Source organism: Cupriavidus numazuensis (genome assembly GCF_905397435.1).
Lineage (GTDB): Bacteria > Pseudomonadota > Gammaproteobacteria > Burkholderiales > Burkholderiaceae > Cupriavidus > Cupriavidus numazuensis.
This window is the reverse complement of sequence record NZ_CAJPVI010000038.1, coordinates 1-90,454: the sequence shown is the minus strand read 5'-3', so window position 1 is coordinate 90,454 and position 90,454 is coordinate 1. Positions and strand designations below refer to the sequence as shown.

At 64.7% G+C, this 90,454-nt stretch carries 72 protein-coding genes, 1 tRNA gene and 3 pseudogenes; 32 read left to right on the top strand and 44 right to left on the bottom strand.

From position 1 onward, the window contains the following. Nucleotides 1-255: 255 nt before the first annotated feature. The 9 genes from KHO41_RS26800 to KHO41_RS26760 form a co-directional block, all read right to left on the bottom strand. The gene (locus KHO41_RS26800) at nt 256-1,227 is read right to left on the bottom strand and encodes a Bug family tripartite tricarboxylate transporter substrate binding protein (RefSeq protein ID WP_211956274.1); all 972 of its coding nucleotides are present in this window, start codon (nt 1,225-1,227) and stop codon (nt 256-258) included. Between the two features lie 103 nt (nt 1,228-1,330). Next, complete coding sequence (locus tag KHO41_RS26795) at nt 1,331-2,032, bottom strand: nitroreductase (protein WP_211956273.1); 702 nt, start codon at nt 2,030-2,032, stop codon at nt 1,331-1,333. Between the two features lie 139 nt (nt 2,033-2,171). After that, nucleotides 2,172-3,581, bottom strand: coding sequence for an MmgE/PrpD family protein (locus KHO41_RS26790; RefSeq protein WP_211956272.1), 1,410 nt, complete (start codon nt 3,579-3,581; stop codon nt 2,172-2,174). A gap of 429 nt (nt 3,582-4,010) precedes the next feature. Continuing rightward, nucleotides 4,011-4,652: a response regulator transcription factor gene (locus KHO41_RS26785; RefSeq protein WP_211956271.1), complete on the bottom strand. Its 642-nt coding sequence runs from the start codon at nt 4,650-4,652 to the stop codon at nt 4,011-4,013. A 121-nt stretch (nt 4,653-4,773) separates the two neighbouring features. Beyond that, the gene (locus KHO41_RS26780; RefSeq protein ID WP_211956270.1) at nt 4,774-9,195 is read right to left on the bottom strand and encodes an ATP-binding protein; all 4,422 of its coding nucleotides are present in this window, start codon (nt 9,193-9,195) and stop codon (nt 4,774-4,776) included. A 72-nt stretch (nt 9,196-9,267) separates the two neighbouring features. Further along, a complete protein-coding gene (aqpZ, locus tag KHO41_RS26775; RefSeq protein WP_211956269.1) occupies nt 9,268-9,990 on the bottom strand; it encodes an aquaporin Z in 723 nt (240 codons plus the stop codon). A 217-nt stretch (nt 9,991-10,207) separates the two neighbouring features. Then, nucleotides 10,208-10,990 (bottom strand): response regulator transcription factor, encoded by a 783-nt coding sequence (locus KHO41_RS26770; protein ID WP_211956268.1) that lies wholly within the window; start codon nt 10,988-10,990, stop codon nt 10,208-10,210. 58 nt (nt 10,991-11,048) lie between these two features. Beyond that, nucleotides 11,049-12,296 carry an EAL domain-containing response regulator gene (locus KHO41_RS26765; protein ID WP_211956267.1) on the bottom strand — a complete coding sequence of 416 codons (1,248 nt, stop codon included), beginning with the start codon at nt 12,294-12,296 and terminating at the stop codon, nt 11,049-11,051. 70 nt (nt 12,297-12,366) lie between these two features. After that, nucleotides 12,367-12,726: a hypothetical protein gene (locus KHO41_RS26760; RefSeq protein WP_211956266.1), complete on the bottom strand. Its 360-nt coding sequence runs from the start codon at nt 12,724-12,726 to the stop codon at nt 12,367-12,369. Nucleotides 12,727-13,227: 501 nt separating this feature from the next. Here KHO41_RS26760 and KHO41_RS26755 point away from each other — a divergent pair. From KHO41_RS26755 to KHO41_RS26745, 3 genes are all read left to right on the top strand, one after another. Beyond that, a complete protein-coding gene (locus KHO41_RS26755; RefSeq protein WP_211956265.1) occupies nt 13,228-16,335 on the top strand; it encodes an ESPR-type extended signal peptide-containing protein in 3,108 nt (1,035 codons plus the stop codon). Between the two features lie 69 nt (nt 16,336-16,404). Further along, the gene (locus KHO41_RS26750; RefSeq protein ID WP_211956264.1) at nt 16,405-17,238 is read left to right on the top strand and encodes an OmpA family protein; all 834 of its coding nucleotides are present in this window, start codon (nt 16,405-16,407) and stop codon (nt 17,236-17,238) included. Nucleotides 17,239-17,612: 374 nt separating this feature from the next. After that, entirely contained in the window at nt 17,613-18,068 is a 456-nt protein-coding gene (locus tag KHO41_RS26745) for an ESPR domain-containing protein (protein WP_211956263.1), read from the top strand. Between the two features lie 141 nt (nt 18,069-18,209). Here KHO41_RS26745 and KHO41_RS26740 read toward each other — a convergent pair whose 3' ends face one another. Next, entirely contained in the window at nt 18,210-22,226 is a 4,017-nt protein-coding gene (locus KHO41_RS26740) for an ATP-binding protein (protein WP_211956262.1), read from the bottom strand. 640 nt (nt 22,227-22,866) lie between these two features. Between KHO41_RS26740 and KHO41_RS26735 the strand changes: the two genes are divergently transcribed. From KHO41_RS26735 to groL, 3 genes are all read left to right on the top strand, one after another. Next, complete coding sequence (locus KHO41_RS26735) at nt 22,867-24,630, top strand: S8 family peptidase (RefSeq protein ID WP_211956261.1); 1,764 nt, start codon at nt 22,867-22,869, stop codon at nt 24,628-24,630. A 275-nt stretch (nt 24,631-24,905) separates the two neighbouring features. Next, nucleotides 24,906-25,196, top strand: coding sequence for a co-chaperone GroES (gene groES / locus KHO41_RS26730; RefSeq protein WP_130390881.1), 291 nt, complete (start codon nt 24,906-24,908; stop codon nt 25,194-25,196). Nucleotides 25,197-25,242: 46 nt separating this feature from the next. Then, nucleotides 25,243-26,886 (top strand): chaperonin GroEL, encoded by a 1,644-nt coding sequence (gene groL / locus KHO41_RS26725; RefSeq protein WP_211956260.1) that lies wholly within the window; start codon nt 25,243-25,245, stop codon nt 26,884-26,886. Nucleotides 26,887-26,996: 110 nt separating this feature from the next. Here groL and KHO41_RS26720 read toward each other — a convergent pair whose 3' ends face one another. The 14 genes from KHO41_RS26720 to KHO41_RS26655 all read right to left on the bottom strand — a co-directional run bounded on the left by KHO41_RS26720 (nt 26,997) and on the right by KHO41_RS26655 (nt 41,317). After that, nucleotides 26,997-27,785, bottom strand: a complete 789-nt coding sequence (locus KHO41_RS26720) for a metallophosphoesterase (RefSeq protein WP_211956259.1) — start codon at nt 27,783-27,785, stop codon at nt 26,997-26,999. A gap of 139 nt (nt 27,786-27,924) precedes the next feature. After that, the gene (locus KHO41_RS26715; protein ID WP_211956258.1) at nt 27,925-29,421 is read right to left on the bottom strand and encodes a vWA domain-containing protein; all 1,497 of its coding nucleotides are present in this window, start codon (nt 29,419-29,421) and stop codon (nt 27,925-27,927) included. A 19-nt stretch (nt 29,422-29,440) separates the two neighbouring features. Beyond that, nucleotides 29,441-30,067, bottom strand: coding sequence for a TadE family protein (locus KHO41_RS26710; RefSeq protein WP_211956257.1), 627 nt, complete (start codon nt 30,065-30,067; stop codon nt 29,441-29,443). Beyond that, nucleotides 30,067-30,558 carry a TadE/TadG family type IV pilus assembly protein gene (locus KHO41_RS26705; protein ID WP_211956256.1) on the bottom strand — a complete coding sequence of 164 codons (492 nt, stop codon included), beginning with the start codon at nt 30,556-30,558 and terminating at the stop codon, nt 30,067-30,069. Before KHO41_RS26705 ends, KHO41_RS26710 begins: the two co-directional genes overlap by 1 nt. A gap of 50 nt (nt 30,559-30,608) precedes the next feature. Next, nucleotides 30,609-31,568 (bottom strand): type II secretion system F family protein, encoded by a 960-nt coding sequence (locus KHO41_RS26700; protein WP_211956255.1) that lies wholly within the window; start codon nt 31,566-31,568, stop codon nt 30,609-30,611. A 46-nt stretch (nt 31,569-31,614) separates the two neighbouring features. Continuing rightward, nucleotides 31,615-32,589 (bottom strand): type II secretion system F family protein, encoded by a 975-nt coding sequence (locus KHO41_RS26695; RefSeq protein ID WP_211956254.1) that lies wholly within the window; start codon nt 32,587-32,589, stop codon nt 31,615-31,617. Between the two features lie 30 nt (nt 32,590-32,619). Beyond that, nucleotides 32,620-33,993 (bottom strand): CpaF family protein, encoded by a 1,374-nt coding sequence (locus tag KHO41_RS26690; protein WP_211956253.1) that lies wholly within the window; start codon nt 33,991-33,993, stop codon nt 32,620-32,622. Nucleotides 33,994-34,032: 39 nt separating this feature from the next. Further along, a complete protein-coding gene (locus KHO41_RS26685) occupies nt 34,033-35,241 on the bottom strand; it encodes an AAA family ATPase (protein WP_211956252.1) in 1,209 nt (402 codons plus the stop codon). Between the two features lie 48 nt (nt 35,242-35,289). Next, nucleotides 35,290-35,607 (bottom strand): hypothetical protein, encoded by a 318-nt coding sequence (locus KHO41_RS26680; RefSeq protein WP_244874041.1) that lies wholly within the window; start codon nt 35,605-35,607, stop codon nt 35,290-35,292. A 14-nt stretch (nt 35,608-35,621) separates the two neighbouring features. Then, complete coding sequence (locus KHO41_RS26675; RefSeq protein ID WP_244874040.1) at nt 35,622-37,526, bottom strand: type II and III secretion system protein family protein; 1,905 nt, start codon at nt 37,524-37,526, stop codon at nt 35,622-35,624. Nucleotides 37,527-37,615: 89 nt separating this feature from the next. Beyond that, nucleotides 37,616-38,455: a Flp pilus assembly protein CpaB gene (gene cpaB, locus KHO41_RS26670; RefSeq protein ID WP_211956251.1), complete on the bottom strand. Its 840-nt coding sequence runs from the start codon at nt 38,453-38,455 to the stop codon at nt 37,616-37,618. A gap of 66 nt (nt 38,456-38,521) precedes the next feature. Next, the gene (locus tag KHO41_RS26665) at nt 38,522-39,049 is read right to left on the bottom strand and encodes an A24 family peptidase (protein ID WP_211956250.1); all 528 of its coding nucleotides are present in this window, start codon (nt 39,047-39,049) and stop codon (nt 38,522-38,524) included. A gap of 97 nt (nt 39,050-39,146) precedes the next feature. Then, nucleotides 39,147-39,350 (bottom strand): Flp family type IVb pilin, encoded by a 204-nt coding sequence (locus tag KHO41_RS26660; protein WP_376989769.1) that lies wholly within the window; start codon nt 39,348-39,350, stop codon nt 39,147-39,149. A 1,037-nt stretch (nt 39,351-40,387) separates the two neighbouring features. After that, on the bottom strand, nt 40,388-41,317 hold the full coding sequence (locus KHO41_RS26655; RefSeq protein WP_211956249.1) for a LysR substrate-binding domain-containing protein: 930 nt from the start codon (nt 41,315-41,317) through the stop codon (nt 40,388-40,390). Between the two features lie 77 nt (nt 41,318-41,394). Between KHO41_RS26655 and KHO41_RS26650 the strand changes: the two genes are divergently transcribed. After that, a complete protein-coding gene (locus tag KHO41_RS26650; protein WP_211956280.1) occupies nt 41,395-42,654 on the top strand; it encodes an MFS transporter in 1,260 nt (419 codons plus the stop codon). Between the two features lie 48 nt (nt 42,655-42,702). Here the strand turns inward: KHO41_RS26650 and KHO41_RS26645 are convergent, their stop codons facing one another. From KHO41_RS26645 to hemL, 4 genes are all read right to left on the bottom strand, one after another. Further along, a complete protein-coding gene (locus tag KHO41_RS26645) occupies nt 42,703-43,206 on the bottom strand; it encodes a TPM domain-containing protein (RefSeq protein WP_211956248.1) in 504 nt (167 codons plus the stop codon). A gap of 12 nt (nt 43,207-43,218) precedes the next feature. Further along, on the bottom strand, nt 43,219-44,028 hold the full coding sequence (locus KHO41_RS26640) for a TPM domain-containing protein (protein WP_211956279.1): 810 nt from the start codon (nt 44,026-44,028) through the stop codon (nt 43,219-43,221). Between the two features lie 73 nt (nt 44,029-44,101). Then, a complete protein-coding gene (locus tag KHO41_RS26635) occupies nt 44,102-44,728 on the bottom strand; it encodes a LemA family protein (RefSeq protein ID WP_211956247.1) in 627 nt (208 codons plus the stop codon). A 70-nt stretch (nt 44,729-44,798) separates the two neighbouring features. Next, on the bottom strand, nt 44,799-46,088 hold the full coding sequence (gene hemL, locus KHO41_RS26630; RefSeq protein WP_211956246.1) for a glutamate-1-semialdehyde 2,1-aminomutase: 1,290 nt from the start codon (nt 46,086-46,088) through the stop codon (nt 44,799-44,801). 235 nt (nt 46,089-46,323) lie between these two features. Between hemL and KHO41_RS26625 the strand changes: the two genes are divergently transcribed. The 6 genes from KHO41_RS26625 (at nt 46,324) to KHO41_RS26600 (ending at nt 56,629) form a co-directional block, all read left to right on the top strand. Continuing rightward, nucleotides 46,324-46,494 (top strand): rubredoxin, encoded by a 171-nt coding sequence (locus KHO41_RS26625; RefSeq protein ID WP_011298773.1) that lies wholly within the window; start codon nt 46,324-46,326, stop codon nt 46,492-46,494. Between the two features lie 338 nt (nt 46,495-46,832). After that, entirely contained in the window at nt 46,833-47,315 is a 483-nt protein-coding gene (locus KHO41_RS26620; protein ID WP_244874039.1) for a response regulator, read from the top strand. Between the two features lie 22 nt (nt 47,316-47,337). Continuing rightward, nucleotides 47,338-47,709 carry a response regulator gene (locus KHO41_RS26615; RefSeq protein ID WP_011298771.1) on the top strand — a complete coding sequence of 124 codons (372 nt, stop codon included), beginning with the start codon at nt 47,338-47,340 and terminating at the stop codon, nt 47,707-47,709. A gap of 37 nt (nt 47,710-47,746) precedes the next feature. Continuing rightward, the gene (locus KHO41_RS26610) at nt 47,747-48,295 is read left to right on the top strand and encodes a chemotaxis protein CheW (RefSeq protein ID WP_211956245.1); all 549 of its coding nucleotides are present in this window, start codon (nt 47,747-47,749) and stop codon (nt 48,293-48,295) included. A 114-nt stretch (nt 48,296-48,409) separates the two neighbouring features. Further along, entirely contained in the window at nt 48,410-50,611 is a 2,202-nt protein-coding gene (locus KHO41_RS26605; protein ID WP_211956244.1) for a methyl-accepting chemotaxis protein, read from the top strand. Between the two features lie 144 nt (nt 50,612-50,755). Further along, nucleotides 50,756-56,629 carry a hybrid sensor histidine kinase/response regulator gene (locus tag KHO41_RS26600; RefSeq protein WP_244874038.1) on the top strand — a complete coding sequence of 1,958 codons (5,874 nt, stop codon included), beginning with the start codon at nt 50,756-50,758 and terminating at the stop codon, nt 56,627-56,629. Between the two features lie 85 nt (nt 56,630-56,714). Here the strand turns inward: KHO41_RS26600 and KHO41_RS41965 are convergent, their stop codons facing one another. The 5 genes from KHO41_RS41965 to KHO41_RS26575 all read right to left on the bottom strand — a co-directional run bounded on the left by KHO41_RS41965 (nt 56,715) and on the right by KHO41_RS26575 (nt 61,669). After that, nucleotides 56,715-57,407 carry a hypothetical protein gene (locus KHO41_RS41965; protein WP_211956242.1) on the bottom strand — a complete coding sequence of 231 codons (693 nt, stop codon included), beginning with the start codon at nt 57,405-57,407 and terminating at the stop codon, nt 56,715-56,717. A 226-nt stretch (nt 57,408-57,633) separates the two neighbouring features. Further along, a complete protein-coding gene (locus KHO41_RS26590; RefSeq protein WP_211956241.1) occupies nt 57,634-58,944 on the bottom strand; it encodes an MFS transporter in 1,311 nt (436 codons plus the stop codon). A gap of 73 nt (nt 58,945-59,017) precedes the next feature. Further along, nucleotides 59,018-59,776, bottom strand: a complete 759-nt coding sequence (locus KHO41_RS26585; RefSeq protein ID WP_211956240.1) for an SDR family oxidoreductase — start codon at nt 59,774-59,776, stop codon at nt 59,018-59,020. A 221-nt stretch (nt 59,777-59,997) separates the two neighbouring features. Beyond that, nucleotides 59,998-60,240, bottom strand: coding sequence for a hypothetical protein (locus tag KHO41_RS26580; protein WP_011298764.1), 243 nt, complete (start codon nt 60,238-60,240; stop codon nt 59,998-60,000). After that, nucleotides 60,233-61,669 (bottom strand): aldehyde dehydrogenase family protein, encoded by a 1,437-nt coding sequence (locus KHO41_RS26575; protein ID WP_211956239.1) that lies wholly within the window; start codon nt 61,667-61,669, stop codon nt 60,233-60,235. Before KHO41_RS26575 ends, KHO41_RS26580 begins: the two co-directional genes overlap by 8 nt. A 196-nt stretch (nt 61,670-61,865) precedes the next feature. On the opposite strand from KHO41_RS26575, the gene ppa reads away from it, so the two are divergent. After that, nucleotides 61,866-62,393: an inorganic diphosphatase gene (gene ppa, locus KHO41_RS26570; RefSeq protein ID WP_011298762.1), complete on the top strand. Its 528-nt coding sequence runs from the start codon at nt 61,866-61,868 to the stop codon at nt 62,391-62,393. Nucleotides 62,394-62,562: 169 nt separating this feature from the next. Next, nucleotides 62,563-63,138: a cytochrome b gene (locus KHO41_RS26565; RefSeq protein ID WP_211956238.1), complete on the top strand. Its 576-nt coding sequence runs from the start codon at nt 62,563-62,565 to the stop codon at nt 63,136-63,138. A 7-nt stretch (nt 63,139-63,145) separates the two neighbouring features. Here KHO41_RS26565 and KHO41_RS26560 read toward each other — a convergent pair whose 3' ends face one another. Then, nucleotides 63,146-64,393, bottom strand: a complete 1,248-nt coding sequence (locus KHO41_RS26560) for a GNAT family N-acetyltransferase (protein WP_376989768.1) — start codon at nt 64,391-64,393, stop codon at nt 63,146-63,148. A 192-nt stretch (nt 64,394-64,585) separates the two neighbouring features. On the opposite strand from KHO41_RS26560, the gene KHO41_RS26555 reads away from it, so the two are divergent. Then, nucleotides 64,586-66,634 (top strand): NAD(+) synthase, encoded by a 2,049-nt coding sequence (locus tag KHO41_RS26555; RefSeq protein WP_211956237.1) that lies wholly within the window; start codon nt 64,586-64,588, stop codon nt 66,632-66,634. On the opposite strand, the gene KHO41_RS26550 is transcribed toward KHO41_RS26555, so the two are convergent. From KHO41_RS26550 to KHO41_RS26540, 3 genes are read right to left on the bottom strand one after another with little or no spacing between them, the layout of a single operon-like run. After that, nucleotides 66,606-66,905 (bottom strand): hypothetical protein, encoded by a 300-nt coding sequence (locus KHO41_RS26550; RefSeq protein WP_211956236.1) that lies wholly within the window; start codon nt 66,903-66,905, stop codon nt 66,606-66,608. The two genes, KHO41_RS26555 and KHO41_RS26550, sit on opposite strands and share 29 nt — an antisense overlap. A gap of 36 nt (nt 66,906-66,941) precedes the next feature. Next, the gene (locus KHO41_RS26545; RefSeq protein WP_211956235.1) at nt 66,942-67,268 is read right to left on the bottom strand and encodes a DMT family transporter; all 327 of its coding nucleotides are present in this window, start codon (nt 67,266-67,268) and stop codon (nt 66,942-66,944) included. 36 nt (nt 67,269-67,304) lie between these two features. After that, nucleotides 67,305-68,294: an SLAC1 anion channel family protein gene (locus KHO41_RS26540; RefSeq protein WP_211956234.1), complete on the bottom strand. Its 990-nt coding sequence runs from the start codon at nt 68,292-68,294 to the stop codon at nt 67,305-67,307. A gap of 242 nt (nt 68,295-68,536) precedes the next feature. Here KHO41_RS26540 and KHO41_RS26535 point away from each other — a divergent pair, with 242 nt between their 5' ends. The 3 genes from KHO41_RS26535 (at nt 68,537) to glnK (ending at nt 70,634) form a co-directional block, all read left to right on the top strand. Further along, nucleotides 68,537-69,028: a hypothetical protein gene (locus KHO41_RS26535; protein WP_244874037.1), complete on the top strand. Its 492-nt coding sequence runs from the start codon at nt 68,537-68,539 to the stop codon at nt 69,026-69,028. A gap of 18 nt (nt 69,029-69,046) precedes the next feature. Continuing rightward, nucleotides 69,047-70,006, top strand: a complete 960-nt coding sequence (locus KHO41_RS26530) for a GlxA family transcriptional regulator (RefSeq protein WP_211956233.1) — start codon at nt 69,047-69,049, stop codon at nt 70,004-70,006. Between the two features lie 289 nt (nt 70,007-70,295). Beyond that, nucleotides 70,296-70,634, top strand: coding sequence for a P-II family nitrogen regulator (glnK, locus tag KHO41_RS26525; protein ID WP_039011353.1), 339 nt, complete (start codon nt 70,296-70,298; stop codon nt 70,632-70,634). A gap of 28 nt (nt 70,635-70,662) precedes the next feature. On the opposite strand, the gene KHO41_RS26520 is transcribed toward glnK, so the two are convergent. The 3 genes from KHO41_RS26520 to trxB all read right to left on the bottom strand — a co-directional run bounded on the left by KHO41_RS26520 (nt 70,663) and on the right by trxB (nt 73,016). Further along, nucleotides 70,663-71,304 carry a trimeric intracellular cation channel family protein gene (locus KHO41_RS26520; protein ID WP_211956232.1) on the bottom strand — a complete coding sequence of 214 codons (642 nt, stop codon included), beginning with the start codon at nt 71,302-71,304 and terminating at the stop codon, nt 70,663-70,665. Further along, on the bottom strand, nt 71,304-71,975 hold the full coding sequence (locus KHO41_RS26515; RefSeq protein ID WP_211956231.1) for a Smr/MutS family protein: 672 nt from the start codon (nt 71,973-71,975) through the stop codon (nt 71,304-71,306). Before KHO41_RS26515 ends, KHO41_RS26520 begins: the two co-directional genes overlap by 1 nt. A 75-nt stretch (nt 71,976-72,050) precedes the next feature. Next, nucleotides 72,051-73,016, bottom strand: a complete 966-nt coding sequence (gene trxB / locus KHO41_RS26510; RefSeq protein ID WP_211956230.1) for a thioredoxin-disulfide reductase — start codon at nt 73,014-73,016, stop codon at nt 72,051-72,053. Nucleotides 73,017-73,182: 166 nt separating this feature from the next. Between trxB and KHO41_RS26505 the strand changes: the two genes are divergently transcribed. The 3 genes from KHO41_RS26505 to KHO41_RS26495 all read left to right on the top strand — a co-directional run bounded on the left by KHO41_RS26505 (nt 73,183) and on the right by KHO41_RS26495 (nt 76,725). Then, a complete protein-coding gene (locus KHO41_RS26505; RefSeq protein WP_211956229.1) occupies nt 73,183-75,507 on the top strand; it encodes a DNA translocase FtsK in 2,325 nt (774 codons plus the stop codon). Nucleotides 75,508-75,655: 148 nt separating this feature from the next. Then, on the top strand, nt 75,656-76,294 hold the full coding sequence (gene lolA / locus KHO41_RS26500; protein WP_211956228.1) for an outer membrane lipoprotein chaperone LolA: 639 nt from the start codon (nt 75,656-75,658) through the stop codon (nt 76,292-76,294). A 71-nt stretch (nt 76,295-76,365) separates the two neighbouring features. Continuing rightward, entirely contained in the window at nt 76,366-76,725 is a 360-nt protein-coding gene (locus KHO41_RS26495; protein ID WP_244874042.1) for a hypothetical protein, read from the top strand. Here the strand turns inward: KHO41_RS26495 and KHO41_RS26490 are convergent, their stop codons facing one another. After that, nucleotides 76,726-76,899 carry a hypothetical protein gene (locus tag KHO41_RS26490; protein ID WP_211956226.1) on the bottom strand — a complete coding sequence of 58 codons (174 nt, stop codon included), beginning with the start codon at nt 76,897-76,899 and terminating at the stop codon, nt 76,726-76,728. 229 nt (nt 76,900-77,128) lie between these two features. On the opposite strand from KHO41_RS26490, the gene KHO41_RS26485 reads away from it, so the two are divergent. Further along, nucleotides 77,129-77,533, top strand: a complete 405-nt coding sequence (locus KHO41_RS26485) for a hypothetical protein (protein WP_211956225.1) — start codon at nt 77,129-77,131, stop codon at nt 77,531-77,533. Nucleotides 77,534-77,536: 3 nt separating this feature from the next. Here the strand turns inward: KHO41_RS26485 and KHO41_RS26480 are convergent, their stop codons facing one another. Beyond that, a complete protein-coding gene (locus KHO41_RS26480; protein WP_244874036.1) occupies nt 77,537-78,346 on the bottom strand; it encodes a hypothetical protein in 810 nt (269 codons plus the stop codon). A gap of 198 nt (nt 78,347-78,544) precedes the next feature. On the opposite strand from KHO41_RS26480, the gene KHO41_RS26475 reads away from it, so the two are divergent. From KHO41_RS26475 to KHO41_RS41780, 5 genes and pseudogenes are all read left to right on the top strand, one after another. Further along, nucleotides 78,545-79,873, top strand: a complete 1,329-nt coding sequence (locus tag KHO41_RS26475; protein ID WP_211956224.1) for a replication-associated recombination protein A — start codon at nt 78,545-78,547, stop codon at nt 79,871-79,873. A gap of 113 nt (nt 79,874-79,986) precedes the next feature. Continuing rightward, entirely contained in the window at nt 79,987-81,291 is a 1,305-nt protein-coding gene (serS, locus tag KHO41_RS26470; protein ID WP_211956223.1) for a serine--tRNA ligase, read from the top strand. A gap of 80 nt (nt 81,292-81,371) precedes the next feature. Next, nucleotides 81,372-81,461, top strand: a tRNA-Ser gene (locus KHO41_RS26465). A 169-nt stretch (nt 81,462-81,630) separates the two neighbouring features. After that, nucleotides 81,631-82,473 (top strand): DUF1653 domain-containing protein, encoded by an 843-nt coding sequence (locus KHO41_RS26460; protein ID WP_211956222.1) that lies wholly within the window; start codon nt 81,631-81,633, stop codon nt 82,471-82,473. A gap of 25 nt (nt 82,474-82,498) precedes the next feature. Continuing rightward, a pseudogene (locus KHO41_RS41780) lies at nt 82,499-83,320 on the top strand (phosphatase PAP2 family protein); the annotation flags it as partial. Nucleotides 83,321-83,483: 163 nt separating this feature from the next. Here KHO41_RS41780 and KHO41_RS26455 read toward each other — a convergent pair. Together KHO41_RS26455 and KHO41_RS26450 are read right to left on the bottom strand one after the other, a co-directional pair. Beyond that, nucleotides 83,484-84,818: a hemolysin family protein gene (locus tag KHO41_RS26455; protein ID WP_211956221.1), complete on the bottom strand. Its 1,335-nt coding sequence runs from the start codon at nt 84,816-84,818 to the stop codon at nt 83,484-83,486. Nucleotides 84,819-84,879: 61 nt separating this feature from the next. Beyond that, nucleotides 84,880-85,226 (bottom strand): annotated as a pseudogene (locus KHO41_RS26450) (LysR substrate-binding domain-containing protein); the annotation flags it as partial. Nucleotides 85,227-85,343: 117 nt separating this feature from the next. Between KHO41_RS26450 and KHO41_RS26445 the strand changes: the two are divergent. The 4 genes and pseudogenes from KHO41_RS26445 to KHO41_RS26430 all read left to right on the top strand — a co-directional run. Next, the gene (locus tag KHO41_RS26445) at nt 85,344-86,624 is read left to right on the top strand and encodes a D-amino acid dehydrogenase (protein WP_211956275.1); all 1,281 of its coding nucleotides are present in this window, start codon (nt 85,344-85,346) and stop codon (nt 86,622-86,624) included. 206 nt (nt 86,625-86,830) lie between these two features. Continuing rightward, entirely contained in the window at nt 86,831-87,643 is an 813-nt protein-coding gene (locus tag KHO41_RS26440; RefSeq protein ID WP_211956220.1) for a transporter substrate-binding domain-containing protein, read from the top strand. 104 nt (nt 87,644-87,747) lie between these two features. After that, a complete protein-coding gene (locus KHO41_RS26435; RefSeq protein WP_211956219.1) occupies nt 87,748-88,407 on the top strand; it encodes an amino acid ABC transporter permease in 660 nt (219 codons plus the stop codon). Nucleotides 88,408-89,399: 992 nt separating this feature from the next. Next, a pseudogene (locus tag KHO41_RS26430) lies at nt 89,400-90,364 on the top strand (IS3 family transposase); the annotation flags it as partial. Nucleotides 90,365-90,454 lie beyond the last annotated feature (90 nt).

Genomic DNA, 90,454 nt, shown 5'->3' with positions numbered 1-90,454 from the left:
ACCCCTGCCGCCGTGGAATTGATGGCCAGCGGCAACGACGCGCTTTTTGGTTACTTTTTGTCGCTCGGACAAAAAGTGACTCGCCGGCTACGCCGGCGAAACAGCGGCGCAGGCCAAGAGCGATACCCTGGTCTCAACCAAAACCCGCCGGCTACGCCGAGCGAAACAACGACGCCTGCCAAGCACGACCACCCAATCCCACGAGAAACGCCGCCGGCTACGCCAACAAAACAGCGGCGCCTGCCAAAACCAATATCAAGACTCCTTCGAAAGCTGCGCAATCCGCTTCCAGTGCGCATCCTCCTGAGGCAACTCAACCAGGAACTGCCGCCGATCCGCGATATCAACATAAGTCGACTGCCGCGCGCAGAAGTCCTTGAAGGCCGGCGTGCGCGCAATACGCACCAGTTCTTCGGACAGCCGTTCGACGATGGGCGCCGGCGTCTGCACCGGCGCGAGCGCGCCCATCCACGACGACACCTTGAAGCCGGGCAAGCCCACCTGCGCCGCGGTCGGAACGTTCGGGATCTCGGGCCAGCGTTCGGGGCTCGTGACCACAAGCCCGCGCAGCTTGCCGGCCTTGACCATCGGCACGACGCTCGGCGCGCCCTGGCAGGTGAAGTCCACCTGGCCCGCGATCACGTCGGTCACCGCCGGGCTGTTGCCTTTGTAGGGAATGTGTTTGGCCCGTGTTTTTGTCAGGTCGTTCAGCACCACTGTGCAAAGATGAGAGGTGCTGCCAGCCCCGCCCGACGCGTACGTGATGTCACCGGGCTTGCGTTTCATCGCGGCGACCAGTTCTTCCAGCGTGCGGTACGGCGAATCGGCCTTGACCGCGAGGCACAGCGCGGAACTGCTCAGCCTGGCCAGCGGCGCGAAGTCCTTGACCGGATCGAAGTTGACCGGCCCGTCGACGAACCAGCGCGTGGTCAGATGCGGGATGCCGGCGAACAGCAGCGTATAGCCATCGGCCGGCGATTTGGCGACGGCTTCGGCGCCGATCAGGCCGCCAGCACCGGCACGGTTGTCGACCATGACCGGGGACTTCAGGCTCTTCGACAAGGCCTCGGCCACGAAGCGCGCCGTGACATCCACCGCGGTGCCGGCAGAGGCTGGCACGATGATGCGGATCGGCCTGGATGGGTACTGCTCGCCAAACACTGCTGGCGCGCACGCAACCGCGCCCAGCGATGCCATGGATCTCAGGAAATCCCTTCTGCCGGTCATGTCGTCTCCTTGGATTTGTAATGGGGATATGGCTGCGCGCAGACGGTTCAATCCAGGATCGGCGTCCTGTTCCGTGCCTTGAAACCTCCGCGCAAACCGGGCGCTACACCAGCGTCATGATTTCGTCGTCGGGCGCGCGGCTGGTGCGGAAGCTGTTGGCCGGGTGTGCAGGGTCGGCATAGCCGAACGAGATCGCGCACACCATCTTGCGGTCATCGCCGATGCCGAAGTGCGAGCGCACGAACTTCGCGTGCCGGGCAATCGCGGCCTGCGGCGTGGTCGCAATGCCGTGCGCGTGCGCAGCGAGCAGGAACGACGCGATGAAGCCGCCGCAGTCGACGGCCGCGTAGGGGCCGAGGTCTGCCGCCATCGTCACGATGGCCACGTGCGGCGCGCCGAACAGCCTGAAATTCTCGAAGCTCTGGCTCGCGCGGCGTTCGCGGTCGTGCCGGTCGATGCCGAGCGCTTCATAGAGCCGGTAGCCGGTTTCCTGTCGGCGCTGTGCGTGCAGGCCACGGTAGGCATCGGGGAACGGAATATCGGAGTCCACCTCGGGTGCGTGGCTGGCTTCCTCGACCAGCGCGTTGCGGAAGCGCTCCGTCGTGTCGAGCGAGCCGATGACGAGGTGCCAGGGCTGCACGTTGCACCATGAAGCGCATTGCTTCGCGGTGCTCACGATGCTGCGGATCAGCGCGTCGGGCACGGCTTCGTTGCGGTATGCCCGGCAGGTGAAGCGCTCGGACATCAGCCGGTTGAGCGTGTCGAGGTCGTTGCCGGGCTGGCTGCTGTCGGGGTGCTGCGGCATTGCATATCTCCTGTCCATCACGGGCCAGGGAGTGGCCCAATCATGCCAAGCCACTATAGGGACGGAATGCGGCAGCGAGTCGGATCGAGCCGCGGGCATTCCGTACCTTGAACGTTGGCCCACGAGGTGTGCTTTGACGTTAGCAGTGCATGAGATTCGCCAGGTCCGCGACGCCTGTGCGCGGGTCCATTTTCCTCAGCATGGCGAGCAATGCCTGGGCCCGTTCGCTGCCAAGCACATCGGTGGTCAGTTCCATGAACTTCGCGTCCTGCGCTTCCTCCGACATCGGGTTCGCGAGCGTGCCGATCGGGTCTTCCACGAACACGTGCTCCGTCGAGCCGTCGCGGAAGGTGGCCGTCACGTCGGCCACGAACTTGCCCGGATAGCGCTGTTCGAGTTCGGGCGCTTCGGAGATGCGAATGCTGCGTGCCGTGGCAATGACCGGGGCCATGTCGATGCGGGCGGCGAGGTAGTCGCGGTGGACGCGATAGCCGTTGCCCAGGCCGAGCAGCGCGAACGCCATCTGCGTCGGCAGGCTGAACTGCACGTGCTCGATATTGGACGGCTCGTAGGCGTTGGCATTGGCGTTGCCGACCACGACGTTGAACGCCGGGTGGATGCGCGCATGCACGTCCGTGATGTCGGCGCGGCGGCTCGCGAACGGCCGGATCGCGTCGATATAGGCATGCGTGCAATAGCACGCGCAATACGCCTTGAGCCAGACCGTGCCGATCTCGAATGGCTGGTCGAGCCGGAACCGGTCTTCCGCGCCGTCGCCGGGCCCGCGTTGCAGGAAGGTGCGGAACAGTCCCTTGTTGCCGCTCAGGAAGGCGCGTGGCCCTGTGATGCCCGCCTGTGCCATGTCCGCGGCGACCATGCCGTTGCGCGTGCCGATGCCCGCATGCACGCGCTTGATCGAGCCGCCGGTCGACGTGTACTCGGTAGTACCGGACGCATGGCTCAGCGCGATGGCGAGCGCGTGCAGCGTCGTCTCCGCATCGAACTTGCGGAGCTTGGCCGCGACCGCCGCCGCGCCGAAGTTCGACAGCACCGCATGCGGATGGAAGCCGCGCTTGAGCAGGTCGGGTGCTGCCAGCACGCCGATGCGCGTGTAGACCTCGTAGCCGGCAACGAGCGCGGTGATGATGTCTTCGAGACTCGATCCCAGCTCCTCACCGATCGCCAGCGCAGCAGGAATCACGCAACTCCCGGGGTGACTCGCGCTGGGGCCGTGCGCGTCGTCGTACTCGAAGCCGTGGCCATAGGCGCCGTTGACGAACGCGGCGTCGGCTGCGCTCATGGTGAGCGAGTGGGCCGCCACATGGCTGCGGCCCGGACGCTGTTGCGATGTCGCATAGGCGAGCACCTGTTGCGACCACGGCATCTGCGAGGTGCCGATCTGCAGCGCAAGCTGGTCGCGCATGAGCCGGCTGACGCCGGCATGCGCCGGGGCGTCGAGATGGCCGAAGGTCAGTTCCTGGATCAGGCGGACAACGGCTTGCTCCAGCGGGGGGCATTGGGATGGGGAAGTGGACGGTTGTTGGGACATGAAGGCGGTCTCTTTCGAGGATGTTATGGAGACGCTGTCCCGACACTCGTGGACGCGCAACGTTGGCGTTCAGAGTCGCCGCCCGTCCGTGGCGAGTCAATGCGTAACCGTGCGCTGTTCCGTTCATTGAAAGTGCATGCGAGCACTGTGCAGGGTGCACGAGAGCCGGGAGAGCGGATTTTCTGGTGGGGAAGCGGGGGCATGGCAGTACGGCCAACAGCCAGCGTCGTGCTGACCAACCGTGAGACCCGATTGCGCCAAAAACGCCTGCCAGGGGAGGACAGGCGGGTTGAATACTCGGGAGGGTCAGATCACGAGTGCGAGCCAGTCGGGGAGCATAGAAGTAGTCCGGTTCCGCAGACGCCGGATCGCTGCATGGAATATGGGAATCGGACGTGCGAAGCGGTCCCGGGGATGGACCGAAGCGCGCTACATCAGGCCGTTCTGCACGGCGTATTGATAGAGTTCCGCATCGCTGCGAATGCCAAGCTTCTCCATGGCGCTGTGCTTGTGGGTACTGATCGTCTTGATGCTGCGATGCAGGTGCTGCGCGACCGCTGACACCGACATGCCGCCGGCATACAGACGGACCACTTCAATTTCGCGCGGGCTCAATACCTGGGCCGGCGTTGTCGCAGGCCGGTTGATGCCCAGGGCCTCCATTTCGCGCTGCACGGATTTCCCCAGGAAAGGCCTTCCCTGAAACGCGGTAACGATCGCCGATGGCAACTCCGCCATGTCGCCGCGCTTGTTCAGGACACCCAGAGCCCCGGCATCACGCATGCTTTGCAGCAGCGCAGCATTGTCGAGCATCGTCAGTACGACAATGCGGACCTGCGAGAAGCGCCGGCGGATGGCGCCCAGCATGGCAAGTCCGTCTGCATTGCGTTCGCTGGGCATGGAGAAGTCAGTGACGAGAACATCGCATGACGTGGTTTCCAGCATGTCCATCAGTGAATCGGCGCTTTGGGCTTCCCCAACGATGGTGAAGCCGAGTTCCGTTGACAGCACATGACGGGCACCCACCAGGATCAGCGGGTGGTCGTCGGCAAGCATGACTCGAATAATCATCACCTACCCCTTGTAGTTATTGTGGCCCTTGCGGTTGAAGAAATCCGATCCCAGTGTAGAGGCTCGCGAGAAAAGAATCTGCCATGGCGTGCGTGCAGATCAACGAAGGTGCCGAGTGCCGCTACGCCGTTCGGGGCACTGCGAGTTGATTCAGTACGTGAGACATCATCTCCAGCATGGTTTTTCCTGCTGCCCGAATCTTGCCTACGTCTCCCTGTTTCACGATGACGCCGAACTCATCAAAAAGCTGGTCGATATACGCATGCTGAAACACCGCCAGCGCGCCGCCTGCGCGATGGCACCACTGGCGTAGCTCGGAAATCGAGCTATTGCGCAGGCTGGCTTCCAGTGCATCACGATCGGAGCCGATGGAGCTCAGGCACGTGCTCAACATGGCGTCGGACCATGGCGCGCCACCGAGAGCCTGGATGAAGTCCTGTTCGTGGATCTTTGAAGCGTCGAAGTTCAGCCCGCTCGCTTCTTCAAGGCCACTGGCCTGGCGGCTGCTCGCCACAACCCGCGTCGCGACGTGTTCCGGCTCGCTTAGTGCGCGCGAAATGGCCTTCTGCATCGAAGCCAGCGTAGTCGGCTTCAGAACGCATCCATTCATGCCGACATCGAAGCACCGCTGATGCTCTTCCGCAAGCGTCGTGGCTGTAACGCCGATGACAGGCAACGCACGCAAGCGTTCATCGGTGTTGGTGCGAATCGCACGCGTCAGTTCGAAGCCATCCATGACAGGCATATGGCAATCCGTCAGGACCAGGTCGAAATGCTCGCGGTGCAAGGTCTGCAGCGCCTCCTGACCGTCACCGCACAGCGTGCACCGATAGCCGAGCAGACTGAGCTGCTGCTTGATCAGTTCACGGTTGATCGGATGGTCTTCTGCCACCAGGATGCGCGGTGGCGTGAACCGGCCATGCAGGGCAACGGGCAACGCGGCTGTGCTGGTGCAGGCAGGCTCCGTTACGGCTGCGGCCACGGCGGCCTGGCTTCCGATCGACGCCTGGATGGCACCAAGGAACGCGCCCCAGCGAAGCGGGTTCTGACTGAGCCGGACCTGGTCTCCCAGCACGCGGAAACCGAGCTGCTTGGGAGCCCTGGTGACATAGACCAGCCGACTCGAAGGGACACCCGGCGGCGGCGTGTCGCCGTCAATGAGATGGGAATAGCGACTGGCCTTGTCGGGGAGTGTCGACAGCACAACCAGGCCGGCTGCCTCGGCATGGGCACGCACGGAGGCCGCGAGCTCTGCATCGGAGATATCGAGGAAAACCTGCTTTCCATGGAAGGTGGGCAGATCGTACCGGGCATGGACCACCGGGCACCGCAGGCGCAGCGTGACACTCGTGCCTTCGCCGGGCTCGCTTTGCATGCTCAGCTTGCCGCCCATCAGGCCGGCGAGCCGCTTGCAGATGGACAAGCCCAGCCCGGTGCCGCCGTATCGGCGCGTCGAAGTGGGTTCGCTCTGTACAAACGGCGCGAAAAGCCGTTGCAGGTTGTCGGGTGAGATGCCTATGCCGGTGTCAGACACAGTAATGGTCAGTTCGGCTTCGCCGTCCGACACGGCCGCCGCTTCCATGCGGAGAATGACCTCGCCATGGTCGGTGAACTTGATGGCATTCCCCAGCAGATTAAACAGGATCTGCCGCAGCCGGATGGCGTCGGCGTGGATGGTGGCGGGCACTTCTGCCGCAATATGCACGCGCAGATGAAGCTTCTTGCCATGCGCCTGCGGTGCCAGCAAGCCGAGCACGCTGTCGGAGAGTTCGCGAAGATCCATCGGGGCGGGCAGAATGGCCAGCCGGCCCGCTTCGATCTTGGCATAGTCGAGCACGTCGTCCAGGATCTGCGCGAGCGCCTGGCCCGACTCGACGACCAGGGCAAGCATCTTCTGCTGCTCCGACGTCAGCGCGGTGGACTGGAGCACTTCGACCAGGCCGAGCACGCCGTTCAACGGTGTGCGAATCTCATGGCTCATCATGGCAAGGAAGCTTTCCTTGGCGCGCAGCGCGGCCTCGGCGGCATCCTTCGCCTTTGCCAGGGCTTCGGCCTGGGTGTGCTGATCCGTGACATCGGCAATGACGCCGCTCCAGAGCGTGGCATTTTCGTCCCGGCGAGCGACCGCACGGAAGTTGACCCAGCGGATGCCATGCCGGCCAACCAGTCGGCATTCGAGGTCGAAGGGCTCCCGGGTCTCCTCGGATCGGTCCAGCTCGGCTTGCACGCGTTCACGGTCATCGGGATGGAGGAAATGGTCCAGCGCTTGCGCGTCACCGAGCAGGTCGTCCGGCGACAGTCCCATGGTTTCGTCGCCGTTGCCCGCCGCATAGGTGAACTCCGCATGCGCTCCTGTTCGACGCAGGCGCCGCATCTGGTACACGATGGCAGGCAGGCTGCTGGTGACGTCCTGCAGCCGGCGTTCGAGCAGCAGTGCGCGCTGTTGTGCCTCGTAGATTTCGGTGATGTCCGCCAGTGTTGCGATGACCCCGCCTGCGCTGCCGTCGCCAGCGCGAAACGGGCGCACGCCGTAGATCATGGTGTGCGCCTGGCCCGCGGCGTCGCGGAAAGCCAGTTGGGCGTCACGCGGTGTCATGGTGGCGATGGCCTCCTCGCAGAGGTCGTCGATAACGTGGAGACTGGCTTCGGGTTGCCGCGCGTCCAGGGCATCCGCTTTCCTGCCGATCAGTCGGTGCTTCGACATCCCGACAAGCGCTTCGAATGCGGCATTCACCTCGACGTATCGCTGGTCGGAGTCCTTCGCGACCACGGGATACGGCAAAGACTCCATCAGCGCATCCTTCAGCGCGAGCTGGCACTGGAGCTGTTGCTCCGCTGCGCGGCGCCGCCGGATTTCCCTGCGCAGCCGCGAGTAGTTGAAGGCGACGGCAAACATCGCGATGGCGCAAAGCAGCAGAAGCGGCCAGATGCGTCGCACGATCGTGCCCCACGGGGCATCGAACCGGTAGTTGGCGGCCTGCCAGCGCGAACGGATCCGGAGCTTCTCCAGCTCCGGCATCATGACCATTGCCCGCTTGAATGCCGGGACCAGTTCGGCGATGCCGGGGGCCGTCATCAGGACAAGATCCTGCTGGAAGCCGGCCGGCCCGACAATGCGGAGCTCGCCCGGGTACTCGCTGCGGATCAGGGCGTCCATGGTCGTCAGGTTGCCGATCATGGCATCGGCGCGGTGCTCGCTTACCGCATTCAGTGCGTCGCGGGTGCTCTTGACATGAACGAGCACCACGTCCGGCAGGCGCTCACGAATCGCGACGGACATCGGCTCGTCATCGGCGATGGCAAGTCGCTTGCCCGCGAGCGACGGGAGGCCGGGCGCGAGTGTTGCGGACGCCGGGGCAACGATCGCCATCGGCGCTGTCTCGTAGGCACCCACCGTCACCACCAGGGGAGAGCCCCGCTGTTGCGACGTGCCGGCAATGACGTCGACGGTACCGGCCTTCGCCTGTTGTATCGCGTCAGCAAGGTCGCGGGTGCGCACAAACTCGACCGGCACGCCGAGCATCTTGCCGAGGTAGGTAATGTAGTCGACGGTAATGCCAACTTCCTGGCGCTCGCCATTTTCGAACGCATAAGGCGGCAAGGGCGCCACTATGGTGTAGCGGATCATGCCGCGGCGTTGCAGCACGTCTCGTTCGGGGGCGGAAACGGTAAAGGGGCCTTTCGCCAGCGCGCCATGGTTCTGCAGCCAGCGATCACGAAGCTTCTCCAGCACGACATCGGGAATCCGCGCCAGCTGGCGGTCAATCTCGGCAAGGATCGCATTGCTTCTTACCGGACCGCCAAAGTGAAAGCCCGCCCAGCGGGGATGCAGCAGACGGACACCGCGCAAGGTGGCGTAGTGTGGCTGCTCAAGCAGGTGGTTGACCGAGAACGTCAGGCCGAGATAGGCATCTGCTTCGCCAATGACGACTTTGTCCAGCGCGTCGGTGACGGTTGCGGTTTCGGTGAGATTGGCCTGATGATGATCTTTGCGCCATTCTGCCGTCCACGGAGAACCGGCTTCCAGTGCAACGCGGGCATTGTCAAGGAAACCCGGATCCGACGCTCGCTGATCGCCCTGTCGCGCCACCAGCACCACGCTGCGTTCGAGATAGGGCGCCGAATAGTGCAGGCAGTGCTGGAATTCGTCGCGCGGCACCGCGCTCATGACGAGGTCGACGTCTCCCTTGCAGGCCGCTTCAAGCAAGGACCTGCGATCGGGAAAGCTGCGCGCCTGCAGGCGACTGCCGGAGCCTTCGAGCAACTGCCGCAGCAGGTCTCCGCTGAAGCCGGTCAGCTGGCCGTTCTTTACGCCCTCGATTGGCATCATCTCATCGACTATGACACCGACCACAATGCGGGACGGAAGTGCGGGAGCGGCGCGCACGGGGGTTGCCGCCATCGCGGGTACGGTGAGCATGGCGACCAGCAGGATCAAGCCGGCCATGATCGCTGTCATGGCGGCCGACATGACGGAAGTCTTCGATGGCCGTGCGTCCGTCGCCTGCTGCCTCCGGCGTGCTGTTGAGATGTCCACTTGCATTGTCTGACTCCGGGGAGTGCTCACGCCGCTCCCTGCTTGGGGGCTACCGTGCGAGCCCGCATTGCCGTTCGTTCACACGATTGCTCCGGCGTCCGCATGGCCGCGAAGCAGCCAGGGCATGAGCAGGCCGGCAATCACGGCGCCAAGAATCGGGGCGGCCCAGAACATCCAGAGCTGGTCGATCGCCCATCCCTGCATCAACAGCGCCGGCCCTGTCGAGCGCGCGGGGTTGACGGAGGTGTTTGTCACCGGAATCGAAACCAGGTGGATCAACGTCAGCGCAAGCCCGATCGCCAATGGCGCGGTCCGCGCTCCTTCGCGCTTGCTGGTGGCGCCAAGGACGATCGCCACGAAGAAGAACGTCATGACCGTTTCGCAGACAAAGCAGGCCAGCAGTGAATAGCCGCGAGGCGAATGCTCGGCGAAGCCGTTCGCGGCAAACGTGCTGTGTGCCGGATCAAAATCGGGGGATCCCGTTGCGATGACCGAAAGCAGCCATGCTGCGCCGATCGCACCGACCACCTGGGCGGCGATATACGGAAACACCTGGCTCCAGGAGAAGCGGCCGGCCGTTGCCATGCCGATTGTCACAGCGGGGTTCAGGTGGGCACCGGAGACCGGGCCGACTGCATAGGCCATGGTCAGCACGGTCAGACCGAATGCAAGGGAGACGCCAGTCAGGCCGATGCCGGCGCCGTCCGGCACCGATGCGGCCAGGATCGCGGCGCCACAACCACCGAAGGTAAGCCAGAATGTGCCAAAGCCTTCAGCAAAGAGTTTCTTCGGGAATGACATTGCAGACACCAATTGAATTCCGAGCGGGCGGGTTTCTTCTTGCGAGGCGGCCATCGACGCCGAAGCGTGCCGATCGGGTGCGTGCCAAAGCGGCCTGAGTGCCTGCTCAAGACTGATCTTAGTAACGCCCTTGTTACCATCGACTAGGAATTGTCCGAATCGCAGGTATTTCCGCTGCGGCGATGCCTGGCCCTGGCGTCAGGACGATTGGTCCTGGTCAGGTCTGCTGGGCGGGATCCACCACCACCTGCGGCAGCGAGGCATCGAACCGATAGCCGTGGGAATAGACCGGCGTGACTGCAGCGCCGGTCTTCGGTCCCATGCGCAACGTTCGGCGCAGGCGGGAGATAAGCCCGGCAAGGGCCCGCGACCGGTTGTCCAGTTCAAAACCCCAGACGGTTCGTTCGATCAAGGTGTTCGACAGCACGCGGCCAGGATTGGTGAACAGCAACAACGCCAGTTCGAACTCCTTCTGCGTGAGAGATATACGCGTCGATTCCAGGTTGACGAACTGACCGTGGCAGTTAAGTTCGTAGGGGCCCGCCCGGACAATGCTTCCCGCTGATCTGGAAGATGTTCCGGCGCGCCTGCATACCGCTGATACTCTCGCGAGCAGTTCGAGTGGCCGCACGGCGCCCGCCAGATAGTCATCGGCTCCGGCATTCAATGCATCGGCCACATGGCGTTCGTCGTTGTCCCCGCCCATCGCAATGATGGGGCTGGCATGTGTCCAGCCGGCGCGGATCACGCGGATCAGGTCGGCGCACGGCATGTCGATGCCTCGGGCGTCGATCAGCAGCAGGTCGGCGGTGGACCCGCAAATGCCGTTGACGAGTCCGGATTTGCTGGAGCAGAGCTGGCATTCGTGGCCGGCTTCCTGCAGGAGGCCGGCCGTGGCGGTCGCGGTTTCCCGGTCGTCGCTCACCAGGAAGACTTTCACCATGGCTGCCGCTCCGGTCTCAGGGGTCGGGTGCTTGTTGCGAGCATGAGCAGCGGGCACGAGCGAGGGCTGGGATGAGCGCCAACCGGCACGCAGTCATTCATGCGAAAGAGGAATGTCATGGAGATCGCCGGCCTTGGGAAATGCTGTGTGGGTGTAGCGAACCGGAAGCGGCGGCGTCTTGTCTCGTGCGATCCTGGTTCAGTCGGGCAAGCGCATCGGGCGCGCACGGTCCCCCGACCACCGGCCCTTCCGCGAAATCGCAGCCGAGCGTGGCAAGCATTTCCACGTCGGAACGCCGCTGTACCGAAGTGGCGACTACCCGCATGTCCAATGCCTTGGCAAGTGCCACGATTCCGGAAACCACGCGCTGGACCAGCGGGTCGAATCCGATGCCGTTGATCAGGTCGGACGCCAGCTTGATCTCGCTGACCGGAAGGTCGATCAGGTTTGCCAGCGTGGTTCCGGTCGCACCGTAGTTCCGGATAGAGAATTCCACGCCCTGTTGCCGCAAGAGCAGCAGCCGCGCAGCCAGTGCCTGAAGACCATTGGGATCGAGGTCCGGAAGATCCAGTTCGAACGTGATATCGCGTGCGTGCAGCCCATACCTGTTGAGGGCAGTCTCCAGCCCTTCCGGGCTATCGGACCGGTTCAGCAGGCAAAGCGGGACGATGCAGGAAACCGCCGGATGAAAGTCGTATTGCCGCCAAAGCACCATCGCTTCGCCGATACGGCGCAGTGAATGGTGAAACAGCACGCAGGCATGCTCGGTTCCGGTTACCAGCCGGACCAGATCCCGCATATCCAGCCACCCGTGCAACGGGTGATGCCAACTCAGCCGTGCTTCGGCCGCGATGATTTCCTGGTCATGAGCCCGGCATGCCGACTGCGGCAGGAACCTGACCTGGATCTCGCCACGCGCCAGCGCGGCCGCCACCTCTTCCGCCGGGATACGCGGACTCGGCGCCCGCGCTTGCGAGCAAGGTGCCGAAGTCCCTTGCGAGATCACGAGTCCCAGCAGTACGTTGGGGCTGATGGGGTCCACGGCGTAGCCGCGCACACGGATCCCGTGCGCCTGCGCCAGCCGCATCGTGTTCGTGAGAAGGATGGGGTCGCCGTGGGTGGTCAGTACCAGGTCCGGCCTTTCGCCGCATCCGATGATGGCGTCGATCAGGTTGGTGTTGCCATGCTCACATGCGGGCAATGCACAGACCACGACGTCCCAGCTGCCGGCTTCCAGATGCTTCAGGGCGTCATCGACGTCTTCGGCAGCTTCGCAGTACATGTCACCGGCCTGATTTAATGCGGCCTGCGTATGGGCGCGCTGGCAAGCACGACTGTCGATGACAAGTACGTTGATGGTCATGATGATGCCTCCGGCGGAGGGTGAATCGGAAAATGGGTCCCGCACTCGCAGTGCAGCAGGTCGCTTCGCTTCAAGCCTGTTGCCGCGATCGTCCGGAACCATCCGGTGCAACGGCCGGGCGTGGTGGCATATCTTCGGCATGAAGCGGATCGCGCTGCGTATGGCGAGGAGACGCTCTTGAAGTTAGGCCTGCCGCGACGGCATCCGTATCGGAATTGTCTGAATCGGGGTGGTGTGGCTCATACGCTCGTGCAACCACACGATTGCTGTGCGCCCTGCCGGTGATTGCGCTCGGCATCGCCCTGTTCGTCGCGCAGCCGCGCGAATCGCCGTGGCTGTCGGCGCGCCAGAGCACCAGCCCGCAATAGGTTGAACAGGTGCCCTGGCAGGCAGCCACATATTGCTGCGTGATGCCGGTGGGTGTGGTCATGTGCGCGCTCCAGCGACGATGTGTGATGTTCGACGCATCCTTTATCGCCAATCGCAGCGCTGTCTTGGCTCGGATTATTCCTAGTCCGGTTGCACAATATTTTGGTCAGACATAGACATTGGTGACTTGCCGGGAATTCTGGTCCTGCCGAAAGGAACCATCCCGCATTGCTTGCCGGATCTGCCGCGGATGACTCCGGTGCCTCATCCAGCCAGTGCGTGGGCTCGGCTGTTCACACTGGAACCCTATTCATCCCCCGTCACGCCGCCGGCGCTTCGCTGCGCGCTGCTTCTCGGAATATTCCGATGCCTGTACGACTTCGCGAATCCAACAATGGGTTCTGTCGATGGCGCTGCTGCAAGTCCTGCAGTTGCATCTCCACCGAAAGTACATCACGTTCAGGCGAATCCCGGATTCGAAGAACTCAATGATGTGCCGGTGCTGATGTAAGGGGCCGTCCTGTTATTCACTGGCCCTCTTTCGCCAGCATGGAGATCTATCGTGAACAGAATCTATCGCCTCATCTGGAACGCCGCACAGAACGCATGGTCTGTCGCCAGCGAGACCGCCCGCGCCCATGGCAAGCGGAGCACCCGCGTCTCGCGGTCAGCACGGCTGGCAAAGCCGCTGCTCGTCGGCACGCTGGCTTTGTCCGGTGTGTTCGTGGCGCCGGCGGCCTTCGCTCAATGGTCGAATGCAAGCGGTAACGCCACCGGGGCCGGCTCGATTGCCGTCGGTGGCGGCAGCGGTGCAACGGCAAATGCCAACACACCGGGATCCATCGCCATTGGCGATGACGCAACGGCAACGAGCAAGAAGAATGGCTCGCCACTCCCAACCGGCGCTACGGCAATCGGCCACGGCGCGACGGCTACTACGCAGTATGGCGGCGGCCCGGTCGCCATCGGTACCGCAGCGACAGCCGTCGTTTCGGCCGGCAACGGTGGCTCGCCTGTCGCCATCGGCACGACCTCGAACGCCAACGGCGCCGGCTCGCAGGTTGCCATTGGCGACCAGGCACGGGCCAACGGCATGGACGCCATTGCTATTGGCGGCCACGCCAATTCGGCCGGCGTGATTGCGACGGGCGATCAGTCGACCGCGATCGGTCAGTCGTCCACCGCCACTGGCACCGGGTCCGTTTCCATCGGATACAGCACGAAGTCGAGCGGAATCGGATCGATTGCGCTGGGTGGCGACGGCGTCAACGGCTCGACGGCCAGCGGCAACTCGGCGTTTGCCGTGGGTGCCGGTGCCAACGCGTCAGCGAATGATTCGATTGCGCTGAGCGAAAACTCCAAGGCGAGCGCGGCGGGTGCAGTTGCCATCGGCGCGAACTCGAACGCGATCGGTACGAACTCCGCCGCGCTGGGCTACGGGACGGTCGCACGGGGCAACCAATCGGTGGCCTTCGGCGTGAATGCCAATTCTGTCGCGGACGACAGCGTTGCAGTGGGCAGCGGCTCGACCGCAAGTCGTGCCGGCATGAATGGCGCAAAGGAACTGTTCAGCAATGCTGCCGTTACGTCGAACAAGGGTGCGGTATCCGTCGGCGGTGCGAGCAACGAGCGTCAGATCACCAACGTGGCGGGCGGTACGCAAGCAACGGATGCAGTCAACGTGCGCCAGTTGCAGGCTGTGAGCGATGGTTCGGTGAAGTACGACAAGAACCCGGACGGCAGCGTCAACTACAACAGCGTGACGATGGGCGGCGACACCTACAACTCGACGACCAAGACCGGCGGCACCAAGATCACCAATGTGGCACGCGGCGAAAACCCCAGTGATGCCGTGAACATGTCGCAGATCACCGATATCGCCGGCGATACGAGTGATACCTACATTACCAACAACGGCCGTGGCGTGAAGTACGTCCGTACCAACGACACCGGCCTGACGCCCGACGATGCCCATGCCTCGGCGCAAGGTGCCACCGCGGTTGGCTACAACGCCCAGGCATCGGCCACGAACGCCCTGGCGCTCGGTAACCAGGCACAGGCCAGCTATGCCGGCAGCGTGGCGCTTGGTGCGGGCTCCATCGCCAATGGCGCGACGCTGGGGAACCAGGCGTACATGGTGGGCGGATCGGCCACGGGCGAAGTCAATATCGGCAATCGTCGCATCACCGGTGTTTCGGCCGGCGCGATGGACACCGACGCGGTCAACGTTTCACAGCTGAAGTCGGTGGCCGACAGCGCGGTTCAGTACGACAAGAACCCGGACGGCACGGTCAACTACAACAGCGTGACGATGAATGGCGACACGTACAACACGGTCACCAAGACTGGTGGTACGCGCGTCAGGAACGTTGCCGCCGGCGTGGACGGCGGCGACGCGGTCAACGTGGATCAACTGAACCAGAGCATCACCAACGTCAACAACACGATCACCGACATTGCCGGCGATACAGGCGATACCTACATTACCAACAACGGCCGTGGCGTGAAGTACGTTCGCACCAATGACACGGGCCTGACCGAGGACGATGCTCATGCTTCGGCCCAGGGCGCAACTGCGGTGGGCTACAACGCCCAGGCTTCGGCAGCGAACGCGCTGGCGCTTGGCTACCAGTCGCAGGCGACCGCTGCCGGCAGCGTAGCGCTCGGCGCGGGCTCGATCGCCAACGGCGCGACCCTCGGCAACCAGGCGTACATGGTGGGCGGTACCGCTGCCGGTGAAGTGTCGGTCGGTTCGGCTGGCAACGAGCGCCGTGTCACCAACGTCGCCGCCGGTTCCTCCGACACGGACGCCGTGAACGTTTCGCAGCTGAAGGCAGTGAACACGCAAGTGGGCGATCTGGACAAGGGGGCTGTCAAGTACGACAAGAACCCCGATGGCTCGGTGAACTACAACAGCGTGACGATGGGTGGCGACACCTACAACTCGACGACCAAGACCGGCGGCACCACGATTTCCAATGTGGCATATGGCGTGAATGACAGCGATGCCGTCAACTTGCAGCAGTTGAAGGAAATGACCGTGTCGATCTCCGACAACACGGTCAACAAGATGGATGCGGCGACACGCTACTTCCAGGCCAATGGCTCGAATACCGATGCCGACAAGGCCGTCGCAAGCGGTGCCGGCAGTACGGCCATGGGGCCGAGCGCCAACGCCAGCGGCACCAACAGCGTTGCCATGGGCAACGGCGCCAAGGCTACCGCGGACAGCAGCGTCGCGATTGGCGCGAACTCGGTGGCGGATCGTCCGAACGCAGTCTCGGTGGGTGCGGTCGGCAACGAACGGCAGATCACCAACGTTGCTGCCGGTACAGCCCAGACCGATGCCGTGAACGTGAGCCAGTTGCAGAGTTCGAACGCGCAGACGCTGAACCTGGCCAACGGCTACACCGATTCGAAGATCGGTGGCGTGCGCAACGACGCCAACGCCGGTGCCGCATCGGCGATGGCCATGGCTGGCCTGCCGCAGGCGGTCATTCCCGGCAAGGGCCTGGTGGGCCTGGCCGGCAGCACCTACGCGGGCCAGAGCGCCATGGCGCTTGGCATGTCCGCCCTGTCCGACAGCGGCCGCTGGGTGTACAAGGCCGCCGCATCGACCAACACCCGCGGCGAATATGGCGTGACCGTCGGCGCCGGCTTCCACTGGTAAGCAACTGCCCGTCCAACAGCCGGGACGGCACGTGCAGTCCCGGCAGCAACAGATACAGGAAGGTTCATCATGAAAATCAATCTCAAACTCTTGGCCGTCGCAGTGCTTGTCTCCGGTGCGATGTTGCAAGGCTGTTCCACGACGTCGAGCCGCCCTGACAGCAGCGGCCAGTCCAGCCAGGTCGTCTTTCCGAAGGCCGAGGCGGCGTGGCCGAAGGAGGGTACGTTCCCGGAACTGGAAAACCTGCGCATGATTCGCCCGGGCATGACCAAGGACCAGCTGTTCGCCCTGCTCGGCCGTCCGCACTTCAATGAAGGTTTCGGCCACGAATGGGACTACCTCTTCAAGTTCCGTACCGGCAACGGCGACGAAGTGATGACCTGCCAGTACAAGGTACTGTTCGACAGCAAGAAGCTCACGGGCAGTGTGTACTGGCGGCCAGACGCATGCGCGAAGTTCCTGGCGGCAACGCCGTCGCCGCAGCAGGTGCCTGTATCGCAAGCGGCGCCGGTGACCGTGCAAGACCGCACGCTGCAGGGTGACGCAGTGTTCGGCTTCAACGGCTGGCGTCTAGAGGATATCAATCCCCAGGGACGCGCTGCGCTGGCCGATCTGGCAAAGCAGCTGCGTAGCATGAAGACGCTGTCCCGGGTCGAGGTCACCGCGTACACCGATCGCATCGGTTCGGATTCCGAGAACATGGCATTGTCGCAACGGCGTGCCGAGACCGTCGGGCGCTTCCTGGTTTCGCAGGGAGTGGACCCGCAAGTGGTGGTAGCTCAGGGCCGCGGCGCCGCGGACCCCGTCGTGCAGTGCGAGGACATGCCGCGCGATGCAATGGTCAAGTGCCTGGCTCCGAATCGCCGCGTGCAGGTGAGGGCCGTGGGGCAGGCGCCGGCATAAGTCGACGTGCCTCCGACATTACCGGTGTGCAAGGCGCGCCGGTGTCATCCTCGACGAATGGCCGATGTGTGAAGCATCGGCCATTTTGCTTTTCGGGGTGCCGATATCCGCATGCCGGATTGCAACGGCGCGGTATTGATCGCCGGAGACCGGCGCGCTTTGACTCTCGGATTTCTCCTAGGGTGGGACCTGCGGGCCAGCCCTATTGTTGAATCATAGGTTCGCAGCAACAGTTTCCAGATTGAGCGGGTGGCACCAGGCGTGCACCCGTTTCCCGAGAGCTGAAGCCACCCCGGACGGCGCACCTGCGCAAGCCCGGCGGGACTGCCCTTGCCGCGAATCCAGTTTCCCTGATTGATTCGAGGCTATCTGAAATGAACACCATCTATCGCATTGTCTGGAGCGCCACCGCGCGCATATGGGTTGCCGTGGCCGAGTCTGCAAAAGCCCGCGGCAAAGGCTGTGGACGCTCGTCGCTGCGCAGGGCCACCGTGATCCTGGCAGCAGCCGGTTCGCTGGCCGCGATCGGCCAGGCGCAAGCTGCGCCGATGCGGAACGAGATCCCGTTTGGTTATGAGGGCGTGGCCGTCACAGCCAGGGCACAAACCGCCACGACGTCGAAAGCGTCGGCCATCGCTGGCGACGAGGGTTGTCAGTGCACGGGTGGCCTGCCGGAGTCGATGGGGGCGGCGGCCCCGGGGGGCGATCCGGCAAGCCGGATCGGCGCTCGGCCTGGCGGCGATAACGACGCTGCCATGCCGGCCGATGAAGCGGGGAGTCGCGCCATGACAGAGACTCCCCCGCTCTGGATACTAGCCGGGCGGGAATGACTGGCTTGTTGATCCCGACGGCCCGCGGTAGTGCCAGGTCAGGGCTTCCGTACCGGAATCCATGGCAATGACGCACGCGCCGCCGGGCATTCCGGGGATTGCAAACGGCGGCGTGGTTGCGGGTGCGCCGGTGACCTGATGTCAGCGCCTTTCGGGCGCGTTCATTTCGGGGCCGGCTGCCGGGGCAGCCGCCGTCTCCCCGGGGACGGATATCAGGCTCGCCAGGTAGGAAAGCATCGCCAGCATCGAAGCGCCGGCCGCCAGAATCTGTTCCTTGTCGCCACGTTTGACAATTGCGCTGAAGCCGTCGAACAACTGGTCGATATAGGGCACCTGGAACATGGCCATGGCGCCGCCGGCACGGTGGCACCATTCACGCAGGCGCCCGACAGACGGTTCACCGTTTGCCACGAGTTCCCGGGCCAGGCCGTCCCGGTCCGCGTGGATGGACTCCCGGCACGTGGCCAGCATCGCATCGGTCCACAGGCCGCTACCCAGTCCTCCCAGCAGCGTCTCGCGGCTGACGCGACGCGGATCGAACGTCAGTGCGGCCGCCAATGGCTCGATCGGGCCCGGCGCTTCGCCATCCACCACGATACCGGTCACGCCAGGCTGCGATGCCAGTGAGCCGTCCAGCGCCTTTTGCAGGGAGGCGAGTGTCGTGGGCTTCAGCACATAGGCACTCATGCCCACATCGAAGCAACGCTGGTGTTCTTCGGCGAGCGTGGTCGCGGTAACGCCGACAATGCGCAAGCCGCGCACGCGCTCGTCGGTACTGGCGCGGATCGCGCGCGCCAGATCGAAGCCATCCATGACGGGCATGTGGCAGTCTGTCAGAACCAGATCAAATGGCTCGCGCAGCAATGCCTGCAGCGCTTCATGCCCATCCTTGCAAAGGGAGCATGGATAGCCGAGCAGGTCGAGCTGCTGGCGTATCAGTTCACGGTTGATGGGATGATCTTCCGCCACCAGTACGCGAACCTGTTTTTGCGGTGCATGCGTGACTATCGACTGCGCGATGCCATCGTTGCCGGGTATCGCAAATGCGGGGGACGCCGCGGGGTCTGCCGCGCGGATGGACTCCTTGAGTGCGCCAAGAAAGGCCGACCAGCGCAGTGGGTTCTGGCTGAGCCTCACGGTGCCGCCGACCACTGCGAAACCCAGCTGCTTTGGCGTGTTCGTGACCTGAATCGCATACTTGCACGGCACGCCGGGAGGAAGATCGCCGTCGTACAGATGGCTATACGGCGTTCCCGCGGCAGGCGGATCGTCGAGCGACACCAGGCCCGCCGCCTGCGCATAAGCGCGCAAGCAAGCGGCGGAGGGCGCATCCCGCACGGACACCATGACGAGGCGCCCTTTGAATGCGGGCAGGTCGTAGCTGGTGCAGAGGACGGGGCATATTATCCGCAGTGTGACGGTCGTTCCCTCGCCAGGTTCACTCTGCATCGTGAGTTCGCCGTTCATCAGGCTCGCCAGCCGCTTGCATATGGAAAGGCCAAGACCGGTGCCGCCGTAACTGCGGGTAGAGCTGTGATCGCTCTGTACGAACGGGCTAAACAGTCGTTGCAGGTTCTCGGGAGAGATGCCGATACCCGTGTCGGCAACTTGGATCGCGAGGTCCGCGTCTTCCCCGTGGACGGCTTCGATGTAGATGCGCAGGATCACGTTGCCATGGTCCGTAAACTTGATGGCATTCCCCAGCAAATTGAACAGGATCTGCCGAAGGCGGATCGCGTCGGCGGAAATCGTCGCGGGTACCTGCGGCGCAATGTGGATGCGAAGCTGGATGCCCTTGTTGTTGGCTTGCGGGGCGAGCAGCCCGAGCACACTGTCAGCCAGATCGCGCAGGTCCGTTGGAGTTGGCAGGATCGCCAGCTTGCCGGCTTCCATCTTCGCGTAATCGAGAACGTCGTCGAGAATCTGCGCAAGCGACTGCCCCGATTCGACGACCAGTGAGAGCAAACGCCGTTGTTCGGTGTCGAGCCTCGTCGAGTGCAGGACTTCCAGCAGGCCGAGCACGCCATTGAGCGGTGTGCGTATCTCGTGGCTCATCATGGCAAGGAAGCTTTCCTTGGCGCGCAGTGCTGCTTCTGCCGCAGTGGTCGCTTCGGCCAGGGCCTCTGCCTGCCGATGCTGCTCCGAGACGTCCGACACCACGCCTGTCCGGATCACGTAGCCGCTTTCGATTCGTGTGACGGCACGGACTCTGATCCATCGCGGGCCAAGCGCGCCGTGTATCAGGTAATCGAGCTCGACCGGCAGGTCGGAATTCACCGGCTCGCTCAGCTTGGCGCGGACCAGCGCCTGGTAGCGCGGATCGACCACGCGCTCGAGAGACAGTTTCGACTCCAGCAAGTCTCTCGGCGCGATACCGAGCGAGCTTTCCCCATTGCCCGCCGCATATGTGAATTCGAATTGTGCGGTGCTGCCCGCCGGGCGACGGCACTGATAGACAATGGCCGGAATGCTCCCGGTGATTTCCTGAAGACGGTGCTCCGCCGCGCGCCGCACTGCGGCCTCCTTGCGCAGGAGTTGCCGAGATCGCATCAGGATGCCGACCACGCAAAGCAGCCCCAGAATCAAGGGAGCCGACCGCAATAGCGCCGCTCCCAACGAGTAGCCGAACGAGTAGGTCGCCGTGATATATCGATGCTGGATAGCGAGGCGCCGTTGCTCCGGCATGGCCGCAAGGGCCCGGTTGATCAGCGGCATCAGCCGTTCGGCCAGGTCTGGCCTGATCGCCAGCGCCGTTTGTACCTGGATGGCATCCGAGCCGATGATCCTGAGCAAATCGCCGTAGTTGCGCAGCAACTCGAAGTTGGCTGCGGCAAGGTCGTCCACATAGACGTCCGCCTGGCCATTCTTTACGGCTTCCATGCCCGCGCGGATGCCGGGTAGGACGACGACATTCGCGCGCGGCAACACCTGCTGAACCAGCGACCTGATGCCTCCCCCGTCGGTGACCGCAATCCGCGCGGCTTTCAGGTCGGCAAGCCCGGCAACGGTAGGCGTTGCCTGCTTGCCGATGATGGCAATCGGAAAGACGGCATAGGGGCGGGAAGCGGGGACGGCCCCCAGGGCAGGATCGTTCGGCAGCACCACTGCAATGATGTCCAGGCTGCCATTCCGGAGCGACTCAATGGCCGTGGCGAAGCGTGAGGGGGGCTGGCGATTGAACGTGATGCCCAATGTTTCCTCGAGATAAGCCAGGTAGTCGACGGCGATGCCCGTGGGCTCTCCGCTGTCGTCAAGGTAGCTGTAAGGCGCCAGCCCCGGATCCAGGTTGACCCGCAGGGCGGGCAGGGACCGGAGGTAAGCACGTTCCTCGAGCGTCAGCAGGAACTGGCGGTCCTGCTCTTGCCGGATGCGGCCCGCGGTCATCCAGCGCGCGAATATCTCGACCCGGGTTGCTTCCGGCATGTTAGCCAGCCCGACATTCAAGCGCCTGCCGAGCATTGCGGCCGACGACGTGACGGCAAAGCTGATGCTGCTGTTGGCATCCCGGTAATGCGCGGCTTCCGACAGGCTCGCAAACTCGGCCTGGCTCAATTGATACTCGGCAACGGGCTGAAGGGTGACGTAGTAGTCGGCACTGCCGTTGGCTACGGCGCGCAGGCCTTCGGTCGTGTTGGACACACGCAGGAAGGTCGCATCCGGATATCGGTCGCGCGACGAAACGTCGAAATGCGAGCCCGCGTCCAGCGCGATCCTTGGCCGGGGATGGAGACTGCCGTCGGCCGTCAGGTCTGCGGTACGGCCGATCAGCACGGTGTCGGCGTCATAGTATGGATTCGTCGTCTGCAGGCACCCTGTGCCCGCGGCCGGCCCTTGCCTGGCGAGCATGACGTCGAACTGGCCCGCGCAGGCGGCTTCGGCCAGCGTGGGCAGGTCGGGATAGACGCGGACGTTGTAGGTGATACCGGCCCCGAGCGCGGCGCGCAATATGTCGAAGGACGCGCCGGAAAGCTGTTCATCCCGCAAGATCAGCAGTGGGGGCCACCCCTCCCTGACAACGCCGACCGTGACCGACTGCTTCGCCTCGGCAGGGGCGACGGTTCCCGCCGCACAGGTTGGCTCTATCCATGAAAGGGAGAGGACCGACACCCACAGGATCAGACATCGATACACAGCAGACGAAGTGCGCTTTGCCTTCATATCGGCCATCCGGAGTTCGCGACGCGTGCCTTGCGCAGCTAGCCCCCGGGGGTGAGTGCCCAAGATGTGCATACAGCATAGTGCCTCGCATCAGCGGGATGAAGATCGCGGTGGCCGGTTCCATCGGCCCGCATGGCTTGCGCGCCGCCCGCGGCGCGAAGGGAGTGCATCGGGAGCGCCTTGGATACTGATTATCCGGGGCAGCAAATCTCAATTTCGCTACATCGTTTTTGATCCATTGTCTTGATATTATCAACATTTATTACAATTTATATTGTAAGAAAATATCCAATAAAAACAATTGCTTATGTGATATTGCATCTGCCGGAACAATGAGATTCTCGGAATATTTAACTTTTAATAGGAATAGTCCGATTTAGTATCTGGGTCTTGATTGTTGAGGTGTGTGGGAATGATTCAAAGCCGACTTGTATTGCCAGTTGCCAGTACGAAACGCCGGTTCGTTGCTGTGGCAATAGGTATGTGTAGTGCGTTATCCGGCACCTCGTGGGGGGCGCAGAAGATATCGCCGATGCTGGTGCCGTCGGAATCCGTTGCGCAAATCCTTGTGAAGGAACCCTCGCCGCAAGGTCTGCAAGGCAGCCACCGGATGGAAAGTCCGCCATCGTCGCCGACGCAAATGCAGATTCAACGCTGGTCGGCCAGCGCGCTGATGCCAATGGCCCACGTACGCGTGATGGCAGATGGCGCGCACGTGCTCCGCTTGCCGCGGCCGCTTACGAGCCCCGAGGCACAGGACATTGCCCGCAGAATGCTGGCAAGCGGGCAGTTCGAGTCTGTCGAGCCGGACTATCGCGTCCATCCGGCAGCGTATAGCGGTGCCGACCCGCGATTTGCCGATCAATGGAACCTCGCAAGTCCGTCGAGCGTGCCGGGTGGCGCAAATCTCGCGCAGGCGTGGAAACGCTCGCCAGGCCCTGGCGCGGTAAATGTCGCAATTCTTGATACGGGGCTGACGGGACACCCTGATATCACGGCGGCAAATCTCTTGCCCGGCTACGACTTCCTGAGTGCCGCGACACTGACTTCCACGCCGGACAGCAAGACGGGCGGCTATCTTGGCGCGGGCTTTGTCAAGAATGATGGCATTGCCGGGCGCGACCCCGATCCGTCAGATCCGGGAGACTGGGTCACGGCATCCGACGCGGCGAACTACCCGCAACTCTGTGGGCTTGCCACGCCCAGCAGCTGGCATGGCACGTATGTCGCGGGGATCGTTGCCGCGGGCCAGGACAATGGGATCGGTATCGCGGGTATCAATCCAACGGCGCGCGTCATGATGGCGCGTGTGCTGGGGAGATGCGGTGGTGTTACCTCTGATGTCATCGACGCGCTTTACTGGGTTGCAGGACTGGCGGTGCCAGGAATGCCCGTCAACCCGAATCCGGCCCGCGTCGTCAATATGAGCCTTGGCGCGTATGCGCCCTGCACATCGATCATGCAGGGCGCGGTGAACGCCGCGCGTGCGGCCGGGGTTGTGGTGATTGCCGCAACGGGAAACAACGGTGCGAGTGCCATTGCGTCGCCCGCCAATTGCAGTGGCGTGATCGGCGTGACCGCGCACACTGCCGACGGCGACAATGCCGACTATGCCAACGTGGGCTCGGGGACCGCCCTGAGCGCGCCAGGTGGGGGGGCGGGAAGCCGCATCACCGGTACTCAGCGCAGCGTGCTGTCGCTCTCAAACACGGGAACGACCGTCCCCGTCGACGCCGGCTATGCCACCAGCATTGGCACCAGCGTCGCTGCGCCGCATGTCACCGGTGTCGTCAGCCTGATGCTGTCGGCGAATCCGCAGCTGACTCCGGCCGACGTGCTTCAACTGCTGCAGCAATCGGCACGCCCGTTCCCTCCGGGGACCTACTGTCAGCAGGTCAATGTGCAGTGTGGCGCCGGCATGCTCGACGCGGATGCCGCCGTGGCATTGGCGTCCGGCTTGCCCGTTGTACAGGCTGGGGCCACCGGCTTCAATGTCCTGCCGGGCACCACGGTCACGCTATCGGCCAACGGCGGGCCGGGCTACGGAAGGACCGTCCAGGCTATCGAGTGGACGCAGACGTCCGGGCCCGGGGTAAATCTGGTGCCGGTCGATGGCAGTCACATTTCGGCGACCCTGGCCGCCGAGGGCAGCTATGGATTTCGCGCGACGCTTCGCAATGACAGCGGGGTGGCTGCGTCCAGCGATCTGTCTGTGGTTTCCCGGGTAGTGGTGTCTTCATCGCCGGCTACGACGCCGGCACAGCCTGCCCCGACGGGTACGACGGCATCGGCGCCCGAACAGGGGAGTGGAGGCGGCGGCGCACTTTCCCCGCTGTTTGCAGCGGCGCTGATCGCTCTGGGGTTCCTGTGCTTTGCATCACCGAAGCCGCGCAGATCCCTTTAACTCATTGTTTCTTATGAAGAATCTGCGTCGGAACGCGTCCTTCGCGCGAGACTGTATTGAGCAATGGGCGGGGCCACGTGGATCCCCGTCACATTGACCAAGGGAAAACCCCCATCAAGCCGCTGTCTTGAAATGGCCATACCCCGTCCCTATAATTAGCACTCGCTGGGGGTGAGTGCTAACAGCCCCCTGCGGTACCCGAAATTCCGCGGCCGCCGAGTTCATATCGCGGCCTGCTTGTGAATCAAAACTCACTTTTGTATCTAGGAGTCCGTATGAATCTGCGTCCTTTGCACGACCGTGTGATCGTGAAGCGTCTGGACAATGAAACCAAGACCGCGTCCGGTATCGTGATTCCCGACAACGCCGCCGAGAAGCCGGATCAAGGCGAAGTGCTGGCCGTCGGCCCGGGCAAGAAGGATGACAAGGGCAACAACATTGTCCTCGACGTCAAGGTGGGTGACCGTGTGCTGTTCGGCAAGTATGCCGGCCAGGGCGTGAAGGTCGATGGCCAGGAACTGCTGGTCATGCGCGAAGAAGACATCATGGCCGTGGTGAACAAGTAATCACTTGTTGACGACTAGCACCGTACCGAATTAGGAGAATCAGAACATGGCAGCAAAAGACGTAGTGTTTGGCGACGCCGCCCGTGCCAAGATGGTCGAAGGCGTGAACATTCTCGCCAACGCAGTGAAGGTTACCCTGGGTCCGAAGGGCCGCAACGTGGTGCTGGAGCGCAGCTTCGGCGGCCCGACCGTGACCAAGGACGGCGTGTCCGTGGCCAAGGAAATCGAGCTGAAGGACAAGCTGCAGAACATGGGCGCCCAGATGGTCAAGGAAGTGGCTTCCAAGACCAGCGACAACGCCGGTGACGGTACCACCACCGCTACCGTTCTGGCCCAGTCGATCGTGCGCGAAGGCATGAAGTTCGTCGCCGCCGGCATGAACCCGATGGACCTGAAGCGCGGTATCGACAAGGCTGTCGCCGCCGCCGTGGAAGAGCTGAAGAAGGTCAGCAAGCCGACCACCACCAGCAAGGAAATCGCCCAGGTTGGCGCGATCTCGGCCAACAGCGACACCTCGATCGGTGAGCGCATCGCCGAAGCCATGGACAAGGTCGGCAAGGAAGGCGTGATCACCGTCGAAGACGGCAAGTCGCTGGCCGACGAGCTGGAAGTCGTGGAAGGCATGCAGTTCGACCGCGGCTACCTGTCGCCGTACTTCATCAACAACCCGGAAAAGCAAGTTGTCCAGCTGGACAGCCCGTTCGTGCTGCTGTTCGACAAGAAGGTTTCGAACATCCGCGACCTGCTGCCGGTGCTGGAGCAAGTGGCCAAGGCTGGCCGCCCGCTGCTGATCATCGCTGAAGACGTCGAAGGCGAAGCCCTGGCGACCCTGGTGGTGAACAACATCCGTGGCATCCTGAAGACCGCCGCCGTCAAGGCTCCGGGCTTCGGCGACCGCCGCAAGGCCATGCTGGAAGACATCGCCATCCTGACCGGCGGCACCGTCATCGCTGAAGAAATCGGCCTGACGCTGGAAAAGGCGACCCTGAACGACCTGGGTCAAGCCAAGCGCATCGAGATCGGCAAGGAAAACACCATCATCATCGATGGCGCCGGCGACGCAGGTGCGATCGAAGGCCGCGTGAAGCAAATCCGCGCCCAGATCGAAGAAGCGACCTCGGACTACGACCGTGAAAAGCTGCAAGAGCGCGTGGCCAAGCTGGCCGGCGGTGTTGCCGTGATCAAGGTTGGCGCTGCCACCGAAGTCGAAATGAAGGAAAAGAAGGCCCGCGTGGAAGACGCCCTGCACGCCACCCGCGCTGCGGTGGAAGAAGGCATCGTCCCCGGCGGCGGTGTGGCCCTGCTGCGTGCCCGCGCTGCGATCTCGGCACTGACCGGTGAGAACCCGGACCAGAACGCCGGTATCAAGATCGTGCTGCGCGCCATGGAAGAGCCGCTGCGCCAGATCGTGCTGAACGCTGGTGAAGAAGCTTCGGTCGTCGTTGCCAAGGTCATCGAAGGCAAGGGCAACTACGGCTACAACGCGGCTTCGGGCGAGTACGGCGACCTGGTGGAAATGGGCGTGCTGGACCCGACCAAGGTTACCCGCACTGCACTGCAGAACGCCGCTTCGGTGGCTTCGCTGATGCTGACCACGGACTGCGCAGTTGCCGAAACGCCGAAGGAAGAGTCGGCTCCGGCAATGCCGGGCGGCATGGGCGGCATGGGCGGCATGGAAGGCATGATGTAAATCACGCCGACTGACTGCCTTAACAGGCAGGCTGTCTGAAAAAACCCCCGCAGGTGCAAGCCTGCGGGGGTTTTGCTTTTGGAGCCCGTGTCGATGTACGCGGCCGTGGCTCAGACCTCCACGACGTAGCACCAGTCGAACCGGCCGTTCTCCAGTTCGCCCGTGCGCCGGCTCACGTAGCCGCGCGGATTGCAGACGACGCGCGAGTTGTCGATGAAGTAATCGAAGCTGGTGTGCGTATGGCCGTGGATCCACAGGTCCGCCTGCGCCACCAGGTCGGGCCGCCGGGACAGGAATCCGCCCGACACCAGGTCGTGTGAATAGCGCGGATCGAGGCTGCCCAGGTCGGGTCCGTGGTGCGTGACGACGACGGTCTTGCCGTCAAACGGTTGCGCGAGCTGCGCGGCCAGCCATGCGGACGCAGCCTCGTGCCGTTCCAGCGCATCCTGCGGCAGGAACTGTCGCCAGCGGCCGTCCTCGCCCGCGAGCTGGATCAGCTTGTGGTCGAACATCACCTTGGCGCAAGCCTCCATCGAGGCCTCGCGCCGGTCGGTGCCGAAAAGCGTGTAGTCGGTCCACCACGTCGTGCCGATCACGCGTACCCGCTTGCGCGGATCGACGCCAAATTCCGCCACGCCGCCGTTGAGGACCTGCACATGTGCGTGCTCGGCGTTGGCCTCGGCCATCAGCCGGTCCACGGTCTCGAAGTTACTTTCGTAATACTCGTGATTGCCCGGCACATAAATCACCGGCACGTCGAAGGTGCGCGCGGCCCAATCGATGCCAGTTCGCCCGTTGGCGATGTCGCCGGCCAGCACCACGAGGTCGGCGCCGCAGTCCGGAACCTCCTGGGGCAGGTTGTGCTCGATATGCAGATCGCTGAGGATGCGGATTTTCATGCGGTCTCCCGATGGCCCGTTCGGGGGCTGTTCCGCATGGATTCTTGGGAAAAAAGGCAGCCCGGTCAAGGCCGGGCTGAAAAGGGGAACCCTTGCGGTGCTCAAGGGCACCGTGGGTTCGGTTGGCGCCTGGTGGCGCTTACTTGGAAATGCGGAGGATTTCGGAGGCTAGTTTGGAGAAGCAGGGCTTGAGGTCGTTGATGGTCTTGGCGTAGCAGTAGATGCCGCTGGGCTGGTTCGGGTTGTACATCTTTCCTGAGTCAGCCGTATTCGCCATGCTCTTCAGCAGGCCTTCATCGAAGCCGCCGTTACCGTCGAGCCCGAGCGTGAAGATATAGGTTCCTTTGCTGCGCAGATAGGAAGCCATCTCCAGCGGCACATTGATCGCGGCGTTCGCGACATTGGTGTTGTTGAAGGTCGATCCCACGGTGTAGCCGGACCCGATGGATTCGCTGCCAACGATCTTGAAGGTCTGGGTGGAATCCGTTGCCGAGTGCAGGTCGTAGTTCTGCGGCATCTTGGTCGGCGTGGTCGAGTTGGCCGTAACGCTGGTGGTAACGGTCGTGGTGACAGCGTCCTTGCCGCTGCCAACGGTCGATGAGGTGGAGCTATTTGTGGTGTCATTCGTCATGCCAATGCTTGCACAAGCGCCCGGCATCTTGGTGGCCTGCTGATCAGGCATGTAGAAGCCATTCATTCCGCCTGTGGCCGTCACCCCGCCATCGCAGGACGTGATGTTCTTGACGGCAGGGTTGGTGCTTGTGGAGTCGCACTTTTTTCCGTTCTTGCCGGTACATACTTCCGTCGTCACTGTGGTACTTGTGCTGCCGGTCAGCGGATATGAGGCAGCCAGCGTATTCGGCTTCCCGTCGGAGAAGAAGACGATCACGCGTAGGCTCGACCGGTTCACCGGAAGTATGCTGTCGAGTTGCTGCCGCGCCTGGTACAGCCCTTCGGCATAGTTGGTATTGCCGCCATTGCTGAGGCTGGTGATCTTGGCTTGCATGGTCGGCCGGTCGAATCCTCGCTGTACCTTGTTGATCGCGATGTCGGAGACCGCACCGGCCGAGAAATGCACCAGCCCGACACGGTCGGTGCTGGGACTGAACTGGTCCAGGAACGTGTTGGCGTTGGAGCGAACCGTGCTCCAGACGGGCCCCATCGAACCCGACGAATCGATGACGAAAATCAGGTCGAGGTCCCTGCGGATGGTCTGCGAGTTGGCGGCAACTGCCACCTTGTCGAAGCCAAGCACTTTCATCAGGTTCAGCGGCTTGTCGGCCGAGGCGGATACGCCAATCGTCACCGCGCCGGCGGTGGGCGTATTGAAATCGACCGTTGTCACGCCCAGCTTGGGCGTCGACATCAGGTATCCGGACGGGAAGTTGGCGGCGAAGAAGTCCTGCGCAGCCTGGCGCGCGCTGGCGGTCTGCTCGGCCTGGTTGGTGCCGTTGGTGACGGCCCGCGCTGCGGCGACGGCAGCGGAGTCGACGGCCGCATTGAGCTTTGCCTTGACGATATACGCCATGCCGCCGTCGATGGCGAGTCCGACGATGCCGACGAGGCCTATCATCAGTGTGCCAACGATGATGGTGATCTGGCCCCGGTCTCTGCGATGGAGTGGCTTGCGCTTCATGGCGATCTCCTTGCGTGGCTCAGAATGCGGTAACCGAATAGAGGTTGGGTCCGAGGGTAGGCATGGACATGCCACTCATCGTGAGGCCTTTGAACAGCATGTCGAAGCTGTAGTACGTCTCGACCACATAGACCACATCGCCGTCGTGAAGCGACCCGGTCATGGCGTTGGCGGTCGGGGCATTCTTGCCCGTGGGGATGCCGCTGCAGCTGCCATCGGTGATCCAGCTACCCCCGCCACTGCCACAGCCCCAGACTCGACTGGCTGGCGCCGACCCCCCAGCCTGCTTCCAGCCCTGTAGCCAATGATGCTGTTCCAGCACGATATTCCGCGGTGCGCATCCGCTAGTCTCGCAATACCCCATGATCTTGGTGATATAGATCATCCCTTGCCCTGGCATCTTCAACGGTGGCGTCGTGGCCGCCAGCGAATTCATGATTGCCTGCGGCGTATAGGTCGAAGAGCGCGAGGCGAGGCTTGCGCCTTCACGGGTAAGGTTCACCAGGATCAGGTTCGCCTGGATGGCGCGGGCGAAGTCGATCACGGGCAGCGTGAGGAAGATCAGGATCGGCAGCAGGATGCCCATCTCGACGGCCGCGACGCCACGGGCCGCCTTCCTGTACCGATTGGGGCGGGTGGGTCTCATCAGAAGGCCTCGTTGCGCATGGTGGCAGCCACCTTGAAGGTGTACTTGCCACTGGGGAAGAAGGCCGCTACCACAGGAGTCAGCAACGGCCACGAGCAGTCGACCTCGATCACGACCAGGTCACCGGCATTACCGTACATGCCGGCACCACTGGACTGCGGAGTGGTGCTGCCGTTGACCCAGGTTGTGATCGACGCGTTGGACATGTCGTAGATCCCCAGCGAACTGTCGTGGATCTTCTGTTGGACGGCCTGGAAGCGTTGTGAGGACGTGTCGGCAGGGTCCAGGGTCGTCTGGCCTGTCACAGCAAAGCGCGCGCCCTCGCGCACCGCGTTCTGCATGGTGAGATTGGCGAACATCATCATGCCGAAGTCGGCGATCGAGAAGAGCAGAAGGAAGAAGATTGGCGCCACCAGTGCGAACTCCACGGCGCTGGCACCGGTGTCGTGGCGCCGGCGCCGTAGTGACGGTATGAATCTGCGGTTCGGCATGGCAGGCTCCCTCTGGTTCGCGTCAATCGAGCAAGGCAGACTCGCCGCCGTCAGTTGCCCGCTCCCATCATTGCCGGCATCAGCGTCCGATAGAAGCCCAGCGCAGGCGAGCCAAGCAGCACAACCATCAGCGACGGCATGATGAAGAAGATCAGCGGGAAGAGCAGCTTCACGGCAATTTTTGCTGCCATTTCCTCGGCACGCTGACGGCGTTTGACGCGCAAGGAGTCGGCGTGCACGCGCAGGGAATCGGCTACGCTCGTGCCGAAGCGATCGGCCTGTATCAGCATGCTCACCAGCATGTCGACGTCTTCCACGCCGGTGCGCAGTGCCAGGTTACGCAGGGCCTTTTCGCGTGGCAGGCCGGCGCGCAGTTCGAGCACGAGAAGTTCGAGTTCGTCTCCAAGTGCATTGCGCTCACGCCGGAACTCTTCCACTACCTTCAGCAGTGCGGCGTCGAGCGCAAGACCGGCTTCGACGCAGACCATGATCAGGTCCAGGGCGTCTGGGAAGGTCTCGAAGATCTGCCGTTGCCTGAGCCAGATCCTGCGGCGCATAACCAGGTCGGGCAGGTAGAAGCCAACGATGGCGGCGCCCAGCATGGCGGTTGGCAGCAAACGCGGGCTGTCCTCGTTCCAGGCGGGGGGCATCAGCGTGAACAGCAGCGCAGGCAAGGCCACGGCCAGCACAGTCTTGGCACCGAAGTAGACGGCGATGGCTGCAGGATTGCGCCAGCCGGCCGTCATGAAACGCGTGCGGATCGCCGAGTTGTCCCACCCTTCGCTGGGTAGCGAAAGCTTGGCCAGCGGTTTGGACATCCGGCTCAGGGCCTGGAGCCAGTCTTCCCTTGGCTGCTCTGAAGGGGATCCCTCCACGGTGTTCGGGGCTTGCAGGACCTGTGTGATGCGCTTTCGCAGTGAATCCGGTTGCAATAGCCACATGACAGCAAGCGTCACGCCGAAAGTCAGAACAAACGTCAGGCCCAGGATGATGATTTGCTCAATTTTCATGATTGCGCTGGGCGTGGCCCATCCTCCGTATCGTTAGGCCTGGCGGCTAGACGTGAATCCGTACGATCCTGCGCATCCAGATGAGTCCCATCACCAGCAGCGAGAACGCATAGCCCAGGATCCAGGGGCCGACCGGGTCGGTCCACAGCGGCATCAGGAACTCGGGATTCATCAGGTACATGGCGCCAGCGACGCCGAAGGGCATCAGCGCGAGGATCACGCCGGACAATCTGCCTTCCGCCGACAGCACACGAACCTGCCCGGCCAGCTTCATGCGTTCGCGGATGATGCGGCTGACGTTGCCAAGGATTTCGGCCAGGTTGCCGCCTGCCTCACGCTGGATCAGTACGGCAATGACCAGGTAGCGCAGATCGGGCAGCGGCGCCCGCATGGCAAGGTTGGTCAGGGCGTCATGCATGGAGACGCCATAGTTGATTTCGTCAAACGTCACGCGGAGCTCCGCGCCAAGCGGTTCGGGCAGTTCGCTTCCAGCCATATCCAACGCACTGGAGAAGGAGTGGCCCGCGCGCAATGCGCGGCTGATCAGGTCCGCCCCTTCCGGTAGTTGCATTTCGATTCGCTGAAGTCGACGCTGTCGCTTGCGCATGACGTACCAGAGTGGCACCGGCAGCCAGGCGAGCGTCAGCGCCATCGTGACCGGCGCAGGCAGTCCGAGCATCATCGCCACCAGCATCACCCCCACGGGCGGCACCAGCGTCATGAAGAGGAAGGCCGATACGGTCCAGAGCAGGCCGGATTGAATCAGGAGTCGGTCCAGGGTATGTACGCGCGGAAGCTTCTTCAGCAGGTTGGAAAACCACGCCGCACCGCCCAGGGTGCGTACCTTGCTGATCACAGGCGCGTCGCTCTCCCAGGCCGCCTCCGAGGCGGCGCGCAGCCGGCGGCCGAATCGCCTGGCGCTGGCGCCGTGGTGCGTGTTCCACCAATGGTAGCCCCCGATCATCAGCATCAGCAGCGCGACAAACAGAGCCAGGGCGAAGCCAAGAAAGGTGGTGTTCATGACAGGTTCTCCTGCACTGGGCTGGCGGCGTCAGACGTCGTAGCGGACCGAAGGCTCGAACAGCCGCTCCGGCACGCTGAGGCCGAACGCTGCGAGGCGCTCGGAGAAGTGTGGCCGAACGCCCGTGGCACAGAAGTAGCCCTTGACGCGGCCTTCGTGGTCGACACCGGTGCGTTTGAACGTGAAGATCTCCTGCATATTGACCACGTCGCTTTCCATGCCCGTGATCTCCTGAATGCTCATCAGCTTGCGGCGCCCGTCGGTGAGGCGCGAGACCTGGAGGATCACTGTGATGGCAGACGTGATCTGCTGGCGCATCGTCTTCGGCGGCAGCGACAGACCAGCCATGCTGACCATGTTCTCGAGCCGGGTCAGTGCATCGCGCGGCGTGTTGGCGTGGATGGTGGCGAGCGACCCTTCGTGGCCGGTGTTCATGGCATGCAGCATGTCGAGCGCTTCAGCGCCGCGCACTTCGCCGAGGATGATGCGGTCGGGGCGCATCCGCAGCGCGTTCCTGACCAAGGCGCGTTGGGTGATTTCGCCGCGCCCTTCGATGTTTGCCGGCCGGGTCTCCAGGCGCAGCACATGTTCCTGGCGCAGTTGCAGTTCCGCGGCGTCTTCAATGGTGACAATGCGCTCGTTGGCGGGAATGAAGCCGGACAAGATGTTGAGCATGGTCGTCTTGCCTGAGCCGGTACCTCCCGAGATCAGGATGTTGAGCTTGGCCTTGACCATGGCTTCGATCAGCTGACCCATGGGCGGCGTCAGCGTTTGCAGTTCGATCAGGTCCTTGATCATCAGCGGATTGGCTGAGAAGCGCCGGATCGAGAGCAGCGGGCCATCGACTGCGGAGGGCGGAATGATCGCGTTGACCCGGGAACCGTCCGGCAAGCGGGCATCGACCATGGGGCTGGACTCATCGATACGCCTGCCGACGCGCGACACCATCTTGTCGATGATCTTCATCAGGTGCGCATCGTTGTGAAAGGTCACGTCGGTCAGTTCGAGCTTGCCGCGGCGTTCGACGTAGACCTGCTTCGATGTGTTGACGAGGATGTCCGAAACGGAAGGGTCCGTGAGCAACGGCTCGAGCGGGCCGAAGCCGAGCATCTCGTCCCGCACGTCCGAAACCAGGCGCTTGCGCTCCGATTCATTGACCGGGATGCTGCGTTCCTCGATGATGCGTTCGACCTGGATGCCCAGTTCCCGCTTCACCTGCTCCGGGGAAAGATGCTGGAGCTTGTCCAGTTCGACCCGTTCGATGATGGCCTCGTGAATCTCGAGCTTGAGCTGTTGATACGCTGCGCTGGAAGGGTTGGGGACACCTGTGGCGGGCACCGTCGCGTTCACACGCTCCGAGAGCGTTTCGCCGGCTCGTTCATAGAGTTGTTCGCGCAAAGACATGTTCATTCTCCACAGGATGTCAAATGCTTGCAGGTCTTATCACGCGTGCTTTTCTGCTCCGGGCAGCCGCATGACGTTCGATCCCTGCCCCAGTAGCCGGCCCAGCAGTCCGCTGTCCTTCTTTGCCGCGGTGGGGTAGAGGGCATCGACCATTTCTTTCATGGCACGAGAAATCGAGCTGTTCGGAGACAGCTGCAATGCTGGTACGCCCTGATTGGCCGAATCGCGGGCAGCCTTCGCATCGAGCGGCACAAGATGGCGCACCTCGGCCCCCAAGGCGTCCTCGAGCGTGCGGATGGTGACCGCAGCATGTTTCTCGAACTGATTGACGACGATATGCAGGCGGTCAGACGGGTAGCCCAGCGAGCGCAGCATGCTCATCAGCAGGCGGCCGGCCCGCAGATAGGGCAGGCTCGGTTGCAGCACCGGATAGATGGTGTCGCTCTGGTCGAGCACGACAATCGAAGACGGGTTGATGTCCTGGCCGATGTCGAAGATCAGTACGTCATACACGGGCCGCACCAGCTCCAGGATGTGCTTCATGTGCACGCCTTTAATCTCGCCGGCACGCACCGGATCGCCCGCGCCGGCGATGACGTCGAAGTTGGGATGTGCATGTGTGATGCACGCGTCGAGCAGGGCCAAGTCGAGCCGGTCGACCTGGGCGCACAGGTCTGCGAGCGTGGCGGGTGGCGTCTTGTCGGTGACGAGGAAGGCTGCATCGCCGAACTGCTGCACCAGGTCCACGAGGAGCACGCGCTTGCCACGTAGCGCAGCCAGCGCGTAAGCGAAGTTCGACGCGGTGAACGTCGTGCCGCTGCCACCCTTGCATGACACGAAGGCCATGGTGTGCGCTTCGCTCTCGGCACCTGCGGCGTTCTTGCTGGCCAGCCGCTCCAGTTCGTTGCAGAACTCGCGTTCCTCTGGCGGCCAGCATTGCACGCTTCGAACGCCCGCCCGCATGGCGCGCATCAGCAAGTCCGCGCCTGGCGCCTGCGTGACGAGCATGCAGGGCATGTCATCGGGGTCGTGAAAGCGCTGGCGCAGCTTGTCCAGCAAGGCAGGGCTGAAGTCATCGGCCTGCAGCACGACGAAATCAGCCGGATGAATCAGCCCCTGCGTGGCGAGCGCTGCTTCGGGCGTGGCGCAGACCATTCGTACCTGCCGCGTGGTGCGAACCTGCCCGGCCAATGCCGCCAACTGGCGGGCACACGTCTCGTCTGCCGAGATCAGTAAGAGCTTTGCCATCTTGCTACCCCTTGTGAATACCGGTTTCCGATACGTGTCTTGCGATGCTCAGGGTGAGCCGTTGCTGCCGCTGCCGACGCCAATGACGAACGGGTTGCTCTCCACCGGCGGGTTGCGGAAAGACTGGCCATAGCGGTCCATCGCATACGTTGCCGCGCGTCCGTCGACGCCCGTGACCGGATCCGTATTGGCCGAAGCATTGGGATCGATGGTCTGCATGGCGCGCAGCGTACGCAGGGCATCGCCGAACTGTGCGTCATAGCGTGGCGTCGAGTTCATGCATCCGCCCAGTAGGAGCAGGCTGGTGAGTGCAGACAGCATTGCGACGGGCCGGGCGAATCGAGCGGCGTGTTTCAGCGTGGTCATGATCGTTCTCCTGGTCACTGGGTAGACGTGCCTGCTTGCAGCGCGGGCACGGCCGCAGCATCGATGCTGGTTGCCACTGCGGCTGGCTCGATGACCGGCGTAGACACTGCTGGCGTAGCGGCCACGGGCTCGGCGGGCGGGTCAGGCAGGCGCGTCACCGGTGCAGGTGCCGGAGCCGCTGCGGGCGCGGGCATCGGAGCCGGCATGGGCGCCTGAGGAGTGCCAGGAGGCGGCAGGTTGACCGGCTTGCTGACAGGATGGCCTTCCATATTGCCGTTGATGTAGACCTCGCCGTTGATCGGCGGCCCGAACGTATCGGTCGGCAGCGGATAGTTGGCCGGCAGCGGCTTGACCAGGCGCGGCGTTACGACAAAGACCAGTTCGCTGCGGTCCTGCTGGAAGTTGGTGCTTCGGAACAGGTTGCCAAGCACCGGGAGTTCCCCTGCGCCTGGGAGAGCCTTGAGGGCACCCGTCACGTTGCTCTTGATCAGGCCACCGATGGCGAAGCTCTGTCCATCCATTACCTGCAAGGTGGTCGATGCGCGGCGGGTGTTGATCAGCGGCAGGATCGATACACCATTCAGGTTGGGTGCGGTCAGCGACACGCCCGTGGGTGACAGCTCCGAGACTTCGGGTGCCACCTTCAGGTTGATGCGACCGTTGGCCATGACCGTCGGCGTGAATTTCAGGCCGACACCGAAGGTCTCTTCCTGCAGCGTGACGACCACCGCGCCGCCGGAGCCTGAGCTTTGCGGTACGGGAATGAAGATCTTGCCACCGGCCAGGAAGCTGGCTTCCTGACCGCTGATCGCCATCAGGTTCGGTTCGGCCAGGATCTTGACGAGGTTGTCCGTCTTCTGCGCATCGAGCTGGAAGGCAAACGGCAGGTTGTTGCTCTTGATGCCGGTGAGTGCGGCGGCACCACCCGACAAGAAGTTTGCCAGCAGGCCAAAGCTCCAGCTGCCAAAGGCCCCGTTGACATTGACGGCAGCGCCGAACTGGTCAATGAGCGTCTTCGACACTTCGGCCACTTTGACTTCGAGCATCACCTGCTGCGGCGAATCGACGGTCATCATGTTGATGACGCGCGGGCTACGCAACGGCAGGCCAGTGGACGAGGCGGCGCCGCCGACCGGAAGCATGCTGCCACCGCCCATGCTGAAGCCGCCAGACTGACCCGGGGGGCCGCCGAGTTGCTGTGCGGGTGCCTGCAGCGGGCTGCGGGTCTGCCGCATGACGAAGGCGTTGGCGATGTCGACGACTTGCTGCGCCGTGGTGGAGTCGGGCACGTTGCCGCTCAGGACCAGGCTGTCGGCCGCGGCGGCCACGCGGACCCCTTTTGCACTGGGCAACAGGGAATGCACGGCGCTCTGCAATCCGCCCGGGTCGGCTCCGACCATGACGTCGATGATCGTGCAGCGGCCGCTCTTGCCCTGGACGATCATGTTCGTCGTGCCGACTTCGAGACCGAGCAGATAAAGTGTTTGCGGTGCCACGAGCATGGCTTGCACCACACTGGGATTACCGAGCGTGCGGGTACGTACGGGCTCGGGCAGCGGCAGCATGCGCGATTTGCCGACTGGCACGGTTACCTGTTCCGGTTCGGCGGCGGCGCCGGTGCAGCTCGGGCCGCGGCTGGCACCGCTGTCGGCAGGCGCGGCCGGCGTAGCTGCTGCGCCGATCATGAGCTGGATGGGACCATTGGCGGCCAGCTTCATCGGCTGGTTGGCGCTGGCGCCGCCGTTGGTGGCGGTGCTGGCTTCATCCGCTGCCTGCGCTTGTTCGCTGGCGAGCCAGACGCAGGTCATGGTCAGTGTGGCCAGCGCGGTCAGGCGCAGGCGCCTGTGATCGCGTGCAGCGTGGCCTTTGCAGCCGTTCGCCGCTGCGCGGCTTCCTGCCTGTTGGCTGAGTGGCTTCATTTTATTTCCCCCGGTTGATGCCCCGGCTCAATGGGGCTGGCGCTGGCGACGTCTGCGGCCGCGTACTGCGTGCTTTTTTGACTTCGTTGTTAGAAGCACTCCTGGTTTTGCTGCATGCCGCTGATGACACCGACGCAGTTTCCGGAAACCTTGCGTTCCGTGATCCGGTGCACGACCTGCACTGCCTTGACTACCGGCGCTGCAACCGCGGCCTGCAGGATCGGTTCGTTCAGAAGGCTGCGCTTGGTGGCCCCGGCCGTGTCGACCGGACGCGGGTCAATCTGGTTGCGCAGCACCAGGGACAGCGAGCCCACACTGCGCGCGAGGTCGAGCTTCTCGGCCTCATCGGGCGAGACTTCGAGCGTCACGGCATTGACTACCTTGGGCTTGGTCTCGTCGCGATTGACCTCCTGCGCGACAGCCAGCACCAGGATCTTCTCGAGCACGATCTTGGAGATCGACTGCTCATGCTGTCCTTCGGATTTCGCGTCCTTCTGCGTGTTCACTATGATGTCGACGAAGCTGCCGGGCAGGGCGAAGCCGGCGACGCCGACCACGTCGTTCACGCGCACGGTGATGGCCCGCTTGCCATCCGCGATGACGGCGGACAAACCACCTTTGGTCCCGGCGGGCGTCAGCTTGGATTCGAGGATCGGCTCGCCGCGCATTACGCTGGTCTTGGTGACGCGGCCATCGACAGTCTTCTGGTCGATCAGCGCGCCGGGCGGCAGGCTTTCACGCGGCCAGTCGACGACCTTTATGAACTCCGGGCTCAGGCGCTGGCCAAGATTGATGTCGGTCGAGGCGACCACCACTTTGGTTGTGGTGCCGGCACTCTGTTGCATCATCCAGCGAGAGGCCAGTACCACTGCTGCGAGGCCGGCCAGCGCTGCCACCAGCAGCATTACGAACGCGCGTATGTTTCTCATTTGATGGTCCTCCCCGTGTTTGAAGCCTGAATCGTCCGCCTTGCGGCCTGTTGCCTGGTTCTTCCGCTACATCATGTCTGTCACCACCAGTAGCACGCCCACTGCCATAGGCACGGCATAAGGCAACCTCGAACCTTTTGTCTTGCGTTCGCTGGTGGCTTCGACCGACGTCATGCCGAATGGCAACGACAGCAACATGACCGAAACCCTTGCCAGCGCCTGGCGCGGGCTTCTGAAGATCGCGATCATGATCAGCGCCATGACTCCTCCGGCGAGGAAGGTGACGAGCATGATGTGCAGCAATGGCTGTGGGCCAACGAATGCGCCGATGGCGGCCATCAGCTTGGCGTCTCCCGCACCGAGAGCTCGCATGAGATAGAGGATGACGAATGGCGCCAGGCCTGCAAGAGCGCCAGTCAGCCATGTCATGGCACCAGCGGCAGCACCGAGTTGATGAATCTGCAGGACCAATGCGACCAGCAGCCCGGCACCTACTAGCCAGTTCGGGATTCGACGTCTGCGCAGATCGCTGGTGGCGGCAATGGCGACCATGACGAGCAAGCAGAAGGAAATGGCCGGTGAGAACGCGTGCATGGCGTCGGTCCTGGAAAGTCGAGACACTGTTTGCTTTGATTGGCAGCGATGGTCAGTTCAGGAGGATGCTGAACTGACCATGCGCATGCCGCAAAGCTCAGCTTCCGGCCGGTGCAGCTGGTGCGGCGTTGGCCAGCGCGGTGTTGATGGCTGTCCAGATGGACTTCACGGAGTCTTTCACCGAGGTAGCCGCTGCAACCATCACCAGCGCCACGAAGGCCAGCAACAGTGCGTACTCGATGCCAGCTGCGCCGTCTTCTTCACGAACAAATTGCTTGATGCCTTGGATCATGGAGTTCATGACCTTCTCCTTAACGTCGTGGTTTCAAGGGAAAAGTGCACCCGCTGAAGACAGGCACAGGATTCAGCCGGGCGGACCGGCCAGGGCCAAATCAGGAATCTTCCGTGTCGTAGGCGATTGCCAGCGCCGGCCGATGCAAGATCGGCACGTCCCCCGGTGCGCAAATGACCCGATAGCTTCCCGACTTCACCGTTCTCAGAGTTCGCGCCGATAACCCGAAAGCCGCGGCGTTCCCACCCCGTTCACATGCCCGGTTTCGGCGAGCATGCTTGCGGGGCCGTGAGTCGGTCCGACCTCCTTCAGGAACCGGTCACGCCTGAAATTGCAGCAAAGCAGTACGTATGCGGTGTTGTCCGGCGGATGCCGGTCCCGCGGAGAAGGGCGCGAACTTGCGCCGGTCCCGATGTCTTATTTCCCCTCGAGGGCCGTCATGGCAGCCCTTCGTTTGCGTTGAGTCCGGGCGGTCTTCCGATGCTGCTGTCAGGCCCGTCCGTCGTTTTGCTTTGCTGGCATAGGAGCGACGAACGTGCCACAGCAGCTAAGTGCCTGATTCTTAAGGAGGGGAATTGGAGGTCGTGTGTCGCAGGCGGTACTGTGTAACCAGATGTGTCTGGACAGTTACGACTCGGCGTGAGCGCGGTTTGTGGCCCGACGAACGCTCAAAACCGTCAATGTGATGCTGGAAGCAGGTAAAAACTGCAATTTTGTGCAGCAGACGAAACAAATAATCCAATCTGATTAGGGGTATCCGCGATCTGCCAAAAGGTTGCAGTTGTGAAACACCTTTTGCCACACTTTTGCCAGCCTGGCGTGCGCAAGGCATAGCCGACACCGAAGTACGGGGTTTGCGAATCGCGAGATTGGACGAGGCCGGAACTGCGTATGGTGGATAGGGAGCTCGCGAGGATGAGGTGGAATGTGCGCCAGAACACTCGCTTCTCGTCTTGAAGGATGAGGCCAGGTGCGTGGCGGTGCGTACACCCGGTGGAAGCCAAAAGGTTTCAGTCTTGTAACCGCTTAAGCGGAATGGCCTCAGTTCAATGAGGGCGCGAGGCCAGTTCTGACGCGGCAACTTCCCCTTGCAGCCACGCGTGGAACTGTTGAATAGCCTTTTCGCGAGGATTGCCTTCGCGCCAGGTCACCCAATAGTGGAGGCTGGACGGTATTCGCACGTCGCCGAGCTGGATCAGCTGTCCGTTCGCAATGTAGTCATGTGCGAGTTGCAGGCGTGCTGTGGCCACCCCAAGTCCCGCCACCGCCGATTGGAGCATCAGGCCGGCATCCTGAAAGATGGGACCTCGCTCCGGCTCGTCGCCCGGCAGGCCTGCACTTTCCAGCCAGTCCCTCCACGGCCGCAGGGCGAAACGCAGCATCGGCATGCGCGGTATGTCGGCCAGGGTGAAGTCCGGATACTGGGCCAACAGGGAAGGGCTGGCCACGGCAACCACGTGATCCTCGATCAGGTTATGGCACGCGAAGCCGGGCAGGTCGATGCGCTGGTGCCAGATGCCGACGTCCACGCTGTAAGGATCGGGTGGGTTGATCTCGGCGTGTAGCCGCAGGTGCAGGTCCAGTTGCGGCGCCAGGGTATGGAGTGCTGGCAGGCGCCGGATCAGCCAGGCATTGGCGAGGTCCGCCATGACACTGACCTGCAGGCGTACGACAGGTGGCCCGGCGGCACTGCTGGCTTCGCGCAGCGCGCCTTCGATGTCGTCCAGCGCGGCACGGATTTGCTCGGCCAGCCGTGCACCGACACTGGTGGGTGCCATCTGGCTGCCGGTGCGCTGAAATAGTTTGGTGCCGAGCTTGTCCTCGAGCGCCCGCATGTGATGGCTGATGGCGCTGTGAGTCAGTGCAAGTTCCTGGGCGGCACGCGAGAAGCTGCGATGGCGCGCGGCGGCTTCGAGTGCACGCAGCGCTTGCAGTGGAGGAATGTGAACAGGGCGGTCGGAAGGTTTGCGGGCCATGGCCGTCAAATTCTACTCACAATTGCCGACCGTATCTTTCGTTGGCGTTGCACCATGCAGGTGAGGACAATGACGGCATGACGACCTCTGCTGCTACCCGATCTTCAATGGCCCGCCCGGAACACGGTCCCGCTACAGATGCCCGCTGGCGGGTTCTGGCGGTTTTTTCGCTGGGCTTTCTGGTTTCTTATGTATTCCGTGGTGTCAATCTGGGCTTCGCGCCGCACTTGACCCGTGAATTGGGCTTGAGCGCCGGTGACCTCGGCCTGCTCACCAGCTTTTATTTCCTCGGGTTTGCCGCTGCGCAGTTGCCAGCCGGCATCCTGCTGGATCGATATGGACCCCGCAAGACCGAGGCCGTGATGCTTCTGGCTGCGGTAGCCGGATCCATGGTATTTGCGCTGGCGCCCGGTATGGCGGGACTCGCTGCAGGGCGGCTGTTGATCGGTGTCGGTGTATCGGTTTGCCTGGGGGCGGCCATCCAGGCGCTGTCGATGTGGTTTCCTTTGTCGCGTATGCCCTTGCTCAACGGCCTTGTCATGGCCATTGGCGGACTGGGTGCAGTGGTGGTGGGATCGCCGCTGGCGTGGCTGTTGTCCTGGACGGACTGGCGTTCTGTCAGTGCCGGCTTGGCCTTCGTATCGCTGGCCATGGCCGCCTTGCTTTGGTTTGGCGTGCCGGACAAGGCCAGACCGGGGCGGGAAACCCTGGCCGAGCAACTTCGCGGCACGCGTCAAATCCTTGGCAGCGAGCGCTTCTGGCGCGTGGTGCCCCTGACCTTGCTCAACCAGGGCGTGTTCCTTGCCGTGCAAACGCTGTGGGTGGGTGCTTTTATGCGCGATGTGTCGGGCTTTGCGCCTGACCAGAGCGCGCGACTGGTGTCAGTCATCGGTCTGGCGATGATGGCGGGCTGCGTAGGGTCGGGCTGGGCCGCACGTCACCTGGAGAGGCTCGGCGTAAGCCTGAAGGCCTTTGCCGGCGCTGGCATGATGGGCTTTATCGTGATCCAGGTGTTGATCATGGTCCAGGTGCCGCTGCCGCCGGTGCTGCTGTGGGCGGCCTATGGCGTGTTTGGCTCGAGCGGCATCCTGACCTATGCCGTTCTGGCGCGCAGTTTCCCGGATGCACTGATGGGCCGTGCAACGACAGCCATGACGCTTACCGTGTTTCTGGCCACATTCCTTTGCCAGGTTGGGATTGGCCAGGTATTGGATCTGTGGCCGACTACAGATGGCCGGTATCCCGCGAATGCCCACCTCTCGGCATGGTCAGGGCTCGTGGCGCTGCAGGCGCTGGCAGCACTGTGGTACCTGATGGGCAAGCGTCGGTCGGAATGAGGCGGGATGAGGCGGGATGAGGTGGAACGAGGTGGATTGAGAGAGCGATCAAAGCACAATCGGCCGATCCTCCAACTCATTGCGGTTCGGCCCATCCCCAGCCGGAAAGTGGGTAGCCAACAGGTCATGAATCTGTCCAACCGCCTTGAGCACAGGTTGGACAGACAGATCCTGCGCCAGCCCATGAGCCAGTTCATCGCAGATAACCCGCCAGGTCTTAGCTCCCACCCGCGCATCAATCCCCCGATCCGCCAGCAGCTCCACCGCATGGTCAGCCAGATTGATATACAGCAGCACCCCGGTATGGTCCTCGGTATTCCACACCTCCAACGCCCCAAACAAAGCCCGCGCCCTTGCCCGCGGCGTGGTACCACCCCACGCATGGCCAACCGGCAGGCTCGCCTCGATCACCACCCGGATCTCGCCCCGGTGGCGTGATTCACCTGTGTGAACGGCGTCATGAAGCTGCTGTTGCGCCTCAGCTGGGAAATGGCGTCGGGCGGTGCCGGTGGTGGTGCCGAGGTGGCGCAGCGCGCGTCGCAGCGATGGCATGGCCGGGTCTCCTTACCAGTTGCCGGAGGCGCCGCCTCCGTCGAAGCCGCCGCCGCCCCCGCCACTGAAGCCGCCGCCCGAGTCGCCGCCGCCAAAATCACCGCCGCCGCCGAAGCCGCCGCGGCGGCCCCAGTCGCTGCCCATGCCGTAGCCGCCGAGGCCTCCTAGTCCACCGGCAATGACGTCGCGGCCACGCGGTGTGGTGACGATCTGCGGGCCGCGGCGGCGCGTGGCGGCGGTCAGGAAGAAGAACAGGATGATGGCCAGCGGGAACAGTACCGGCAGCCAGTCCGACCAGAACGATGTCTCCTGCTTGCGCGGCTGTGGCCCGGCCAGGCCTTCCTTGTCGATGGTCGCCTGGATCGCCGAGATGCCGGCCGCCAGCCCGCCGTAGAAGTCGTTCTGGCGGAAGTGCGGCGCCATCACATCCTGCAGGATGCGCTTGGACATGGCATCGGTCAGCGACCCCTGCACGCCGCGCCCGACTTCGAGCCGCATCTTGCGCAGGCCGGGCGGGTTGTCCTTGGCGATCAGCACGATCACGCCGTCGTCGATACCCTTGCGGCCGGCACGCCACGCGTCAGCCACGCGGATGCTGTAGGCGTCGATGGTTTCGGGCTCGGTGGTCGGCAGCATCAGCACGAAGATCTGGCTGCCGCGCTGCTGCTCATATTCGGCCAGCACGTTTTCCAGCGCGGTGCGCTGGGTGGCGGAGAGGGTGTTGGTCAGGTCCGTGACGCGCTGGGTCAGCGGCGGAACGGGCACGAAGCCGTCATTGGCCGCCAGCGCCGGCATGGCGAGCACGCTGACCAGCCACAGCATGGCGGCCAGCCAGCGGCGCCAGCAACGGAGAGCGGGCAGGGCGGTCAGTGTGCCCACGGTGCGTGTCCTGCTGTCAGAACTTCACGGCCGGCGGCGTGGAGATTGCCTTCTCGTTTTCCACCGCGAACGAAGGCTTGACCTCGTACTTGAATACCATGGCCGTCAGGTTGGTCGGGAAGCTGCGCGCGAGCACGTTGTAGTCGCGCACCGCCGCGATGTAGCGCTGGCGCGCCACCGTGATGCGGTTCTCCGTGCCTTCGAGCTGCGATTGCAGGTCGCGGAACGAGGCATCGGCCTTGAGTTGGGGGTAGTTCTCCGATACCGCCAGCAGGCGCGACAGCGCGCCGGACAGCTCGCCCTGCGCCTGCTGGAAGCGCTTGAAGGCTTCCGGGTCTTTGAGGGTCTCAGGCGAGACCTGGATGCTGGTGGCGGCGGCACGTGCCTTGGTCACGGCCTCGAGCGTCTCGCGCTCGTGCGTGGCGTAGCCCTTGACGGTGTTGACGAGGTTCGGGATCAGGTCGGCACGCCGCTGGTACTGGTTGACGACCTCGCCCCAGGCTGCCTTGACCGCCTCGTCCTTGGACTGGAAGTCGTTGTAGCCGCAGGCCGACAGCAGGCTGGCCAGGCAGGCCAGCAACAGCCAGCGGAGCCAGCCGGCGGAGCGGGTCGGGGTGGAGGACAGGGGCAGTGAGGCGCGCATCGTGGGCTCCCGGGTTGAGGCGAATCTCAAGTGTAGCGCACGGCGCGTGCCGTCCCTGCTTTGGCTCCGGTCAGGCCGCGAAGGCCTTGCGCGCGGCGTCCAGCGTGGCCTGCAGGATGGCGTCGTCATGGCAGGCCGAGACAAAGCCGGCCTCGAATGCCGACGGCGCCAGGTACACGCCGTTGTCGAGCATGGCATGGAAGAAGCGGTTGAAGCGCGCGGTGTCGCTCTTGGTGACCTCGGCAAAGCTGCCCGGCACGCCGTCGCGGAAGTAGATGCCGAACATGCCGCCGATGGCATCGGCGGCGAACGGCACGCCGGCGGCGCGGGCGGCTTCGCTCAGGCCGTCGGCCAGCTTGCGGGTTTGCGCGGCGAGCTTGTCGTAGAAGCCCGGTGCCTGGATCAGCCGCAGCGTGGTCAGGCCGGCCGCCACGGCCAGCGGATTGCCCGACAGGGTGCCCGCCTGGTACACGCCACCCAGCGGGGCGAGCTTCGCCATGATGTCGCGCCGGCCGCCAAAGGCCGCCGCCGGCATGCCGCCGCCGATGACCTTGCCCAGGCAGGTCATGTCGGGCGTGATGCCGTAGTGGGACTGCGCGCCGCCCAGTGCCACGCGGAAACCGGTCATGACTTCGTCAAAGATCAGCACGGCGCCGTCACGGGTGCACAGTTCGCGCATGGCTTTCAGGAACGCGTCGCTCGCGCGCACGAGGTTCATGTTGCCGGCCACCACCTCCACGATCACGGCGGCGATCTCGCCGCGGTGCTGGGCAAACGCTTCTTCGAGCTGCGCGACGTTGTTGTACTCGAGCACCATGGTGTGGCGCGTCACGTCTGCGGGCACGCCGGCCGACGACGGTGCGTTCTGCGTGGTGTCGGCAAAGGTCAGCAGGCCCGAGCCGGCCTTGACCAGCAGGCTGTCGGCATGGCCGTGGTAGCAGCCTTCGAACTTGATGATCAGGTCGCGGCCGGTGAACCCGCGCGCCAGGCGCAGCGCGCTCATGGTCGCCTCGGTGCCCGACGACACCAGGCGCACCTGTTCGATCGACGGCACCAGCTTGCAGATTTCCTCGGCCATGTCGATCTCGGCCTCGGTCGGGGCGCCGAACGAGAAGCTGTGCGCGGCGGTCTCCTGCACGGCGCGGACCACGTCGGGGTGGGCGTGGCCGACGATCATCGGGCCCCAGGAGCCGATGTAGTCGATATAGCGCTGGCCATCCGCATCCCACATGTATGCGCCTTCGGCACGCGTGATGAAGCGCGGCGTGCCGCCCACCGAGCGGAAGGCCCGCACGGGCGAGTTGACGCCCCCGGGAATGGTTTGCTGGGCACGGTCGAAGAGCTGCTGGTTACGGGACATGGTCTGCCTGGTGGAAAACTCGGGGGAAACGCGTTCAAGCGGGCGCGAACTGGCGTCCAAAGCGTGGGCAAAGCGGTGCAAATCGGTGGAATAGCGCGGCTTTTGTCCGGTATTTGTACGCTAACGTGCGCGAACACGGCGGATTTGGCACGATTCTGGCTTAAGCGGCTGGCGCCGTCGGCGCCGATTCGGTACCATCTGCGCTGAATTTTAATGGAGAGCGCCAGAGCCTGTTATGGAATACAAGACTTGGATGTGCCTGATCTGCGGCTGGATCTACGACGAAGCCACCGGCGCGCCGGAAGACGGCATTGCCCCGGGGACCAAATGGGAAGACGTGCCCATCAACTGGACCTGTCCGGAATGCGGCGCCCGCAAGGAAGATTTCGAGATGGTGGCGATCTGACGCTGCTGCTCGCCGGCAGCGTGACGATGTTCGTCGCGCCGGCGCGACAATTCGCCTGACCGTGCCGGACGCTCCGGATTGACGTGCATCGGGCGTCTTGTCACACTCTGACACAAATCAATATCCGTCCATCCCGCCATCCGGGGGTGGTGCAGGGCGGAATGGCAGGTGCGGGTTCCACGCATCGCCTCTGGCCGGTCAGTTGACCGGTCCTTTGTAGGGAAGATTAAATCGGGGTTCCGTCGGGGCGGCTGGCCAGGTCAGGCCAAGCCGTTTCGCGCGGGTGTTCTCAAGAGATTGCCGGTGCTCCGCATGGAGACGCTGGTCGCGGGAACAACATGCGGGTCGCTCAACTACAAGAAAACCATCGGGTCAATGCCGGCGCCAGCGCGCAGCCGGACCAGGGGCCGGCGTGCGCGCCGGCATCATCGCGCAAAGTGCTGGTGATCGACGATTCCAGCACCATCCGCCGTACGGCGGAGATCTTCCTGTCGCAGGCGGGCTATCAGGTCGTGCTTGCGGAGGACGGTTTCGAAGCCCTCGCCAAGGTCGGCGATATGCATCCCGACCTCATCTTCTGCGACATCCTGATGCCGCGTCTCGACGGCTATCAGACCTGTTCGCTGATCAAGAAAAGTCCGCGTTTCCACGCCATTCCCGTGATCATGCTGTCCTCGCGCGATGGGGTGTTCGACCGTTCGCGCGGACGGCTCGTGGGCGCGCAGGACCACCTTGCCAAGCCGTTCACGCGCGATGCGCTGCTGCAGGCCGTGCAGGCGTGCCTGCCCGGCCATGCAAGTGGCAATGCGCTGCCGGCATGACCCGGATTCAAGGAACTGACTCATGACAACCATCAACAAGATCCTTATCGTCGATGACTCGCCGACGGAAGCCCTGTTCATGTCCGACCTGCTCGGCAAGCAGGGCTTCAAAGTCTCCGTCGCGGGCAACAGCGACCAGGCCTTCGCGCGCCTCGAGGCCGAGGCCTTCGACCTGATCCTGATGGATGTGGTCATGCCTGGCCAGAACGGCTACCAGGCTACGCGCGCGATCAAGCGCGATGATCGCTTCAAGGACATCCCCGTGATCATGTGCACCAGCAAGGGCCTGGACACGGACCGCATCTGGGGCATGCGCCAGGGTGCGTCGGACTACATCGTCAAGCCGGTCGACAGCAAGGAATTGCTGACCAAGATCGCAGCGCTGTCTCACTGACCGCACCAGTTATCGCCAGCACCGCCGGGGACGCCATATGAACGCGCCACGCCAAGACCTCCGCACCCGCCAGACTCGGCTGCAGGACTACCAGGCCATGCTGGCCAGGCGCCTGCGCGAGGCCCGCAACGTGCCTGCCGCAGACAGCTACCTGGCTCTCCAGGTGGGCCAGCGCGGCTGGCTGCTGCCGCTCGCGCAGACCGGCGAGGTGCTCGACATGCGCCATCCGAGCCGCGTGCCGCTGACGCAGCCGTGGTACGCGGGCCTGGTCAATGCGCGCGGCAGCCTGCTTGGCGTGATCGATTTCGGATTGTTTTGCGGCGACGCGCCGACGCCGCTGCAGCCTGGCAGCAAGATCGTCGTGCTGTCGCGCCAGGTCGAGCGCGCGTGCGGCATCCTGGCCACGCGCGTGGTCGGCTTGCGCCACGCGGCGGACCTGCGCGAGCCGGCGCAGGCAGCCGGGACGGTGGAGACCTGGGAAGGCAGGCGCCTGGACGACAGCGATGGCCGCGCATGGCAGGTGCTCGACGTGCGCGCCTTGCTCGACGCGCCGGCTTTTCTTCAGGCGGGGCGCGTGGCGGCATAAGTCCGCAGGGATTTTCCGGCGCCGTTGGTCGCGGTGCCCGTGGCAACAGAACAGACAACGCGGCGGCCCGTGTCGAGGCCGCCCCAGACAACGATTCAACGGACAGAGGGTGCTATGGGGTTCAAGAAGATCAGCCTGGGACGCCGGAAGCCGGCAGCCGACGCGGCCGCCGGCCTGGTGGGAGACCGCGCCGGCGCGGCACCCTCGGCGGGTAGCGCACCGCGTGCGGACGGGCTGGGCCGAACCCCGCTGGAGGCCGTGTCGGCATTGCTGTCGCGCATGCCGTTCTCCTCGCAGCAGCGTGCGCTGACCATCGGCGTGGTCGTGTCGCTGGTCGCGCTGCTTGGCTCCGTGTACATGGATAACCGCATCGCCAACAACGCTGCGGCGCAGATCGAAATCTCGGGCGACATGCTGATGCACTCGCAGCGCCTGGGCAAGGCCGCGCCGGTGGCGCTGCTGGGCAATATGCAGGCCTTCACGCAGCTGCGCCAGTCCAAGGAGGCGCTGGCCGATGACTTGCAGGCGCTGCAGGCCGGCAGCGACGACAAGCACGTGCGGGCCACGACGGGCGAGGCACAGCCGCTGCTCGAAACCGCGATCAGCTCGTGGAAGCGCAGCGAGAAGAGCGCCGCCGACGTGCTCGCGCAGCAGGCGGTGCTGACCACGATCGGCCAGACGCTGCAGGTCTTCAACGCGTCCAACCCCGAACTGCTCGAAGCCGCCGAACAGGTGGCCGCGCTCAAGCTGCAATCGGGCGCCAATGCGCGCGAGGTGGCCGCGTCCGCCCAGCTCGTGATGCTGACGCAGCGCCTGGGCAAGAACCTGAACGAGTTCCTGTCCGGCGAAGGCGTGAACCCCGAAACCGCGTTCCTGCTCGGCAAGGACACCAACACTTTCCGCGAGACGCTGGACGGCCTGCTCAACGGCAGCGAGGCGCTGCGGCTGAACGCCGCCACCGATGCCGAAACGCGCGGCTACCTGCAGCAGCTGTCGCAGCGCTTCGACGCGGTGCAGAAGACCACCCAGACGATCCTGCAGAACCTGCCTGGCCTGATCGCCGCCAAGCGCGCGCAGCAGCAGATCTTCAACGACAACGAAGGCCTGCGCGGCGAGCTGTCGGCGCTGCAGAAGTCCTACGCCGAGGGCGCGCGCTTCCGGCCGGTGACGCTGGGGGCGATGCTGGTGTCGTCGCTGGCGACGCTGCTCTGCCTGGCCGGCCTGGCCGCGCTGTACCTGCGCGATTCGCGCCTGCGCGCGGTCGAAGCCGAAGCGCGTGAACGTGAAGCCGAAGGCCGCCGCCTGGAAGAAAAGCGCAACAACGACACCACGCAGAAGGCTATTCTGCAGCTGATGAACGAACTGCAGGACATCGCCGATGGTGACCTGACGCGCCAGGCGACCGTGACCGAGGACATCACCGGCGCCATTGCCGACTCGGTGAACTACACGGTGGAAGAACTGCGCGAACTGGTGGGCCGCGTGCAGCAGACCGCAGGGGAGGTGACGCTGGCATCGGGACAGGTGCAGGCCACCTCCAACCAGCTTGCCTCGACGACCGAGGAGCAGTCGCGCCAGATCCGCCAGACCGGCGAGTCCGTGGTGGACATGGCCGACCGCATCACGCAGGTGTCGCGCGGCGCGGCGGAGTCGGCCAACGTGGCGCGTGCCTCGCTGACCGCTGCGGAGCAAGGGCAGCAGGCGGTGCAGAACGCGATCGCGGGCATGAACGACATCCGCGAGCAGATCCAGGAAACGTCCAAGCGTATCAAGCGCCTGGGCGAGTCGTCGCAGGAGATCGGTGAAATCGTCGAGCTGATCTCGGACATTACCGAACAGACCAACGTGCTGGCACTCAACGCCGCCATCCAGGCCGCATCGGCTGGTGAAGCCGGTCGCGGCTTCACGGTGGTGGCTGAGGAAGTGCAGCGTCTGGCTGAACGCTCCGGCGAGGCAACCAAGCAGATCGGCGCGCTGATCCGTACCATCCAGACCGACACGCAGGATGCCGTGCACGCGATGGAGCGCAGCACGCAGGGCGTGGTCGAAGGGGCGCGCCTGTCGGACAATGCCGGCGCCGCACTGCAGGAGATCGGCCGCGTGTCGCGCCAGCTTGCCGAGCTGATCGAACAGATCTCGCGCTCCACCTCGCACGAAGCGGATCTCGCCGGCGGCGTGGCCCGCCACATCGAGCGCATTCTGCAGGCGACCGAGCAGACCACCGCCGGTACGCGTCAGACGGCGAATTCGGTGCGCGATCTGACGCAGCTGACCGAAGAGCTGCGCAACTCCGTGTCGCGGTTCAAGATCGCCTGACCATGAACAGGCACGGGGTTTCCCGCCAGCACGCCGGTATCGGGCATGCCGGCCATCAGGCAGCCCCGGTGCGAATGACGATCCTGGCGCGCGCCGCGCCGGGACAGCCCCGACCCGCGCGCAAAGGCCGCAATGGAAGCCGTGATGTCTTTGAATTCTCCCTTTTCGCGTGATCCCGCCGAGTTGCCGATGACGGATGCGCCCGAACCGGACGCAATGGCCCTGTCGGCCTCATCGGCCTCGCGCGACCTGTCCGTGCTGGCATGGGTGGTGCCGAGCCTGCGCGCGGCGCTCGATGACGCCGCGACCGAGCTGTCCCACTACGTCGATGAAGTCCAGCAGGCGCCCGAGGCACTGGGCGCGCGCGATACCACGTCGCTGCGCCTGGCCGGGCAGCAACTGCACCAGGCCGCCGGCGCGGTGCATATCGTGGGCTTGCGCGGGGTCGATCCGTACTGCCAGGCGCTGCGCCGCCTGATCGAAGGCCTCGATGGCGGCGGCGTAGTCGCAAACGCTGGAACACTCGCCGTGTTCCGAGCGGGCGTGCAGGCGCTGGCCGAATACGTCGATGACCTGATGGCGGGCGATGAACAGGACCCGTTGCGGCTGTTCCGCCCGTATGCCGAGATCCTGGAGCTGCTCGGCGACGAGCGCGTGCATCCGGCCGACCTGTGGCTCGACGAGCTGCAGATGCTGCCCGGCATTTTGCTGCCGACGCGCAATGCATCGGCCGTGACGCGTGCGCGCCAGCGCTACGAAGCGGCGCTGCTCAAGGCACTGCGCCTGCCGGTGCCGTGCACCGAATCCGCGCGCCTGCGCGAGGCCTACCTGCCGTTGCAGGAAGCGCTGGACGAAGTCCGCGCCAGCGAGCAGGAGGCGCGCCGCGCGACCGATCACCCGGACCGTGGCGTCTGGCATGTGCTGTCGCTGGCGTTCCGCGCATTCGCCCACGGGCTGCTGCTGTCCGACCTGCTGGCCAAGCGCTTTGCCGGCCGCACGCACCTGCTGCTGCGCCAGTACCAGCAGGGCCAGGTACGCGTGCCGCAGTCTCTGCTCAACGACGCCGTCTTCCTGTTGGTGTCAACGGCGCAGGATGATGGCGGACAGCCGCTGCACGGCGCAGACGACGCTGCCATCCAGTCGCTGCGTGCCGATATCGCGCGCACCCTGCAGGCGTTCCGCCTCGACCGCGCGCATGCCATGCGGGGTGCCGACTACCATCTGCGCTACTACGGCTGGCTCGATCCGATCGATACCCGAAACCTTCAACAGGCCGCCGCAGGTCTTGAGCGGGCCGCGGAAGGCGATACGGCTGGTTGGGAAATCGCGCTGGCGGCGCTGGCCGAGGCCGCGCAACCGCTCGCGCAGCCCGCGTTGCAGCTGTGCCTGTCGCAGGCGGCATTGAGGGCTGCCGCGGCGCATGATCGCAACGAGGCGCTCGGTGCCAGCGGCATCGCGCTGTTCCTGTCGCGCGCGCTGGCCTTGCCGTGGCGCGTGCATGGCATGAGCCCCAACGCGGCGGCAGCGGTGTTTGCCGCGCGCTGCGAGGAACTCGCGCAATGCCTGGCCGACCCTGCCGCTGCCGCGCCCGCATGGCTCGCGCGCATGGCCGACGAAGCCCGCGCGCAGGCTGCGCGGGTGCAGGCCGTCGCGCAACTGCGCTCCCAGCTTGACGGTGGCGAATCGTGGCTCGATACCTACGACCGCAATGCGGCGCGGCCCGACGCCGGCAACAACCTGGCCGAGGCCGTGCAGGCGTTCGAGGCACTGCGGACCACGCTGGACGCGCTGCAGCACACCGACGCCTTGCCCGACACGCTCAGCGACGATGCCCAGCACGCCAGCGAGGCCGTGCAGGAAGCCGTGCGGCAAGCCGCGACGCTCGGCGCCGACGCTGGCGAGACCGCGCGCGGCGAATGCCTGGCCGCGATTGCCACCACGCTGGGTTCGGTGCACGCGTTCATCGATGCGCTGGAACTCGGCCGCAATCGCCACGATGGCGGAGATATCGATCTCGACGAGGGTGTGGCCTTGCGTCAGGCGGCGCCCGTCAGCAGCGATCCCCTGGCGGTTGCGCGTGCGGCAGCCAGCGAAGCCATTCGCACCGAGGCCACGGCCGAAACGCCGCCGGTCCAGCGGTTGCGCGCTGCGCTGCAGACACTGGCGGACCAGGCTGCCATTGACGATAACGCCGTGTTGCGCCGCCAGGCCGCGGAGGCCAGCACGCAGCTCAATGCGTGGCTGGCGGGCAGCGACACTTCCGGCGAACGGCTGATCGCGGCATTGGCCGAGCCGATGCCGGTTGCCGTACAGGCGTCGGAAGCCGCGCCTGCGGCCGACGACAGTGCGGCGCTGGACGCCGAGCTGTTCGACATCTTCCTGAACGAGGCCGACGAAGTCCTGGGTGGCATCGCCGGTGATCTTAGTTCGGGGCTGGAAGCACTTGGCGATGCCGACACGCTCAGCAGGATTCGCCGTGCATTCCATACGCTCAAGGGTTCGAGCCGCATGGTCGGCCTGCACCGCTATGGCGAGGCCGCGTGGGCCGTGGAGCAGGTGATGAACCTGTGGATCGCCGAGGCGCGCACACCCGTGCCGGCCCTGTTGAACCTGCTGCGCCGCGCGCATGCGGAGTTGTCCGCCTGGGTGGCACTGCTGCATCGCGATGCCGGCGCCGCGCATGACATCGTGCCGCTGGTCACCGCGGCCGAGGCGGTGCGGGATCCTCAGCCGGAAGCGGATGCCACCGCGGCGGTGGCGGAACCGGATCATGCCGTCACCGACCAGACGCCGGCGCCGGATGTCCAGGCTGCCGAGCCGACCGATACGGACGCGCAAGCGCAAGCTGCGGCGTCGGAGGACGGCAACGTCATTCCATTCCGCCTGTCTGGCGCGTTGTCGGACGCGGACGACAACTTCAAGGTGATCGGGCCGATCCGGATCGGCCTGCCGCTCTACAACGTCTACCTGCAGGAGGCCGACGACCTCCTGCGCCAGTTCGCCACCGACATCTCCGAGTGGCGCCACGAGAACCATCCGTGCCCGAGCGAGCTGGCGCTGCGCGTCGCGCACACGCTGCAGGGCAGTGCGTCGACGGTCGGCCTGGAGCCCGTGCGCGTGATTGCCGAAGCGCTCGAACACCTGCTGCTGCAGCTCGGCTCCCATCCCGTCGCCATGCACCCTGGCGATTTCCGCCTGCTGGAGCAGGCGGTCGAACGGCTGCGCGGCATGCTCCACCAGTTCGCCGCAGGCATCTGGCCGGAAGCGGATGCGGGCCTGCACCGCAGTCTGACCGAGTTCGGCGAACGTGCGCTGCTGCGCCCGCGCGTGCTGGTGCCGGCGCCGCAGGCGCCGGCCGAGCCCGATGCTTCGGTGGCGAGCCTGTTCGGCCAGATGCCGCCCGCCGCGGTGGTGCCTGATCTCCCCGTGCCCGATCAGCCCGTGTCTGAACCGGTCGTGCAAGCCGTGCCCGCAGCGCCTGAAACCGCGCCGCCTTCGCCGCCACCGACACCGGCACCGAGCACGCATGACGCTGTGGTGATCCCGCTGCCGACACCGGCGCGGCCGCTGCCGCAGGCGGTGATGCAGTCGGATGCCGCCGAACTCGATGCGGCCCTGGTCGAGATCTTCCTGGAAGAGGCGCACGGCAGCCTGCCCGAACTCGGCCGGCTGGTGCGCACATGGGAAGCCGCGCCCGAAGACGCCCGGCAAGGTGGTCTGGTACTGCGTGCGCTGCATACGCTCAAGGGCAGTGCGCGCATGGCCGGCGCGATGGCGCTGGGCCAGGCCGCGCACGAAATGGAAACGCTGCTCGACGCCAGCCTGCGCGCGCAACGCGTTGGCCCGCAGCTGTTCGGGCGCCTGTATGCGTGGTACGACCGCATCCTGATGCACGTGGAGGCGCTGCAGGCCGGGCGCCTGCTGGTGCCGGACGATGCCGATCTCATCAACGGGATCGGCCAATCCGAGCAGCCGGTGACACCGGTGATGGCGAGCGTCGCTCCGCCGAAGTCCGAGAGCGCTGGCACGGCGCTGCCGGTGCCAGCTGTCGGCGCTCCTGCGGGCACTGCAGTACAGCCTTCGGATGCCACCGAGCGCCAGCGTGCGCTGGTGCGCGTGCAGGCGCGCGCGCTCGACACGCTGATCAACGAGGCCGGCGAAGTCGGCGCCACGCGCGCGCGTCTGGAGAGCGAACTCGATTCCATGCGTTCGTACCTTGGCGAACTGAACGACAACGTCGCGCGTTTGCGTGGCCAGTTGCGCGAGATCGAAATCCAGGCCGAATCGCAGATGGCCTCGCGCATTGCCGATGCCCAGCAAAAGCAGGATTTCGACCCGCTCGAGTTCGACCGCTTCACGCGCTTCCAGGAACTGACGCGGATGATGGCCGAGTCGGTCAACGACGTGGCGACCGTGGAGCAAAACCTGCACCGCGGCTTCGACCGCACCGCCGGCGATCTCGCCGCGCAGGCGCGCCTCACGCGCGGTCTGCAGCGGGGGCTGATGCAGGCGCGCATGGTGCAGTTCGACGCGCTCGCCGAACGGCTCTACCGCGTCGCACGCCAGGCCGCCGCCGAGACCGGCAAGGAAGTCCGCCTGCTGATCCAGGGCGGTACGGTGGAAATCGACCGTTCGGTGCTGGACCGCATGGCCGGCCCGATCGAGCACCTGATCCGCAATGCCGTGGTGCATGGCATCGAGAAGTCGGAGAGCCGCCGCGCGGCGGGCAAGCCGGCAGCCGGCTCGCTGACGCTGGAAGTGCAGCAGGAAGGCAATGAGGTCGTGCTGCATTTCGTCGACGACGGCGCGGGGCTGGACCTTGCACGCATTCGCGCGCGCGCTGTGGAGCGCAACCTGCTCGCGCACGACGATGACGCGAGCGAGGCGCGCCTGACCGAGATGATCTTTACGCCAGGGTTCTCGACAGCCGATGCGGTCTCGGAACTCGCTGGCCGCGGCGTCGGCATGGACGTGGTGCGCGCGGAAACCGTCGCGCTCGGCGGCCGCATCACGCTGTCGACCACGGCAGGCCGCGGCACCACGTTCACGGTGCACCTGCCGCTGACCACGGCCATCACACAGGTGCTGGTCGTGATACTCGGCGGCCGCATGTATGCCATGCCGAGCGGCATGATCGACCAGGTCCAGCAGCTTCGTACGCAGGCCCTGCTCGACGCCTACAACCAGGGGCACATCGCCGTGGCGGGCCACGACGTGCCGTTCTACTACTTCGGCGCCTTGCTCGAGGAAAACGCGGCGAGCCCGTCCGGCCGCAAGTACTCGCCGGTGGTGATCGTACGCAGCGGCACCGAACGCGTGGCGGTGCACGTGGACGAAGTGGTGGGCAACCGCGAAGTGGTGGTCAAGCACATCGGCCCGCACCTCGCGCGCCTGGAGGGCATTGCCGGCGCGACCACGATGGGCGATGGCGAGATCGTGCTGATCTACAACCCCGTGGTGCTCGCGCAGCGCTTCGAGCGCGTGCGCGGCGAAGCGGCGCCGGCCGCGGCACAGCCGGAGGCCGCGCAGCCGCTCGGCGCCGTGGCGGAACTGGACGGCAGTGGTGCCACCACCCCGGTGCATGGCCTTGTGATGCAGCCCACGGTAATGGTCGTGGACGATTCGCTGACCGTGCGCAAGGCCGCGCACCGCCTGCTCACGCGTGCCGGCTATGAGGTGCTGCTCGCCCGCGACGGTGTCGACGCGCTCAAGCAACTGCAGGATGTGATGCCGGACGCGATGCTCGTGGACATCGAAATGCCGCACATGGATGGCTTCGACCTGACGCGCAACGTGCGGGCCGACAGCCGCACGGCGCATATGCCGCTCGTGATGATCACCTCGCGCACGGCGGAGAAGCACCGCCGCTATGCGCAGGAGATCGGCGTGGACGTCTACCTCGGCAAGCCCTACAACGAGGATGAGTTGCTCGGCACGCTGCAGCGGCTGATTGGTGCGCGCGCTGCCGGTGTTGCAGGCTCGGTTGCGCAGATGCTGGGGGACCAGCCGGAACCCTGAAGCCGTTTGCGAACGTGCAGAAAGCAGAGAGGGCCGCCGTCATGGTGGCCCTCTCTTTTTTGCGGATGGCTAGCGCTTCAGCGGATTACCAACGCATCTGCGCATTCCGCGTGCCCGTGCTGACCACCTGCGTCTTGGTCCGGCCTTCATACGTCGCACGTACGCTGTAGCTGCCTTGCGGCGCGCGCAGCAGGCACTTGGGCCCGTCGGCGACGAAGTTGGCCACTTCACGGCCGTTCCGTATCAGTTTCACGTTGACGTCGGACAGGTATTCTCCGCGCGCGCCCTGCGTGAACAGCAGCCCCATGTTGTAGTTGCGGGACTGCGCGGACAGTGCGCGCTGTTCGTCGTCGGCAACGCCGCCGCAGATGTAGGTCACTGAACCAGCCTTGCGCTGCACCATGGCGTCGCGCGGGGGCGGGGGCGGCGGCGTGGTCAGTGGCGGGGATGGAGGAGTCGGTGCCGCCAGCGGCGGCGACGGTGCGGGCGGAGCCGTGTTGATTGGCGCGGGCGTCGGGGCAGGTGCGGCAGCCGGTGGTACGGCCGACGGCGCCGGCAGCGGCGGCGTACCGGTTGTGCCCGGCGTTGGCGCCATGGGCGCGGTTGCAGCATCCGCCGGTGCAGGGGAAGTCTGTGCCTGGCTCGCCGCCGGTACGAAAGCGAGCAATGCCAATGCACCTGCGCCCGTCAGAAGCGCCACGCGAAGTGCGCGCGCGTGCCGTTCCCGCGCACCGGACACCTCGACGGGGCGGGCCGTGCGTGAAGACAGTGGCTTCATCTTGGCCTCCTTGACGAAAGAAGGGAAACAGGGCCGCCACAAGCCCGGAGGGACATGGCGGGTCTCCATTCCATGCTACGGAGGGGTACCGGAGCACACTGCCCGTCAGGCTCCTACATGCGTGTCGGAGGAGGGCGTGTTGCGGGACACGGGCGGCGTGCAAGCCACCCGACAGGTGCACGCCGCGGCAGTTGGCGGCGTGCGAGTGGTGCGTGTGGCGGGAAGGTCAGGTCTTGCTGCCTACCAGCCGTGCCGGCACCGACAGCGTCAGTGCAGCCCCGACCACCAGGCAGGCGGCGAGCAGGTACATGCCGGAATCGGTGGTATGGGTCAGGTCCTTGAGCCAGCCGACCGCGTACGGGCTGAGGAAGCCTGCGAGGTTGCCGAGCGAGTTGATCAGTGCGATGCCAGCCGCAGCGCCCGTTCCGGCCAGGAATGCGGTGGGCAGGCTCCAGAACAGCGGCAGCGTGGTCAGGATGCCGATCGTCGCCAGCGTCAGCGCCACCATGGCCAGCGTGGTGCTGTCATGCCAGTACACCGAAAGCAGCAGGCCGAGCGCGCCCGCCACGGCGGGAATGGCAATGTGCCAGCGGCGTTCGCCGGAGCGGTCGGCGCTGAACGCGAACAGCACCATGCCGACCACTGCGCAGCCATACGGAATCGCGGTCAGCAGGCCGATGTCGAGTGCGCTCTTGACACCGGTCTGCTTGATGATGGTCGGCAGCCAGAAGCTCACGCCATACAGGCCCATCACGAAGCAGAAGTAGATCGCACTCATCAGCCAGACGCGCGGGCTCGACAGCACGGTGCGGATCGGCGGGTCTTCCTTGTGCGCATCTTCGCTGGCGATATTGCGTTCGAGCAGCGCCTTTTCCTCGTTGGTCAGCCACTTGGCGTGCACGATGCGATCGTCCAGGTAGGCCAGCACCCACAGGCCGACCAGGATCGACGGGATGCCTTCGAGCAGGAACATCCATTGCCAGCCGGACCAGCCGTTGTGGCCGTCGAACGATTGCATCACCCAGCCCGACAGCGGGCCGCCGATCACGCCCGACAGCGCGATGGCGGTCATGAAGAACGTGGTGGTGCGCCCGCGCCGGTTGGCCGGGTACCAGTAGGTCAGGTACAGGATGATGCCGGGGAAGAAGCCGGCCTCGGCAATGCCGAGCAGGAAGCGCAGCACGTAGAACATGGTCGGCGTGGTGACGAACATCATCGCCGCCGAGATCACGCCCCAGGTGATCATGATGCGCGCAATCCAGATGCGCGCGCCGACCTTGTGCAGGATCACGTTGCTCGGCACCTCGAACAGAAAGTAGCCGATGAAGAAGATGCCCGCGCCAAGACCGTAGATGGTCTCGCTGAACTTCAGGTCGCTGAGCATCTGCAGCTTGGCAAAGCCCACGTTGACGCGGTCCAGGTAGGCCACCACGTAGCACAGCAGCAGGAAAGGCACCAGGCGCCAGCTCACCTTGCGGTAGGTGGCGTCTTCAAACGCGGCGTCGCCGACGCCGGGATTCACTGCAGTCGTTGTCATGCTGTCTCCTCAGGATGGTTGCGTTTCTACGACGCTTCGGTGATGCGGTTACAGCTACGGAAAACGGTATTGGCTAGACGCAGCGGCCGCCGTCCACTTCGATGCAAGTGCCGGTGATGAACGCGGCTTCGTCAGAGGCCAGGTACAGGCACGCGTTGGCGACGTCAGGCGGCGTCGACATGCGGCCCATCGGAATGGTGGCGAGGAACTTCGCGCGGTTCTCGGGCGTGTCGGGCATGCCCATGAATTCCTCGAGCAGGCCGGTCGCGCCGATCACCGGGTTGACGCAGTTCACGCGGATATTGTCCTTGCCGAGCTCCGCTGCCATGGCCTTGCTCGCGGTGATGACGGCGCCCTTGCTGCCGTTGTACCAGACCAGTCCGGGACGCGGCCGGATGCCGGCGGTCGACGCGATATTGACGAACACGCCGCCGCCGCGCTGGCGGAAATGCGGGATGAACGCGCGTGCGGACCAGAAGATGCTTTTGACGTTGACGGCGTAGACGCGGTCGAACTCGTCCTCGGTGATGTCGAGGATCGGCTTGTTGCGATGCGTAGTGCCGGCGTTGTTGATGACGATGTGCACGTCGCCGAACGCGCTCAGCGCGGCGTCGCGCATGGCCTCCGTATCCGCTTCGCGTGAGACGTCGGCGCGCACGGCGCGGGCCTGGCCGCCCGCATCGCGGATGGCGGCGGCCACGCGCTCGGCGGCGTCTTCACGCAAATCGGCCACCATGACGCGGGCACCTTCGCGCGCGAACGTATGCGCGATGCCCTCGCCAAAGCCGGAGCCGCCACCCGTCACCACCGCAACCTTGTCTGCCAGTCTCATCGCTTGTCTCCTCTGGGTCAAAGCCCGCTTGTTTTCTCCCCTCTCCCGCTTGCGGGAGAGGGGCGGGGGAGAGGGCGGGCGCTGGCATACCGAGCTGCTTCACTTCGTTGACGCTCCGGCCCTCTCCCCCACCCCTCTCCCACTTCGCGGGAGAGGGGAGCCTCTGGTGACGGCGACAGTCTCATTCGAGCGCCGTTGGTTCGCCAGCACCAGGAACCTGCTCAGTGCGCGAACGGTCCGCGTCCGCGCAGCGCGTTGGCCACCATCATCACGGCCAGCAGGAACGGCAATGCCACGTACAGGCACCAGTGCACGCGGTCGCCGACGGTATCGCCCCATTTGCGCTTGAATACCTGCAGCCGCGGCATGCCGGACGGATTGGTGGCGCGCTTGTTCTTCACATGCCAGGCCATCCAGAAAAAGAAGATGGCAAAGGCGACCGACAGGAAATTGATGTTACCCATGTTGAATGGCAATGGTTTTCAGGGTGGTAAAGCCGTACAGGGCCTCGAAACCTTTTTCGCGGCCGTAGCCGGACTGGCCGGTGCCGCCGAAGGGCAGCTCCACGCCGCCGCCGGCACCGTAGTTGTTGATAAATACCTGGCCCGCGCGCAGCTTGCGTGCAAGGCGCAGTTGCCTGCCGCCGTCGCGCGTCCACAATCCCGCGACCAGGCCGTAAGGCGTGCCGTTGGCCATCGCCACGGCTTCCGCTTCGCTATCGAACGGCATGGCGGCCAGCAGCGGGCCGAACACTTCCTCCTGCGCAAGCCGGTGCGCGGGCGGCACGTCGCGGAACAGCATCGGCACCTGGTAGTAGCCGGACTCCGGCGCTTCCGCGACGATCTGCCCCTGCGCCATCACGGAGATGCCGGCGTGCTGCGCATCGGAAACGAAGTCCCACACACGCTGCTGCTGCTTGCGGCTGATCAGCGGACCGCATTCCAGGTCCAGCTCGGAAGGGCCGACACGCAGCGATTCGAACACCGATGCGATCCGGTCCAGCAGCGCATTGTAGAGCGGCCGCTCCACCAGCACGCGGCTGCCGGCGGAGCAGGTCTGGCCGGCGTTCTGCACGATGCCGTTGACGATCACCGGCACCAGCGCATCGACATCGGCATCGGCAAACACGATCTGCGGCGACTTGCCGCCGAGTTCGAGCGTGACCGGCACATGGTTCTCCGCGGCGAGCTGCGATACCAGCTTGCCGGTCTGCGGCGAACCCGTGAACGAGATGTGGTTGATGCCCGGATGACGCGCGAGCGCGGCGCCCGCCTCATGGCCGTAGCCGGTGATGATGTTGAGCGCGCCTTCGGGCAACCCTGCCTCGGCCGCCAGTTCGGCCACGCGCAGCAGTGACAGGCAGGCATCTTCGGCTGGCTTGACCACGCAGGCGTTGCCGGTTGCAAGCGCGGCGCCCACGCTGCGGCCGAAGATCTGCAGCGGGTAGTTCCACGGGATGATGTGGCCGGTGACGCCGTGCGGCTCGCGCAGCGTCAGCACCGTGTAGCCGGGGTTGTACGGAATGGTCTGGCCGTGCAGCTTGTCGACCGCGCCGGCGTAGAACTCGAAATAGCGCGCGACCGCGCGCGCGTCGGCCCTGGCCTGGCGCACCGGCTTGCCGGTGTCGCGCGCTTCGAGCGCGGTCAGCTCCTCTTCGTGGGCGATCAGCGTGAGCGCCACGCGGTTGAGCAGCCGCACGCGCTCGGCCGGGGCCATCGCGCCCCAGGCGCCGTCGGCGGCTTGCCGTGCGGCGTGCACGGCGACATTGATATCGGTGGCGTTGCCGCGCGCGATCTCGGCAAAGGGTTCGCCGTTGGACGGGTCGAACACCTTGATGCGCAGGCCGTTGTCCGGGGCGATCAGGCGGTTGGCGACGAAATGCTGGGCATGCATGCAGGGTCTCCGGGGTCTCCGAGGGCTTTTCGTTCAGTCGGAGGCGTGGCTCGGAATTCAGCGTTGGCTGAAGAATGCGCCATTATCGCGCAGCGCGGGCGGCGCGCAAGGCACGGTCTTTGTCAGCCTCTGGTCAGGGGGGAGCCGCTATAATGCCGCCCATCCATAAACACACCGCAGGCATCTGGAGAATCGCATGAGCTTCAATCTCGTCTCCCCGGGCAAGGACCTTCCCAACGATTTCAACGTCATCATCGAGATCTCCGCCCAGAGCGATCCGGTGAAGTACGAGGCCGACAAGGAAACCGGCCTGCTGTTCGTGGACCGCTTTATCGGCACCGGCATGCGCTATCCGGCCAACTACGGCTTCATCCCGCAGACGCTGTCGGGCGACGGCGACCCGGTAGACGTGCTGGTGATCACCCCGTTCCCGATCCTGGCTGGCGCTGTCGTGCGCTGCCGTGCACTCGGCATGCTGAAGATGACCGACGAGTCGGGCGTGGACGCCAAGCTGGTCGCCGTGCCGGTGGACAAGCTGTCGCCGGCCACCGCGTTCATGAAGGGCCTGTCGGACGTGCCGCAGAACACGCTGGACCAGATCAAGCACTTCTTTGAGAACTACAAGGCACTGGAAGCCGGCAAGTGGGTCAAGGTCGAAGGCTGGGCCGGCATCGAGGAAGCCCACAAGGAAATCACCGACGGCGTGGCGAACTACAAGAAGTAATTGCCCATCAGTTGGCAGTTTATGCGCCGTTCTCGCGCAAAGCTGAACGGCTGCTGAATGAACCCCGCTCCGGCGGGGTTTTTTATTGCGGAAAACCTGATCATCGGCAAGCCGCAGCGCCGCTTGTCGGGGTACGCTATCGATAGTCCTCACCACCACAGGAGTTCCTATGAACCGCCTTCAGGGCGTGTCCGGTGCCATGGCGTTTCCCGGAACCGTGCGCCGCTACGACGGTCTCGCCATCTTCTTCCACTGGGCAGTATTCCTGCTGATCGCTGCAGCTTATGCGGCGATCGAGCTGAAAGGCTTTGCCGGCAAGGGCACCCCGGCTCGCTCGCTGGCCATGGCGGCACATGAGTGGGCCGGCGTGCTGGTCCTGGCGCTGGCCGTGCCGCGCGTGCTGTGGCGCCTCGTACGCGGCGCGCCAGCGGCCGAGCCGGGCCCGCGCTGGATGCAGCGTGCGGGCGCGGCGATGCACTGGGTGCTGTACCTGTTCATCCTGTGCCAGCCGGTCCTGGGGCTGCTCACGCTCAATGCGGGCGGCCACGTGCTGACGATGCCGGGACTTGGCATTGAGATTCCGGCATTGGTCGGCCCCGACCAGGCGTTGAAGAACCAGATCAAGGAAATCCATGAAACGCTGGGCACCGCGTTTTATCTGGTGATCGGCCTGCACGCCATGGCCGCGCTGTTCCACCATTACATGCTCGGCGACAACACACTGCGCCGCATGTGGCGACGCTAGGCCGTCATCAGTCGCGCTGGGCGAACGGTGTGCGTTCGTTCAGTTCGTCCAGGTAGGCATCGATGCCTTCGCGCTCGCGTACCAGGAAGCGCTCGACGGCATCGGCAAACGCAGGGTGTGCGAGCCAGTGCGCGGACCGCGTCGGTACGGGCAGGAAACCGCGCGCCATCTTGTGCTCGCCTTGCGCACCGCCTTCGAACGTGCCGATGCCGTGGCGGATGCAGAATTCGAGCGGCTGGTAGTAGGCGGTTTCGAAATGCAGGCACGGGTGGTACTCCAGCGCGCCCCAGTAGCGCCCGTACAGCTTGCTGATGCCGGGCGTGTCGTCATAGACCACGAGCGAGCTGGCAATCGGCTGGCCCGCGCGTTCGGCGATCACCAGCAGCAGGTGCTGCGGCATGGATGCACCGATGCGCCGGAAGAAATCCAGGTTCAGGTACGGCGTGGAGTGGTGTTCGCGGTAGGTCTGGCGGTAGCAGCGATTGAAGAAGCGCCAGGCCTCGTCATCGATCTGCGCGCCTTGCAGGTGGCGGAACGTGATGCCGGCCTCTGCCACGTGGCGCCGCTCCGCGCGGATGTTCTTGCGCTTCTTCTGCGACAGCGTGGCGAGGAAATCGTCGAAGCTGCCGTAGCCCGCATTGGTCCAGTGAAACTGCACGCCATGACGCATCATCATGCCGGCCTCGTCCATCAGGTCGGCCTCGGCGTCGTTGGGGAACAGAATGTGCAGCGACGACATGCCGCTTTCCGCGGCCAGCGCCAGCGCAAGCTGCAGCAGCAGGCGTCGCGCATCGGTGTTCTCGGCCAGCAGACGTGCGCCGCGCACGGGCGTGAACGGGATCGCCGACAGCCATTTCGGGTAGTACTCGAGACCGTTGCGCGCATAGGCGTCGGCCCAGGCCCAATCGAACACATACTCGCCATACGAGTGCGATTTCGCGTACAGCGGCATCGCGCCCGCCAGCCTTTCACGCTGTCCGTTGGCGGCCGGTGCCCACAGCGTCAGGTAGCGCGGGCTCCAGCCGGTGTCGGCGCAGGCACTGCCACTGGCGTGCAGCGCATGCAGGAACGCATGGCGCAGGAACGGGGTGGCGTCGGGGTCGCTGGCGACCAGGGAATCCCAGGTGTCGGCGTCGATTTCGGCGAGATCCGAGACGATCTCCGTCCTGTAGTCCTGCACGCCACCTGCCTCTGGCGATTCCGCCCCCAGCAGCGTGTCGGGCATACCGCCCCGGTTGCAAGATTCCGACTGCATTGCGCCTGATTCCCCGTGTCCGACAATCGGGGCGAGTCTACCGGAAACCGCTGGTGGCCGCTCCCGGCGCCGACGATGCCGGGCACCGCGTCGTAGAATGACGTATGGCCGTCACAGCTGCGGCCGCAAGAATCCCCCGATGCCGCCGGCCGCAAGCCCGTGCGCTGCAGACGCCGGCAAACAAGGCCCGATATGAAGAATCCGTTTTTCAACCTGTATTCCCACGGCTTTGCGCGCGTGGCGGTGGGCGTGCCGGTCTGCCGTGTGGCCGATCCGGCCTTCAATGCCGCCGAAACGATCGCACTGGCCACGCAGGCCGCAAAGCAGGGCGCCGTGCTGGTCGCCTTCCCGGAACTCGGCCTCTCTGCTTATACGTGCGACGACCTGTTCCATCAGCGTGCGCTGCTCGATGCCTGCGAAGCGGCGCTCGGCACGATCGTCGAGGCGTCGCGCAAGCTGTCGGCGGCGATGATCGTGGGCATGCCGCTGCGCGTGGAGCACCAGTTGTTCAATTGCGCCGTGGTAGTGGCCCGGGGCCGCGTACTCGGCGTGGTGCCCAAGTCTTACCTGCCGAACTACTGGGAGTTCTACGAAGCGCGCCAGTTCAGCGAAGCCGACAACGCCGCCACCGATTCCATCCGCCTGCTTGGCGAGGATGTGCCGTTCGGCGCCGGGCTGCTGTTCGAGATCGAGGACATCCCGTTCTTCCGCTTCCATGCGGAGATCTGCGAAGACGTATGGGTGCCGATCCCGCCGTCGTCGTTTGCGGCACTGGCGGGTGCGACGGTGCTGGTCAACCTGTCGGCGTCGAATATCGTGATCGGCAAGTCGGGCTACCGGCACCAGCTCGTGTCGCAGCAGTCGGCGCGTTGCCTGGCCGCTTACCTCTACACCTCGGCCGGAAAGGGCGAATCGTCGACCGACCTCGCCTGGGACGGGCAGGCGCTGATCTGCGAGAACGGCGAACTGCTGGCCGAATCGGAGCGCTTCGCCGATACCTCGCACGTGTTGTTTGCAGATGTGGACGTGGAACGCCTGTCGCGCGAACGCATGCACCAGGTGACGTTCGGCCACTCGGTGCGCCGGCACAAGGCCGAGGTCGACAAATTCCGCGTGGTCCGCTTCCCGCTCGAGGTATCGCGCGACAAGGCGCTGCCGCTCGAACGCAAGGTGGCGCGCTTCCCGTACGTGCCGGCTGACCCGCGCCAGCGCGACGAGCGCTGCCACGAGGTCTACAACATCCAGGTGCAGGCGCTGGTGCAGCGGCTGTCGGCCAGCAAGATTTCCAAGGTGGTGATCGGCGTGTCGGGCGGGCTCGATTCCACACACGCGCTGCTGGTTTGCGCCAAGGCGATGGACCGACTCGGGCTGCCGCGGTCGAATATCCTGGCTTACACCATGCCTGGGTTCGCCACCAGCGACCGCACGCTGCGCCAGGCGCGCCAGCTCATGGAACTGGTCGGCTGCACTGCGCGCGAGATCGACATCCGGCCGAGTTGCCTCGCCATGCTGAAGGACCTCGACCATCCGTATGCGCGCGGCGAGAAGGTCTATGACGTGACCTTCGAGAACGTGCAGGCGGGCGAGCGCACGAATCACCTGTTCCGGCTGGCCAACCACAACGGCGCGATCGTGATCGGCACCGGCGACCTCAGCGAACTCGCGCTGGGCTGGTGCACCTACGGCGTGGGCGACCATATGTCGCACTACAACGTGAATGCGAGCGTGCCGAAGACGCTGATCTCGCACCTGGTGCGCTGGGTGGCGGAGACGGGCCAGGTCGGCGACAGCGGCTCGGAAGTGCTGATCCAGGTGCTCGACACGGACATCAGCCCGGAGCTCGTACCTGGCGATTCGAACCACGGGCCGGAGCAGAAGACCGAGAGCACGATCGGCCCGTACGAGCTGCAGGACTTCAATCTCTATTACACGCTGCGCTTTGGCTTTGCGCCGTCCAAGATCGCGTTTCTCTCCCTGCACGCGTGGGGGGATCGCGACAGCGGTATCTGGCCGAATGGGCCGCATGTGGTGCGCAACCAGTACGAGCTGCCGGACATCAAGCGCAATCTGGGAATCTTTCTCGATCGCTTCTTCCGTACCAGCCAGTTCAAGCGGTCCTGCATTCCGAATGCGCCCAAGGTGGGTTCGGGCGGGTCGCTGTCGCCGCGGGGCGACTGGCGTGCGCCAAGCGACTCGGAGTCGGTGGTGTGGCTCAAGGATCTGGAGACGGTGCCGGACTGAGCGATTGGGCAGGCCAGGCTGCCGGCGGAGATGCAAAGCTGCCGGCCGCCAGATCCTTGCGGAAGACCATGAGCCAGTCGGCTGTTTCATCGAGCGGGTAGGCCAGTTGCCTGCCGCTGGCGACGCAGTCGACCACGGCAAATCCATAAATGTCGATCGGGTCCGTGGGCTGCCGTTCGCGGCCGGTCAGGCGGAACTCTGCATCGGCGTGCCCGTGGCTGCGCAGCAGGCCCAGGAACAGTATGTGTTCGGCGGTTTCGATCAGTGGCATGGGTTAGGAGTTGTCACGGGCCTTTGCCGCTGTGTTTCAGGACGGGTCGGCTGAAACCAGCTTCAGCCCGATCACGCCGCACAGGATCAGCGCCACGCAGCCGATGCGGGCCGGCGATGCCGGCTCGCCGAGCAATGCCATGCCCAGCAGCGCCGTGCCGGCGGCCCCGATGCCGGTCCAGACGGCGTAGGCCGTGCCCACCGGCAGGGCGCGCAGGGCCATCGTCAGCAGCACGATGCTGCTGAGTCCGGTGAGCACCGCAAACAGGCTCGGCCACAGCCGGCTGAAGCCGGCGGACCACTTCATGCCAAAGGCGAAGGCAACTTCCAGCAGGCCGGCACAGGCCAGCAAGATCCAGGACATCGTGGTAAAGGCGTTGGGTTGAGAGGAAGGGCGCCGTCAGCCGACCAGCAGGCGGTGCGTGAACAGGCGATGCAGCGTGCGGACGAACAGGACGGCGATGGCGATGGTCAGCAGCGCAAGGATGACCGCGGCGATGATGCGCAGCACGCCGGTCTCCGCATGGTGGGCGTACTTCAGCGCGGCGTTGGACAGCGCAGCCATCGGGAAGCTGATGGCCCACCACGACGCGGCGAACGGCACCGAGCGCCGGAACACCTTTGCGGCGAGCACCACGAACAGGAACAGGCCGAAGTAGAACAGCAGGGCGGCGAACAGGTCGACGTGCTGCGTGACGTTGACGTAGGCCAGGAAGCCGACCTCGAACGGCGCGATCAGGATGATCAGCGAAGGCACCATGCCGGCAGGCAGCGGATCGTGGTGAACCAGGCGGGCGAAGATCATCGTGAAGAACACCAGCGCCATCACGGTGCCGACGGCTACGGCGAACAGGTTCAACTCAGGCGCCCAGGCCATCGGCATGGTGCCGCCGGCCACGGCGATATCGAGCGTCGCCACGCCGGGAATGAGCCAGGCGGGCGTCACGTGCGCCGGGTCGCCCTTGCCGAGGAACAGGCGGCTGGCAATCACATAGGTCAGCGCGATGGTCAGGACGGCACCGATGGTCCACACCACCTGGCCCAGCGCTTCGCTGTAGACGCCGACGACGGACGACAGCAGCAGGATGGCAATGGTGATGGTGCCAAAGAAATTACCGGCAATCGGATGGTTGAACTCGGCCTTGACCGCTGCCGGGTACAGGCGCCACTTGGCGAGGTAGCCGGCCGCCAGTGCCAGGAACGTGAGGATCGCCACCACGCCGACGGCATCGGCAATCGCGGGGCTGGTGCCGAATACCTTGCTCGCGCCGCGCCATGCGAGCGAGAGCCCTGACAGGCCCATGACGGCGCCAAACAGGTTGACCGGGAGATGCTGGACCGAACTGCGCTGGGTGGGCGCCGCGGCGGCGGGATTGGCTGCAATAGTCATCGTGCTTTCGTCTGCCTGTATCGAGTGCCGAGCGCGTGCATCGGCGATGGAACAACCCCGGATTGCGTTTCGTCACTGCTGGGGGCCGTCGTGGAATGCATTATGGGAAAAGCTCGCGCAGGCCGAAAGCAGCCAGATACGTCAATTTCTGCCAATCCGTGATCGCTCTCGGTCAACCGCGTTTTCGCCGCGGGAATGACGCCCTAGACTGCGCCCGTCTCCATTCGAGGTATTCAGGACGCATGATGAGAAGCAGGAAATCGGGAGGTGCCAGGGTCATCTGGCTGATGTTGTGCTGCTTGGGGCTGAGCGCGTGTATCCAGGCTCCGATCCAGCGCTATGAAGGCAGCCACGCGATGCGTGACGGACGGGGTGGCGCGCGGGAAACCGTGGACGGGATCGATATCTGGACACGGGGCGAACCGTCCGGTCCGTACGAAGTACTCGCTTACACCACGGTGGAAAGCCCCGAAGGCTGGATCGGTGGCCGCATCCTGCTTTCGCGCGTGGCGGAGCGCGTGCGCGCAGCCGGCGGCGACGCGGCAGGGCTCGGGGCCGAGCGCAGCCGCGTGGACAGCACGCCGGTGGACCGCGGCCGCAGCATGCTGGAGAGTCTGCGCATGGTGGAAATTACCATCGTGCGTTATCGGTCCCGACCCCGGGTCGATGGATCCCGCCAGATGGGTTGGCCGAAATTGACTAAACTGACGGAATCGGTTTCTGCCGCCTCATAGTCATACGGTCGTGAAGTCATGAAGATTGCTGTGCTTGCGTTTCCCGGGGTCCAGATGCTGGACCTGGCTGGACCTATCGATGTCTTTCATGAAGGGGCGCGCCAGGCCGGCGAGCCCGGGGCCTATGTGTTCGAGATCGTGTCGGCGGTGCCCGGCGTGCTGCGTGCTTCCAACGGCATGACCATCACGCCGGACACGACGCTGGAAACCAGCAGCCCGGATATCGATACGCTGCTGATCGCGGGCAGTCCGCTGGTCAGCCAGGTCGAGAAAGACAGCGCCATCGGGAACTGGCTGCACCGCTACGCGCGCACGGTTCGCCGGCTCGGGTCCGTATGCTCGGGCGCCATGCTGCTGGCACACGCGGGCTTGCTGGACGGTCGCAACGCCACCACGCACTGGAATTCCACCGAGCGGCTGTCACGGCAGTTTCCGCAGGTCAGGGTGCAACCGGACCAGATCTACGTGAAGGACGGCAACCTCTACACCTCGGCCGGCGTCACGGCGGGGCTGGACCTGGCGCTGGCCATGGTGGAGGAGGACTTCGGCCGCACCGTGGCGCTGAAGGTGGCGCGGGAATTCGTGATGTTCCTGAAGCGCCCCGGCGGCCAGTCGCAGTTCAGCGCGCACCTGGCGGCGCAGGGCGCGGAGAAGAGTGCCATTCGCGATGTGCAGAACTGGGTGCTGGAAAACCTGGCGGAACGCCTGTCGGTGGAGAGCCTGGCCGAGCGGGCCGGCATGAGCACGCGCAACTTCGCCCGGATCTTCAAGCAGGAATGCCAGGTCACGCCGGCCGACTTTGTCGAGGGCGCGCGCATCGACGCGGCCCGGCGCCAGCTCGAGGAGACGCGCAATCCGCTCAAGCGCGTCGCGGCGCTGACCGGCTTCAACGATCCCAACAGCCTGCGCCGGGCATTCCTGCGGCGCCTGGGTGTGTCGCCGGCAGACTACCGTCGGCGCTTTCGCTCGACCGTATAGCGTCCTGCACGCGAGCCCTTATGCACAGGCGATCCACAGGCGGTCCACAACCCCTCCACAGGCCTTCCACAGTTTCCCCTGATGGTTGCCCACAAGGTTATCCACAGTAATGTGGCGCGCAAGGCAGTCTGTCAATGCGCGCGGCAGCGCACTGTGAGTGCATATTGAACGGCTCGCGCCGACGATAGGCCACGTCAATTGGCTGGTAAAATGAAAAACAATCCACGCCGTCTGCGCTCGCTGCGCGCCGGTGGCGCGTTATCCAAACGACTATAACCAGGGGCCAGTCATGAAGCAGATTACCGCCATCATCAAACCGTTCAAACTCGACGAAGTGCGCGAATCGCTCGCGGATGTCGGTGTGACGGGGCTGACGGTGACCGAAGTGAAGGGATTTGGCCGCCAGAAGGGGCATACCGAGCTGTATCGCGGCGCCGAGTATGTGGTCGACTTCCTGCCGAAGATCAAGATCGAGGTCGTGGTCGCCGAGAACCAGCTCGACACCGTGCTGGACGCCATCGTCAAGGCCGCGCACACGGGCAAGATCGGTGACGGCAAGATCTTCGTGACGGAGATCGAGCGCGTGATCCGCATCCGCACCGGCGAGCAGGACGAAGCCGCAGTCTGATGCCAGCGCCGGGCGGCGCCGACAGGCGTCAGCTCGGCAGCTTCCAGCCGTAGCGCACCGACACCAGCCGCATGGCGATGATGCACAACGCGCCGGTAAGCAGCGCGGCTTCCTGGTCCACCTGCAGCCAGGTCAGCCCCATATAGATCCAGCAGCCCACGAACGAGCACGTCGCGTAGGGCGAGCGGTCACGCAGGATCATCGGGACTTCGTTGCACAGCACGTCCCGCACCACCCCGCCGAATACCGCCGAGATGATGCCCATCATGACCGCCACGGTCGGGGTCATCTGCGCCACTAGCGCCAGCGAGGCGCCCGTTACCGAGAACAATCCCAGTCCGATCGCATCCGCCACGATCATGGTGCGCTCCGATGCCACGCGGCTGACCACGCGCAGCACGAACGACGCGCCGATCGACATCGCGAAAATCAGCAGGACATAGCCTTCGTGATCGACCCAGTAGAACGGCCGCCGGTCCAGCAACACGTCGCGCACGGTGCCGCCGCCGAATGCGGTGGCGAACGCGACCACGAAGGTGCCGACCACATCCAGGCGCTGCTTGCGCGCGTCGACCACGCCTGACACGGCGAACGAGAGCATGCCGATCACCTCCATCACATGGAGGATCAGGGGCAGGCGCCCCATCAGCAATTCAAGTGGCAGATGCATCAGGTGCGCGGCTGGCGCAACAGCACCATCAGCGCACCGGCGCCGCCCTGGGCTTCGCGCGCCTGGACGAAGGCGATGACTTCGTCCTTCTGCACGAGCCAGCTGCGGACCTTGCCTTTGAGTACGGGGAGCTTGTCGGGCGAGCCGATGCCCTTGCCGTGGATCACGCGCACGCAGCGCACACCGTTGCGCACCGAGCGGCGCAGGAATTCCGACAGCGCTTCGCGCGCTTCTTCGGTGCGCAGGCCGTGCAGGTCGACCTTGTCCTGCGGCACCCATTCGCCGCGGCGCAGCTTGCGGATGACATCCATGCCGATGCCAGGCCGGCGGAACGACAGCGTCTCATCCGTTTCGAGCAGCATGTCGACATCGTATTCGTCGGAAAGCGATGCCTCGAGCACGGCCTTGTCGTTCAGTTGCGTCTGTACGGGAACCGGGGCAGGGCGGGGATTCGAGAGCGTAGCGTGGTTGCGTTCGCGCAACTGGCTGACTTGCCCGACGCTGCTGCGAAAGACGTCGGCTTCCTCGCGCGCACGTTGCGCGGCCTGCTCGGCCGCGAGCCGTTCGGCTTCGCGGCGCTCGGTATCGGCCTTGAGGTCGTTGCGCAGGTTGGCCAGATCGTTCAGGCCGTAGCGCTTGGTCGGACGGTCGGGTTTGGCGCCGTGCGTCATGGAAAATTCTCCGGGGGCTCGGCGCCAATTATATCGGGAGGGGCGGGCCCAGCCGGTCGGCCGGGCCGCGGGGGCTTACTTCAGGGCTTCAATGTAGCGCTGGGCGTCCAGTGCGGCCATGCAGCCCGTGCCGGCGCTGGTGATGGCCTGGCGGTAGACGTGGTCCTGCACGTCGCCAGCGGCGAACACGCCCGGAACGCTGGTGGCGGTGGCGTCGCCGGACAGGCCCGACTTCGTCACCAGGTAGCCGTTTTCCATGGCGAGCTGGCCGACAAACAGGTCGGTATTGGGCTTGTGGCCGATCGCGATGAACACGCCCTGCAGCTTGAGGTCCTCGGTCTCGCCCGACTTCGCGCCGCGCAGACGGAGGCCGGTCACGCCCGAGTCGTCGCCGAGCACTTCGTCGAGCACGCTGTCGTAGCGGATTTCGACGCGGCCTTCCTTCTCACGCTGCAGCAGGCGGTCGACCAGGATCGGCTCGGCGCGGAAGCTGTCGCGGCGGTGGATCACAGTGACCTTGCTGGCGATATGGGACAGGTACAGCGCTTCTTCCACGGCGGTATTGCCGCCGCCGACCACGGCGACTTCCTGGTTCTTGTAGAAGAAGCCGTCGCAGGTGGCGCAGGCCGACACGCCGCGGCCCATGAACGATTCTTCGGACGGCAGGCCCAGGTACTGCGCCGACGCGCCGGTGGCGATGATCAGTGCATCGCAGGTGTACTCGCCGGCATCGCCGATCAGGCGGAACGGGCGGGCCGGGTTGCCGCTTTCATCGACGAGCTTGGCCGTGTGGATGTGATCGAAGATGATTTCGGTCTTGAATTCTTCAGCGTGAGCCAGCAGGCGCTGCATCAGTTCCGGGCCCTGTACGCCCTTGGCGTCGCCGGGCCAGTTCTCGACATCCGTGGTGGTCATCAGCTGGCCGCCTTGCGCCAGGCCGGTGATCAGCACCGGCTCCAGGTTGGCGCGGGCTGCGTAGACAGCGGCGGTGTAGCCGGCGGGACCGGATCCGAGAATCAGCACTTTTGCGTGTTTTGCCATGATGCGTTCCTGTGGCGGTGCGTCTTGCTGCGCACCGGCATTGCTCGAAACCGACATTATAAGAGGAGCGCGATTTGCCCACTGTTGCAAATTCCAATGGCGGCGATAGCGCCGCGCCACGTTAAAATGGCCGCCACCATCACCTGCAAGCGAACCAGACCAAGGCATGGCCAGAGCAACCACCACAACCCGGACGGACCCGTCGGCGCTGCCTTCGCGCATCGGCAAACTGCTTGGCGAGGTGCGCTGGTTCCTGCTGCTGGCCGTCACGCTGGGCTTCCTCTGCGTGCTGGCCAGCTACAGCAAGACCGACCCCGGCTGGTCTCACGCCAACCAGGTCGCGGACATCCATAACCTTGGCGGCCGCGTGGGCGCCTGGGTATCCGACGTGCTGTTCTTCATTTTCGGCTTTTCGGCCTACTGGTGGGCCGTGCTGCTGGTGCGCCGCTGCTGGCGCGGCTGGCGCACGCTGACCGCGGAACTGCCCGAGCGCGAGGAGCACCGCCAGGGCGTGACGGTGAGCTGGATCGGCTTCGTGCTGACGCTGCTTTCCAGCATGGGCCTGGAAGCCATCCGCATGTACCCGCTTCGGGCCGCGCTGCCGCGCGCGCCGGGTGGCGTCCTTGGCGACCTGATTGGCGGCTGGATGCAGACCGCGCTGGGCTTTACCGGTGCCACGCTGCTGCTGCTGATGTTGCTGGCCATCGGCCTGTCGCTGTTCTTCCATTTCTCGTGGCTGTCGGTGGCCGAGCATATCGGCGGGTTTGTCGAAACCCTGTTCCTGGGCTTCAAGGCCCGGCGCGAGAGCAAGCAGGACCGCATCATCGGCAAGGCCGCCAAGGTCGAGCGCACCGAAACCGTGGAAGTGCAGCGCGTGCGGATCGAGGAAGCGGCGCCCGTACAGATCGTGCGCCCGCAGGCGGTGCCCAAGCACGAACGCGTGGAGCGCGAGAAGCAGCAGCCGCTGTTTGCCGATATCCAGGATTCGGACCTGCCGCCGCTGGCGCTGCTCGACCCGATCCCGCCGCACCAGGAAACCGTCAGCGCCGAAACGCTGGAATTCACCTCGCGCCTGATCGAGAAGAAGCTCAAGGACTTCGGCGTCGAGGTCAAGGTCGTGGCCGCCTACCCGGGCCCGGTCATCACGCGCTACGAGATCGAGCCGGCAACCGGCGTGAAGGGCAGCCAGGTGGTGAACCTCGCGCGTGACCTCGCGCGTTCGCTGTCGCTGGTGTCGATCCGCGTGGTGGAGACGATCCCGGGCAAGAACTACATGGGCCTGGAGCTGCCGAACCCGAAGCGCCAGACCGTGCGCCTGTCGGAAATCCTCGGCTCGCAGGTCTACAACGAGAGCGCTTCCAGCCTGACCATGGCGCTGGGCAAGGACATCGCCGGCAAGCCGATGGTGGCCGACCTCGCCAAGATGCCGCACTGCATGGTGGCCGGCACCACGGGCTCGGGCAAGTCGGTGGGCATCAACGCGATGATCCTGTCGCTGCTCTACAAGGCCAAGCCGGAGAGCGTGCGCCTGATCCTGATCGATCCGAAGATGCTCGAAATGAGCGTCTACGAAGGCATTCCGCACCTGCTGTGCCCGGTCGTGACCGACATGCGCCAGGCCGGCAACGCGCTGAACTGGGCCGTTGGCGAGATGGAGCGGCGCTACAAGCTGATGAGCAAGCTCGGCGTGCGCAACCTGGCCGGCTACAACAAGAAGATCGACGAAGCCGCGGCGAAGGAAGAGAAGATTCCGAACCCGTTCAGCCTGACACCGGACGCACCCGAGCCGCTCGACAGGCTGCCGACCATCGTCATCGTCATCGACGAGCTCGCCGACCTGATGATGGTCGTGGGCAAGAAGGTCGAGGAACTGATCGCGCGTATCGCGCAGAAGGCGCGTGCCGCCGGCCTGCACCTGGTGCTGGCTACGCAGCGTCCGTCGGTGGACGTGATTACCGGCCTGATCAAGGCCAACGTGCCGACCCGCATTGCGTTCCAGGTCAGCAGCAAGATCGATTCGCGCACCATCCTTGACCAGCAAGGCGCGGAAGCGCTGCTCGGCATGGGCGACATGCTCTATCTCGCCCCGGGCACGGGCCTGCCAGTGCGCGTGCACGGCGCCTTTGTCTCCGACGACGAAGTGCACCGCGTGGTGGAAAAGCTCAAGGAAGGCGGCGAGGCCAACTACATCGAGGGCATCCTCGAAGGCGGCCTGGCTGAAGGCGAGACTGGCACCGATGGCCTTGGCGGCGGTGCCGGCATTGGCGGCGGCGGTGGCGAAGCGGATCCGCTGTACGACCAGGCCGTGGAAGTCGTGCTGAAGAACCGCCGCGCGTCGATTTCGCTGGTGCAGCGCCACCTGCGCATCGGCTACAACCGTGCGGCGCGGCTGCTCGAGGATATGGAGAAGGCCGGACTGGTGTCGGCCATGTCGGGCAACGGCAACCGGGACATCCTTGCGGCCCCGGGCGCCGCAAGGGAAGATGACTGAGCGCCGCATCGGTAACATGTGGTTACCCGGTAACCGGCGCAGTGCGGAATCCGGCGCCGGCCGCACGCTCTAACCTGACAGGTTGCGCCGCCGCCGGATCCAATTGGCTGGCGGCGCGGCGCCTTTTCCATCAGCAAGGATCTGATACATGCGAAAACGCATTCTCGTGTCGGCCTGTGCAGCGCTCGCTGTATTTGCTGCGCATATGCCCACGGCGCTCGCCGCCGCCACTGACCAGCTGCAAAGCTTCGTGACCGGCGTGAAGAGCGCCAAGGGCGAATTCACGCAGCGCCAGGTCAAGGGGCAGGGCGACAGTCTCAAGGTCACCGGCACGTCGAGCGGCAGCTTTGTGTTCTCGCGTCCGGGCAAGTTCACGTGGCGCTATGCCAAGCCCTATGAGCAGTTGTTGCAGGCAGACGGGCAGACGCTCTACATCTACGACAAGGACCTGAACCAGGTCACCGAGCGCAAGCTCGACGGCGCGCTGGGCTCGAGCCCGGCAGCCATCCTGTTCGGCAGCAATGACCTCGACAAGAATTTCACGGTGAAGAACGGCCCGACGCGTGACGGCGTCGAGTGGCTGGAGCTGACGCCCAAGTCGAAGGACACGCAGTTCGAGCGGATCGGCATCGGCTTCAAGGGTGGCAATCTGGAGGCGATGGAACTGCGCGACGCATTCGGCAACACCACGCTGCTGACATTCTCGGCCATGCAGAAGAATCCGCAACTGCCCGCGGATGCGTTCCGGTTCACGGTGCCCAAGGGCGCCGATGTGATGAAGCAATGAGACACGCCATGTCCGTATTGAAACCCGTGGTGTCCGGCGACACGCGTCGCGTCGTGGCGGCCGCCGCATGCATGGCTGTCGCGCTTGGCTTGTCCGCGTGCGCCACGACGGCCAGCGGCAAGTTCGATGTCGATTCCTTCCTGCGGGCGTCCGACACGGCCCTGCCCGAAGTGCTCGGCAACCCGGCCTTCCTGTCCGCCACGCGCGTGCCGGCGAACGAGTGCGCCGTCATGCTGCAGTCGGCCAGCACCGGCGTGCTCGAAGACCTGCCACCGAGCAGCAGCGCGCGCGGCCCGGCGTGGGTGCTGCATCCCGCCAGTTCGCCGGGGAAGGTCTGGCTCGTTACCAGCGAGGCCGGCGGCGAACGGACCTGTCACGGTCCGCTGCCCGCCGATGCCATGAAGACGCTGGTCGATCGGGCCAAGAGCTAATTACGTTGCCGTGCTAGGTGCGTGCACATAGCGCTGGCGCGGCACCGGCAGCGCCTTGAGTTGCTCGCGGCGGATGCGGATGGCTTCCTCATCGCCGCGCTTGATGGCGGCGCGCAGCCTGAGTACCGCCTTGCGGTATTGCTTCTTCTTTCGAACCCGGGTGGTGATGGCCATGGCAGGCAGCCTCCGTTCTGTGGGAAAGCGCTGGGCGGCCGGCCGGTTCGGCGCGGTCGCGCGTGCCATGGTACTGCCGGTGTTGATGTGCGGGCAGGCGTTTGCCAAAAGATTCAGATCGGTATGACAAGAAACTGAACGCCCGTCCCACGGGGTCTGTCGCAGAATGGTCGTCCCGCCAAACACACAGATCGTGACGGCCAGCGATCATCGGATCAAGGAAAAGAACATGTTCTCCCTGCTTCGTCGCCGTGCACTGCACACATTTGCCTTTGCCGCGACGCTTGGTGCACTGGGGGCCGGCTGTGCAGCGCCTCCTGCGCCCCCTGCGTCACCTGCGGCGTCCGCCAGCCCCACGCAAGGACCGGCCCAGAGCCCGGCCCAAGGTCCCACGCAGAGCCCGACCGGCCCCCAAGGTGCGCGCGGTACGCCGGAAGGCTGCCAGGCCGACAAGCTCGGCGACGACATCCTGGTCGGCAAGACCGAGGCCGAGGCCATCGCCCTGCTGCAAGGCTGTGCCTGGCGCCTTGGCGAGCGCGACGGCCAGCAGTATCCGGGCACCATGGACTACAACCCGCAACGCCGCACGCTGGGCGTTACGTCCGGCAAGGTCGCTTGGGTGCGCCGCGGGTAGATTTCAGAGCAGGAAGCGCTTGTTGCCCGTTACCTCGGTCGGCTCGACCTTGCGGAAGGTGAGTTTCACGCTGCTGTCGAGCCTCCGGCCAGCCTGCTTGCGCCGCAGCGCGCGTTGCATCACGCCTTTGTGGCCGACTGTGCCTTCGGCATAGGGCTGGCCATTTCCGATATTCAGCAACCCCGCGGCGAGCGCCGCATTGCGCTCGGCGGCGCTCTTTTCGAGCAGCTTGTCGAGCGCGACGCGGGCGCGCACCTGTGCCATCAGTGCCACGTCGGACGGATTGGCGCGGGCGCGGTCTGCATCCCACGGCAACCGAACCTTGCCGGCCAGGCGGCGCAGCGCGGCGCGCAGTTCGGCCCCATCCATCTTGTTGTCCTGGACGATCCAGACGGCGTCATGGCGGATCAGCGCCTCAGTGTCCGCCATCCTGCGCAGCAGCACGGCGGGCAGGGCGGGCGCGCTCACCTGGTGCGAGCGGCGGATGGCATTGAGCGTGATGCGCCGGATCTGCGGATTGGCATGATCGGCCAGGTCGGCGAGCACGCGCTGCGCGGCGTCCGGCGAGTCGATCATTTCGGCCAGCTGGCCGGCCAGGGAGACCTCCTCTACGCTGCTGAGCTTGCCCTTGCCGACAAGCCGGTTCATCTTGAACACCAGAAAGTGATATTTCAGCATAATTCCCCGGGCAATCTTGTTAGCCGCGTGGCGGGAAGCGACATCCGGCCTGCCTCGCCCGCAGCCTTGTCTGTTGTCCCCGGACGAGGGATTCCGCAAGAATCCTGAGCCGGGCCAAGCCCGGATATCGGCCATCGCGGGCCAAACCTTGAGGGAAATCAGAACACGCCGATTCTCACGGGACATCGGCGAAAGCAGCGGCCGCAGCGAAAGCCTTGTCGGTCCGTCCTCGCGGCGCTGCGGAACAATGGTCTACACTCTCACGTTCCCTGGCGCCCTTTGCGCCAACCACGCCGATGCCTTGCAGCTGGCGATTTTCGAGGCCTGAATACCGTGGCGGACACGTTGTTTTCCGATTCTCCCGACCGTTCCCGGCAACCGCTCGCCGAGCGCCTGCGTCCACGCAATATCGACGAGGTGATTGGCCAGCAGCACCTGCTCGGAGCGGGCAAGCCGCTGCGCGTCGCATTCGAGTCCGGCGAACCGCATTCGATGATCCTGTGGGGCCCGCCCGGCGTGGGCAAGACCACGCTCGCGCGGCTGATGGCCGATGCCTTCGACGCGGAGTTCATCGCGTTGTCGGCCGTGTTGTCCGGCGTGAAGGACATCCGCGAAGCGGTCGAGCGCGCCGAGCAGTTCCGCGCGCACGGACGCCGCACGCTGGTGTTCGTCGATGAAGTTCATCGCTTCAACAAGAGCCAGCAGGACGCGTTCCTGCCGCACGTGGAAAGCGGGCTGTTCACGTTCATCGGCGCGACCACCGAGAACCCGTCGTTCGAGGTCAATGGCGCATTGCTGTCGCGCGCGGCCGTGTATGTGCTGAAAAGCCTCGACGATGCCGAGCTCACGCAGCTTGCGCAGCGCGCGAGCGAAGAGTTGGGCGGCATCACATGGCACGAAGAAGCGCTGAAGCTGATCGTGGCGTCCGCCGATGGCGATGGCCGCAAGCTGCTGAACAATATCGAGATCGTGGTCCGCGCTGCGCGCAATGCAGGCACGACCGAGATCGATACCGCGCTGCTGGGCAGCGCGCTGTCCGAGAACCTGCGCCGCTTCGACAAGGGCGGCGATGCGTTCTACGACCAGATCAGCGCGTTGCACAAGTCGGTGCGCGGCTCTGACCCCGACGCCGCGCTGTACTGGTTCTGCCGCATGATCGACGGCGGTGCCGATCCGCGCTACCTCGCGCGGCGTATCGTGCGCATGGCGTGGGAGGACATTGGCCTGGCCGATCCGCGCGCCGCCCGCATCACACTGGACGCCGCCGAGACCTACGAGCGCCTCGGATCGCCGGAAGGCGAGCTGGCGCTTGGGCAGGCGCTGATTTACCTGGCCGTGGCGCCCAAGTCGAACGCCGGCTACAACGCGTACAACGCAGCACGTGCTTTCGTGTCGAAGGACAAGTCTCGTGCGGTGCCCGTGCACCTGCGCAACGCGCCCACACGGCTGATGAAGGAACTCGGCTACGGCCACGCCTACCGCTACGCGCATGACGAGCCCGAGGCTTATGCGGCGGGCGAGCACTATTTCCCGGACGATCTAAAGGCGCAGGACTGGTACCAGCCGGTGCCGCGCGGCCTGGAAGGCAAGATCGCCGAGAAGCTGCGCCACCTGCGCGAACTCGACGCGGCCTGGCATCGAGAGCACAAAACCAAGGGCTGACCGGTGGAATAAGGCGGCTTGTGCGTGCTGATCGGGTACGGCAGGCCGCCCGGGTGAAGTAAAATGGCAGGTCCGCCGGCATGTCGCCGGCCCCGCACTTCCCACACCGCAACATGCTCGACATCCAGCTGTTCCGCAAAGACATCGACGCCGTGGCGCAACGCCTTGCCACGCGCGGCTTCCAACTCGACGTAGCGGCTTTCCAGGCGCTCGAAGGCGAGCGCAAGCAACTGCAGACCCAGACCGAGGAGCTGCAGTCCCGCCGCAACAGCCTGTCCAAGCAGATCGGCATGCTCAAGGGCAAGGGCGAAGACGCCTCGGCCGTGATGGCGGAAGTGGGCGGCATCGGCGATACGCTCAAGGCCTCGGCCGCGCGCCTCGAAGAAATCCAGGCCCAGGTCTCCGAACTGATGCTGTCGATTCCGAACCTGCCGCATGAAAGCGTGCCGGTCGGCAAGGACGAGACCCAGAACGTCGAGGTGCGCCGCGTTGGCGAGCCGCGCAAGTTCGATTTCGAAGTCCGCGACCACGTTGATGTGGGCGAGAAGCTCGGCCTCGATTTCGATACCGCCGCCAAGGTGACCGGTTCGCGCTTCTCCATGCTGCGCGGTGGCATGGCGCGCATGAACCGCGCGCTGGTGCAGCTGATGCTGGACACGCACACGCAGGAGCATGGCTACACCGAGATGTACGTGCCGTACATCGTCAATGCCGCGTCGATGCGCGGCACCGGCCAGTTGCCCAAGTTCGAGGAAGACCTGTTCAAGGTGCCGCGCAAGGTCGGTGGCGAGGATGGCGAGCGGACCGAAAATTTCTACCTGATCCCGACCGCCGAAGTGCCGCTGACCAACATCGTGCGCGATGCGATCGTCGCGGGCGACAAGCTGCCGCTGCGCTTCGTTGCGCATACGCCGTGCTTCCGCTCGGAAGCGGGCTCGTACGGCAAGGACACGCGCGGCATGATCCGCCAGCACCAGTTCGACAAGGTCGAGCTCGTGCAGGTGGTGCCGGCCGAGCAGTCGTTCGACGCGCTCGAGCAGCTGAGCGGCCACGCCGAGGCGATCCTCAAGAAGCTCGACCTGCCGTTCCGCACCATCGTGCTGTGCACCGGCGACATGGGCTTTGGCAGCACCAAGACCTATGACCTCGAAGTGTGGATCCCGGCGCAGAACACGTACCGCGAAATCAGCTCGTGCTCGAACATGGGCGACTTCCAGGCGCGCCGCATGCAGGCACGCTACCGCGTGGGGCAGGGCAAGCCGGAGCTGGTCCATACGCTGAACGGTTCGGGCCTGGCCGTGGGCCGCACGCTGGTGGCCATCCTCGAGAACTACCAGAACGCCGACGGCTCCGTCACCGTGCCGACCGTGCTGCAGCCGTACATGGGCGGCATCACGCGCCTGGAACCGGAACTGTAAAAAACTGCATGCCGGCCTCTTGCGCTGGCTGCGGGAACCTGTCTATAATCTTGGTTTCGCTGCAACGCGACCAAGTTACCGGAGAGGTGGCAGAGTGGTCGAATGTACCTGACTCGAAATCAGGCGTACCGGCGACGGTACCGTGGGTTCGAATCCCACCCTCTCCGCCAACAAGAAGCTGCCGACTGTTTCGACCACCGGCAGACAAGAAGACTGTAGTAAAACTCGAACCGACTCCTGTGCAAACAGGCGTCGGTTTTGTTTTTTGTGCGCCGGTTTTGCTGTGATCCGGCACGCGTTCACCGGCCCTGATGCTGGCCGGACTACCAAGGTCAGCCGATGACATCCACTCCCGCCGAACTGCCCCGCGACCCCGACCTCGTTCCCGGCATGCCATACCGGCACTACAAGGGCGGTGCCTATGCCGTCGTCGGCGTTGGTCGGTTCGAAGCCGACCTGTCGCCGGTCGTCGTGTACGAAGCGATGCGCGACCGTTCGCTGCTGTGGGTGCGTACTGCCGATGTCTTCAGCGAGCCGGTAGCAACGTCGAGCGGTACGGTGCCACGCTTTGCGCCCGACTGGCCGGCTGCGCTGGCTTGCCTCGATTTCCTGCCGCGCAAGGCGGTGCTCGATGTGCTCGCGCTGTACGACGCGCCTTACCGGCACTACCACGACCGCCGGCACGTGCTCGAGATGTTCGAGCAGGCCCGTATCCGCGGCGTGGCGCTGAACCCTGCCCAAGCGCTGGCGGTGTTGTTCCATGACGCCGTGTATATCCCCGGTTGCGAACATAACGAAGCCGCTTCGGCTGCGCTGATTGCAACGATGGCGCCCGGTGTCGATGCCGGCATCGTTCAACTCGCCGCGCAGATCGTGCTGGATACGCATACCCATGCGGCCACTGTCGCGGAATCGGCGCTGGTGCTTGATCTTGATCTGTACCGGCTCGCAGTGCCTGCGGCGGACTTCGATGCCTACAGCCTCGCTGTCTTCGAGGAGAACCGGGCCTTGCTCGCGGCGAACACTGGGCTTTCCGGCGAGCCGCTGATGCAGGCCTTCCGGGATCGCCGCGCTGCGTTCCTCGCTACGCTCGCTCAGCGTCCACGGCTCTTCGTGACCGACGCTTTTGCCGATTGCGAGGCCCCGGCGCGCGCCAATATTGCGCGCGTTGCCTCCGACTGAAAACGCGCACGAGGCAGGAGTGGCCATGGATGTGCAGGGATCGTTGATGCCGGCCCAGGCACTGGGCATGCTGGCGCTGTTCGCGCTGGCGGCCTTGATGCTGTTCTGGCTGATTCCGCTATTGCTCGGCATCCTTCGGCCACTGGTGCGGCGGCTCGACGCATGGCGCGCCGGTGGCGTGGCGGCATTGTCGAAGCGCGCCGCCGACGGGGGCGCGCCGCCATCGCGGCTTCGGGCTGTGACGCTGCGCATGCTGGAACGCGACGCGGCCGAGTTGCTGCTCGTCGTCACCGCAGGCGCGATCCTGCTGGCCTGCGGCGGCGCGCTGCTTTGGCTCGTCGACGGGATTGCCGAAGAGCGCGGATTGGTCGCGCTGGACCACGCCGTGTTCGGCCAATTGCGCGCGGCGCGTCAGGGCTGGCTTGACGTGGCCATGATCGCCATCACCGAGCTTGGCGGCGCGCGGGTCTCGGTAGTGGTCGGCGTCGCTGTCTTTGCGTGGCTGGCGTGGCGGCGCGCATGGGCCGCCGCGGCGTACTGGGCGATTGCCTTGCTCGGTGCGCGCGCCTGCGTGATAGCGCTCAAGTTCGGCCTGCAGCGCCATCGTCCGGCAAGCATCTACAGCGGGCTGGAGTCCTACTCGTTCCCCAGCGGCCACGCCAGCAGCAGCATGGTGACCTATGGCTTCCTCGCCTTCCTGATCTGCCTGCGCCAGCCCTGGCGCGTGCGTGTGCCGGTGCTGGCGCTGACCAGCGTGGCGGTGGCGGCGATCGGCCTATCGCGCCTGTACCTGGGCATGCACTGGCTCTCGGACGTGGTGGCCGGTTTCGTGCTTGGGCTCGCGTGGATTGCACTGCTGGGCACCGCCTATATCACGCTGCATGTGCCGGCGCGTCTGTCGGCATGGCAACTGGGCACCGTCGCGGCGCTCGCGGTCATGGCTGCCGCTGGCTACCTCGTGGCGTTCCACCTGCCCGACAGGATCGAGCAGTATCGCCAGGCGGGCGCGCTCAGCGTCCCGCTTCCGGCGCCGACTGTTGTCCCTGCGCCGCCGTCGTCCCGGCCGTCAGGCGCGACACCAGGAGCTGATCGATCTTGTGATGGTCGATGTCCAGCACTTCAAAGCGGAAGCCCGCCACGGTGATCGACTCCGATTTCTTCGGGATGCGCTTCAGCGCGTAGATCACCAGGCCTGCCACGGTGTCGACGTAGTCCTCGCCCGGCAGCGAGTCGATCTCCAGCGCCTTCTTCAGGTCGATCAGCGGCGTCAGGCCGTCCACCAGCCAGGAGCTGTCGTCGCGCCGCACGATCTGCTCGTCCTCGCTCGAATACAGGATGTCGCCCATCAGCGCGCCGACAATGTCGTCCAGCGTGACGATGCCGACCACCAGGCCGTATTCGTTCATCACCACGGCAAAGTTCTCGTGCATTTCGCGGAAGCGCGTGAGCGCTTCGGAAAGCGTCAGCGTGTCCGGAATCACCAGCACGTTCTTGTCGTGGTGCTTGCCGATATTGCCGATCACCGTTGCCGTTTCGTCGGCCAGCAGCAACTGCAGGATGTCCTTGGAATCGATGTAGCCCTGCACGTCGTCGAGATCGTGGCCGCATACCGGGTATTGCGCGTGCGGCTGGTTCACGAGTTTGCGCCGCACGCTGTCGGCGGTCTCGTCCAGGCTCAGGTAGACCACGTCGTCGCGCGGCGTCATGATCGCCGTGACGCTCTTGGAATCGAGCTCGAACACATTCTCGATCAGGTGGATCTCATGCTTGAGCAGCACGCCGGCCTCCGCGCCGGCATCGACCATCGCCGCGATGTCTTCGGTGGTGATCTGCTCGACGGTCTTGGTCGGCAGGCCGAACAGCCGCAGCGTGGCATCGGCGGCGGCGTTGAACACGTAGACCAGCGGCTTGAGCACGCGCAGCAGCGTCAGTATGGGATCGATTACCGCGAGCGCGCAGACCTCGGGAAAGCTCATCGCGATGCGCTTGGGAATCAGGTCGGCAAACTGGATGAACAGCAGCGTGACGATCAGGAACGAGCCGATATTGGCGACGCGCTGCGCGATGCCGGTGTCCATGTACTGCGACAGTGCTGCGAATACCAGGTCGGAGACATGCTTTTCACCGAGGATACCGGCCAGGATCGCCACGCTGTTCACACCGATCTGCACGATCGTGAAGAAGTTGCCGGGCTCTTCCTTCAGCAGCAGCACCTTGGTGGCGCGGCGGTCGCCGCGTTCGGACAGGGTCTGAAGCTTGGTGCGCCGGGCGGCGGTCAGCGCGATCTCGGAAATCGAGAAGAAGGCGCTGATCAGGATGAGGAGGAGCAGGGTCAGTACGAACATGGCTGGACGAGGGCACCGTTCGGGCGCCTTGATGATGGTGCAGGCCGCGCGAGGCTGTCAATCAATCGCGTCCTCTTGCGGCAGTGGCGGCGGTGGCGTCGAAGCTGGCGACGGGCGCTTCTAGCTGGTCCGGCAGGGTGGCGGCGAGAACTGCGGCGGCCTGCGCGAACTGCTCGCGCGCAGCAGCTGGATTTCGAACGGCAGGGCAGGCTGTACCGCGTGCAGCGAGGCGCGCGCACGACTGGCGCTCAATGCCGTGAACTGGTCAAGCAACGCCATGCCGAGTCCGGCTTCCACCAGCGACAAGGCCAGCGAATACGTCTGCACTTCGAGTGTCGAATGTGGCTCCAGCGCATGCCGAGCCAGGGTCTGGCGCACCAGCAGGCCCAGCGAGCTGTTGTCGTCGTAGCGTCCAGCCCATAGCCTAAAGGCATATTCTGGCACGTATTGGCATTGGGCAAGGCGCATGAACTCGACTACGCTGCTGCCATCGGATGAACAGCAAAGACAGTGACAAGGATGGCAATGCGGGTAGTGATCGTGGGCGCCGGCGTGGTCGGCATGACCAGCGCGTGGCGCCTGGCGCAGGATGGCCACGAGGTGACGGTGCTCGAACGCCATGAAGGCCCTGGCGAGGAAACCAGCTTCGCCAACGGCGGGCAGCTCAGCTACAGCTACGTGTCGCCGCTCGCGGGACCGGGCGTGATGGGCAAGGTGCCCGGCTGGCTGCTGCGGCGCGATTCGCCAATGCGCTTCCGGCCCGTGGCCGATCCCGCGCAGTGGCGCTGGCTGGCCGCATTCATGCGCGCTTGCAATGCCGGGACCAGCGAGGCCACCACGCGCAAGCTGCTGCGCCTGGCGTTCTACTCGCGCGACCTGATGCAGGCGTTCGTGGCCAGCGAAGGTGCCCGGGCCGGGACGGCGAGCGACTTCGATTTTGCGCGGCGCGGCAAGCTGATTGTGCATCGCGATGGGGCCGCGTTCGAATCGGCGCGGCGATTGCTCGACTACCAGGCCAGCCTCGGCTGCGAACAGCAGGCACTTGAACGCGACGCGTGCGTGGCGCTGGAGCCCGCGCTGGCGGGCATCCGCGACGAGATCGCGGGCGCGATCTACACGCCGAGCGAGGAGGTGGGAGATTGCCATCGCTTCTGTCTGTCGCTGGCACGGTTGCTGCAGCACCGGCCGGGCGTGACGGTGCGTTTCGGTACCGACGTGCAGGGTCTGGTGCAGCAGGGAGACCGCGTTACGGGCGTGCAGACGACTGCGGGCGTAGTGCTGGCCGATGCCGTGGTGGTTGCCGGCGGCATCGGCAGCGTACCGCTGTTGCGCCCGCTGGGCGTGCGGCCGATGCTGTGGCCGTTGAAGGGCTACAGCATCACCGTGCCGCTGTCGAATGGTGGGCGGGCGCCGCATATCAGCATCACGGACTTCGCCAACAAGATCGTCTATGCGCGCATCGGCAATACGCTGCGCGTCGCGGGCATGGCCGACCTCGTGCGTGGCGGCGCACGGATCGATCCCGAGCGCGTCGGCACGCTGGTGGCGCAGACGCGCGCGCTGTTTGAAGGAATCGTGCCCGATATCCCGGTCGCGCAGTTGCAGCCCTGGGCAGGATTACGGCCCGCGACGCCTGATGGCTTGCCGATGGTCGGGCCATCACGCCTGCGCGGCCTGTGGCTCAATCTCGGGCATGGCGCGCTCGGCTTCACGCTGGCCATGGGTAGCGCCGGTCTGCTTGCCGACCAGCTTGCCGGACGCAAGCCTGCCGTCAATGCCGACGATTTCACCGCCGCGCATGCGTAGCTGCGCGGCGGCATCTTGCCGTAGTGGTTCGGATGGATGCCTCGTAGAACGCAAGGAGGCTTGGCAGTTATATAGCCATGATGAATCGTTATTTCGTTATCGATAGCGTTTGCGGTAGTGTTGAGGCCGATATAGGCTCATAGCAGCACAAGCGGCCGGCGCCTTTACAAGAGACGCCGGTCAGTCCGCATCCCACTGGAGAACATATGCGATCGATTCGTCATGGCTGGCTCAAATCCCTGCTGGCTGCCTCGCTGATCGCCGGCGCCGCCGGCCTGAGCGCTACCGCGGCCAGCGCCGCGGACCTGCTCGATACGGTCAAGCAGGCCGGCGTGCTGAAGGTTGGCCTGGAGGGCACCTATCCGCCGTTCGGCTTCCGCAACCCCAAGAACGAGCTGGATGGATTCGACGTAGACGTGGCGCGCGCCGTCGCCGCGAAGCTCGGCGTGAAGCCGGAGTTCGTCACCACGGAATGGAGCGGCATCATTGCCGGTCTGCAGGCGGGCAAGTTCGACGTGATCGTCAACCAGGTCTCGGTGACACCGCAGCGCAAGCAGGTGCTGGACTTCTCGACGCCTTATGTCTACTCGGCCGCGCAGCTTATCCAGCGCAAGGATGACAAGCGCGAATTCAAGTCGCTCGAAGAACTGAAGGGCCACAAGCTCGGCGTGAGCCTGGGCAGCAACTACAACGAGCTCGCCAAATCGGTGCCTGGCATCGACGTCAAGACCTATCCCGGCGCGCCCGAATATCTGCGCGATCTGGCTGCGCAGCGCGTGGATGCCGCGCTCAATGACCGGCTGATGGTCACCTACCTGATCAAGAGCGCTAACCTGCCGCTGCGTCCGGGCGCGGTGGTGGCGGGCGCGAATGCGGAAGTGGCCATCCCGTTCCGCAAGGACAACCCGAAATTCGCCCAGGCTATCGACCATGCGCTCGATGACCTGCGCAAGGACGGCACGCTGACCAAGCTGTCGGTGAAGTGGTTCGGGTCGGACGTGACCAAGCCCGGCAAGTAAATCCACACCTGTCATACCAATACCCCGCCCGGCCACAGGCTGCGCGGGGTTTGCGTGCATGCCGGCAGGCCGTATGATGCGCGCATCTTTCCGGCGATTCCCCTATGTCCGCGCTCCAGCTCATCTCCGATTCCATGCCCGTGCTGCTGCAGGGCACGCTGCTGACCATCAAGTTCGCGCTGTGGTCGATGGCCTTCGGGCTGGTGCTGGGCATGGTGGTGGCGCTCATGGGCATCAGCCACAGCGCGGTGCTGAAGGGCATCGCGCGCACGTACGTCAGCATCATGCGCGGCACGCCGCTGCTGGTGCAGATCTTTGTCGTCTACTACGGCTTGCCCGGTATCGGCATCGCGCTGGAGCCGACGCCTGCGGGCGTGCTGACGCTGAGCCTCAATGTCGGCGCCTACCTGTCCGAGAGCATGCGCGGTGCGATTCTCGGCATTGCGCGCGGCCAGTGGCTGGCAGCGTACAGCCTGGGCCTGACGCGAGCGCAGACACTGCGCTACGTGGTCGGCCCGCAGGCCCTGCGTCTTGCGGTGCCGAGTCTTTCCAACAGCCTGATCAGCCTGATCAAGGACACCTCGCTGGTGTCGGTCATTACCGTGACGGAACTGCTGCGCACGGCGCAGGAAGTCATTGCGGCGACCTATCAGCCGTTGCCGCTTTATCTTGCGGTGGCGGCGATTTACTGGGTGCTCAGCACCGGGCTATCGGGGCTGCAGCATGTGCTGGAGCGACGGTTGTCGTTGCCTGGGCGGCACTGAACGCCGGTCCCATGAAATAAGAAAGGGTCATCGCCGAATTGCGGGGGTATCGGTCTTGGCATGTGCTGCTGTTTCGCCGGCGTAGCCGGCGGAGCTTCTCGTTGAGGGTGGGTTATCGCTCTTCGCTGGCGCGGCTGTTTCGCCGGCGTAGCCGGCGACCTCCTTTTGTCCGAGCGACAAAAGGAGGCAAAAGCGCGTTTACGTGGTCAATCCAGGGCTCAATGCAGTTGTGGCATCAGAGGACCGCTGGACTGCCTGCCGCGTAGATGATTAGGATGGGACAGCGCGTACGAGCGAACCCGGATTACGGAGTGGTCCCTTCTAATATCGCCTTCACGGGGACGCCTACGGCTGCGCTACGCGCGGCTCGGAGTAAGACCGCGAAGGTCTGACCCGAACGGCGCCTCAGCGACGATGCCTTGGGCGCATTGCATGCGCGTAGAGAGAGGAAATCGGGACTCGTGCGCCAGCTCACGCTGATGAGCTTGCCCCCAGACTACGACGTGCGCGCAGCGCAGCCGAAGGCGTTCCACCACTGACCTGGTTGAAACGCTGTACCCGAGTCCGTCTTGGGGATCGTCCAAAAGCCGTGCCGCGTGAGGCACAGGTTCTGACTCACATGGCGTAGCAGGGTCGAACCACTGACCACCATCGCAGGCGTCCAAAGCCGTTTGAGCTACTGCCACCGTGGAATTGATGGCCAGCGGCAACGACGCGCTTTTTGGTTACTTATATGAACGCGCCCCGGTTTGCAAGGTAACGTCAACATCAGGCTTCAACAGGATTGGCTGCAGACTTATATCCGGCCTTGCGGTGCAGGCAACGCCTGCTGGCCCTGATGGATTTCGCCGGGAGTGGCCCTATCTTTTTGTCGTGCTTGCAGGCACCAGTAACCAATTGGGCTTGCACTCCCGCGGTCCAACTGAGCTTCCCCCGGAATTTCGCCTTCCAGTAGGTCGTGTATAAAGTCGACCGAACGGAAGGAAAAGAGGATGTTCAAGGTACCAAACCAGGCATACACGGCGGAGTTCAAGGCTGCGGCCGTGAAGCGCGTCAAGGACGGGCAGGCGGTAGCTGTTGTTTCCCGAGAATTGGGGATGTCAGGCCAGACACTGCGCAACTGGGTGAAGGCATCTGATGCGGGCACGCTCAACGGCACCGGCACGAAGGCCGTCACGCCGGAACAGATGGAGCTGTCGCGCCTGAAGGCCGAGAACAAGCGCCTGCAGATGGAGCTTGAAATCGCAAAAAAAGCGGCGGCGTTCTTCGCGAAGGACCTCCTGTGAAGTTCGCCTGGATTGACTCGCAGCGGCGGCAGTATCCGCTGTCGGCGCTGTGTGAGGTCCTGTCTGTCAGCCACAACGGCTATCGAGCCTGGAAGCGCGGCGGCAAGCCTGAGCGCAAGCGGCTGAGCGACGGGCAGTTGCTGACCTTGATCCGGACCATTCACGCCGAGGTTAAGGGCGCCTACGGATCGCCGCGGATGACAGAGGAGATCCGTGCTCGGGGCTTTCCGGCCGGCAAGGATCGGGTTGAGCGGCTCATGCGCGAAAACAACATCCGGGCCCGGCATAAGCGGCGCTACAAGGTGACGACGGATTCGAAGCACAAGCTGCCGGTCGCGGAGAATCTACTCGATCGCAACTTCACGCCGACGGCGCCGAACCAGGTGTTCACCTCGGACATCACCTACATCTGGACCGATGAAGGCTGGCTGTATCTGGCGGTCGTGCTGGACCTGTTCAACCGGGAGGTTGTGGGCTGGTCGATCAAGCCACGCATGACGGCGGACATCGTGATCGACGCGTTGACGATGGCATGGTTCCGGCGCAGGCCTGAGCCAGGCGCCCTACATCACTCGGACCGTGGGTCCCAATACGCCAGCCACGACTTCCAGCGAAAGCTGAAGGAATACGGCATGCGCTGCTCGATGAGCCGCAAGGGAAACTGCTGGGACACTCAGTCCAAAATACGCTTCGAACGTCGGACCGATCTGACCCGTGCTGGGATTGGCCGAGCTGCCTTTGCGTTGACCTGTCGATCGGGT

Bases quoted from the DNA above. Each gene is read 5' to 3' on its own strand.
- KHO41_RS26800 (WP_211956274.1), bottom strand. From the start codon at position 1,227: ATGACCGGCAGAAGGGATTTCCTGAGATCCATGGCATCGCTGGGCGCG.
- KHO41_RS26795 (WP_211956273.1), bottom strand. From the start codon at position 2,032: ATGCCGCAGCACCCCGACAGCAGCCAGCCCGGCAACGACCTCGACACG.
- KHO41_RS26790 (WP_211956272.1), bottom strand. From the start codon at position 3,581: ATGTCCCAACAACCGTCCACTTCCCCATCCCAATGCCCCCCGCTGGAG.
- KHO41_RS26785 (WP_211956271.1), bottom strand. From the start codon at position 4,652: ATGATTATTCGAGTCATGCTTGCCGACGACCACCCGCTGATCCTGGTG.
- KHO41_RS26780 (WP_211956270.1), bottom strand. From the start codon at position 9,195: ATGCAAGTGGACATCTCAACAGCACGCCGGAGGCAGCAGGCGACGGAC.
- aqpZ (WP_211956269.1), bottom strand. From the start codon at position 9,990: ATGTCATTCCCGAAGAAACTCTTTGCTGAAGGCTTTGGCACATTCTGG.
- KHO41_RS26765 (WP_211956267.1), bottom strand. From the start codon at position 12,296: ATGACCATCAACGTACTTGTCATCGACAGTCGTGCTTGCCAGCGCGCC.
- KHO41_RS26760 (WP_211956266.1), bottom strand. From the start codon at position 12,726: ATGACCACACCCACCGGCATCACGCAGCAATATGTGGCTGCCTGCCAG.
- KHO41_RS26750 (WP_211956264.1), top strand. From the start codon at position 16,405: ATGAAAATCAATCTCAAACTCTTGGCCGTCGCAGTGCTTGTCTCCGGT.
- KHO41_RS26745 (WP_211956263.1), top strand. From the start codon at position 17,613: ATGAACACCATCTATCGCATTGTCTGGAGCGCCACCGCGCGCATATGG.
- KHO41_RS26740 (WP_211956262.1), bottom strand. From the start codon at position 22,226: ATGAAGGCAAAGCGCACTTCGTCTGCTGTGTATCGATGTCTGATCCTG.
- KHO41_RS26735 (WP_211956261.1), top strand. From the start codon at position 22,867: ATGCAGATTCAACGCTGGTCGGCCAGCGCGCTGATGCCAATGGCCCAC.
- groES (WP_130390881.1), top strand. From the start codon at position 24,906: ATGAATCTGCGTCCTTTGCACGACCGTGTGATCGTGAAGCGTCTGGAC.
- groL (WP_211956260.1), top strand. From the start codon at position 25,243: ATGGCAGCAAAAGACGTAGTGTTTGGCGACGCCGCCCGTGCCAAGATG.
- KHO41_RS26720 (WP_211956259.1), bottom strand. From the start codon at position 27,785: ATGAAAATCCGCATCCTCAGCGATCTGCATATCGAGCACAACCTGCCC.
- KHO41_RS26715 (WP_211956258.1), bottom strand. From the start codon at position 29,421: ATGAAGCGCAAGCCACTCCATCGCAGAGACCGGGGCCAGATCACCATC.
- KHO41_RS26710 (WP_211956257.1), bottom strand. From the start codon at position 30,067: ATGAGACCCACCCGCCCCAATCGGTACAGGAAGGCGGCCCGTGGCGTC.
- KHO41_RS26705 (WP_211956256.1), bottom strand. From the start codon at position 30,558: ATGCCGAACCGCAGATTCATACCGTCACTACGGCGCCGGCGCCACGAC.
- KHO41_RS26700 (WP_211956255.1), bottom strand. From the start codon at position 31,568: ATGAAAATTGAGCAAATCATCATCCTGGGCCTGACGTTTGTTCTGACT.
- KHO41_RS26695 (WP_211956254.1), bottom strand. From the start codon at position 32,589: ATGAACACCACCTTTCTTGGCTTCGCCCTGGCTCTGTTTGTCGCGCTG.
- KHO41_RS26690 (WP_211956253.1), bottom strand. From the start codon at position 33,993: ATGTCTTTGCGCGAACAACTCTATGAACGAGCCGGCGAAACGCTCTCG.
- KHO41_RS26685 (WP_211956252.1), bottom strand. From the start codon at position 35,241: ATGGCAAAGCTCTTACTGATCTCGGCAGACGAGACGTGTGCCCGCCAG.
- KHO41_RS26680 (WP_244874041.1), bottom strand. From the start codon at position 35,607: ATGACCACGCTGAAACACGCCGCTCGATTCGCCCGGCCCGTCGCAATG.
- KHO41_RS26675 (WP_244874040.1), bottom strand. From the start codon at position 37,526: ATGAAGCCACTCAGCCAACAGGCAGGAAGCCGCGCAGCGGCGAACGGC.
- cpaB (WP_211956251.1), bottom strand. From the start codon at position 38,455: ATGAGAAACATACGCGCGTTCGTAATGCTGCTGGTGGCAGCGCTGGCC.
- KHO41_RS26665 (WP_211956250.1), bottom strand. From the start codon at position 39,049: ATGCACGCGTTCTCACCGGCCATTTCCTTCTGCTTGCTCGTCATGGTC.
- KHO41_RS26660 (WP_376989769.1), bottom strand. From the start codon at position 39,350: ATGAACTCCATGATCCAAGGCATCAAGCAATTTGTTCGTGAAGAAGAC.
- KHO41_RS26655 (WP_211956249.1), bottom strand. From the start codon at position 41,317: ATGGCCCGCAAACCTTCCGACCGCCCTGTTCACATTCCTCCACTGCAA.
- KHO41_RS26650 (WP_211956280.1), top strand. From the start codon at position 41,395: ATGACGACCTCTGCTGCTACCCGATCTTCAATGGCCCGCCCGGAACAC.
- KHO41_RS26645 (WP_211956248.1), bottom strand. From the start codon at position 43,206: ATGCCATCGCTGCGACGCGCGCTGCGCCACCTCGGCACCACCACCGGC.
- KHO41_RS26640 (WP_211956279.1), bottom strand. From the start codon at position 44,028: ATGCTGTGGCTGGTCAGCGTGCTCGCCATGCCGGCGCTGGCGGCCAAT.
- KHO41_RS26635 (WP_211956247.1), bottom strand. From the start codon at position 44,728: ATGCGCGCCTCACTGCCCCTGTCCTCCACCCCGACCCGCTCCGCCGGC.
- hemL (WP_211956246.1), bottom strand. From the start codon at position 46,088: ATGTCCCGTAACCAGCAGCTCTTCGACCGTGCCCAGCAAACCATTCCC.
- KHO41_RS26625 (WP_011298773.1), top strand. From the start codon at position 46,324: ATGGAATACAAGACTTGGATGTGCCTGATCTGCGGCTGGATCTACGAC.
- KHO41_RS26620 (WP_244874039.1), top strand. From the start codon at position 46,833: ATGCGGGTCGCTCAACTACAAGAAAACCATCGGGTCAATGCCGGCGCC.
- KHO41_RS26615 (WP_011298771.1), top strand. From the start codon at position 47,338: ATGACAACCATCAACAAGATCCTTATCGTCGATGACTCGCCGACGGAA.
- KHO41_RS26610 (WP_211956245.1), top strand. From the start codon at position 47,747: ATGAACGCGCCACGCCAAGACCTCCGCACCCGCCAGACTCGGCTGCAG.
- KHO41_RS26605 (WP_211956244.1), top strand. From the start codon at position 48,410: ATGGGGTTCAAGAAGATCAGCCTGGGACGCCGGAAGCCGGCAGCCGAC.
- KHO41_RS26600 (WP_244874038.1), top strand. From the start codon at position 50,756: ATGTCTTTGAATTCTCCCTTTTCGCGTGATCCCGCCGAGTTGCCGATG.
- KHO41_RS41965 (WP_211956242.1), bottom strand. From the start codon at position 57,407: ATGAAGCCACTGTCTTCACGCACGGCCCGCCCCGTCGAGGTGTCCGGT.
- KHO41_RS26590 (WP_211956241.1), bottom strand. From the start codon at position 58,944: ATGACAACGACTGCAGTGAATCCCGGCGTCGGCGACGCCGCGTTTGAA.
- KHO41_RS26585 (WP_211956240.1), bottom strand. From the start codon at position 59,776: ATGAGACTGGCAGACAAGGTTGCGGTGGTGACGGGTGGCGGCTCCGGC.
- KHO41_RS26580 (WP_011298764.1), bottom strand. From the start codon at position 60,240: ATGGGTAACATCAATTTCCTGTCGGTCGCCTTTGCCATCTTCTTTTTC.
- KHO41_RS26575 (WP_211956239.1), bottom strand. From the start codon at position 61,669: ATGCATGCCCAGCATTTCGTCGCCAACCGCCTGATCGCCCCGGACAAC.
- ppa (WP_011298762.1), top strand. From the start codon at position 61,866: ATGAGCTTCAATCTCGTCTCCCCGGGCAAGGACCTTCCCAACGATTTC.
- KHO41_RS26565 (WP_211956238.1), top strand. From the start codon at position 62,563: ATGAACCGCCTTCAGGGCGTGTCCGGTGCCATGGCGTTTCCCGGAACC.
- KHO41_RS26560 (WP_376989768.1), bottom strand. From the start codon at position 64,393: ATGCAGTCGGAATCTTGCAACCGGGGCGGTATGCCCGACACGCTGCTG.
- KHO41_RS26555 (WP_211956237.1), top strand. From the start codon at position 64,586: ATGAAGAATCCGTTTTTCAACCTGTATTCCCACGGCTTTGCGCGCGTG.
- KHO41_RS26550 (WP_211956236.1), bottom strand. From the start codon at position 66,905: ATGCCACTGATCGAAACCGCCGAACACATACTGTTCCTGGGCCTGCTG.
- KHO41_RS26545 (WP_211956235.1), bottom strand. From the start codon at position 67,268: ATGTCCTGGATCTTGCTGGCCTGTGCCGGCCTGCTGGAAGTTGCCTTC.
- KHO41_RS26540 (WP_211956234.1), bottom strand. From the start codon at position 68,294: ATGACTATTGCAGCCAATCCCGCCGCCGCGGCGCCCACCCAGCGCAGT.
- KHO41_RS26535 (WP_244874037.1), top strand. From the start codon at position 68,537: ATGATGAGAAGCAGGAAATCGGGAGGTGCCAGGGTCATCTGGCTGATG.
- KHO41_RS26530 (WP_211956233.1), top strand. From the start codon at position 69,047: ATGAAGATTGCTGTGCTTGCGTTTCCCGGGGTCCAGATGCTGGACCTG.
- glnK (WP_039011353.1), top strand. From the start codon at position 70,296: ATGAAGCAGATTACCGCCATCATCAAACCGTTCAAACTCGACGAAGTG.
- KHO41_RS26520 (WP_211956232.1), bottom strand. From the start codon at position 71,304: ATGCATCTGCCACTTGAATTGCTGATGGGGCGCCTGCCCCTGATCCTC.
- KHO41_RS26515 (WP_211956231.1), bottom strand. From the start codon at position 71,975: ATGACGCACGGCGCCAAACCCGACCGTCCGACCAAGCGCTACGGCCTG.
- trxB (WP_211956230.1), bottom strand. From the start codon at position 73,016: ATGGCAAAACACGCAAAAGTGCTGATTCTCGGATCCGGTCCCGCCGGC.
- KHO41_RS26505 (WP_211956229.1), top strand. From the start codon at position 73,183: ATGGCCAGAGCAACCACCACAACCCGGACGGACCCGTCGGCGCTGCCT.
- lolA (WP_211956228.1), top strand. From the start codon at position 75,656: ATGCGAAAACGCATTCTCGTGTCGGCCTGTGCAGCGCTCGCTGTATTT.
- KHO41_RS26495 (WP_244874042.1), top strand. From the start codon at position 76,366: ATGGCTGTCGCGCTTGGCTTGTCCGCGTGCGCCACGACGGCCAGCGGC.
- KHO41_RS26490 (WP_211956226.1), bottom strand. From the start codon at position 76,899: ATGGCCATCACCACCCGGGTTCGAAAGAAGAAGCAATACCGCAAGGCG.
- KHO41_RS26485 (WP_211956225.1), top strand. From the start codon at position 77,129: ATGTTCTCCCTGCTTCGTCGCCGTGCACTGCACACATTTGCCTTTGCC.
- KHO41_RS26480 (WP_244874036.1), bottom strand. From the start codon at position 78,346: ATGGCCGATATCCGGGCTTGGCCCGGCTCAGGATTCTTGCGGAATCCC.
- serS (WP_211956223.1), top strand. From the start codon at position 79,987: ATGCTCGACATCCAGCTGTTCCGCAAAGACATCGACGCCGTGGCGCAA.
- KHO41_RS26460 (WP_211956222.1), top strand. From the start codon at position 81,631: ATGACATCCACTCCCGCCGAACTGCCCCGCGACCCCGACCTCGTTCCC.
- KHO41_RS26455 (WP_211956221.1), bottom strand. From the start codon at position 84,818: ATGTTCGTACTGACCCTGCTCCTCCTCATCCTGATCAGCGCCTTCTTC.
- KHO41_RS26445 (WP_211956275.1), top strand. From the start codon at position 85,344: ATGCGGGTAGTGATCGTGGGCGCCGGCGTGGTCGGCATGACCAGCGCG.
- KHO41_RS26440 (WP_211956220.1), top strand. From the start codon at position 86,831: ATGCGATCGATTCGTCATGGCTGGCTCAAATCCCTGCTGGCTGCCTCG.
- KHO41_RS26435 (WP_211956219.1), top strand. From the start codon at position 87,748: ATGTCCGCGCTCCAGCTCATCTCCGATTCCATGCCCGTGCTGCTGCAG.